The organism is Novosphingobium sp. TH158, assembly GCF_002855555.1.
Classification (GTDB): Bacteria; Pseudomonadota; Alphaproteobacteria; order Sphingomonadales; family Sphingomonadaceae; genus Novosphingobium.
In genome coordinates, this window is the sequence record NZ_PKRT01000001.1 from 329,102 (window position 1) to 441,091 (window position 111,990).

Sequence of the window (111,990 nt, forward strand, 5' to 3'; positions counted from 1 at the left end):
TGTTCGCCGGAAATCAGCTTGGGCAGGTATTTCGCCCTTTGCTCCGGATTGCCCCAGCGGCGGATCTGGTTGACGCAAAGGTTGGAATGCGCCCCATAGGACAGGCCCACCGAGGCCGAGGCGCGGCTGACTTCTTCTACCGCAATGACGTGCTCCAGATAGCCCAGGCCTAGGCCGCCAAGCTCCTCCTCCACGGTAATGCCATGCAGACCAAGCGCGCCCATCGGTTCCCACAGTTCGCGCGGGAAGCGGTCGTTGGCGTCGATTTCGGCTGCAAGCGGGGCGATCTGCTCGTCGGCAAAGCGGCCGCAAGCCTCGCGGATCATGTCGGCGCTTTCGCCAAGGGCGAAGTCGAAATGCGGGGTGGCGCGCATGGGCAACTCCTCTCCGTTCCAGAGTAGCATCAGCAGTCTCGCTGGCAAAATTGATTGATCGAAGGAAATGCGATAGAAAAAATCTATGATAAAGCGCACCCACCTTCGCCAGTTCCTTGCCGTGGTCGATACCGGCAATTTTACCCGTGCGGCCGAACGGGTGGGGGTGGCGCAGCCCAGCCTCTCCGCCGGTATTGCCGAGCTTGAGCGACTGGCCGGCGCGCGCCTGTTCGTGCGCGAACGGCGGCGCATCCGGCTAACCGACGCGGGCAACAGGCTGCTCGCGCACGCCCGCGCGATCGAACGCGAGTTCCGCCAGGCAGAGGCCAGCCTTTCAGCCTCGGCGCCGGTTGCGCCGCCGATGCGGGTGGGGGTGCTTGCCTCGCTGGCGACCGATCTGATCGCCCGCATTGCCGCGGCCTGGTCGGGCGAAAGGGCGCTGGTCCTCGTCGAAGGCACCGATGCCGATTTGCGCAAGCGCCTGTCGGAAGGGCAGGTCGATGCCGTGGTCACGCTGCTGCGGACCGAGGACCGTGAACGGCCTGCTCTGGAACTGTTTGACGAAGGCTATGTGCTGATGCTGCATGAAGGTCACGCGCTGGCCGGGGCGGAATTGCTCACTGCGGCCGATGTCGCCGGCGAAACCATGATCGCGCGCCGTTCCTGCGAGATCCTTGGCGACACGAGCCGCTGGTTCACGCGCCGCGGGGTGCGCCCGCCGTTCTTCCTGCGATCGGCCAATGACGACCGCTGCATGGAAATGGTGCGGATGGGCATGGGCGTGACGACCGCGCCGGAATCGCTGGCGCGGCCCGGCGTGCGGGCGATTCCGCTCTCCGGCTATGACTTCCGCCGCTCGGTTGGCGTCCTGCTGCCGCGCGGTTTTGCCGGAGAACCTGCCGATCACCCGCTGGCGCAGGCGAGCCGGCAGGCGCTCGGCTAAGCCGTCAGATTGCGCCGGCGGATTTCAGTTCTTCGATACGCTCGCCGAATCCGATTTCCTGCAGGATTTCTGCGGTATGCTCGCCGATAAGCGGCGGCGCGCGGCGGATCGTCGCCGGGCTGTCCGACATGTTGGCGAAGGGGCTCTGGATCAGGTCGACATAGCCGTCCGCGGCATGCGGGTGCGGGGTGCGGGCGCGCAGGCCGCGGTGCTGCACCTGTTCGTCCTCCCAGACCTCGGGCAGCTCGTTGTACTTTGCTGCCGGGATGCCCTGACTGTCGAGCATGTCGAGAATCTGGGCCACCGTGAACTGGCGGCTCCACTGGTTGATGATGTCGATCAGCTCGGCCCGGTTGGTCTTGCCGCGCTTGAAATTGCTGTCGAACCGCTCGTCGGTGAACAGCTCGGGCTGCTCCATCAGCACGGTGAGGCGGCGATAATGCTCGTCGGTGCCCGCAGTCAGGTAGACGATGCCGTCACTGCCATGGATCAGGTCGGCCGGACCGCCACCGTTGCCGCCATTGCCCAGCCGCGGCGGTGCCTCGCCGCTCAGCAGGTAATCCTGCATGATGTGGCTGACCATGGCGACCGACGTGTCGAGCAGGGCAATGTCGATATACTGGCCTTCACCGGTAACAGTGCGACGCATCAGCGCGCCCAGAATGGCGATGGCGGTGTTATGGCCGGTCACGAAATCGACCAGGCTCGGCCCCGCCTTGAGCGGGCCTGCACCCGGCTGCCCGGCAGGAATGCCCGTTACCGCCATCATGCCGCCGGTCGCCTGGAACAGGCCATCATAGCCGGGTTTGGCGGCCATCGGCCCGGTCTGGCCATAGCCGGTGACCGAGCAGTAGATGAGCCGGGGATTGATTGCCTTCAGGCTTTCGTAGTCCAGGCCGAAACGCTTGAGATCGCCGACCTTGTAATTTTCGATCAGCACATCCGCCGTCTTGACCAGTTCGCGCAGGATTTCCTGGCCTTCCGGCTTGGAGTGGTTGAGCGTGATGGAACGCTTGTTGCGGTTGGAAACGGTGAAGAAGCTCGACTGGCGGGGCTCTGTTCCATCCTTGCCCTTGAGGAAGGCGAGGCCGTAGCCGCGGCCATCGTCACCCACGCCGGGACGCTCGATCTTGATTACGTCTGCCCCCAGGTCGCCCAGGATCTGCGCGCCCACCGGCGCGGCAAAGACGCGGGACATGTCGATAACGCGGATGCCCGCGAGTGCGCTCTTGTCAGTCATGGGGGCATTATCTAGCCAGCCGGACCGGCAAGGCCAAGCGCAGGGCCGAGCCTGGCGGTAATACCGCACTGGCGTTCTCGACGCGGGCCGGGGTGGCGGCTATCGCTGCACGAAATTGCAGGCGTGAAAGGACAGGCTGTGAAAGTTGCGATCATTACCGGCGCGGGCAGCGGCATCGGGCTCGAAACCGCGAAGATGCTGGCGGCTGCCGGGACGGCGGTTGTCGGCGTGGGCCGCGACACCGGCAAGCTCGCCAATCTCGAGGCGGCGATCGGCAACCCCGCAATGGTCGCGACGCTCTCGTGCGATGTCACGGCGGATGATGCGCCGGCCCGCATGGTCGGCCTTGCGCTCGAACGTTTCGGCCGGATCGACTACCTCGTCAACAACGCCGGCGTGGGCAGCCCCAAGCCGGTGCACGAAGCCACGGACGCCGATTATGATGCCATGATGGACATCATGCTGCGCGCGCCGTTCCGCCTGATCCGCGAAGCCCTGCCGCACATGGGCGAGGGCGCTTCGATTGTGAACGTCACTTCCACCTTCGCGCACATCGGCGGGCGCCGGGGCGGGGCCTATTCGGCGGCCAAGGGCGGTCTCAAGTCGCTGACCGAGCATATGGCCTGCGAATACGGGCCGCGCGGCATCCGCTCCAACTGCGTCGCTCCCGGCGTGACCATGACCGACATGGTCGCCCACCGGTTCGAGGACGAGGTATTCAAGCGCGCCAACGTGGAAACCACGCCCTATCCGCGCCTTGCCAATCCCGAAGACATCGCCAGCGTCATCGCCTTCCTCTGTTCGGATGGCAGCCTGATGATCAACGGCCAGTCGATCGTGGTCGATGGCGGCTGGACCAACACGAAGTATCTCAGCCCCCGCGCCACGACCACCAAATGGGTCGAGCAGGACTGAGGGGAGGCGCGCGATGGCTGGCGAAATCACCAAGATCATCATCGGGCTGAAACGCCGCCCGGGCATGTCGGTCGAGGAATTCCGCGACTATTACGAGAACGTGCATACCAAGGTTGCCGGCAAGTACAGCCAGCCGGGGATGTGCCATTACGCGCGCCGCTATCTCGATCCGATGCCGCATCTCGATACCAAGGAGATCCACGAACCCGAGTTCGATGTGATCACCGAACTGTGGTACGACGATCCCAAGGCGGCCGAGGGGCTGATCTGGATGGTCAGCAAGGGCAAGCTGCCCGCCGACGTGTTCGAGGATGAACTCAACCTCTTCGACCGCCCCCGGACCCGCTATTTCATGACGACCGAATGCGTCACCGACCTTGGTCGCTGACCGGAAACGAGGACCAGATGAGCTATCGCAATTTTCTTCGCCAGCAGTGCTACATCGACGGCCAGTGGATCGATGCCGACAGCGGCGGCACGGTTGATGTCACCGATCCCGGCAGCGGCGAAAAGCTCGGCACCGTTCCCAACATGGGCCAGGCGGAAACAGAACGGGCGATCGAAGCGGCAGAGGCCGCGCTTCCGGCATGGCGGGCCAAGACGGCGGGTGAACGCGCAAAGATCATGCGCCGCTTCTTTGACCTGATGATTGCCAACCAGGATGCACTGGGCGAACTGCTGAGCCGCGAGCAGGGCAAGCCGTTCAGCGAGGCCAAGGGCGAAATCGCCTATTCGGCCAGCTTCATCGAATGGTTCGCCGAAGAGGGCAAGCGCGCCTATGGCGAAGTCGTGCCCAGCCATGCGGCAGATCGCCGCATTGTGACGCTGAAGCAGGGCATCGGCGTTGTCGGCGCGATCACGCCGTGGAACTTCCCCTCTGCCATGATCGGCCGCAAGCTTGGTCCGGCGCTGGCAGCAGGCTGCACCATGGTGCTCAAGCCTGCTTCGGCAACGCCTTATTCGGCGCTGGCTCTTGCCGTGCTGGCGGAAGAGGCCGGGATTCCGGCTGGCGTGTTCAACGTCGTCACCGGATCTGCCCGCGCAATCGGCGGCGAACTCACCCGAAACCCCAAGGTCCGCAAGATCACTTTCACCGGCTCGACCGAAATCGGCATCGAGCTGATGCGCCAGAGCGCGGACACGATGAAGAAGCTGTCGATGGAACTGGGCGGCAACGCGCCGTTCATCGTGTTCGACGATGCCGACGTCGATGCAGCGGTCGAAGGCGCCATCATCTCAAAGTTCCGCAACTGCGGCCAGACCTGCGTCTGCACCAACCGCTTCTATGTGCAGGACGCGGTCTATGACGAATTCGTCACCAAGCTGGCGGCGCGCGCCGGGTCCATGCCGATCGGCTATGGCATGGATGAAGGCGTCGTCGTCGGCCCGCTGATCGACATGGCTGCGGTCGAAAAGGTTGAGGAACACCTCGAAGATGCGCTCGCCGGCGGAGCCAAGCTGCTGACCGGCGGCAAGCGCCACGCCCGCGGTGGTTCCTTCTTTGAGCCGACCGTGGTCGCCGATGTAAAGGCCGACATGAAGCTGGCGCGCGAAGAAACCTTCGGTCCGCTGGCCGGGGTGATCCGCTTCAAGGACGAGGCGGAAGCCATTGCCCTGGCGAATGACACCGAATTCGGCCTTGCCGCCTATTTCTATGCCCGCGACCTCGGCCGGGTGTGGCGCGTGGCGGAAGCCCTGGAATCGGGCATTGTCGGCATCAACACCGGCCTGATCTCCACCGAAGTGGCGCCGTTCGGCGGCGTCAAGATGTCGGGCCTTGGTCGCGAAGGATCGCGCCATGGCCTCGATGACTTCATGGAAATCAAGTACCTCTGCATGGGGATCTGATCCCCGCGCTGCTTACGGGGCCGGCTTTTCCGGCTCCGTCCAGCCGCCTGCGGTCGCAAGGTAAAGCCTCGCCACGTTGAGGAACTGGCGCGAGCGGGCATCGAGCATGGCCAGCCGTGCCTGCTGGGCTGCGCGGCTGGCATCCAGCACTTGCAGCACGCCGGAATTGCCAACCTGGAAGCTGCGCCGCGACAGGTGGAGCGAACGCTCGGCAATGTCGAGCGACTCGCCGCGCAGCGAAACCGTGCGGGTATCGTTCGCCAGGGCCGCAAGCAGGTCCGACGTTTGCGCAAAGGCTTCCAGGACGGTCTGGCGATAGCGCGCTGCTGCTGCCCGTGCCTCGGCCTCTGCCGCGCGCTTTTCGGCTTTCAGGGTGCCGCCGTGGAAGATCGGCGCGGTGAGCCCGCCGAGCATGCTGAAGCCGGTATTGGACGTATTGAAAATGTCCTCCGGCCTGGTGGTCGATTGCAGGAACGAGGCACCCAGCGTGACATTCGGGTAGAGCCTTGCCGTGGCCACGCCGATTCCCGCAACCGCGGAATGAAGCCGCGCTTCGCTGGCAAGGATATCGGGTCGCTTGTGCACCAGCTCTGAAGCCAGCGTTACCGGCACCTCTTTCGGCAGGTGCAGGCTGGCGAGCGTGAAATCGGTCGCGCCAAGGTCAGAGGGGGCGATGCCCAGCAGCGCGGCAAGCAGGTTGCGCGCTTCTGCGCGTTGCTGTTCGAGCTGGGGCAGGGCGCTCTGGTCGGCGGCAAGTTCGCCCTGCGCGCTGAGCACTTCCACCATGGTGCCTTCGCCGCCGCGGCGCTTGGCCTCGGTCAGCCGCACGTTGCGCCGGTCTTCCTCTACCAGCGCCTGCTGGGTGGCGATGCGATCGTTGAGCGCGGCGATGGTCAGCACTTGCAGCACGACCCGTCCGGCGATCGTCAGGTGCGCCGCTTCGGTTTCGCGCAGCTGGGTTTCCGCATCGGCCACGGCACGTTCCGTGGCGCGCTTCTGGCCGCCGAACAGGTCGAGGTCATAGCTGACGCCGCCGCCGAGCGAATAGAGCGTGAATTCCGGATTGCCGAATCCCGCGCCGCCCAGACCGAACGAGGAAAGGTTTATCTGCTGGTGGTTGACCTGGGCATGGGCATCGACCTGCGGCAGGCTGCGCCCCATCGCAGCCTTCACATATTCACGGCTGCGGTTGAGCGTTTCGCGGCTCGCCTCAAGGCTCTGGTTGCCCGCCAGCGCCTTTTCCACCAGCGCATCGAGTTCGCTGGAGCCGAAGGCCTGCCACCACCGCTGCTGCGGACCCTGTCCGGGCACGGCAACCGGCGCATCGCCGCTCTGCTGCTTGCCCGAATAATTGCCCGACGGGGTCTGCGGGCGGGCGAAATCCGGTCCGGCCGCCTTGCAGCCGGCGAGTGCCACCAACGGCAGCAGGGTGAACAGGAACCGCGCCTTGGCCATGATCAGCGGCCACCCTTGGCGGCAAGCGGGGCATTCGGGGGGGTGTCCTTGCCGAACAGCCGGCGCTGGTGGCCGGTGTCGACAGTCACTTCGACGCTGAGACCGGCGTGAAGCGGCAGGTCCTGCGGCAGCTTGTCGATCGAAACCTCGACCGGCAGGCGCTGCGTAACCTTCACCCAGTTGCCCGTGGCATTCTCTGCCGGCAGCACGGAGAAACTGCTACCCGTGCCGGGGCTGAAGCTGGTGACCTTGCCCGTCAGCTCGACATCGGGGAAGGCATCGATCTTCACCTTCACCGGCTGGCCAAGCCGCATGTAACGAAGCTGGTTTTCCTTGAAGTTCGCCTCAACCCAATAGCGCGTGCCGGTCAGCACGAAGAGCGGCTTTCCGGACGAAACGTAAGAGCCAACCTGCAGCTGGTTCACCTTGGTGACCACCCCGTCCTGCGGCGCGCGGACAACCGTGTTGCCCAAGGCAATTCGCGCAGTCTGGAGGCTGGCCGCGGCACGGCGGGCGGCAGGCTGGGCGGCAGGCGCACCGGCAGGGAGCTTTGCCGCAATGCTGGCGGCATGGGCGCGCGCGGCGGCAATCCCGTCAGTTGCGGTGCGAACGGCAAGCATCGCCTGATCGACCTGCGCCTGCGACGAGATGCCTTCCTTGTTGAGCGACTGCTGGCGCGCCGCTTCCGAGCGGGCAAAGCTGAGCTGCGCCTGCAGGCGGCTGACCTCGGACATGGCCTGCTGGTAATCGGCCTGGGTTGCCCCGGCATCGGCAATGGCTCCGGCCAGCTGCGCCTCGGCCGAGGCAACGCCGGCCTCGAAATCTGCCGGGTCGATGCGGAACAGGATATCGCCCGCCTTGACGAACTGGTTTTCCCTGACCTCCACCGAGATCACCTTGCCGCTGACATTGGCGGCGATCATCACCTTGCCGGCCTGCAACTGGGCATTGTCCGTTTCGACATAGCGGCCGCCGGAAAGATAGAACCACAGGCCGATCAGGGCTGCGATCGCCAGTCCGCCCAGCATGAGCGGCCGGCGCAGGCGCGAGCGGGGCAGTTCGGGTTCGGGTGCGGTTTCGCTATCGCTCACGGTACTCTCCGGCAGAGGCGCAAAGGCCTCGTTGACCGGGTGCCGATACTAAGCAATGCTATTATCAGCAAGAGGGTAAGAAGCATGCATAAGGAACGGGTCCTGCCGTTGCAGGGTGTCCACAATTTCCGCGACTACGGCGGCTATGCAACCAGTGGCGGGGGCAGGGTGAAGCGCGGCCTGCTCTGGCGTTCGGGCCAGCATTACGAGGCGAGCGACGAGGATATTGCCGCAATCGCCGGCCTTCGCCTCGCTCACGTTTTCGACCTGCGCAGCGACCGTGAACGTGCAAGCCACCCCTGCCGCCGGCCCGAGCCTTTCGCCGCCATCGTCCATACGATCCCTGATGGCTCGGCAAACCAGGCGCCGCACGTCTCCTCTGCCCGGCGCGATGCGGAATCGACCCGGGCGAGCATGCGCCGCTCCTATGAAGGCATCGCCTTCCGCCCGATTCTCGTTTCCATGGTGCGCAACATGGCCGAACAGCTTGCCCGGGGCGATGGAGCCAGCCTGGTGAACTGCATGGCCGGCAAGGATCGCACGGGCTTTGCCGTGGCGATGGTGCACCACGCGCTGGGCGTGCATCGTGACGACATCTTCGAGGATTACCTGCTCACCAACAGCGCCGGAAACGCGCTCGATCGGATAGAAGCCGGACAGCGGTCGATCCGCACGATCATCGGCGATATCGATCCCGAGGCCCTGCGCGTGCTGATGAGCGTTGAGCCGGAATACCTTGAAACCGCCTTTTCGGCAGTGCGAGAAAAGCATGGATCGATCGACGCATACCAGGCGGAAGTGCTGGGAATTGACGATGCCCTGCGCGAAAGGCTGCGCGCCGCCCTGGTTGACGAAGTCTAGGCGAGGAAGGCCTTCACGTCCGCCAGGAAGCGGTCAAGCTGGTCATGATGCAACCAGTGACCGGCCTTTTCGTATTCGATGACGCGAGCATCGCGGAATTGGGCGGCGCGGCCATCGCGTTCGGGGTTGGAAGCCCAGGAATCCGCCCCGTATAGCAGCAGCACCGGACAGGTGATCGCAGCCCATTGCTTTTCGATCTCCGCCTGGGGGACTTCGAAGGGCGGCCAGACATTCAGGTAATTGTCGAACTTCCAGCTCCAGGTGCCATCCTCGTTCCGGCTGGCGCCATGGATGGTCAGATGCCGGGCCTGCTCGTCGGTCAGGAAGGTATTCTCCTCCTTCATCCGGGCATAGGCCGCCTCGATCGTCGGGTAGCGTTTGGGCCTGCGCGCAGAGGCCGCGCGCTTGTTGGCGATCCATTCCCGCAGGCGGTCGCCCATGTCGCGCGCATCGCGCTCGGCTATGAGGTGCGGAGCCGGGCCCAGACCTTCGATGTTCACCAGCTTGCGGACCTTTTCGGGGTAGAGCCCGGTAAATCGGGTAACGATGTTGCCGCCCAGCGAATGGCCGATGATCGTCACTTCCTCGTGACCCAAGGTGTGGACGAACTGCGCGAAATCATAAATGAAAGCGTGCGAGGAATAGTCGCCGTCGGGTGACCATGCGCTGTCGCCATGGCCGCGAAGGTCTGCGGCGATCACGTGCCAGTCCCTGGCCAGTTCCGCCGCCACCCAGTCCCACGAACGGCAATGATCGCGCCCGCCGTGCTGCAGGATCAGCGGCGGCGCGTCCGGGTTGCCCCAGTCGACATAATGCAGCCGCAGGCGTTGCGACATGAAGCTGTTCGAGATCGGGCCGGTGATGTTCATCGCCCGAGAGTGGAGCCCCCGGGCGCCCCTCGTCAATCGCCTGTGTGGATTTGGCCGGGCGGGACTCGCATTTGCGGCGCGTGCCGCCTATCCCGCCGCCGCAAGCTTTCTGGAGGAATCGCCGCATGGCCACCCACACCACCCGCATGCTGATCATCGGATCCGGTCCTGCCGGCCTTTCCGCCGCGATTTACGGCGCGCGCGCAGGGCTCCAGCCGATCGTTGTGCAGGGTCTTCAGCCGGGCGGGCAGCTGACCATCACGACAGATGTGGAAAATTACCCGGGCTTCCGCGATGTTATCCAGGGGCCCTGGCTGATGCAGGAAATGCAGGCCCAGGCGGAACACGTTGGCACGCGGATGATGTGGGATACCATCGTCGATATCGATCTTTCCGGCCCTCCTTTCCGCGCCACGGGTGACAGCGGCGACATCTACGAAGGCGAAACGCTGGTCATCGCCACGGGCGCTCAGGCAAAGTGGCTGGGCGTCGAGGGTGAACAGGAACTCGGCGGCAAGGGCGTTTCGGCCTGCGCCACCTGTGACGGGTTCTTCTACCGTGGCAAGAAGGTGGTGGTCATCGGTGGCGGCAATACCGCGGTCGAGGAAGCGCTGTACCTGACCAACCATTCACCGGACGTGACCGTGATCCACCGCCGCGATTCGTTCCGCGCGGAAAAGATCCTGCAAGACCGCCTCTTCGCCAACGAAAAGGTATCGGTGGCCTGGAACAAGGCGGTGAAGCGCTTTGTCGGCGGGGCAGAGAACGGCGGTCTCAGCGGGGTCGAGGTGGTCGATACGGTTACCGGTGAAGTCTCGGTGATCCCGGCAGACGGTGCCTTCGTCGCCATCGGCCATGCCCCGGCGACCGAATTGTTCAAGGGCAAGCTGGAGCTCGATTCCAGCGGCTACATCCTCGTCCAGCCGGGCACGCCCAAGACGGCGATTCCCGGTGTCTTTGCCTGCGGCGACGTCATGGACCACACCTATCGCCAGGCCGTGACCGCTGCGGGCACCGGCTGCATGGCCGCGCTGGATGCCGAACGCTTCGTTGCCGAGCGCGAATTCGCCGCGAAGGCCTGATCAGGCGCGCAGGGCTTCCAGCAGGCGCGCTGCCAGCCAGTCCTGCGATTCGACATAGCTGTGCGTGCCGCCGGCGCAGCGGCGCAGGCGCGCATCGTTCCGGTCCCAGCCGGCCTCGAAAGCCTGCGCCGTACGGTCCCGCTCGGCGAGAAGGATGGTGACCGGCCCCTTGAAACGCTGCAAGCCTGCCGCAAGCTCCTGGGCCAGCGTTCCGGGAGGCGGAGCAGGCCGCAGGGCATCGCGGAGCGAGGCAAAAAGCTTGCCGAAAGCCACTCCGCCCTTGAACAGGCGCAGGATGGCGCGCGGGTCCTTGAGCCGCTGGGCATAGTGCGCGCGCACGGCCGCCGGAGGCGGCGGTGCAGGTTCCTCGCCTTCGGCCTCCGGCTCGATGGTCCAGGGATTGGAAAGCACCAGCCCGTCGAAGCCTGCGCCACCTGAAAGCATAAGGCCGCTCGCCCCGTCGCAATTGCCGAAGCCGATGACCCGGCGGACCTGCGGAGCTTCGGCCTTCAGCGCGGCGATGGCGGCGGCAATATCGTTGGCCGATCCTCGGAACCCCGCGTTTGCCCCCTCGCTGTCCCCAACTCCGCGTCGGTCGAAGCGGAACACGGGAAAGCCTGCAGCAGCAATGCGTGCCGCCATCAGGGCCTGTCCGTTCCATGCCCCGGCGCGAAGCTCGTTACCGCCGGTGACCATCAGCAGGGCGGTTTCGGCCGCTGCCTCGTCAAGCGTGCCGACCAGTGCGGCGCCTTCGCATTCGAATTGCAGGTGCCGCCGCGTCATGCCTTGATCCCCACGGCGATCACCACGGCAAGAGCATCGGCCTGGGCCGGGTCTTCATCCGGTTCGGCGCGCAGCCACAGGGCAGGGCCGCCCATCATGTCCTGCCCGATGATCGATTGCGCGGTTTCATCGGGCGGGGTGGCGGATTGCAGCTGGGCGATCATCCCGGCGGACAACGCATAACCGGCAAGCTCAAGCCCTTGGGCTATGCCACGTTCGATAAGGCCCGCCTGTGTTTCCTCGCGCCCCGCCTCGCGCAAGGCAAGGATGCGCATGCGCAGCATCTGCCGAAGGATCGTTGCGCCATTTACCGGGGCATAACGCCAGCCGGGCAGGGATTGCGGGGCAACAAGCGCTCCGCCGCGCACCGCAAGGACGTGCGAGGCGCGGAAATGGCGCGCCGCGGCTATCATCGCTCGGCTCCATGCCGCAAGATCCTGGGCGGGAAGGGGTTGCGTGCTCTCATTGCAGCCGGGCAGGTCGGGCAGGAAGCTGTCGATGCCTGCGCCGTCGAGCCGCCGCATGGTCTCGGCCAGCAGGCGGCGCAGCCGGTTCGCCTCGTCGAACAGCGGGGGCACGATCAGCAGGCGATGGGGGCGGCCCTGATCGAAGGACAGGGCATATTCACAGACTTCGCCTTCGCCCACCGCGGGGCAGGGCCAGTCAGCGATCATCGCGGCTTCAGGCAACCCGAAGCTTCGCCTCGGCAAATGCGAGGAGCGAGCCATAGGTTTCAAGCAGTTCGCCGTCGATCTCGTCATCGTCGATGATGAAGCCGAGCCGGTCTTCCATCTCGGTAAGCAGGCCCGCCACCGACATGGAATCGAGTTCGGGCAGGTGGCCGAACAGGCCGGTTTCGGCATCGAAAGCGGCTACGTGCTCTGCCTTCAGGCCAAGAACGTCTGCCAGGATCTGGCGCAGTTCACGATCGGTCGAATTGCTCATGTCGTCCCCGTTTCTGACGAGCAGCGTAGCTGTGGCGGCGCCTCTAGCCATGCTTTGCCCCCGGAGCAAGGCGGCGGAGCACCAGTTTTGCGATTGCCGGCCAATTGCCGGGATATTTCGCGCGAAACATCCGCAGGCGGAAGCGGGGGCGCACTTCTTCCATCCAGTCGCGCTTGTAGCCATCGTTGCCGGTGCCGAAGTCGACCAGTTGGACACCGTCACGGTCGATCACCCGCTCGAAAAGTGCGGCGCTCAGCGTCGTTCCGGGGGAAAGCGGTTTCGAAGCTTCGGTATGCGCCAGCTTGTGAATGAAGGCGGTTCCGCCCTCGACAGTCCAGAACTGGGCGGCAACCGGCGCGCCTTCGTGGCGGGCAAGGGCCATGCGGAGGCGGCCTGCCGCGCCTTCTTCCTCGGCAAAGCGGCGCAGGAAGGCGGGTGAGCCCTCGGACGGCTTCCAGCTTTGCGCGTAGACTGCCTCGTATGCCGTCCAGGCATCGGCATCGAAATGATCGAACAGTTCCACCGAAACCTTGCCCGCCTTGCGCTTGAGCGTCGTGCGCAATGGGCCGGGGCGGCCGGCAAGATAGTCCGCATAACTGCGCCCCTTGAGATGGAGCACGTGATTGACGTCACACTGTTCGCGGAAAACCGTCCAGCCGGCCTTTCGAAAACAGGCCTCAAGCAGGGATGCTTCGCCATTCTCGTCAGGCAAGGGCGCAAGCTCGATATGCGGAGCCTGCCCTGCAAGGTCGGCTGCCATTTCAGTAAGTAACACGGCGTTATTCGCGCCCGAACTGAACACTGGACGAACGCGGAACGAATACCAGTTGGCCAAGGGGCTGATCGACCGGCCGTGACGCAGCAGCGCCATGACGGCACGGTGGTTTCCGTCGCGGGCAACCGCGATCAGGGGGAACATGTTGCACGTCTCGACCAGGTTGCGCCACCAGGCCAGCCGATCGAACGGCGCAGCCGCGCTGCTTTCACCAAGCAGCGCGGCAAGCGCGGGATCGCCTTGCACTTCGTTAAGATCATCGTGATAGGTAACCACGATCACGCCTGTCGTTCCCCTGGAGCCTGAAATTTCCGTGACCGCCACTTCCGAAACTGCGATCCGGCCTCTTGACCATCTCGCGCTGCGGGGCAGCGACGAGGCACCCGCCTTGGTGCTCCGTGGCGAGACACTTAGCTTCAAGGACTTAAGATCGCGTATCTCTTTGCTCGCGGGCTGGCTGCAAAGCCGCATCCCGGAAAAGGGCGCGCGGGTGGCAAGCTGGGCGGCCAAGGGCGAGCTGACCTGCCTGATGCCCTTGGCGGCGGCGCGGGCAGGGCTGGTCCACGTGCCGATCAATCCGCTCCTGAAGCGGGCGCAAGTGGCGCATATCCTCGCGGATAGCGGCGCCCGCCTGCTGATTGGCTCACCTGCCCGGCTCCAGACGCTTGAGCCTGCCGATCTTGCCCAGGCTGCGCCGGCGGGCGAAGGAGAGGCGCTCGCAGAAGCCGCAGCACTCGGCTCTGCCCTCGGCGCTTCGACTGCCGATCCGGACGAGCTGGCGGCCATCCTATATACGTCCGGTTCGACCGGGCGGCCCAAGGGCGTCATGCTCAGCCATGCCAACATGTGGCTGGGGGCGGAAAGCGTCGCCGGCTATCTTGGCCTTGCGAGCGACGATGTGACGCTGGCGGTACTGCCGCTATCGTTCGATTACGGCCAGAATCAGCTGCTTTCGACCTGGTATGCCGGCGGCTCGGTCGTGCCGCTCGATTACCTGACGCCGCGCGATGTCATCAAGACCATTGACCGCCATGGTGTGACCACGCTCGCCGCGGTGCCGCCGCTCTGGGTGCAACTGGCAGAACTGGAATGGCCGAAGGAAACGGCCGCGAAACTGCGGCGACTGACCAATTCCGGCGGCGCGCTGACAGAGGATATGGTCCGGCGACTGCGCGCGCTTTTCCCCCAGGCCCGGCTGTTTGCCATGTACGGACTTACCGAGGCGTTTCGCTCCACTTTCCTTGACCCGGCGCTGATCGACAGCCATCCGACATCGATGGGCAAGGCCATCCCGCATGCCGAAATCCTGGTGATTGCCGATAACGGGCAAGTAGCTGCCGATGGGGAGGAAGGCGAACTCGTCCATTGCGGGCCACTGGTTGCCCAGGGCTATTGGCAGGATCCCGAACGCACGGCGGAACGCTACAAGCCGGCCCCTGCCGCCTCGCGCTATGGCGGTGTGGCGGTCTGGTCGGGGGACCGGGTTCGGCGCGATTCCGATGGTCTTCTCTATTTCGTTGGCAGGCGCGATGCGATGATCAAGTGTGCGGGCAACCGCATCAGCCCGCAGGAAATCGAAGAGGCTGCCGTGGCCACCGGACTGGTGGCCGAAGCCGTGGCGCTTGGCGTCAAGGACGAGCGGCTTGGGCAGGCGATCCATCTGATTGTCCGGCCGGCCCCCGGTGTTTCAGGTTTTAAAGAAGAGTTGCCGCGCAAACTTATGCAAGTGCTCCCCAATTTCATGCAGCCGCAAGTCATCCACTGGCGTGATGCCATGCCGATTTCGCCCAATGGCAAGATCGATCGCAGCGGCCTCGCAATGGAACTCGCGCAGGCGGTGGCGGCATGAAGCCGCTTGGTCCGATCCCCGCCGGTTTCACCTCGATCGATGGCGAACTGGCGATCGACGGCCACCTGGCCAGCGATCTTGTACGACGCGCCGGCGGCACGCCCCTGTTCGTCTATTCGCGCCGCATGCTGGCTGAACGAATGGCCCGGCTTCGCACTGCCATGCCGGAAGATTTGGGAATTCATTTTGCTGTAAAAGCAAATCCATTTGGCCCGGTTCTTGAAGCAATGTCTCATCTTGTCGACGGGTTCGACATTGCCTCTGCCGGTGAGCTGGCGATGGTTTTCAAGGCTGGCATCTCCCCCCAACTCGTCAGTTTTGCGGGGCCGGGCAAGCGCAATGACGAACTGGCCAAGGCGATCCACCATGGCGTCACGCTGAACGTCGAATCCGAAGGCGAGGCGGAGCGCGCGCTGGAAATTGCGGCGCGAGAGGGACGCACTGCGCGCCTTGCCATTCGCGTGAATCCCGATTTCGATCTCAAGGGATCGGGTATGAAGATGGGCGGCGGCGCAAAGCCTTTCGGCGTCGATGCCGAGCGTGTCCCCGCGCTTGCCCGTCACATCATCCGGTCGGGCGGGGAGTGGCACGGCCTGCACATCTTTGCCGGCAGCCAGGCGTTGAGCGCCGATGCCCTGATCGAAACGCAATCGCAGACGCTGGACCTTGCCGCACGGCTTGCCGGCGAAATCGGTGCGCCGCTGGTCCACTGCAACCTGGGCGGCGGTTTCGGCATTCCCTATTTCCCCGGCGACGAGCCGCTCGATATCGAGAAAGTCGGTGCTGCGCTCAAGGCGCGCTTTGCCGCGCTGCCGCCCATCCTTGCCGAGACGCGCTTCAACATCGAGCTTGGGCGCTATCTTGTTGGCGAGGCAGGGGTTTACCTGACGCAGATCGTCGATCGCAAGGTCAGCCACGGCGAAACCTTCCTCGTTACCGATGGTGGCCTGCATCACCAGCTGGCCGCATCGGGCAATTTCGGCACCGTGGTGCGGCGGAACTATCCGGTTGCCATAGCCTCGCGTTTCGATGCGCCGCCAGAGGAAGAGGCGAGCATTGTCGGCTGCCTTTGCACGCCGATGGACAAGCTGGCCGAAAAGGCGATGTTCCCGCACGCCGAAGTGGGCGATCTTGTCGCCATCTTCTGTGCCGGGGCCTATGGAGCCAGCGCCAGCCCGTCCCAGTTCCTGGGGCACGGGCCGGCCCACGAATTGCTCGTTTAGGGTTAAGGGGCGTACCGTCCCGTTTCGGGATTGCCCCTGAAAAACCCGCCTTAAATCCGGAATATCGGATCAAGGATAACGGTATGTTCACCCTTTTTGGCGATAGCCACTGCTGAACTGGCGGCATGCCATGTGCGCGAAGGGGACATTCCGTGTCGCCATCGCCACCCGGAAGCCGCCGTAACTGAGGGTGTGCTTCTATGCCGATGAACCGCTTTTCCGGGCTTCTTGCCGGTACTGCCGTGGCCAGCCTTGCGCTGACCGGCTGCGCGGGTTCGTCGAGTGGTCCGCAGCTTCCCCCGGCTTCATTCGTTGCCATGCAGGAAGGCCCGGGCGAGGAATATGTCATCGGCCCGCTCGATGAGCTGACCGTGTTCGTCTGGCGCAACCCGGAGCTTGGCGCGTCTGTCCAGGTCCGCCCGGATGGCCGCATCACCACCCCGCTGATCACCGACATGCCGGCCGTGGGCAAGACGCCCTCGATGCTGGCCGAGGATATCAAGCTGCAGCTTTCGCAGTACATCCAGGACCCGCTGGTGTCGGTTATCGTCAACAAGTTTGCCGGCACCTTCAGCCAGCAGGTGCGCGTGATCGGTGCGACCGAGAAGCCGGCCTCGTTGCCTTACCGCGCGGAACAGCCCTTGCTTGAGCTGATGCGCCATGCGCCCGCACGCTCGGGGCTGGACAAGGCACAATATGCAGACCTGGCCTTCGGGCTGCCGGGGGATATTCTCACCAAGGTTGATCGCGCGAGCATGGCCGTCAGCCTGGAAGCGCGCGAACCGCTGCTGGATCATCGCCTGATCGAGTTCTCTGCGCGCCTGCCGGAACACCTGCGCATCCGGGGGGCACAGGGCAAATGGCTGATGAAGCAGGCCATGACCCGATACTTGCCCGACGACATCCTTTTCCGCCCCAAGCAGGGGTTCGTCACCCCGATTGCCGACTGGTTCCGCGGCCCGCTTGCCGGCGAGGCGAGGGGCATCGGCAAGGGCGCCGCACTTGGCCGGACCGGCTGGTTCGCGCCTGAGCGCATCGCCTCGATTGCCGAGGCTCATATTTCGGGCCGAAGCGATCATTCGCGCCTGCTGTGGCAGTTGCTGATGCTCGACAAGTCATTGGAACGACTGGGTCTTGCTTAATTCCAACCTAGCGGTGCCCGGATTCCCCGCGAGGCAATGGTAAGCAGATTTTAAACCATTTTTCCTACACCTCTGTGGGTAACGGTCCCCCAGTGGATAGGAAATGCGGGCGTTTTTCAAAAAACCCCTTGTCATTGCGACACTTATTGCCTGCCTCTGCGGGCTGTTGAGGCTCGGCCAGCCGATTGACCACGTCTATTGGAACGTGCGGTTCAGCCTGGCTCAGAAGCCGACTTCACAGTCTGTCATCCTCGTTGATGTCTCAAAAGGAAATAGCGGTCGCCCGTTGGACGATGCTTCGATGGCACGGCTTCTTCAGGTCCTTGCTGATCAGGCGCCCAAACGCATCTATTTCGATCAACCAACGGATTTCCCAGCTGAATCGGCTGTAGCGAGCAAGATCCGGTCAATGGCTTCCGCTGTTACCGTCATTGCACGAACGCCAAGCTTCGATGACTTTACCGAACAGTCGGTCCGCCTGCCTTCCAAGCATCTCATCGGCGATGCCAAGGTGGCCTATTCGGGCTGGTTTGTGAATTTCATGAATTTCGCGCAGGCGGCGCGGCTTGAAATCCAGGCCAACGGCTCGTCGATCCCAGCGTTTGCCAGCGAACTGGCAGGTCACAATCGTGGAGGCGGCGGAGTCTTCATCCCCGACTTCCGGGTCGATCCGGACACGGTACCCTCTGTGGATGCCGGATTGCTGCTTGATGGGCGTATTGCACCCGGCCAGATGACCGGCCGCTCAGTTATCGTGACCGGCGGCGAGCGCGTCGGCGCGATGCAAACCGGATATTTCGGCCATAGCGGGGTCAATCCGGTATTCATTGATATTGCCGGTGCTGAGGCGATTTCATCGGGCCCGTCTTTGAACGTAGGGCAGTATCCGGCCCTGCTGTTTTTCGTCTTGGCCGCTCTCCTCATTGCCCGCGTCAAGCGGAAGAGCACGCGGCGGGTCGGATATGTCGGCTTGGCAGGCGTACTACTGCTCCTACCGGCGATGGGACAATCCTTCGGGATTTACGTTACACCGTCGACCTCGCTGATCGCGGTATTTGTGTTTGGCTCCATCAAGCTCTGGATGAAATGGCGCCGTACCGTCCTGCAGACGAGCGCATCGGGCTTGCCGAACTTCGTGGCCTTGGGCGATATCCAGGTGCCGCCCGATCATGATCTCGTGGTTGCGGTTATCGGCCGCTACGAAGAATTCCTGGCCACGATCCCGGCTCACCTCCACGCCGAATGCGCCAACCAGGTTGCCCGGCGTTTTGCCGTGGGTAGCGGTGCCGAGCTGATCTACCACGGCGAGAGCGGACATTTCGCCTGGCTTGAACGTTCCTGGCCAATCGATCAGCAAGCCGAGCATTTCGAGGGCATGCGCGCGCTGTTTTCAGCCCCGCTGCTGGTCGGCGGGCACATGTTCGATACGAACGTGCACTTCGGTCTCGATCGCAATTACCAGCTCGATACCATCACCCGTCTCAATTCCGCCTTGGCAAGCGCGAACGAGGCCTTGAAGGCGGGCAGGACCATCGAGCAATTCGAGGCTTCTCGCCTTGCCGATGCGCCCTGGGAGCTTTCGCTCCTTGCTCGTATCGATGAAGGGATGAAGAACGGCGATATCTGGCTCGCCTACCAGCCGCAGTGGGACTACCGCAAATCCTGCGTCAGCGGCGCCGAGGCGCTGGTGCGCTGGAACGATCCGACGCGAGGACCGATCCGCCCCGATGCCTTCATCGTCCAGGCAGAAAAGGCGGGCCGCATCGACGCGCTGACCTATTGGGTGTTCGAGCAGGCGATTACCGCTGCCCAGGCCATGCAGGACATCCTCCCCGAATTCCAGATGAGCATCAACCTGTCAGCCCAACTGGTAGACAAGCCGTCGCTGCTTTCGGCGGTCTCCGAGATTGTCCGGCGGCGCGGGATCGACTGCCGGCACTTTACCATCGAGGTCACGGAAACCGCCTCCGTCTACAATCGCCCGGCCGCAGTCCAGAACCTGCAGCAGTTGCGGGCCATGGGCTTCCGTCTGGCGATCGACGACTTCGGCACGGGCGAATCGAGCCTGCTCTATCTTGCCGAATTGCCCAGCGACGAACTGAAGATCGACCAGCACTTCGTCTCGCGCATCATCACGGGAGAGCGCGAGCGGCAGATCGTCAACAGCACGATCCGCCTGGCCCACGCCCTGAAACAGAGCATCGTTGCCGAAGGCATCGAAGATCGTGCCACTTTCGATCTTTTGGCGCGCATGGGTTGCGACACCGGGCAGGGCTATTTCATCGGCCGACCGGAAGGCTTCGAACAGTTCCGCCAGTCCTGCCTCAACATGCAATTGCGCGAGGCCGTAAGTTAAACTCTTGTTAACCAACCCAGTTAATGTTAGCCAACGGATGTCCAAACACATTGGAGACTCGCAATGGAACTCGGTTGGTCGATTTGGAAGTGGCTCTTCTGATTAGCTAAGCTTCTGTTCTGATTAGGTTTTTATAGAACCAAATCGGATGGGGTCCGCAGAATTTTGGCTTGGCGAATCACTTGCGAGTGAGCCGTTAAGTTTTTCGAGCGATTACGCGACTGTATCAGGCGTTAATCATCTAGCACCCCGGCCGAAACGCCGGGGTGTTTGCATTTTCGGCCGGGATTGGCTGAATTCGGGAAACTATTCTTAACGAGTGCCGCGTTTTAGGCCGCGTCGACCAGAACCAGTTCGGCATGGTCTATGGCTTCGACGGAAAGCGCCGTTTCCCCTGTAATTGCAATGCCATCGCGCGGGTTTGCTTCCATGCCGTTAACCTTGATGCGCCCGACCGGGGCAACAAGGTAAAGATGGCGACTTGGGTCGACATCAAGCTCGATGGTGTTTCCCGCAGCGACGGTTGCCGCGAGTACGCGGGCATTGGCGCGGATGGGAAGGGCATCGTCGGCTTCGGGATTGCCGCTGGCCAGGACCACCCACTTGCCCGCCCTGTCGCCACGCGGGAATTCGCGCTGGCCCCAGAACGGGTCACCGCCCCGACCATCGGGGATGATCCAGATCTGGAACAGCGTAGTCACTTCGTCCTCAAGATTGTATTCGGCGTGAACCACACCACTCCCGGCGCTCATCACCTGCACGTCGCCCGCACCGGTGCGGCCTTGGTTGCCCATCGAATCGCGATGGGTAATGGCGCCGGTGCGGACGAAGGTGACGATCTCCATGTCGTTGTGCGGGTGAGGGTCGAACCCCGTTCGCGGTGCGATCGTATCGTCGTTCCACACCCGGATGCTGCCCCAGCCCATGCGGGAGCGATCAAGGTATGACGCGAAGCTGAAGTGATGGCGCGCATCGAGCCAGCCGTGGTCGGCATGACCAAGGGTGTCGAACGGACGAATATCGATCATGGAATTTCCACCTCGGCGGGGAGTTGCCGCCGGCATGAAGGCCATATGGGACGCGGTGTCCCAAGTTCAAGTCACTCTTCGCCGTGGCCCTTCGCGAGATAGTCGGCGCTCTGCATTTCCATCAGGCGGCTGATCGTGCGGTCGAATTCGAACCGGCCGTCGCCGGCCTCATAAAGATCTTCGGGATCAGCGGCAGCCGTTGCCAGCAGCTTGACCTTGTATTCGTAAAGCGCGTCGATCAGCGTCACGAAGCGGGCGGCTTCGTTGCGGTTTTCCGGGCCCATCCTGGGTATTCCAACCAGGATGACGGTGTGGAACTTCTCGGCAATCGCCAGGTAATCGGGCGCACCGCGGGCTTCCGCACAAAGCCGCTTGAAGCTGAAAACGGCCACGCCCTTCAGCGTCTTCGGCACAAACAGCTTGCGGCCACCGCCAACGTCGATCTCGGCTGAGGGGACGTGATCGGCGTCTTCGGGGGAATAGTCCGTCAGGCGGTAGAAAGCCTCGCGGACCTGGGCCGTAGCTTCCTCGCCAAGCGGGGTATGCCAGGTAGGCATGCCGCCAAGCCGCTCCAGCCGGTAATCGACAGGCCCGTTCAGAGCCAGGACATCGAGTTCGCGCTCGATCAGGCTGATGAAGGGCAGGAAATGCTCGCGGTTCAGGCCGTCCTTGTAGAGCTCCGAAGGGGCACGATTGGATGTCGTGACCACCGTGACGCCCTCGTCGCGGATCAGCGCTGTGAACAGGCGGCTCATGATCATGGCGTCGGCGCTGTTGTTCACCACCATCTCGTCGAAGGCGAGGCAACGCATATCGCGGCCGAGTGCCGCCGCGACCGGGCCGATCGGATCGCCTTCCTCCTTTTTCCGCTCTTCGCGGAGGAGGGCGTGAACCTCGATCATGAAGGCGTGGAAGTGGACACGCCGCTTGCGACGGATCTGCAGGTTGTCGTGGAACAGATCCATCAGCATGGACTTGCCGCGTCCGACGCCGCCCCACAGGTACAGTCCGCGCGGGGCAGGGGGCTTCTTGCTGAAGATCTTGCCGAGGACGCCACGTGGGGCCGCCGTGGATTCCAACTCGCGCTGCAATTGGGCAAGCCGCTCGGCGGCGGCAGCCTGTTCCGGGTCCGCCCGCAGTTCCCCAGAGGCCACCAGCGCCTCGTAACGATCGAGCAGGTTGCTCATGACTTGCGGCTTGGCTTGCGGATTGTCGCGGTAAAGGAAGCGACGATATCGTCATCCTGCACGACCAGACCGCGCAGGAAACCCAGTCGGCCGGTTTCCTTGATCACTTCGACCACGGCATCCAGCGGCCTCGAACCATCACCGCCGCCGATGAACTGGGTCTGCATGTCCAGCGTCACCGAACCGGAGACGGGAACACCACAGACAAGATACATCGGCATGAACAGGGCAACGTCTATGAGGCCCAAAACGATCCCGCCATGGGTCCGGCCAGTCGAATTGAGATGCAGTTCAAGCTGGTTGAGACGAACGCGACATTCGCGCTCGCCCTCGCGTCGCACGAGAAGGGTTCCAAGTACGGCGCGGTTGTAGCGTTCGGCCTGGGCCAACTCATAGCGCAGCCAGCCCGGGTTGCCCGGGTCTGGTTCCAGCAGGAAAAGGCCGTCGTCCGAAGACACGTCTTAAACGTGCCGTTCGGCCTGCATCTTCTTGATTTCGGCAATCGCCCGCGCCGGCGAAAGACCCTTCGGGCAGACGTTGGCGCAGTTCATGATCGTATGGCAGCGATAGAGGCGGAAGGGATCTTCCAGCTCGTCAAGCCGCTCACCGGTCATTTCGTCACGGCTGTCAGCCAGCCAGCGATAGGCCTGCAGCAGGATCGCCGGGCCGAGGAACTTGTCCGAGTTCCACCAGTAGCTGGGGCACGAGGTGGAGCAGCAGGCGCACAGGATGCACTCATACAGGCCATCCAGCTTTTCGCGCTGTTCGGGCGACTGCAGGCGTTCCTTGCCCGAAGGCGTGGTCGAAACGGCCTGAAGCCAGGGACGTATCGAGGCGTACTGCGCGTAGAAGTGCGTGAAATCCGGAACCAGGTCCTTGATCACTTCCATGTGCGGCAGCGGGGTGATGCGGATATCGCCCTTCAGGTCCTCGATCGCGGTGGTGCAGGCGAGACCGTTGCGGCCGTTCATGTTCATCGCGCAGGAACCGCAGATGCCTTCGCGGCACGAACGGCGGAAGGTGAGAGTCGGGTCGATCTCGTTCTTGATCTTGATGATCGCGTCGAGAACCATCGGCCCGCACTTTTCGAGATCGATCTCGAACGTGTCGTAGCGCGGATTTTCGCCCGAATCGGGATCATAGCGATAGACGGTGAACTTCTTCACCTTTGCCGCGCCTTCGGCCTTGTGGACCTTGCCCTTGCCGCTGATCTTGCTTTTCGCGTCGAGGAAAAATTCGGCCATGAATCCGTGTCCGTCCTATGCTTCGCGGCCCCCTCTAGCAATTCGGCGCGAGGGGGCAAGAGGGAGGGGGCAGCGCCGGTGCGATTTGGCGGCTTTTACCGCAATCAATCGGTATCGGCAGCAAGCCCCCCGGCCGGGCCCGTTCCGCCGCCGCCCGTTTCGCCTTCCCACCAGTAAGCCGGGCGTTTCCTCGTTCCGGTCACCTCTTCGTTGAGCGTGGCCGCATCATAAAGCCTGCCACCGATCATCACCTTGGCAACCTTGTCCGAGTTGCGGATATCCTTGGTGGGATCGGCATCCAGCACGACAAGATCGGCCAGCTTCCCCGGCACGAGGCTGCCAATGTCGGCATCGAAGCCCAGCGAGCGGGCGCTTTCGATCGTGCCGGCACGCAGAGCCTCAACCGGCGTCATGCCGCCGCGCACGAAGGACCACAGCTCCCAGTGGGCGGCGATACCGGCTTCCTGGCCGTGTGCGCCGATGGAAACCGGTACGCCCAGGCGCGCCAACTTCGCCGCCTCGCGGGCGTTGTCGTCATCCGCATAGTCGCCTTCCGGGGCGATTTCGCGCCGTGCGCTGCTGGCGGCGAGGACTGATGCCGGCTGGTGCCTGGTCAGCAGCGGGTGCTTCAGCAGGTCGGTATGCGCGCGCCAGTAGGGATCGCCTGCCGGCCCTCCATAGGTGACAACCAGGGTCGGCGTGTAGCCCACTTTTGAGCGCGAGAAGAATTGCAGCACGTCCTGGTACATGATGTCCACGGGGACATTGTGTTCCAGCGTGGTGTTGCCATCGGCCACGAGCGTCATGTCCATGCCGAACAGCGATCCGCCTTCGGCCACCGAGCGCATGTTTTCGGCAATCGCGGCCTTCATCACCTGCTGGCGCTGTTCGCGGCGTGGCTGGTTGTAGTTCTTGATCGAGAACGCCCCTTGCGCCTTCAGGCGGCGGACATGGGCCAGCGCATCATCGTATGAGTTGATCTCGGCATAGACCTGCGGGCTCTTCGCGCCATAGACGATTTCGCCGGTGGAAAAGCTGCGCGGGCCGAGCACCAGCCCGGCGCGCTGCATTTCCAGCTGCGGATAGACCAGCGCCGCGCGGCTTGATGGATCGTGGCGGGTGGTGACGCCGAAGGCCAGGTTGGCAAGCTCCGACCAGTTCGACTGGAGCGTTATTTCGTCAACGCCATAGGGGCCGTGGGCGTGGGCATCGACAAGGCCGGGAATGATGGTCTTGCCGGTCGCGTCCACGGTGGGGGTGCCCGAAGGGATTGCCACCGAACCGCGCGGACCGACCGCCTTGATGCGATCGCCCTCGATCAGGATCGCGCCGTCCTCGATGATCCCGCCGTCCGTGCCGTTCATCGTGACGATACGTGCGCCGGTGATCGCGACTGCGCCTGCTGGCTTGCTGAGCGTGACCGGCATGGAAAGCGAAATGCCCGATGCAGGCGGCGAATACTTCGATGCGCGTGCACCGGGAGCATTGGCGAAGAAGCTGGCGCGGTCTGCGGTAAACAGCGTCGGGCCAAGCGACCAGTGCAGCTTGTTGCCGCCGGCGGACCAGTGAATCCAGTCGGCGCCGTCCCGGCTGGCCTTGGTCACCGGCAGGGGCGTTCCCGAAGGCGCGGCGGCAAGCGTCTGGGTGCCGGGAAGCATCGGCATGACGAAGGCCTGGTAGTTCTGGCGGAAAGCGAAGAACCTGCCGTCGGGCGAAACCGCATAATCGTTCACCAGTTCGCCTTCGGCATGGACGCGGCGCGCCTCGCCATTGAGGTCGGTGCTGACCAACCGTGTCTTATTGTTCTCGCTGACAACGGTGAAAACGCGGGTGCTGTCGGCGGCAAACTGCGGGTGGGCGCCATCACGCAGCACGCGCTCGGGGGTACCGCCGCTGGCCGAGACCTTGTAGATTCCCGGCTCGGTGGAATTGCGCGGCGAAACCAGTCCGCCGCCCTGCTGCTTTTCGAAGACGATGGTGCTGCCATCCGGCGAAAATGCCGGGCGGGCGTAATGGCCGGCCACCTTGGTGACTTTGACCGCGCCTGATCCATCGGGCGCAACGGTGCGGATTTCGCCCAGACCCGCATCCGTCCAGCGGACATAGGCCACCCGACGCCCGTCTGCCGACCAGGCCGGATAGGCTTCCATGGCTTCGTTCTCGGCGGTCAGGCGGCGTGCCGCACCGCCGCTCGCCGGCTTGATCCAGAGCTTTCCGAGGGTTTCGAACACGATCTGGCTGCCATCGGGTGAAACGGTCGCACCGCGCGGCATGGTGGTGTTGAAGCTTGCCGGCGCGACGGGGATGGCCGGGCGGGGCGGATCGATCACCGCCCGCGTATCAGCAACCCGGAACGGGATGTTGCTGGCCTTGCCCGAAGCCATGTCCAGCCGGTTCAGCTTGCCGCCGGCCCAGAAGACGATCGCCTTGCTGTCCGGCGTCCAGGCCATGTTCGGATAGACCCCGGTCACGGCCCAGGTTTCCTGCATGTCCTGGTCGAGTGCGTCATAGACCTTGCGGTCGCTGCCGGTGGCAAGATCGCGCACATATAGCTTCGAACGGGTGCGTTCGCGCCGGACATAGGCAATCTTGGTGCCGTCGGGCGAGGGCGTGGGCCGCACCGCGCCGCCTTCGCCGCCGATCATCCGGTCGGTCTCGCCTGTCTCAAGGTCATAGCGCTCGATGGCGAAGATCTCGTTGTTGGTATCCTGCGCATAGAGGAAGGTGCCACCCGGCGTGGTGTTGCGGGTGAAATAGATGTGCTTGCCATCGGGCGCGAAGATCGGTTCGCCCAGTTCCTTCTGGTGAGTCTCGTTCGGTCGTTTGACCAGCTGGACGCCCGCGCCGCCGGAAACGTGGAACAGCCAAACCTCGCCCGTGCCCAGCGAGCGCTGGGTGGTGAAGTGCTTCTTGGCGACGATGTACTGGCCATCGGGGCTCCAGCTTGCCTGGTTCATCAGGCGGAAGTTCTCCGTGGTCAGCTGGCGCTTGTCGGTGCCATCGGCGTTCATGATCCAGATGTTGTCGCCGCCGCCCCGGTCGGAGGTGAAGGCAATGCGCGTGCCATCGGGGGAGAAGCGGGGCTGGGTTTCATAGGCCAGCCCCTCGGCGATGCGGGTCGGCGTGCCGCCTTCGATGGGCATCACGTAGATATCGCCGAGCAGGTCAAAGGCGATTCGCTTGCCGTCGGGCGATACGTCGAGGTTCATCCAGGTGCCCTCGGTCGTATCGATCGCGACCGCGCGGGTCTTCATTCCGGGAGGGGCGTTGACGTCCCACTTTGCGGCGTCCTTGGCCGGTTCGGCAGCAAGGGCAGGCGTGGCAATGGCGAGGGCAAGAGTCGAAACTGCGGCAAGCGTGCGAAGCATTCTGGAAGTCCCCTTGAGAATGCCCGAATGTTTCGGCGGGTGTCCGCCAATGTCAACGCCCGTCCGATGAACGCATTGTGCAGCTTGCCGGATGACTTCGGCTGTGGTCCCTTGCCAGGAAAGGGAGATCGGCGTGAACGGCAGGACAGCAGTCATTACCGGTGGGGGCAGGGGATTTGGCAAGGCTTTCGGCCATGCTCTGGCGGCCGCGGGCTACCACGCAGTATTGATCGATATCGACGGAACCGAGGCAGAGGCTGCAGCAGCAGAAATCCGCGCCCTTGGCCATTCGGCCACTGGCTTTGCAGGCGACGTGACCGACGAGGCAGCGATGGCGCAGGCTATGGCGCAGGCTGCCGCGATCAACGGCGGGATTGATGTCCTGGTGAACAATGCCGGCCTCCATTCCGATGAATATGGCCAGCCGATCCTGAAGATGGGTCTGGCAAAGGTCCGCCGCCTCTTCGATGTCAACGTACTCGGCGTCGTCTGCTGCACGCTGGCCGCCCATCCCTGGATGAAGGGGCGGCATGGTGCCTCCGTGGTCAACATCTCCTCTTCGGCGGGGCATATGGGCGGATCGGCTTACGGAGACAGCAAGCTCGCCGTTGCCGGGCTGACCATCACTTTCGCGCGCGAACTGGCACCCGACAATATCCGGGTGAATGCCATCTCGCCCGGCCTGATCCTGACCGAGACCATCCGCAACGAATTGCCCGAGGCCACCAAGGCCCGGGTCAAGGCGATGCAGATGCTGGGCACGGATGGTGAGGAGAAGCACATCGTCGATGCGCTGGTGTTTCTCGTTTCCGAAAAGGCGGCTTTCATCACCGGCGAGACCTTGCGGGTGACGGGCGGCATGGCGGCGGGGGTCTGAGCGGTCTTGCGCGCCTGCGTCTTCGGTGCCTCGGGCGGGATCGGTGCGGCCCTGGTCGACCAGTTGGCCGCGCGCGAAGACGTGTCCCAGGTCTATGCCCTGTCCCGCAACCCGGTGGAGGCAAGGGGCAAGGTCGTGCCGCTGGCTTTCGACCTTTTGGAGGAAGCGACCATCGCCGCAGCTTCCGACCGCATGGGCAGCGAAGGCCCGGTCGACCTGTGCATCGTGGCCTCGGGCGTTCTGACCCTGCCTGACGGTGCGGGACCGGAGCGGAGCTGGTCGCGGATCGATGGCACCGCCATGGCGCAGGTCTTCGCGCTCAACACCATCGGCCCGGCGCTGATCGCCAAGCACGTGCTGCCGCTGCTGCCGCGCGGGCAGCGGGCGGTTTTTGCCGCCATCTCGGCCCGCGTGGGTTCCACTGGCGATAACCGTCTGGGCGGCTGGCATTCCTATCGCGCATCGAAGGCAGCGCTCAACATGCTGGTCCGCAACTTCGCCATCGAGCTTAGCCGCAGCCGGCCGCAGGCAATTGCCGTATCCTTGCACCCCGGCACGGTCGACACGGGGCTTTCGGCCCCCTTCCAGCGGGGCGTTCCCGATGGCAAGCTGTTCACGCCCGCGCAGTCCGCCGCCAGCCTGCTTGCGGTAATCGACGGACTGGCGAGCGAAGATAACGGTTCCTTCCTTGCCTGGGATGGGTCGCGGATCGAATTCTGAGAGAGGTTGCCATGCCAAAGGCCGATTTCAGTCCGGACAAGTGCCATTCCGGCCCAAGTTCCTACCCGCCGCCGCACGGTGCAAAGCTGGCAGGGCGCAAGACCTGGATCGTCACCCGCGAGTTCGGGCTGACGCAATATGGCGTCAACCGCGTCGAACTGCCGCCGGGCGCGTGGTCCGCCAACCGCCACTGGCATTCGCTCAACGATGAGACCGTGATCGTCATTTCGGGCGAACTGGTGCTGGTTACCGATCAGGGAGAGGAAGTGCTCCGAGCCGGTGATTGTGTCTGCTTCAAGGCCGGTGAAGCCAACGCACACCACCTGCAGAACCGGTCAGGCGAGCCGGCGGTCTATTTCGACATCGGCGGACGCGATCCGCGCGACCGCTCGGTTTTCCCGGACATCGGGCTTGAGGCCCGCACGAGGATGCAGATCGAATTCCGCGAGCTGAAGGGCGGGGGATGACGCTGCGGCTTTTCATGTTCCCCACGCTCAACGCCCACAAGGTGACAATCGCGCTGGAGGAGATGGCGCTGCCCTATGAGGTGGTGCCGGTCGATATCCTGAACGGGGAGCAGGACGACGAGGCATTCCGCGCGATCAACCCCAACGGGCGCATCCCGGCGCTTACCGATGGGCCGGTTCGCCTGTTCGAAAGCGCAGCCATCCTGCAATACCTTGGGCGCAAGACCGGGCAGTTCTATCCGCAGGATGAGGTCGCGCGGGCAGAGATCGATTCCTGGCTGTTCTGGCAGATGTCCGCGCTCGGGCCGAGTTCGGGCAACGTCAACTGGTTTGCCCGCGCTGCGGCCAAGGAAGGACGCGATCCGGCCGAAAACAGTCTGGCACTGCATCGCTTCCGCAAGGAAACCGCGCGCCTGTTCGATATCCTGGAGCGGCAGCTGGCAGGCCGCGATTACCTGTGCGGCGACTATTCGATTGCCGACATGGCCTGCTGGACCTGGATCGACAAATACCCCGGCAATGGCGGCGGACTTGCCAGTCGGCCGGGCCTTGCCGCATGGCATGGGCGGATAGCCGCGAGACCCGCGGTGCTGCGCGCGTTGCAGGTTGGGCTCGACAGGATCAAGACGTAAGACAAAGCGGAGAGGACAGAACCGTGACCGAACATTTCGTACGTCCAGACGTCCGGGCATTCCTGGACATGATGAAGGCCAATCCGCGCCCGCCGATGAGCGACGAGCTTGTCGCCATGATGCGGGCACTGCCGCCGGGTGCGATACCCTCGCTCGACGTCGAAGTGGGCGAACTGTCGACAATCCGCGATCTTGAAATGCCGGGGCCGGGCGGAAACCTGCCGCTGCGCCTGTTCGACGTCCGTGCGGAGCGCGAGGCAGGACCAGTGGTGGTCTATTACCACGGCGGTGGCTTCGCGGCTGGCAGCATCGACAGCCACGCGGCAGTCTGTGCCGACATGTCGCGCGCTCTGGACCTGCCGGTCGTCTCGGTCGAATACCGCCTCGCACCGGAAAACCCCTGGCCAGCGGCACCCGACGATGCCGAGGCGGCCGCGCGCTGGGTGGCGGAGAACGGCAAGGCCTTCGGTCGGGAGGCGGCAGCCCTGGTGCTTGCCGGCGACAGCGCAGGTGGCAACCTTGCGGCGGTTACGGCAATCGCGCTGCGCGACAGGCCGGCCGCCGTGCCGGTGCAGTTCCAGTTGCTGATCTATCCGGTAACGGACTCGCACCAGCGCCACCCGTCGCGGGATACCTTTGCCGAGGGCTTCTTCCTCAGCGGCAGTGACATGGCCTATTTCGACAAGGCCTATGCCGCCGACAATGCGCATTGGCGCGCGTCTCCCGCCCGTGGCGATCTGACCGGGTTGCCGCCCGCGCTGGTTGTCACGGCCGGGCTCGATCCCTTGCGCGATGAAGGTCGCGAATATGCTCGCCTGCTCGAAACGGCCGGGGTCGCCGTGCAATTGATGGAGGCGGATGGCACGATCCACGGCTTCTGCTCGTACCGGCAGCACATTCCGTCGGCCCGTGACGACTATTCGCAGGCGCTTGAACTGGCCAATGCCATGCTGGCGGAGGCCGCCGGGTGAGCCAGGACAGGATCGCCGCGCTCGAAGCCCGGATCCGCGAACTCGAAGACAAGGCGGCCATTGCCGCGCTGATCGATCGTTATGCCCAGTGCATCCGGATGCGCGACAAGCGCGGCTGCCAGGCATTGCTGTGCGACGATGCCTGGTTCGAACTGCGCCATGTCGATCGCCACGATCCCCGGCTCGATACGCTGATTACCCGGCTCGAAGGGTCGGCGGCGATGGTCGGCGGCTATGATACCGAGGCGGGAGCGGCCAATTCGGTCTGGCCGATGATTCATAGCGTTGACGTGACGATCGATGGAGACCGGGCCGAGGCGCTTTGCGTCATGGCCTCGGCCATCTGGCCTGTAGGGCAGCAATTCGTCGGAGAGTACCGCGACGAGCTTGTGCGAACCGAACAAGGCTGGCGCTTCAGGTCGCGCACTTACCGCATGATCGGCGAAGTCGGCGGCAAGTTCGCCACAGAGGCTCGCGAGGATTACGAAGCAGTGAAGGGATAAGCCATGACAAGGCGCGATAGCTGGTGGGAACGGGTTGTCGTGCCTCGCATTGTGCGTTGCGGCTGCGGCTCGGAACACATCATGGAACTGCGCCGCGAGGTGGTGCCGCTTGCCAGTGGCAGCGTTTTCGAACTCGGCTGCGGCGGCGGGCTTAACCAATCCTTCTACGACACAGGGAAGGTCACGGCATTTTCCGGTATCGATCCGTCATCGACGCTGCTCGATTTCGCGCGGCAGGAAGCGGCGAAGAAGGGGTGGCAGGCCGATATTCGCGAAGGCGTGGGAGAGGAAATCCCCTTTGCCGCCGCCAGTTTCGATACCGTTGTCTGCACTTACACGCTGTGCTCGGTAAACGATCCGGCCCGCGTGCTGGCGGAAGTGAAACGTGTGCTCAAGCCCGGCGGGCAATTGCTGTTCCTGGAACACGGGCGTTCACCGGACCCAGGCATTGCCCGTTGGCAGGAACGGATCGACCCGCTGTGGAGCAGGCTGTTCGGCAATTGCCATCTCAGCCGGCCGGTCGGCACGTCCATAGGCGGCGCCGGGTTATCCGTGGAGCCGATGGGCGAACAATACATGGACGGGCCGAGATTCGTCAGCTGGATGGAATGGGGCAGGGCGATCAGGCGTGACTGACCGGGCCTGAATCAAAACCCCCTCCCGTTGCGGGGAGGGGGCCTGATTATCCAACTCGGCTTTTCAGCTTATTCGCCGAAGGTGCGCTGCCACCAGCCGCGACGCTTGGGGCCGTTTTCTTCCTCGGCAGCTGTCTCAACAGCTGCGTCGGCAGAGGCTTCCGCAATCGCTTCGGCGGCCGGTTCGGCTTCAGGCGCGGGCTCGGCCATCGCTTCCGCTTCGGGAGCAGGCTCTGCCTTCTTCTTGCGAGTGCGCTTGGGCTTTTCCGCAACGACCGGTTCCTCGGCCGGGGCTTCTGCTGCCGGAGCGGTCTCAGCCTCGGGGGCAGGTTCGGCCTTTTTACGGCGCGTGCGCTTGGGCTTTTCTTCCGCAACGGGTTCTGCCGCAGGCGCTTCTTCGCTCGAAGCGGCCTCGGCAGCAGCTTCTGCCTCCGCAGTTACGTCGGCCTTCTTGCGACGGGTGCGCTTCTTGGGCGCAGGCTCTTCTGCAGGCGCTTCCTCGCTGGCTTCGGCTCCCGGTTCGGCAACATCACCCGCAACCTTAGGCTCTGCACCCTCTGCGCCGGCTTCGCTTTCACCGTCAGCGCCTTCGCCTTCGCCACGCCCACGACCGCCACGCCGGCGACGACCGCGACGGCGGCGCTTGCGAGGCGATTCACCGTCTTCGCCGGTTTCATCGCCGCCTTCAGCCTCGTCTCCGGCTTCTTCGCCTTCGTCGGCTTCGGCCTCTTCGCCATCGGCGCGATCGTCCTCGCGGTCACCGTCACGGCTGCGGCCCTTGCCGCCGCGACGACGGCGACGGCGCTTGCGTCCGCGGCCATCGCGGTCATCGCCGCGCTCTTCGCGATCTTCTTCCTCGTCCTCGCCGTCGTCGAAATCCTCTTCGACGATGTCATCGTCCTCGGGCTCGATGATCGGCTCGAAGCGCGGCAGGCTTGTCGGACGGGGGCCCGAAGAGGCGACGCGCATCTTGGCGCCTTCGTTCTCGCCTTCGGGGATCACCTGGACCTGGACGCCATAACGCTGTTCGATCTCGTGCAGGTCGGCGCGCTTGGTGTTGAGCAGGTAGATCGACGCTTCGGTCGACGCATACAGCGTGATGATCGTGCCCTTGCCCTTGGCCGCTTCGTCCTCGATCAGGCGAAGCGCGGCAAGACCGGCGCTCGATGCCGTGCGGACAAGGCCGGTTCCGTCGCAGTGCGGGCAGGAGCGCGTGGAGGCTTCGAGCACGCCGGTGCGCAGGCGCTGGCGGCTCATCTCCATAAGGCCGAAGCTGGAAATGCGGCCGACCTGAATCCGGGCGCGATCGTTCTTCAGCGCTTCCTTCATCGCCTTCTCGACCTTGCGGACGTTCGAGCCGTATTCCATGTCGATGAAGTCGATCACGACAAGGCCGGCCATGTCGCGCAGGCGCAGCTGGCGCGCGATCTCACGCGCAGCTTCCAGATTGGTGCTGAGCGCCGTTGCCTCGATGCCATGCTCCTTGGTGGAACGGCCCGAGTTGATGTCGATCGAAACCAGCGCCTCGGTCGGGTTGATCACCAGGTAGCCGCCGCTCTTGAGCTGGACGACCGGTTCGAACATCGCGGTCAGCTGGTCTTCCGCGCCATAGCGCTGGAACAGCGGCACCGGGTCCGAATAGGCCTTCACCCGCTTGGCGTGGCTGGGCATCAGGAGCTTCATGAAATCGCGCGCGGCGCGATAGCCCTGTTCGCCTTCGACGACGACTTCCTCGATTTCCTTGTTATAGATATCGCGGATGGCGCGCTTGATGAGGTCGCTGTCGGAGTGGATCGGCGCCGGGGCGCTGGACTTCAGCGTGGTTTCGCGGATCTCGTCCCACAGGCGGGCGAGATAGTCGAAATCGCGCTTGATCTCGGTCTTGGTGCGCTGAAGGCCGGCCGTACGCACGATGCAGCCCATCGACTTGGGCAGGTCGAGCTCGGCGATGATGCCTTTCAGCCGCTTGCGGTCAGCCGCAGAGCTGATCTTGCGGCTGATGCCGCCACCGTGGCTGGAATTGGGCATGAGCACGCAATAACGGCCGGCAAGGCTGAGATAGGTGGTCAGCGCCGCGCCCTTGTTGCCGCGTTCTTCCTTCACCACCTGGACGAGCAGGACCTGGCGGCGCTGGATGACGTCCTGGATCTTGTAGCGGCGACGCAGCGCCATGCGCTTGGCGCGCAGTTCGTCAGCTTCCTTGGCGTGACCGCGATTGCCGCCGCCCTGGCGACGACGACCGCGACGACCACGGCGATCCTCGCCACCTTCGCCTTCACCTTCGCTTTCACCGGCTTCGTCTGCTTCTTCGCCTTCGTGGTCGAAGCCGTTCTCGACGTGGCCATCCTCGATGGTAGCGACTTCGTCCTTTTCGGCGGTGTCGACTTCCATCACCCCGCTGAACTCGTCGTCGTGGTGATGATCGTGCGTGGTGCCGGCCAGTTCGTCGGCCAGGGTTTCGCCCAGCTCGTCATCGCCGACGAAGTCTTCCTCACCTTCGGCCTTGGCGCGCAGGGCGGCCTCTTCCTCGGCATGAGCAGCTTCTTCGGCGAGCAGCCGTTCGCGATCCTCCTTGGGGATCTGGTAGTAATCCGGGTGGATTTCGCTGAAGGCCAGGAATCCGTGCCGGTTTCCGCCGAAATCGACGAAAGCGGCCTGCAGCGATGGTTCTACGCGTGTAACCTTGGCGAGGTAGATGTTGCCCTTGATCTGCTTGTGTTCGGCAGATTCAAAGTCGAACTCCTCAATCCTGTTCCCTTTCAGCACCGCCACCCGGGTCTCTTCCTGGTGGCGCGCATCGATCAGCATGCGCGTTGTCATTATGAATTCTCCATGCGCGCCGACGCACTTCCATCGGGAGAAGGGCGGCGCGACCATATGCAAACACGCCAGGACCAGCGCGGCGGGACGATCCCTCCGTCACGGAACTGGCGATGTGGGTGAAACCGCGCTGCCGGATGGCGAGAGCGGCGCGGCCAGATGGCCGTGTTGCGACTGCAGGAGAGACAAGGCGCGGCGATTTCTGGCGCGCATCGCAAAGCGATTCCAGCACCGTCAGCGCAGCCCGCGCCGGAAGGCGCAGGGCTTGGCAGGACGGTGAAAGGCTTGTCATTCCGGCATCAACCTGTTCGAATCCGGCGCTCTTTCGGCCCGGCTTGGCGGAGCATCCGTGCTCCGGCCCTCGCGTGCTAGCACCGCTGGCGCTGGCCCGCAAGGATTGAGGATGAATAGCAGGCCAGAGATTGCCGCAAGCCTAACAAGCGCTTAACGCATTGCCTTATGACGCGTCGCCTGCAGATCGCCCTGCTCGTGCTTGTCCCGGTGGCAGTGCTGGTGCTGCTTTTCTGGGTGGACAGGACGTTCGGTTTTGCCGGGCGCGGGCGCGACTATGTGATCCGGCTGGAACTGCCGCCGCCTGCCGGGGAAGTCGGCCTGCCGAAGATCGAAGGGCCGCTGGATCCGAGTCGTCCGCTGGTGGTGATCGATGCCGGTCATGGCGGTTTCGATCCGGGTGCGGGGAGCGGGCCGACCAAGGAAAAGGAAATCACCCTGGCGCTCGCCCGCCGCTTGCGCGACGAGCTGCTGAAAGGCGGCGGTGTGCGCGTGGCCCTGACCCGGGCGGACGACAGGTTCCTGGTGCTGGAGGAGCGGGCGGGCATTGCCCGGCGCCTGAAGGCCGATCTGTTCATCTCGATCCATGCAGACGCAGCGCCCAACGAGGAAGCCCGTGGCGGCACCGTCTATGTCCTGTCGGAAAAGGGTTCCAGCCAGACGGCCGCAGCGCTTGCCGAGAAGGAGAACCGCGTCAACGTGGTCAACGGCGTCGCGCTGTCCGACCAGAGCGATGATGTTGCGAACATTCTCGTCGATCTCGCGCAGCGCGAGACGGTCGCCCAGTCCGAAGACTTCGCAGCGCTAATCCTGCGCGAGGGCAGGGGGCTGCTCCATTTCAGGGACAGCGCCATCCAGTCTGCCGCCTTTATCGTGCTGAAATCGGCGGATCTGCCGTCGGTCCTGTTCGAGGCCGGCTATATTACGTCGCCCGAGGATGCGGCCTGGCTCGCCTCGCGCGATGGGCAGGCGTCTTTCGCCACGGCCACGGCCAATGCCATCCGGGTCTATTTCGCTCGGCATCGTCCGGGTTGAAGCAAAGGCACTGGCAAGAGGATAAACCGCCATGCTAGGAGCCGGCCATGGTCGATGAAACCGCCCCTGAATCCACCCGCCTGCGCATCCGCCGCGAGGCCAGCGGTGCCGTGGAGTGGTTCCGTTCGCACTGGAACACCAGCCGCCGCTTCCGCCTGGGTGGCTATGCCGTTGGCGGGCTTGTCGCGCTTTATGCCGTGTTGTGGGCAACGATCCTGCGCGGACTGCCCTCGGCAGACAGCCTGCTGACCTACCAGCCGCCCCTGCCGACAATGGTGCGCGGCGTGAATGGCGAGATCGTCTATTCCTATGCCCGCGAACGGCGTGTGCAGTTGCGCTTCGTCGATTTTCCGAAGCCGGTGATCAACGCCTTCCTTTCCGCCGAGGACAAGACCTTCTGGACACACGGCGGCGTCGACTACACCGGACTTGCCGGCGCAGTGGTGGACTATGTCACCAAGATCGGTTCCGGCGAACGCGCAAAGGGCGGTTCGACCATTACCCAGCAGGTGGCCAAGAACATCCTGATCGGCGACGAATATTCGATCGGTCGCAAATTCAAGGAAATGGTGCTCGCCGGACGCATCGAATCGGTGCTCAACAAGCAGCAGATCCTTGAGCTGTATCTCAACGAGATTCCGCTCGGCCGGCAGAGCTTCGGTGTCGAAGCGGCCAGCCTTGCCTATTTCGGCAAGGATGTTGACCAGCTGTCGCTAAGCGAGGCCGCTTTTCTTGCCATCCTGCCGAAGGCGCCGGAACGCTATGGCCGCGCCAAATATGCCCAGCAGGCGATCGAGCGGCGTAACTGGGTGCTCGACCAGATGGTCAGCAACGGTTGGGCCACCCGGGCCGAGGCTGACGCCGCCAAGGCGCAGCCGCTCGGCATTATCCCGCGCCGGGTGGACAGCTATGATCCGTCGAATGGCTACTTTGTCGAGGAAGTGCGCCGCCGGCTCGTCGAGAAATATGGCGAAAATGCCGACAAGGGGCCCAACAGCGTTTATGCGGGCGGCCTCTGGGTGCGGACCTCGCTCGATCCCGAACTGCAGAAGGCGACAGAGCAGGCGCTGCGCGCGGCCCTGCTGCGCTATCACGGCGGCCAAGGCTGGAAGGGCCCGATCGACCATATCGACATCACCGAAGACAAGTGGCTGGGCGCTTTCGTGGCGGCCAACCATTCCATCCGCTACGAGGACTGGAAGATCGGCATTGTCATCAGCCGGGATGGCCCGCGGGCGACCATCGGCTTTGCTGACGGATCGACCGCGCCGCTGACCGGGCTTCCCGCAGCGATCAAGGCGGGCGATGTTACCGCTGCGTCGCCTGCGGGCAATGCCTGGACCGTGCGCGCCATTCCCGAGGTTTCGGGCGGCATGCTGTTCCAGGATGCCAGTTCCGGCCGTGTCCTTGCCATGCAGGGCGGTTTCGACCCGGGCCTGGGCGACTTCAACCGCGCCACGCAGGCACAGCGCCAGCCGGGCTCGACAATCAAGCCCTTTGTCTATGGCACCGGCCTCGACTTCGGCATGACCCCGGCAACCATGGTGCCCGACCAGTCCTTCTGCGTCTATCAGGGCGCGAAGTATGGCCAGAAGTGCTTCCGAAACTTCGGCGGCGCGGGCGGCTCGGGCGTTCACACCATGCGCTGGGGCCTTGAGCAGTCGCGCAACCTGATGACCGTGCACATCGCCAACGATACCGGCATGGACCGCGTCGCCAAGACAATCGAACGCGTCGGCATCGGAAAGTACGAACCCTATCTGGCTTTCGCACTGGGGGCTGGTGACACCACCGTGGCGCAGATGGTGAATGCCTATTCGGCGCTGGCCAACAACGGGGTGCAGTTCACCCAGTCGTTGATCGATTATGTCCAGGACCGCAATGGCAAGGTGATCTGGCGCGGCGACAACCGTCGTTGCGACAAGTGCAACATGGCCGAGTGGGACGGCAAGCCGATGCCCCGCTTCGCCCCGCGCGGCAAGGAAGTGATGGACCCGCGCACCGCCTTCCAGGTGGTCCACATGCTTGAAGGCGTGGTGACGCGCGGTACGGCGGTCGTGCTCAGCGATCTTGGCGTGCCGCTGTTCGGCAAGACCGGCACCAGTTCCGGGCCGACGAACGTCTGGTTTGTCGGTGGCAACCAGGACATCGTGGGCGGCGTCTATCTGGGCTTCGACCAGCCGCGATCGCTGGGTGGCTATGCCCAGGGCGGCACTATGGCCGCTCCGATCTTCAAGCAGGTTGTGCAGGCAACCAAGCCGCGCTGGAGCAAGCTGCCCTTTGTTGCACCGCGTGGCATCCACATGGTCAAGATCGACCGCATCGGCGGCAAGCAGGTGTTCGGCGGTGCGGCCAGCAACGAAGGCAAGTCACCGGTCATCTGGGAGGCCTTCAAGGCCGAGGCGGAGCTTCGCGAAGCCAGCCGAGAGGACAAATTGAAGGAACAGCGCGATGCCCTCGTCGCGGCTGTCAGGCGCGCGCGCAAGGCCGATGAACCGGCGGCGGAGGCTGCGCCGAAGCAGGAAGCGGGCGGAGACTTTGTCGAGCAGCAGGGCGGGGTTTACTGATCGCGGCAAGCGGAGCATAAATCCGCTTATGGAACGTCGCCGCTTCACCCGCTTCGCCCCGCTGGCTGCGCTTGCCGCCATGCTTGTTTCCACCGGTGCCCGGGCCCAGCTTTCGGTCGGTGCGAAAGCCCCGGACTTTACCGCGAAGGGCGCGCTGGCCGGCAAGGAGATCAGCTTCAGCCTGTCAAAGCACCTGAAGAAGGGCCCGGTTGTCGTCTATTTCTATCCCAAGGCCTTCACGCAGGGCTGCACGCTTGAGGCGCGGGCATTTGCCGAGGCAAGCGGTGACTTCGCCAAGGCAGGCGCAACCGTCATCGGGATGTCGAATGACGATGTGCCAACCTTGCAGCGCTTCTCCAAGGAAGAATGCCGCGACAAGTTCGCCGTTGCCGCTGCAACCCCGCAGGTTGTCTCTGCCTATGATGTGGCACTCAAGCGCGATGGCAATGCCACTGCCTTCACCTCTCGCACGTCTTATGTGGTCGGCAAGGACGGGCGCATCGTGTTCGTCCATTCCAACATGGACTGGCGCGATCACGTGAAGCTCACGCTTGAAGCGGTGCGCAAGCTGAAGGCGGGCAAGAAGGTCTGATCGCGGTTTTGCGCCAAATCGGGACAGGCCTGCAAGTTAACATCCGTTTACCCTGAAACGTGCTTTTCTTCAATCAGTTACGACTGATTGGAGATCAACATGTCACGGGTAGCAATGTTCGCCGCAACGGTGTTCGCGATTTCATCGGCTGGTGCCGTGGCTCAGACCGCTCCGATTTCGCGGACGATTGACCTGACCTATACCGGGGTTGTTTCCAGCACGGCCGCGGACACGATCCTCGTCCGCCAGCCCGACGGAACCTTGGCGACCTACAAGGGGCCGCTTCCGGATTACCCCTACAAGGCGGGCGATCCTGTCACGATCAGCTTCAAGGCGACGGTACCTACCCAGGCCTATTATGATTCTGCCGCTTACCAGGGACAGAAAGCGGCCGACGGGATCTATCGCATCACCGTCAGCTCGCCCTACTACAATGGCGGCACGGCGCCCGGAGGAGTTGGCAATTCCTCGATTGCCGACGCAACCGGGCCGATCGACCCGGCGCTGAACCTCGGTCAACCAACCAACACGCGAATGACTATCGTCTACGACTACAACAAGGATGCCTATTACATAGACGGCAGCGGCGACTTCAATTCGGGTGCTTACGGCGGCGTCATGGGGTTGATCTATAACGCGCTGACCGCGGCCTACGAGGTTTGCAACACCGAGACGACCTGCCGCACCAGCGCATCGAGCGATCCGGTCTTGTTCCGGCTTTCGCAGAATGACGATGGCACGATGACAACCGGCAACGTCCGCATAATGTCCACCGATCCCGCCAGCGGCACCGGAACCGGCGTGTTCAGCCTGCTGTTTTCGGGCTCGTGGAACCTGCCGAGCTTTAATGGCGGGGCGGTGCAGGTGCCCGAACCGGGTATGCTCGGCATGTTCGGCCTGGCCAGCATGGCGCTCGTATGGCGCCGCCGCCGGGCCCGGCAGGGTGAGGCAAGGGCCAAAGATCAGGCTTCCTGAGCGGCAGGGGTTTTGCAGGCCTTTACTTTGCGGCCAATCCGGCTAACCGGCTCTCTCCTGTAACTGGAGAGTTTTTCCCATGCGTGCCGAAGGGCAGGCCCATATTGACCGGATCGAGGCCGCACTGGCACTCGTGCGCAAGTTCCTCGACTGGGAGCGCGCGCTGCGGCGCCTCGACGAACTGAACGCGCGCGTGGAAGATCCCAAGCTCTGGGATAATCCCAAGGAAGCCGAAGCCGTGATGAAGGAACGGCGCCGGCTGGAAGCAGCAATCGGTACGGTCAAAACCATCTCCAAGGAGATGGCCGACGCGATCGAGTACGTCGAGCTGGGTGAAATGGAAGGCGATGAAGCCACCATCGACGAAGGCGTTGCCGCGCTTGCGGCGCTGGCCGACAAGGCCGATGCCGACAAGGTCCAGGCTCTCCTCGCCGGTGAGGCAGACGGCAACGATACCTATATCGAAATCCATGCCGGTGCAGGCGGAACCGAAAGCCAGGACTGGGCCGAAATGCTGCTGCGCATGTACAGCCGCTGGGCCGACAAGCGCGGTTTCAAGACCGACGTGATCGAATACCAGGCGGGCGAACAGGCAGGCATCAAATCGGCCACCATCCTCGTCAAGGGCGAGAATGCCTATGGCTATGCCAAGACGGAAAGCGGTGTTCATCGCCTCGTCCGGATCAGCCCCTATGACAGTTCGGCGCGGCGCCACACGTCGTTCAGTTCCGTCTGGGTCTATCCGGTGATCGATGATTCCTTCAACATCGAGATCAACCCGGCAGACCTGAAGATCGACACCTATCGTGCGTCCGGTGCGGGCGGGCAGCACGTCAACACGACCGACTCGGCCGTTCGCATGACCCACGTGCCCAGCGGCATCATCGTCGCCAGCCAGGTCGATCGCAGCCAGCACAAGAACCGCGAAATCTGCTTGGGCATGCTTAAGGCGCGCCTCTACGAAGAGGAAATGCGCAAGCGTGAGGAAGCGGCCAATGCCGAGCATGCGGCGAAAACCGACATCGGCTGGGGCCACCAGATCCGGTCCTACGTTTTGCAGCCGTACCAGATGGTCAAGGACCTGCGGACCGGCGTGACCAGCCCCACGCCGTCGGACGTTCTCGATGGCGATCTCGACCAGTTCATGGCCGCTGCCCTCTCGCAGCGCGTCACCGGCGAGAAGGTTGAGGTGGAGGACGTCGATTGAGGCGCCTTGCCGCCCTTTCCCTTGCAATATGCGGGCTTGCGGCCTGTTCGCCGCAGGGTGCCGAGCAGCCAAAATTCCCCAAGCCCGACCGGCCGGTGTCGGACACCGGTGCCACCGAGTTTTCGACCGAGGTCAAGCGCGACGAACTGGGCGAGGCCAAGGCGGTGATGGACCTGGCGAAGATCGGCCAGGGGAATACCGTGGCCGATATCGGCGCGGGTGAGGGCTATTATACCGTTCGTCTTGCCGAGCGTGTCGGTGCCAAGGGCAGGGTTCTTGCCGTGGATATCGATCAGGGTGCGATCCAGCGCCTTGGCCAGCGCGTCGAACGCGAACGGCTGGACAACGTTTCGATCAAGCAGGGCCTGCCGGAAGACCCCCGGTTGCCGCAGAATTCGTTCGACCGGGTGTTCATGGTCCACATGTACCACGAGGTGCAGGATCCCTATGCCTTCCTTTGGCACATGCGTTCCGGGCTGCGCCAGGGCGGGCAGGTGATCGTCGTCGATGTCGATCGTCCGACCGACAAGCACGGCATCCCTCCGGCGCTGCTGTTCTGCGAAATGGGCGCGGTGGGCTTTCGCTTGGTGCAATTTGTCCGTAAACCCGAGTTGACTGGCTATTACGCGCAGTTTGAGGCAACGGGGCCGCGTCCCGAGCCCGCCGCAATCAAACCGTGCAAGCTGGGCGCAGACGGCACTGCCGTGCAGCGCTGAAGAAGGAAAGATGATGAGTTTCAAGGGTCTCCAGCCGATTGTCTATGGTGGGCGTGAGGTTTGGCCGCTGGTGGAGGGCGGCAAGGGCGTTTCGGCAACCAATCATGCCAGTTCGGGTGCCTGGGCTGCTGCGGGCGGCATCGGCACGGTGAGCGCGGTCAATGCCGACAGCTACGATCCCGAAGGCAAGATCATTCCGCAGATCTACCACGCACTGACCCGCAAGGAGCGGCACCAGGAACTGATCCGCTATGGCATTGACGGTGCCGTTGAACAGGTGAAGCGCGCGCACGACATTGCCGGCGGCAAAGGTGCGATCAACATCAATATCCTCTGGGAAATGGGCGGCGCGCAACAGATACTCGAAGGCATTCTCGAGCGTACGCGCGGACTTGTCACAGGCGTTACCTGCGGTGCAGGCATGCCCTACAAGCTCGCCGAAATCGCGGCCCGCTTCAACGTCAGCTACCTGCCCATCGTCAGTTCCGGCCGCGCCTTCCGCCTGTTGTGGAAGCGCGCCTACCACAAGGTCAGCGAACTGCTCGGCGCGGTGGTTTATGAAGATCCGTGGCTTGCCGGGGGCCATAACGGCCTGTCGAACGCCGAAGACCCGCGCAAGCCCGAAGATCCCTATCCGCGCGTCAAGGCGCTGCGCGAAACGATGCGGGCCGAAGGCGTGCCGGAATCGGTGCCGATCGTCATGGCTGGCGGTGTCTGGTACTTGCGCGACTGGAACGACTGGATCGGCAATCCCGAACTGGGTTCCATCGCCTTCCAGTACGGCACGCGTCCGCTGCTGACGCAGGAAAGCCCCATTCCGCAGGCGTGGAAGGATGCGTTGCGCGAACTGGAACCGGGCGACGTGCTTCTGCACCGCTTCTCGCCGACGGGATTCTATTCCTCGGCGGTCCGCAATCCCTTCCTGCGCAATCTCGAGGCGCGCAGCGAACGGCAGGTGCCCTATTCGAAGGTCGCCGCCGGCGAACACACTGTGCAGCTTGACGTCGGGGTGAAGGGCAAGAACTTCTGGGTAGCCCCCGCCGATCTCGACCGGGCTCACGCCTGGTACGGCGCCGGCTTCACCGAAGGCCTGCGCACGCCGGACGACACCATTGTCTTCGTCACGCCGGCGGAGCGCGAGGAGATCAAGAAGGATCAGTCCGATTGCATGGGCTGTCTTTCGCACTGCGGTTTCTCATCGTGGAAGGACCACGACGATTACACCACCGGTCGCCTGGCCGATCCGCGCAGCTTCTGCATACAGAAGACGCTTCAGGACATCGCCCACGGCGGTCCGGTAGAACAGAACCTGATGTTTGCCGGCCATGCCGCCTACAAGTTCAAGCAGGACCCGTTCTATTCGAACAACTTCACGCCAACCGTGAAGCAGCTTGTCGATCGCATCCTGACCGGAGACTGACGGAATGATCCAGCCGGTTCGCAAGCCCAGCATATTCCGCCTGCTTCGCGAACTGGCCGACGTTCCCCAGACTATCCTGGCGCCCTTGCGCGGCGCGGCCGATGTGCCGCGATCGGGGAAGGGCGAACCGGTACTGGTGATCCCGGGATTCCTGGCAGACGACGCCGCAACCTCGGTTCTGCGCAAGAGCCTGCTTGCCGCGGGCTATCGCGCATTTGGCTGGAAGCTGGGCTTCAACCTTGGTTTTCGCGAAGGCCTGCTTGAGCGGATGATCGCCCGCATGGAGCAGCTCCATGCCGAATGCGGCGGGGAAAAGCTTGTCCTCCTCGGCTGGAGCCTGGGCGGGATATATGCGCGTGACCTGGCCCGCCGCCGCCCCGATCTGGTGCGTCTGGTGATGACCATGGGCAGCCCCTTTTCCGGCAGTCTCCACGCCAACCACGCCTGGCGGATTTACGAGGCGATCAACGACCACCCGGTAGACAAGCTGCCGGTGCCGGTGGATTTCCAGAGCAAGCCGCCCGTCCGCACCGTGGCCCTGTGGTCTCCGCTGGATGGCGTGGTTGCGCCCGCAACCTCGCATGGCGAGCCGGGGCAGAGCGACCTAGCGGTCGAATTGCCGGTTACCCACATGGGTTTCGCCTCAAGCAAGCCTGCCGTGCGGCAGGTTATCGCAGCACTCGCTCGCGAACTCGCCTGAAAAGCGCGCCTCAGTCCATTTCCCAGGCGCGCTCGCCGTGGCTGGCAAGATCCAGCCCCTCGCGCTCGTCGTCTTCGCTGACGCGCATGGGGAAGGCGAGGCCCACGGCGACCGCCAGGATCGCGCTGGCAATGGCCGACCAGATCGCGGTAACGCCAACGCCGACCACCTGCGCGATCAGCTGGGTGCCGAGCGAGTAGGTCGCCGGATCACCCGTTCCGCCCAGCGCCGGGTTAAGGAACACGGCCAGCAGGATTGATCCGGTGATGCCGCCCATGCCGTGCACTGCGAACACGTCGAGCGAATCGTCGATATGGAAGCGCTGCTTGACGACCTGGATCATCGGGAAGCAGACCAGCGCTGCGGCAATGCCGAAAATGAACGCAGCACCCGGCGAGATGAAGCCGGCTGCCGGAGTGACCGTGGCGAGCCCGGCGATCGCGCCCGTGGCGAAGCCGACGCTGGTGGGCTTGCCGACCTTGATCCGTTCGACCAGCAGCCACATCAGGGCCGCAGCGGCCGCGCCGACATGGGTGTTGATGATTGCCGCCGCCGCATCGTCATTTGCTGCCAGCGCGGAGCCACCATTGAAGCCGAACCAGCCCACCCAGAGCAGGGCCGCACCGGCCATTGTCAGCGAGGGGCTGTGCGGCAGCATGAGCGTCTTGGGGAAGCCGGTGCGCTTGCCGAGCAGCGCGGCGGTTACCAGCGCTGAAACGCCGGCGGTAGTGTGAACGACGATACCACCCGCGAAATCGAGCGTGCCAAGCTTTGTCGCCAGCCAGCCGCCGCCCCATATCCAGTGGGCCACGGGGACATAGACGATCAGGCTCCAAAGGGCGCTGAACAGCACCACCCAGCCGAAGCGCGCGCGATCGACCCAGGCACCGACCATTAGTGCCGGCGTGATCGAGGCGAAGGTCAGTTGGAACAGCGCAAACACGCTTTCCGGCACGTTATAGCCATCGCGGACATTGCCGAGGTTGTTGAGCATCCAGTTGCTGCCGGCGCCGATCCAGCCGTTGGTTACCGGCCCGAAGGCAAGCGTGTAGCCCACCAGAACCCACAGCAGCGAAACCATTGCGGCAATCGCCCCGGTCTGGAGGCAGACGGAGAGGAAGTTCTTGGCGCGAACGAGGCCGCCGTAGAACAGCGTCAGGCCCGGCATGGTCATCATCAAGACGAAGGCCGATGAGACCAGGATCCATGCCGTATCGCCGCTATCGGCTGCATCGATCATGGCTTCCTGAGCCTGCGCGACAGCAGGGGCAACCAGCAAGGCAAGGGCGCTCGCCCGGGCTATCCATTTGTTCATCGGCGAAAACCCCTTCCCAACGCCGCTAGTGCGGCGCGTTTTCACGGCGGAGGCTCTAGGGCAATGATATGCCAGCGGCAAGTGGGCCGGCGCAATGATTGTTGCGGAAATCTGCGGTTCTCCGAACTCGCCTTGATAGGAGGCAGGCATGCGCGCTAATGTTGCGCGATGCGCCGCACCAGACTTCTCATTGCCGCCCTGGCCTTTGCCACCGCCGCACCGCTTTCCGCCCAGGACGCGAAGCCGCCCTTCTGGGGATCGGTGAAGGCGGGCGAGGTGAACATGCGGGTTGGCCCCGGAGAAGCCTATCGCATCCTGTGGGTCTATCGCCGCCAGAGCCTGCCGATGAAGGTGCTGCGCACCAAAGAGGGTTGGTGGCTTGTGGAAGATCCCGATGGCGCCAAGGGCTGGGTGCTCGGCAGCCTGATGAGCCAGCGTCGGGGGGCCATCGTCACTGGCAATGGCCTGGCAGACATGCGCGAAGCGCCCGATGCTGCCTCAAAGGTGAAGTGGCGGCTTGAACCGGGTGTCACCGGGCGTCTCGGTGAATGCGCCGATGGCTGGTGCGATTTCAGCCTTGCGACCGGCCACCAGGGTTTCGTGTCGCAGGATCGCCTGTGGGGCGCGGGCAACCCCTGAAGGGTTGATCCCCGGAAATGAAAAGCCCCTCCGGTAAGGGAGGGGCTTGTTCGATCAGACCAGTTCCACCGCGACGGCTGTGGCTTCGCCGCCGCCGATGCAGAGCGAGGCAACGCCGCGCTTCAGCCCCTTGTGCTTGAGCGCGCCGATCAGCGTGGTGATGATGCGCGTGCCCGAAGCGCCGATCGGGTGGCCGAGAGCGGTCGCGCCCCCGTGCACGTTGATCTTCTCATGCGGGATGCCGAGGTCACGCATGGCCATCATGGCAACGCATGCGAAGGCTTCGTTGATCTCGAACAGGTCAACATCGCCCAGCGTCCAGCCTGCCTTGTCCATCAGCTTGTGGATGGCGTTGATCGGCGTGGTCGGGAAGCGGTTGGGTTCATGCGCATGGGCCGAAACGGCAACAACCTTGGCAACCGGGGCAAGCCCCTTGGCCTTGGCCACGCTTTCGCGGCTGAGAACAACCGCCGCCGCGCCGTCCGAGATCGACGAGGAGCTGGCTGCGGTGATGGTGCCATCCTTGGCAAAGGCGGGCTTGAGGGTGGGGATCTTGTCCGGGCGGCCCTTGCCGGGCTGCTCGTCGGTGTCGACAACGACTTCGCCGGCGCGGGTCTTGACCGTGACGGGCACCACTTCGCTGGCGAAGGCGCCGGTGGCGATGGCTTCCTGCGCGCGGCGGAGCGATTCGATGGCGTAGGCGTCCTGCTCTTCGCGGGTCAGCTGGTATTCGTCGGCCACGGCCTGGGCGAAGGCGCCCATCGAAGAGCCGTCATAGGCATCTTCCAGACCGTCGAGGAACATGTGGTCATAGGCGGTGTCGTGGCCTGCGCGCGCACCGCTGCGGTGCTTCTTGAGCAGGTAGGGGGCGTTGGTCATGCTTTCCATGCCGCCTGCGACAATGACATCGACCGAACCGGCGGCCAGCGCCTCTGCGCCCATGATGACCGTCTGCATGCCCGAACCGCAGACCTTGTTGACGGTCGATGCTTCGACATTAAGCGGCAGGCCTGCCTTGAGTGCAACCTGGCGGGCAGGCGACTGGCCAAGACCTGCGGGAAGCACGCAGCCCATGTAGATGCGTTCCACGTCCTTGCCGTCGACACCGGCGCGTTCGACCGCAGCCTTCACGGCCGTCGCGCCAAGATCGGTGGCGGCAACATCGGCGAACACGCCGGAAAGTCCGCCCATCGGGGTGCGGGCATAGGACAGGACGACGATGGGATCGGAAGCGGAAATCTGGGCCATGACGTTGAGAGCCTTGTGATGATGCTTGGATTTGAGTCGTGCCACAGTAATGTTGCACTGCGGTAATGGCAATCATTGCAGTGCAGCAAAGGACGCGCTTGCCAAAGCACTGCCAAGCGCCGAAAACCAACCGGTAAAACAGGGAAGGGGATAGCCGCCGTGTCCGACATCGCCGGGACAATGCTCTCCGTGCTCCAGCACCAGCGGCAGGCCTTCGTCTCCGCCATGCCCGAATCGCCTGCCCTGCGTGACGATCGGCTCAAGCGGGCGATCGCCCTGTTGCTCGAGAACAAGGAAGATCTGGCAGCGGCGGCTTCAGCCGACTTTGGCAACCGTAGCCGCGAACAGACCTTGCTTACTGACGTGCTGCCCTCGGTCAGCGCCTTGCGCCATGCCCGCAAGCACTTCCGTGCCTGGTCGCGGGGGGAGAAACGGCGGCCGATGTTCCCGCTAGGCCTGCTGGGGGCGAGGGCGCAGGTGCGGTTCCAGCCGAAAGGCGTGGTGGGAATCATGGCGCCGTGGAACTTTCCCATCGGCATGGTGATGACGCCGCTTGCCTGCATCCTCGCGGCCGGCAACCGGGCAATGGTCAAGCCGAGCGAGTTTACCGAGCGGACGTCGGACCTGCTGGCAACCCTCATCGCCCGCTATTTCGGGCAAGAGGAAGTCGTCGTGTTCACGGGTGGGGTCGAAGTGGGCCAGGCGTTCTCCGCATTGCCGTTCGATCACCTGATCTTCACCGGCGCAACATCCGTTGGCCGTCACGTCATGCGCGCGGCGGCGGAGAACCTTGTTCCGGTGACGCTTGAGCTGGGGGGCAAGTCGCCCACGATCATCGGTCGCAGCGCCGATATCGACCAGGCGGCCGGGCGCGTGGCGCTGGGCAAGATGATGAACGCGGGGCAAATCTGTCTTGCGCCCGATTACCTGCTGGTTCCGCGCGAGCAGGAAGACCGCATGGTCGGCGCGCTCGTCTCGCAGGCATCTGCCATGTATCCCACGCTGCTGGGCAATGATGACTATACCAGTGTCATAAACGCCCGCCATCGCGATCGCCTTCGGGCCCATGTCGATGATGCCCGCGCCAAGGGGGCCGAAGTCATCGAGGTCAACCCGGCGGGCGAGGACTTTGCTTCATCCAACGGCAACAAGGTGCCGCTGACCATCCTGCGCGGGGTCCATGACGGGATGACCGTCATGCAGGAGGAGATCTTCGGGCCCTTGCTGCCGGTGATGCCCTACGATTCCATCGAGCAGGCCATCGACTACGTCAATGCACACGACCGGCCGTTGGGGCTCTATTACTTCGGGTGTGACCGGACGGAGGAGGAGCAGGTGCTATCCCGCACCCTGTCGGGCGGGGTGACGGTCAATGACGTGATCTTCCATGTCTCCAACGATGACCTGCCGTTCGGCGGGATCGGACCGTCGGGCATGGGGCATTACCACGGCGTGGATGGGTTCCGGGAATTCAGCCACGCCCGGGCGGTGTTCCGGCAGACCGGGCTGGATGTGGCGAAAATCGCCGGATTGCGCCCGCCCTATGGCAAGGCAACCGCGGCCCAGCTGAGGCGCGAACTGGGAAAGTAGGCCCGGCATCGCTTGCCGCATGCGCAAAATTACCCGTGCAGGCGGATATCGGCGTTTGCCCCACTTGCGCCCGCGAAGCGGCGGGACTAGGGGCCGGGTCAATGCCTTAGGAATGGCGATTCCGCCGCGCGCACAGGGTGATCATGGTCGATCTGTCACAATATCTGCCGATCCTTATTTTCCTGGTCATCGCACTGGGACTTTCGGCGGCCTTCGTATTCCTGCCGATGGGCGTATCCTTCCTTACCGGCACGCATAATCCGAATGCGGAAAAGAACAGCGAATACGAATGCGGCTTCCCCGCATTCGAAGATCCGCGCAGCCAGTTCGATGTCCGCTTCTACCTTGTCGCCATCCTTTTCATCGTTTTCGATCTCGAAGCCGCGTTCCTGTTCCCCTGGGCGATCAGCCTGGACTTCACGGGCTGGGCCGGCTGGATCACGATGATGATCTTCCTGGGCGAGCTGGCCATCGGCCTTGCCTATGCCTGGAAGGTCGGGGCGCTGGATTGGGAATGATCCGATGAACGCAATTGTCCCTCCCGCCGCACCGGGCCAGATTATCGGGCCCGACCAGTCGTTTTTCGACGGCCTCAATGCCGAGGTGTCGGACAAGGGCTTCCTCGTCACGTCGACCGAGGAATTGTTCCAGTGGGCGCGCACCGGTTCGCTGTGGTGGATGACCTTCGGTCTCGCCTGCTGCGCGGTCGAGATGATCCACGTCAACATGCCGCGCTACGACATGGAGCGCTTCGGCGTCGCCCCGCGCGCCTCTCCGCGCCAGTCGGACGTGATGATCGTTGCGGGAACGCTGTGCAACAAGATGGCCCCGGCGCTGCGCAAGGTCTATGACCAGATGTCGGACCCGAAGTACGTCATCTCGATGGGTTCCTGCGCCAATGGCGGCGGCTATTATCACTACAGCTACTCTGTCGTTCGGGGCTGTGACCGGATCGTGCCGGTGGACATCTATGTTCCGGGCTGCCCGCCGACTGCCGAGGCGCTGCTTTACGCGGTGATGCAGCTGCAGCGGAAGATCCGCCGCGTCGGCACCCTGGAACGCTGAGGGACTGGACATGGCACAGGTTCTTCATTCCGCCCCCAGGTTCGCCTCGAACGATGGTGTGCTCGATGCGCTGACCAAGGCGCTCGGCGCTTCGGTCGTCTCCGCCAAGGAAGAGCACGGCGAAGTCGTCATCACCGTCGCCCGCGCAGAGGTCGAGAATGCCTTGCGCACCCTGCGCGACGAGCATGAATACCAGCAGCTGATGGAAATCGCCGGTGCTGACTACCCGAACCGGGCAGAACGCTTCGACGTTGTCTACATGCTGCTTTCGGTGACCCGGAACCACCGCGTGATGGTGAAGGTCACGGCTGCCGAGGATACCCCGGTTCCCACCGTCACGACGCTGTGGCCGGTTGCCGGCTGGCTGGAGCGCGAGGTCTACGACATGTACGGCGTGATCTTCGCCGGCAATCCTGACCTGCGTCGCATCCTCACCGACTACGGTTTCGAGGGGCATCCGTTCCGCAAGGACTTCCCGCTGACGGGCTATCAGGAACTGCGCTATTCCGAAGAGGACAAGCGTGTGGTCTATGAACCGGTCAAGCTGGCGCAGGACCTGCGCTCGTTCGATTTCATGAGCCCGTGGGAAGGCGCGGACTATGTCCTGCCCGGCGACGAGAAGGCCGTCCAGGCCCCTCCGCCGCCGCCGCCCGCCGCTCCGCCGGTGCCAAAGGTTACCGAAAAGCCCGCCGATACCGGTGCAGGCAAGGAAGCCAACAAGGAAGCGGCCAAGAAGGTCGCCAAGCCGGGGGCGCCGAAGCGTACCGCGAAGAAGGAACCGGAGGCTCCCGAGCCGACCGAGAGCCGCCCTGCGCGCAAGCCGCGCGCCAAGGGTGCCACGGCCAAGCCGTCGTCCGCGCCGGAGGGTAGCTGATCATGTCCATGCAGCTTGAACAGTCGCCCACTACTGGCGACGAAGTCATCACGAACTACACCATCAACTTCGGTCCGCAGCACCCTGCCGCGCACGGCGTGCTTCGCATGGTCATGGAGCTGGATGGCGAAATCATCGAGCGTATCGATCCGCACGTTGGCCTGCTGCACCGCGGCACCGAGAAGCTGATCGAGCACAAGACCTACCTGCAGGCGCTGCCCTATTTCGACCGGCTGGATTATTGTTCGCCGCTCGGCATGGAGCATTCCTACGTTCTGGCCATCGAAAAGCTGCTGAACCTCGAGGTTCCGCTGCGCGGCCAGTACCTGCGCGTCCTGTTCGCCGAGCTGACCCGCATCTGCAACCACATGCTCAACATGGGTTCGCACGTGATGGACGTCGGCGCGATGACGCCGAACCTGTGGCTGTTCGAAATCCGCGAGGACTGCCTCAACTTCTTCGAGCGCGCATCGGGCGCCCGCATGCACGCGGCATGGTTCCGTCCGGGCGGCGTTCACCAGGACGTGCCGGAAAAGCTCCTTGTCGACATCGGCGAGTGGATCGACAGCCGCCTGTTCCCGCTGTTCGAAGACGCGATGAGCCTGGTTGTCGACAACCGCATCTTCAAGCAGCGCAACGTCGATATCGCCAAGGTGAGCAAGGCCGACGCGCTGGCATGGGGCTTCTCCGGCCCGATGATCCGCGCGGCCGGCATCCCGTGGGACCTGCGCAAGAGCCAGCCCTACGATGTCTATGACCGCATGGACTTCGAGATTCCCGTCGGCACGAATTCCGATTGCTATGACCGCTTCATGGTCCGCGTCGAGGAAGTGCGCCAGTCGGCCCGCATCATGAAGCAGTGCCTGGCGGAAATGCCTTCGGGGCCGGTGTGCAGCACCGATCGCAAGGTCAGCCCCCCCAAGCGCGGCGAGATGAAGCAGTCGATGGAAGCGCTGATCCATCACTTCAAGCTCTACACCGAAGGCTTCCACGTGCCTGCGGGCGAAGTTTACGTCGCGACGGAAAGCCCCAAGGGCGAATTCGGCGTCTATCTGGTCTCGGACGGCTCGAACAAGCCGTACCGCTGCAAGATCCGCCCCACCGCGTTCTCGCACCTGCAGGCGATGGACTTCATGTCGAAGGGCCACATGCTGCCCGACGCGACCGCCATCCTCGGTGCCATCGACGTGGTGTTCGGGGAGTGCGATCGTTGAGCAACCTCGAAACCGCCATGGCCATGATCGCGGCCTACAACGCGCAGGACGTGGACACCTATGTCTCGTTCATGACCGACGATGCCTGCGAGGCGAACTATCGCGGCGCGGTGGTGCGCGAGGGCATTGAAGGCACGCGTTCGGGCCTTGCCGCCGCTTTCGCCAAGTGGCCCCGGAACCATGCCGAAATCGTCGAGGCGCAGGCCATCGGCAACTATGTGCTGATGCGCGAACACGTCACGCGCGGCCCCGCCAGCGACGGTTCCGAACTGGTGGAGCCGTTCGACGTGATCGCAGTCTATTCTTTCGAGGGCGACAAGTGCTCTCGCGTGGAGTTCATCCGGTGAAGCTGACCACTTTCGAACTGATGCGCATCTGGGCGGATATCACCGGCCTGCTGCTCTTCGCCTTCTGGGCAGGAGCGCTGCTGCTCGGGTTCCAGACTTCGGAAATGCTCCCGATGCTGATCACCGCAGTGGGCGGCTTCCAGCTCTTCCATGTGGTGCAGGACCTGATGATTCGCCGGAGGAGCGCCTGATGGCTGACCGTCATCTCGAACCCGATAGCCCGGAACTGCGCGCCCGCTGGGGCAATTTCGCGTTCAATGCGGCGTGGGATGCCAAGGCCAAGGCCGCAATTGCCCGCTATCCTGCCGGACGCCAGCGTTCCGCGGTCATGGCCCTGCTCGACTATGCCCAGCGGCAGGTCGGCGAGGAAACCGGAACCCAGGGCTGGCTGCCGATCCCGGTGATGGAATATGTTGCCCGGTACCTCGACATGCCGGTGATCCGCGTGGTCGAAGTGGCAACCTTCTATTTCATGTACAACCTCGTCCCGGTCGGCAAATTCCACGTGCAGGTCTGCGGCACCACGCCGTGCATGCTGCGTGGTTCGGACGATCTGTTCGATGCCTGCCACAAGCGCGGGTTGAGCCGTGGCCACACCACCGACGATGGGATGTGGACGCTGACCGAAGTCGAATGCATGGGCAACTGTGCATCGGCGCCGATGGTCCAGATCAATGACGACAATTACGAGGATCTCACCGCAGAGCGCCTCGATGCCGTGCTCGATGCGCTTGCTGCGGGCAAGACGCCCAAGGCCGGCACTCAGGAGCCGGGCCGCCATACGGTAGAGCCGGTCGGCGGGCCGACCACGCTTTCCGCGATGGTTGGCGAGAACCACGATTACCGGAAGGAGTGGTAAGCCATGTCTTTGCAGGACAAGGACCGCATCTTCACCAACGTCTACGGCTACCAGCCGTGGAACCTGAAGGCTGCGCAGAAGCGCGGTGACTGGGACAACACCAAGAAGATCCTCGCCATGGGGCGGGACAAGATCGTCGAGGAAATCAAGGCGAGCGGCCTGCGCGGGCGTGGTGGGGCAGGCTTCCCCACCGGGCTCAAGTGGTCGTTCATGCCCAAGGAATACCGGCCGGACCGTCCGGGCTTCCTCGTCATCAACGCCGACGAATCCGAGCCCGGTTCGTGCAAGGACCGCGAGATCATCCGCCACGATCCGCACAAGCTGATCGAAGGCGCGCTGGTCGCCGGTTTCGCCATGGGAGCGCGCGCGGCCTACATTTACATCCGCGGTGAATACATTCGCGAGGCCGAGACGCTGTTTGCCGCCGTGCAGGAAGCATACGACGCCGGCCTGATCGGCAAGAATGCCTGCAAGTCCGGCTACGATTTCGACGTTTTCGTCCACCGCGGCGCGGGCGCCTACATCTGCGGCGAAGAAACCGCGATGATCGAATCGATCGAGGGCAAGAAGGGCCAGCCGCGCCTCAAGCCCCCGTTCCCCGCCGGTGCCGGCCTCTATGGCTGCCCGACGACGGTGAACAACGTTGAATCGATTGCCGTTGCCCCCACGATCATCCGGCGCGGCGCTGCCTGGTTCTCGTCCTTCGGGCGCGAGAACAACAAGGGCACCAAGCTGTTCCAGATCTCGGGCCACGTGAACAAGCCCTGCGTCGTCGAAGAGGCGATGAGCATCCCGTTCAGCGAGCTGATCGAGAAGCACTGCGGCGGCATTCGCGGGGGCAAGGACAACTTGCTCGCGGTTATCCCCGGCGGTTCGTCGGTCCCGCTCGTCCCGGCAGCGGAAATCTGGGACGCGCCGATGGACTTCGACGGTCTCAAGGCGGTCGGATCGGGCCTCGGCACGGCGGCGGTCATCGTCATGGACAAGTCCACCGACATCGTCCGCGCCATCGCCCGCCTGTCGTACTTCTACAAGCATGAGTCCTGCGGCCAGTGCACGCCCTGCCGCGAAGGCACCGGCTGGATGTGGCGCGTGATGGAGCGCCTGCGCACCGGTGATGCCGATGTCGAGGAAATCGACATGCTGCAGCAGGTGACCAAGCAGGTCGAAGGCCACACCATCTGCGCCCTTGGCGACGCGGCGGCATGGCCGATCCAGGGCCTGATCCGCCACTTCCGCCCAGAACTGGAGCGCCGCATCGCCGAGAACGTGCGGGAGGCTGCCGAGTGAGCCTCCGCCGCATCCTCCTTGGCACTTGCGCAGCGATGCTGGCGCTTCCCGCCCAGGCGGCGGAAGCACCTTCGGTCGCGCAGATTCGCAAGTTCATGGCGGACTATGGCGCCTGTATCGTGCGCCGCGAGCCTGATCTGGCGCGCAAGGCCGTGCTGGAAGGCGCGAATTTTCATAGCGACAGCCCCGAAGGCAAGCGCCTGAAGCAGCGCGAATGCATGGACGAAGACCTGCTGCGCAACAGCTCGGGCGGCTTCCAGGGTCGGCTTCGCATGCGCTTCGACGAAGATACCTATCGCGGTGTCATCGCCGAAGCCCTGATGGCCAAGGGCATTCCCTCGCTCGATGAGGCGGCGCTCAAGGCGATCCCGCTGCTCACCTATGACGAGCCGCGCCCGCTTCGCACCCAGTACCGCGACGGCAAGCCGATCCCCGAGGAAAAGCTTGAGCGTGCCCGTGCCGCAATCGCCCGCAAGACCGAAGCGATGCTGATCGGCAAGCTGGGCGAGTGCGTGGTCCGCACCGCACCGGCCCCGGCCCGCGCGGTCATGTCCACTGCCATCGAGAGCCCCGGCGAGCTGCAGGCGCTCAATGCCCTTTCGCCCGCGCTCGGCCAGTGCATCAAGGCGGGCGAGACCGTATCGCTCGATCGCATGAGCTTGCGCGGTTCGCTCGCCATAGCCCAGTTCCGCCTGTCTCAGGCAAAGGTGGGGTCATGATGTGGGAGCGCTCTTCGATCTTGTCGGCTGGGTCCTCGATCTGGTCGTGCCAGACCGCGATCCGCGACAGCGCCGGCTCCAGCGGCTCGGTTGTATTATGTTTGGCGGCCTTGGACTCCTCGTCCTCGGTTTCGCCGTGTTTGAAGTTCTTGGGGGCGGCTAATGCCTAAAGTAACCGTCGACGGCATCGAACTCGAAGTTCCGCAGGGCGCTACCGTCCTGCAGGCCTGCGAGCTCGCCGGCAAGGAAATCCCGCGCTTTTGCTATCATGAGCGCCTGTCCATCGCCGGCAATTGCCGCATGTGCCTGGTCGAGGTTGCCCCCGGGCCGCCGAAGCCGCAGGCCAGCTGCGCTCTGCCCGCTGCCGAAGGGCAGACCATCCGCACCGACAGCGAAATGGTGAAGAAGGCGCGCGAAGGGGTGATGGAGTTTCTCCTCATCAACCACCCGCTCGATTGCCCGATCTGCGACCAGGGTGGCGAATGCGACCTGCAGGACCAGTCGGTCGCCTACGGTCGCGGTGCCTCGCGCTATGACGAGAACAAGCGCGCGGTAACCGAAAAGTACATGGGCCCGCTGATCAAGACGGCGATGACCCGCTGCATCCATTGCACCCGCTGCGTGCGCTTCTCGGAAGAGATCGCCGGCGTGGACGAAATCGGCGCGCTCTATCGCGGCGAGGCGATGCAGATCACCACCTATCTCGAACGCGCCGCCAGGCACGAGATGAGCGCCAACGTGATCGACCTCTGCCCGGTCGGCGCGCTGACTTCGCGCCCCTATGCCTTCGAGGCGCGCCCGTGGGAGCTCAAGAAGACGCTGTCGATCGACGTGTCGGACGCTTGCGGTGCCAATATCCGGCTCGACTGCCGCGGCCGCGAAGTGCTGCGCATCCTGCCGCGCGTCAACGATGACGTGAACGAGGAATGGCTGTCGGACAAGGGCCGCTTCCAGGTCGATGGCCTGACCCGGCGCCGGCTCGACAAGGCCTGGTTGCGCAAGGATGGCAAGCTCGTTGCAGCCACCTGGGAAGAGGCCTTTGCCGCTGTCGCCCGGGTCAAGCCGGGCAAGGATGTGGCCGTGGTCGCCGGTGACCTCGTCGATTGCGAGACCATGTTCGCCGCCAAGGCGCTTGCCGGTGCGCTGGGCTCCAGCCTGCTCGAAGGCCGCCAGACCGGCCTTGACTACGATTGCTCGAACCTTGCCGCAGTGAACTTCAACTCGACGTTCTCTGGCATCGAAACGGCGGACGCCATCCTGATCGTCGGCAGCCACGTGCGCTGGGAAGCGCCGCTGGTGATGACGCGCATCCGCAAGGCTGCGAAGAATGGCGCGAAGATTTTCGTTGTCGGACCGGAATGGGAAACCACCGTCCCGGCAACGTTCCTTGGCAACGACCTGTCGGTGCTCGACAAGCTGCCCAAGGCTGCGGAAGAGGTCTTCAAGGCCGCTGCCCGTCCGGCGCTGATCCTCGGCGGGGCTGCGCTCGGCAAGGGCGCGCTGGCTTCGGGCCTGGCGCTTTCCGACAAGTACGGACTGGTCCGGGACGGCTGGAACGGCTTCAACGTGCTCCACATGGCGGCAAGCCGCATGGGCGGGCTGATGCTCGGCTACGCACAGAAGACCGGCATCGCCGAACTGGTCGCTGCCAAGCCGAAGATGCTGATCTCGCTGGGTGCTGATGAAGTCGATTACGCGAAGTTCTCGGACTCGATCATTGTCTACATCGGCCACCACGGCGACAAGGCTGCCCATGCCGCCGACATCATCCTGCCGGCAGCCGCCTTCAGCGAGAAGGCCGGCACTTACGTCAACACCGAAGGCCGCGTGCAATTTGCCGACAAGGCCGTCTTCGCTCCGGGCGATGCCCGCGAGGACTGGACGATCCTGCGCGCCATGGCCGATGCGCTGGGCGTCTCGGTCGGCTTCGACAGCTTCGATGAACTGCGCTCGGCCATGATCGCTGCTGTCCCGGCGCTTGGCGTCGAAGGCCTGGCCGACTACGGCGCTCTGCCCAAGGCCGGCAAGGCGAAGGCCGCCGGTGCGGTTGAAGCTTACCCGATCAAGGATTTCTACCTCACCAACCCCATCGCTCGCGCAAGCGAGACGATGCAGCGCTGCTCGGCAGAACTGCTGCACGGTGAAGAACTCGCGGAGGCTGCGGAATGACCGCCTTCTTCCAATCGCTCGGTATGAGCTATGACTGGGCCTGGGCGCTCGCGACGATCTGCGGCATCCTGCTGATCGCGCTGCCGCTGATGCTCGGCGTTGCCATGATCATCTATGCCGATCGCAAGATCTGGGCGGCGATGGCGCTTCGCCGTGGCCCAAACGTGGTCGGTCCCTTCGGCTTGCTGCAAAGCTTTGCCGACGGTCTCAAGGTCTTCCTGCAGGAAACCATCATCCCCTCGGCGGCGAACAAAGGCCTGTTCCTGATCGCGCCGATCATCACCTTCACCGTGGCCTTGCTGGCCTGGGCGGTGCTGCCGTTCAATTCGGGCGCGATCCTCGCCGATATCAATGTCGGCCTGCTCTATGTCCTCGCGATCTCGTCGCTGGGTGTTTACGGCACGGTGATCGCGGGCTGGTCTTCGAACTCGAAGTATCCGTTCTTCTCGGCGATGCGCGCCTCGGCGCAGATGATCTCGTACGAAGTCTCGATCGGCTTCATCCTGATCTGCGTGGTTCTCTGGGCCGACAGCTTCAACCTCAAGACCATTGTCGAGGCGCAGCGCGATCACGTCTGGCTGTTCAACGGCTTCGTGTTCAATCCGCTGTTGTTCCCGATGTGGGTGATGTTCCTCATCTCCGGCATGGCCGAGACCCAGCGCGCGCCGTTCGACCTGACCGAAGCGGAATCTGAACTCGTCGCCGGCTACCAGACCGAATATTCGTCGATGGCATTCGCGCTCTACTGGCTCGGTGAATATGCCAACGTGCTGCTGATGTGCGCGCTCAACGCCACGCTGTTCTGGGGCGGTTACCTGCCGCCGATGAACATCGACCTGATCCCCTGGTTCGACATTCCGGGCGTGGTCTGGGTGCTGCTCAAGATCCTGTTCTTCTTCTTTGTCTTCTCCTGGGTGAAGGCAACCGTTCCCCGCTATCGCTATGACCAGCTGATGCGGCTTGGCTGGAAGGTGTTCCTGCCGGTGTCGCTGGGCTTCGTGGTGCTGGTTTCGGGCTATCTCATGTTCACGAGGTATGGCGCATGACCGCCGCGCAACTCATCAAGAGCTTCACGCTCTGGGAATTCGTCAAGGCTCACTGGCTGACCCTGAAGTACTTCTTCAGGCCCAAGGCGACGATCAACTATCCGTTCGAGAAGAACCCGCTTTCGCCCCGTTTCCGCGGCGAGCATGCGCTGCGCCGTTATCCCAACGGCGAGGAACGCTGCATCGCCTGCAAGCTGTGCGAAGCCGTCTGCCCGGCGCAGGCGATCACGATCGAGGCGGAACCGCGGGCCGACGGCAGCCGCCGTACCACGCGTTACGATATCGACATGACCAAGTGCATCTACTGCGGATTCTGCCAGGAAGCCTGCCCGGTCGATGCCATCGTCGAAGGCCCGAACCTCGAATTCGCGACCGAAACGCGCGAGGAACTGCTCTACGACAAGGCCAAGCTGCTGGCGAACGGGGACAAGTGGGAGCGGGCGATTGCCGCGAACCTTGAAGCCGACGCGCCGTATCGATAGGGGCGCGCGCAATGACGATCCAGCTTTTCGCCTTCTATCTGTTCGCCACGCTCACCTGCCTTTCCGGCGCGGTGACCATCCTGGCGCGCAATCCGGTGCACTCCGTGCTCTGGCTGATCCTTGCCTTCTTCAACGCGGCGGGCCTCATGGTCCTCGTCGGGGCCGAATTCATCGCCATGCTGCTGGTGATTGTCTATGTCGGCGCGGTTGCGGTGCTGTTCCTGTTCGTCGTCATGATGCTCGACATCGACTTCGCCGAACTGCGCGCAGGCTTCATCCGCAACTTCCCGCTGGGCATGGCGCTTGCCGTGGTCCTGCTGGTTGAACTGCTTATCGGTATCGGTGCCTATCGCATCGGCGCGATGAAGCTCGGCACGCCTTCGGGTGAGGGGGCCGCGCCGCTCGGCACGACCAACACCGAGGCAATCGGTGCGCTGCTCTACAGCAAGTACCTGTTCCTGTTCGAGGCAGCGGGCATGATCCTGCTGGTCGCCATGGTCGGAGCCATCGTGCTGACGCACCGCCAGCGTGGCGACGTGCGTGGCCAGAATATCGCCAAGCAGATCGCGCGCCGTCCGCAGGATGCGACGGTGAACGTTAAGCCTGAAGTGGGCGGGGGGGTCTCGCTGTGATTGGTATCGAGCATTATGTCGCGGTGAGCGCGATCCTGTTCACGCTCGGCGTGCTGGGAATCTTCCTCAACCGCAAGAACGTGATCGTCATCCTGATGGCGATCGAGCTGATCCTGCTGGCGGTGAACCTCAACCTCGTCGCCTTCAGCAGCTTCCTCGGCGACCTGACCGGGCAGATTTTCGCCATGTTCGTGCTGACCGTTGCCGCTGGTGAAGCGGCCGTGGGCCTGGCGATCCTGGTCATCTACTTCCGCCGTCGCGGCACCATCGCCGTTGATGACGTCAACCGGATGAAGGGATAATTCCGGTGAATTCGATCCTCTTCATCGTATTCCTGCCGTTGCTGGCCGCGATCGTCGCCGGCCTTGGCAACCGCATGATCGGCAACACGGTTGCCAAGTCGGTCACCACGGGTGCGCTGTTCATTTCCTGCGCGCTTTCGTGGCCGGTGTTCATCGGCTTCCTCTCGGGAAGTGCCCATGAAAGCGTCACGCCGGTCCTGCTGTGGATGCAGTCGGGTTCGCTGAGCGTGGACTGGGCCCTGCGCGTCGATACGCTGACCGCGGTCATGCTGGTGGTCATCACCACCGTCTCGGCGCTGGTCCATCTCTATTCGTGGAGCTACATGGAAGAAGACCCGGACCAGCCGCGGTTCTTCGCTTATCTCAGCCTCTTCACCTTCGCCATGCTCATGCTGGTGACGGCCGACAACCTCGTGCAGATGTTCTTCGGCTGGGAAGGGGTGGGCCTCGCGTCCTACCTTCTGATCGGTTTCTGGTTCCGCAAGCCGAGTGCCAGCGCTGCTGCGATCAAGGCCTTCGTGGTCAACCGCGTGGGCGACCTTGGCTTCATGCTGGGCATCTTTGGCACCTACCTGGTTTTCAACACGGTCTCCATCCCGCAGATCCTTGAGCAGGCGCCTGCGATGGCCGGCTCGACCATCGGCTTCCTTGGCTATCGCTGGGATACGATGACGATCCTGTGCGTGCTGTTGTTCATCGGCGCGATGGGCAAGTCGGCGCAGCTGGGCCTGCACACCTGGCTGCCCGATGCGATGGAAGGCCCGACCCCGGTCTCCGCGCTGATCCACGCTGCGACCATGGTTACCGCCGGCGTGTTCATGGTCTGCCGCCTCTCGCCCATGTTCGAGACGAGCGAAGCGGCCATGACGCTGGTCACCTATGTTGGCGCCGCCACCTGCATCTTCGCGGCAACCGTGGGTACCACACAGTGGGACATCAAGCGGGTTATCGCCTATTCGACCTGCTCGCAGCTTGGCTTCATGTTCTTTGCGGCCGGTGTCGGCGCCTATGGCGCTGCCATGTTCCACCTGTTCACGCACGCCTTCTTCAAGGCCCTGCTGTTCCTTGGCGCGGGCTCGGTCATCCATGCGATGCACCACGAACAGGACATGCGCTATTACGGCGGCCTGCGTAAGCACATCCCGCTGACTTTCTGGGCCATGATGGCCGGCACGCTGGCGATCACCGGTGTTGGCGTCTATTGGTTCCACGCCGGTTTTGCAGGCTTCCATTCCAAGGATGCGATCCTCGAGGCAGCCTATGCCAGCGGCACCGGAGCGGGACGCGCTGCTTTCTGGATCGGTGTCAGCGCGGCGCTGCTCACCAGCTTCTATTCCTGGCGCCTGATCTTCCTGACCTTCTTCGGCAAGCCGCGCTGGTCGCAGTCGGAGCATATCCAGCACGCGGTGCATGATGCCCACGGGCATGACGATCATGCCCACGGCCATGCGCACGACGACCACGGCCATGCCGATCACGGTCACGACGACGGAACGGCTGGTTACCATCCGCATGAGAGCCCGCTGCCCATGCTGGTGCCGCTCATCGTGCTCACCGCGGGAGCCGTGTTCGCAGGCTGGGTCTTCAGCCATGCCTTCCTTGAGGACGCTGGCTTCTGGGGCAAGGCCATCGCCTATGACGAACACCTGATGCACGCGATGCATGAAGTGCCGCTGTGGGTGAAGCTTTCGGCCACCGTGGTCATGCTGATCGGCTTGTTCACCGCCTGGCTGGCCTATATCCGCAACCCCAAGCTGCCCGCCGCTTTCGTCGAGCAGTTCGGCGTCCTGCACAAGTTCTTCTACAACAAGTGGTTCTTCGACGAGCTCTACCACTTCCTTTTCGTCCGCCCGGCCTTCTGGTTCGGCAAGGTGTTCTGGAAGCAGGGTGATATCGGCCTGATCGACCGCTTCGGTCCGAACGGTGCCGCCTGGCTCGTCGCGCAGAGCGCCGGCGTCGCCCGGAAGGTCCAGACGGGTTACCTCTATTCCTATGCGCTGATCATGCTGCTCGGCCTTGTCGGCGCAATCAGTTGGGTGATGGTGGGATAAGACAATGAACGATTTTCCCATCCTTTCGCTGATGCTGCTGGTGCCGCTCGCTGGTGCCGTGGCCTGCCTCGTCAGCCCCGCGAAGACCGCGCGGCAGATCGCTCTTGCGGCAACGCTTGCCGATCTCGTGCTCGGCCTTGTCCTGTGGAGCCAGTTCCAGGTTGGCGGCGATCGCTGGCAGTTCCAGGAAAATGTCGCGCTGTTTGCCGGCTTTTCGTGGAAGCTCGGCATCGACGGCATCGCCCTGCTGCTGATCATGCTTTCGGTTTTCCTGATGCCGGTCTGCGTGCTGGCCAGCCAGTCTGTCGAAAAGCGCGTTGGCGAATACATGAGCGCCTTCCTGCTGATGGAAGTGCTGATGATCGGCGTCTTCGCGGCGCAGGACCTGTTCCTGTTCTACATCATGTTCGAAGCCGGCCTGATCCCGATGTACCTGATCATCGGCGTCTGGGGCGGAGCCGACAGGATCTACGCCAGCTACAAGTTCTTCCTCTACACGCTGCTTGGTTCGGTGCTGATGCTGATCGCCATGCTGTGGATGGTGAACGAGGCCGGCACGACCGACATTCCGACGCTGATGGAATACAACTTCACGCCCGAGGCCCAGACCTGGTTGTGGCTTGCCTTCTTCGCCAGCTTCGCGGTGAAGATGCCGATGTGGCCGGTGCACACATGGCTGCCCGATGCCCACGTGCAGGCTCCGACTGCGGGTTCGATCATCCTTGCCGGCGTCCTGCTGAAGATGGGCGGCTACGGGTTCATCCGCTTCAGCCTGCCCATGTTCCCGGAAGCCTCGGCACAGTTCGCCTGGCTGGTCTTCGCCCTGTCGATGATCGCGGTTGTCGTTACTTCGCTGATCGCGCTGGTGCAGAACGACATGAAGAAGCTGATCGCCTATTCCTCGGTTGCGCACATGGCGATCGTGACGATCGGCCTGTTCTCGTTCAACAAGCAGGGCCTCGAAGGCTCGATGATTGTCATGCTCAGCCATGGCCTCGTCTCGGGTGCGCTGTTCCTCTGCGTCGGCATCATCTATGACCGACTGCACACGCGCGAGATCGACCGTTACGGCGGGCTTTCGATCAACATGCCGAAGTATGCGCTGTTCTTCATGCTGTTCACCATGGCCTCGGTCGGCCTGCCGGCCACTTCGGGCTTCGTCGGCGAATTCCTCAGCCTGACGGGCATCTACCAGGTGTCGAGCTGGGTGGCCTTCGTCTGCGGCACCGGCGTGATCCTCGGTGCGGCCTACATGCTCTATCTCTACCGCCGCGTCGCTTTCGGCGAGCAGAAGAACGCCGATGCCGCCGCCATGCCCGATCTCGACAAGCGCGAACTGCTGATGGTTGTCGCTCTTGCCGCGCCGGTGCTGTGGATGGGCATCTATCCCGAAAGTTTCCTTGCGCCGATGCGCAAGGACATCGCCCAGCTCGAGGCTCGCGTTGCGCGGGCCAAGCCGCACGGCGACGCCCAGCTCGCCGCGGGAAAACCGGCAGCCAAACCTGCCGAACATCACGATAATCAAGCGCATGAGGGGGCGCACTAATGGACTGGTCCCATTCGCTGCGCCTTGCTGCGCCTGAAATCCTGCTGACCGTATCGGCGCTCGTGCTGCTGCTCGCGGCTGCCTGGGCGCGGGGCGAGGGTGCTGCCCGTGTCATCACCTGGCTGTCTGCAGCCGCAATTGCCGTTGCCGGTACGATCTCGGCCATGGACCTCTGCGCCGGCGCTGCCGGGGCGGGAACGGTCGGCTTCTCCGGGCTGTTCGCGGCAACCGCGTTTGCTGCCTTCTCGAAGGTGCTTATCGCTTTCGCGGCAGTTGCCACGCTGGTGATCGCTCCCCAGTATTTCGATCGGTTGGAGTCCTACCGCGCGGAATATCCGGTGCTGGTGGTTCTTGCCGTACTCGGCATGGGAATGATGGTTTCGGCCACCAACTTCATGACGCTTTACATCGGTCTTGAGCTGAACTCGCTGGCGTCCTACGTGCTGGCGGCCTTCCTGAAGAACGATGACCGCTCCGCAGAAGCGGGCCTCAAGTATTTCGTGCTGGGTTCGCTCGCCAGCGGCATGCTGCTGTTCGGCATCAGCCTTGTCTATGGCTTCACCGGCAACATCGGTTTTGCCGAAGTGGCGCAGGCGCTGGGCGCCGGCCTGCCGACAGGCGCGGTGTTCGGGCTGGTGTTCGTGCTGGCCGGCCTGGCTTTCAAGATCAGCGCCGTGCCGTTCCACATGTGGACGCCCGATGTCTATGAAGGAGCGCCGACGCCCGTCACCGCCTTCTTCGCTTCGGCTCCCAAGGTCGCTGCTCTCTCGCTGACCATGGCGGTTGCCCTGCAGGCCTTCGGCTCGCAGGTCGAGGCTTGGCGCCCGATCGTTATCTTCGCTGCCCTGGCTTCCATCATCTGGGGCGCGTTCGGCGCTATCGGGCAGCAGAACATCAAGCGCCTGCTGGCATTCTCCTCGATCAACAACGTCGGCTTCATGCTGATCGGCCTTGCCGCCGGCACGGCGCAGGGTGCGTCGGCCATGCTGGTCTACCTGGCGATCTACGTTCCCATGACCATCGGCGGCTTCATTGCCGTGCTGATGCTAAAGGATGCCGATGGCAACCCGGTTGAGAACATCGCCGATCTTGCCGGCCTCTCGCGCCACCGCCGCGTGCTGGCTGCTTGCATGGCGATGGTCATGTTCAGCCTTGCCGGCATACCGCCGCTGTTCGGGTTCTGGGGCAAGTTCGTCGTGTTCCAGGCCGCCGTGCAGGCTGGCTTCATCTCGCTGGCTGCGATCGGCATTGCCGCGAGCGTGATCGGCGCCTTCTACTACCTCAAGGTCGTCAAGATCATGTACTTCGACGAACCGGCAGAGAAGGCTGTAGGCAAGAGCGACTGGGTGCACCAGGCTGTCCTCGCGGTCTGCGCGCTGGCAATCTCGCCCTTCGGCTATCTCGCGACGAAGGCGCTGGCTGAATGGTCGGCATCGGCGGCAGCCTCGCTGTTGCCGGCTGCCATCTGACCGGGTTGATCGAAACAGTCTCCACTATCGGTTCCACCAACGCTGCTCTTGCTGCGCGGCTCTCTGCGCACGAGGCGGTTGCGGAAGGCGACTGGCTCGTTGCCGACCGTCAGAGTGCGGGGAAGGGACGGCGGGGGCGGACCTGGTTCGATGGCATGGGCAATTTCATGGGCTCTACCCTGGTCCATGCCCGGCCCGGCGATCCTGCGCTGCACACGCTGGCGCTCGTTGCCGGACTGAGTGTCCACGAAGCGGTTTCCAGCCATTTGCCGCCACCGGCACGGGCGCTTCTCAAGTGGCCCAATGACGTTCTCGTCGGTGCGGCCAAACTTGCCGGTATCCTGCTTGAACGCTGCGGAGACAGCGTAGTGATCGGCATTGGCGTCAACCTCGCGGCGCCGCCGCAGGTTGAAGGGCGGGAAACAATTGCCCTCAGCACTTTCGGGCCAGCCCCGGATCGTGACCTTTTCGCTTCCGCGCTTGCCGATGCCTTTGCACGTGATCTGGATCGGTGGCGGACCTATGGGCTCGGACCGATTGTTACGCGCTGGTGCGCAGCTGCGCACCCGGAAGGAACCATCCTTTCGGTCGGCGAGGATGGGGAGGCAGGCGTGACGGGCAAATTTGCCGGGCTTGACGATCAAGGAGCCTTGCTCTTGGCGCTCCCAGACGGCACGACACGCACGATCCACGCCGGCGAAGTCCGCATCGGCACAGGCAATTGAGGTAAAGGCATGCTGCTCGCCATCGATGTCGGTAACACCAATGTTGTCTTTGCGGTGATCGACGGGAGCCGCATCAAGGCGCGCTGGCGCATCGCGACCGATCCGCGCCGGACGGGCGACGAATATGCGGTGTGGCTGATGCAGTTGCTCGATATCCGGGGCATTGCGCGGGACGCGATCGACCAGATCATCGTTTCCACCGTCGTGCCGCGGGCGCTGCACAATATCGAAGTGCTTGCCCGCCACTACTTCAATATCGAGCCGCTGGTCGCCGGGCAGGGAGCGGCCGCCTATGCAATGGACATCGATGTCGACCAGCCCGCTTCATTGGGTGCGGATCGCGCGGTCAATGCCGTTGCTGCCCATGCCAAGCACTCGGGCGACTTGATCGTTGTCGATTTCGGAACGGCAACCACCTTCGACGTGATAGACTTCAACGGTGCCTACAAGGGCGGCATTATCGCGCCGGGCATCAATCTGTCGCTCGATGCCCTGGTGGGCAACACCGCCATGCTGCCACGCATCGCCATCGAGGCACCGAAGTCGGCCAGCGTCATCGGCACCAACACCGAAGACCAGATGCGCATCGGGGTGTTCTGGGGCTATGTCGCGATGATGGAAGGCCTGATTGCCCGGATGCGGGCCGAGATCGGGCGGCCGGCCAAGGTTGTTGCGACCGGCGGTCTTGCAGTCCTGTTCAATGAGCACACCGACATTTTCGATGCCGTCGATCCGGACCTGATGCTCGAAGGGCTCGCCATCCTCGCCGAAAGGGCGAAGGCGGCATCGTGACACCGGGCGACGAACTCCTCTTCTGCGCGCTCGGTGGTTCGGGCGAGATTGGCATGAACGTCAATCTCTATGGCTGCCGCGGCAAATGGCTGATGGTCGATCTGGGTATGACCTTCGGCGCTGCGGAATACCCCGGCACCGAACTGGTGTTCGCCGATCTCGAATTCATCGAGGATCGCCGCGACGACCTGCTTGGGATCGTGCTCACGCACGCCCATGAGGACCATATCGGCGCCGTACCCTATTTCGCCGAGGAACTGGGCGTTCCGCTCTATGCCACGCCGTTCACCGCGCGGCTCGTTCATGCCAAGCTCGAAGAGGCGGGGCTGGTCGGCAAGGTGAAGCTGAAGGTGATCGACCACCTTGATCGCTTCGATCTGGGGCCCTTCGGCATTACCTATGTTCCGCTGGCGCACTCGATTGCAGAGGGCAATGCGCTGCTCATCGACACGCCGCATGGCCGCATTTTCCACACCGGCGACTGGAAGCTGGATGACGAGCCGCTGATCGGTACTCCGACAACGGCCGAGGAACTGACCGCCATCGGCGACGAAGGCGTGCTCGCGCTGGTTTGCGATTCGACCAACGTGTTCAATCCCGAGGGTGCCGGTTCGGAAGGCGAGGTCCGCCGCGGACTCATGGAGGAAGTGGCGCGCCACAAGGGACGCCGGGTGCTGGTAACCACCTTTGCCTCCAACGTGGCGCGGCTGCAGACGCTGGCCGAAGTGGCCACGGCCTGCGGGCGTCGGCTTTGCGTCGCGGGCCGCTCGCTTGACCGGATTATCCAGACCGCACAGGCCAGCGGCTATCTCAAGGACTTGCCGCATATCATCGACCCCCAGTCCGCCATGCGCCTGCCGCGCGGCGAGGTCATGTTTGTCGCCACCGGCGGGCAGGGAGAGCCGCGCGCGGCGCTGGCCCGCATTACCGAAGGCAATCACGACATTGCGCTCGATGCGGGCGATGTCGTGCTGTTCTCCAGCCGCCAGATCCCCGGGAACGAGATTGCGATCGGCCGGATCCAGAACCGGCTGGCGGAAAAGGGCGTGACGATCATCACTGATCGCCAGTCAATGATTCACGTATCGGGCCATCCCGGACGGCCGGACCTGACCGCGCTTTACGGCTGGTTGCGCCCGCAGATCCTGGTGCCTGTGCATGGCGAGGTCCGGCACATGCGAGAGCAGGCGCGGCTTGGGGCTGATTGCGGCATCCCGGCGCAGGTGTTCCAGAAGAACGGCGATCTTGTCCGCCTTGCTCCGGGCAAGCCGGGAAAGTTCGGCGAGGTTCGCGCCGGCAGGCTGGTCCTCGATGGTGATATCATTTCCCCGGCTAACGGACAGGCCATGGTCATGCGCCGACGCCTGGCGCACAACGGGATGCTGGTGGTCGTTGTCGGCCCCGGAAAGCAGGCGCAGGTCGCTGGGATCGGACTGCCGCTGGAAGAGGATTACGAGGCCTTCCGCGAAGAGGCAGAAGAAGACGTCGTTACGGCACTGTCCAGGCTCAAGGGCGCAAACGCGCGTGACAGGGATGCCGTGGTCGAAGCTGCCCGACTCGCGGCCAGGCGTGCTGCCCAGCGCTGGTCGGGCAAGAAACCTCAGGTTCAAGTCATGGTGGTGGACTGATGAAAGTCACTTCGATCCTTGCGATCTATTGCCTGTTCTGGGTGATGAGCGCGTTCATCGTGCTGCCCTTCGGGGTGCGCACGCACGCGGATGAGGGCACCGAGCCAGAGGCCGGGCATGTGCACAGCGCCCCGGTCAATTTCTCGGGCAAGCGCATCGCCAAGCGTGCGACGATCCTGTCGATCGTGCTCTTTGCTCTGTTCTACTTGAACTACACCTATGGCTGGGTCACGACCGATGACCTTGACCTTGTGCAGCGGCTGCGCCCCAACTGATCAGTCGCGCAGGCGCTCGATCGCCTGTGCCAGCGCCACATAAAGCTTGCCCATGTCGGAAGACAGCAGGGTGACGCTGAGCGCGTGACCATCGCGCGTCGAAAGCAGCTGCCGCAGCATGGCTTCGAAATCGTGGATGTAGCGCGAAACGTGCTGCCGGAACTCGTCGTCATTGCGATAGATCTGCGCCACCGAGCGCGCTTCGGACGTATCGAGCAGGCGCACGGCGCGGCGGGTGAATACGCCTCGGTCGCCGCGCAGGTAAGCGGCCCAGGCCGTATCGGTGACGTCGCTCGACATGGCCTTGGCGATGTCGATAGCGTTTGAGTTGAGGCTTTCGGTGAGCAGGGCGACCCGGCGGGAGAAATCGTTGTCCACCTGCTCTTCCGCGCGCTCGCGGGCCTGGGCGACGCGGCGTTCCAGATTGTCCGTCAGCTCGCTGATCCGCGCCAGCTGGTCGCGAAGGCGGCGGGCGGTGACCTGGCTGGCCTCGGCGGCTCGCGCGGTCGCTGCCTCCAGCTCCGCAATGGCTTCCACGGAGCGCTTCTGGAGCACCTCTTCCAGCGTACGGCTGCCTTCGCTGGCGAGGTGCTCGGCCAGCTTCTCGACCGAACGACTGCCGCTTTCTTCCAGCGCAAGCGCCGCATCCCGTGTGGCCTCGGTCAGCTTCGCAAGGGCCGCGCTCATCTCGTCACGGCTGTAATCGGCAATTCGCCGGCTTTCGCCGTCGAGCGCGGCAAGGGCCTCGCGCAGTTCGCCGAGCGCCCCACCGTGCCTGTTTGCTCCGGCTTCAAGTCCGGCCTGCAAGGCACCGATTTCGCCGAGAGACTGGCTGATCGACCCGCGTGTTTCGCTGACCTTGCCGGCGACTTCTTCGGCCCTCGATGCGGCGCGGCCAACGCCTTCTTCCAGGTCGCGGATCCGGCCCTCGATCTCGGCAAGGCGCTCGACCCCGCCGGCAATCGCCTGCGGCAGGTCCTCGCTGCTCTGGCGAGAGCTGGCTTGCAGCAGTTCAAGCAACCGTACGCTGTCGTCGGTCAGCTTGCCGATAGCCCCGTCAATGGCGGATGCACTTTCCTGGCTGTCCGAAAGATGGCCGATCAGCATCTGCACACGGCCGGAAAGGCTGGTTTCGGTTTCGCCCGTTCGGACCGCAAGGGCTTCGATCTGCTCGCCGGCCTCGGCAATGCGGGCCACGATCGATTCGGAAAGGTCGGCCATCTGGCGGCTGCGCGCTTCCTGCGCCTCGAGGCGCTGCGCGATAGCTTCGTCGATTTCGACCAGCTGGCGCCGGATCCGCGTCACCTCTTCTTCCTGGCGCTGGGCTGCTTCGGCGCTGCGCTGTCCGGCCTCTTCTGCGAACAGGCGGTTGCGCTCGGCAATGCGGGCGTCGAAGGTCTCTGCCTCCTGCGCCAGTGCGGCAATCCGCTCACGCGCGGACTGGTTGGCCGTGGCATCAAGCGCATCAAGCCGTTCAAGCGCTTCGCGGACCGATGCCTCAAGCCGCTCGCGCGATGCGGCGAAGGCCTGGATGGCCTGATTTTCGCCATCGCGCATGGACTTGAACAGTGTTGCGCTCTCGTCGCGCAGGGCGCCAATGCGGGCGCGCAGCGAGGCGAGGCTTTCGCTCTCATGCCCGTCGAGGGTTGCACGGATATCCTGCAACTCTTCCATCAGGGCGGCAGAGCGGGTGCGGATCGCAGCGAGGGCGTCCACCTCATGCAGGTCAAGCTTTTCGCTGAATTCGGTGCTGCGGCTTTCGAGGTCGGCGAAGCGGGCTTCCGCTGCTTCCTTGATGCCTTCGATCTGCGTACCGAACTGCGCCAGTGCGCTGTCGATCTTCGTGCGCAGCGTCTCGACATGGCGTTCGCTGGCCTGGCCGAACTCGTTGAGCCGGTTGAACCCGTCAATCATTTCGCCAAGCTGGGTCTGCGCGGTCCTACCGGCGCTGGCGATGTTGTTCGCTGCGTCCTTTGCCGAGCTGGCGATCACCGGCAGCTGGCTGCGAAGACGCTCCATGTTGTCGAGCGCCGTGCTGCTGACAGTGGAAATGGCTTCGATCCGATCACCGTTCCCGGCAATCAGCTTCTCCAGCTTTTCCGCATGCTTCGAGAGCTTCTCGGTCGCGACACGGCCAAGGGAATCGAGATCGCGCGATTGCGAGGAGAGGAACTCGCGCGCCAGGCTAAGCTCGCGATTGACGATGGTCAGGCGCTGCTCGAGCCGGGCCGATTCCTCGGATAGCATCCGCGCCGTATCGCCAAAGCGCATGGCTTCATGGCGGCTGTTGCGCAGGCTGAGGATCCAGGTTGCGACAACCAGCAGGGTGGGGGCCGCCCAGGTGGTTATGAGGCTGACCGCCTGTTGCGGCGTCGTTCCGCCCAGCAGCCATTGGTTCGCCCAGACGAAGAACGCGCTCCACCCGGCTATGGCCGAGAGGGCGAGGGCGGGGACGATCCAGTGACGGCGCGGCGCCTCTGTCTCGGCATAGTCTGCTTCATCGCCCCAGGCGGCTGCGACACTCTCTTCGGTAGCCGTGTCGAGCAGCAGCTCTTCGGTTTCGGTTGCGGGTTCGGCAGCCTGCTCGGCTCCCGCCCCGATGGCGACGATGCGTGATCCCCCGGTCATCCGATCAGGCTACCACGAATTGCGCCTGTGGATAAACCCCGGTTTAACCAAGCGTCGTTACTATGCCTCGCCATGGCTTATGAAGCAGGTGAACTTGATGCCACCCTGGCGGCTGCAGCGGGCGACGATGCCCGGCTGTTTGCCGAACTGAAGGCGGCATTTGCCGATAGCGTTGCCCGCCAGCTTGACCTGATGCGCCGGTCGCGGTGCGACGGCAACTGGCAGGTGGCCTCGCTGCGGCTCAAGGGCGTTGCGGCGAGCTTTCATGCCGCCCCGCTGCTGGACCTCGCCGAAGAGGCACTTGAAGGCGCCCCCGGCGATCCCAGCGTCCTGCGCCGGATCAAGGTTTTTCTCGACGAGTTCACAGCCGCAGCGTGACGGGCTGCCCTTGGCAGGCCATGGCCTAGCGTCTAGTCTCCGCGCCTTCGTGCCAGGAGAATGACGCTGCGGGTTGCCTTGCTCTCGATGATGGAACCGGCGCATGCCGGTCTCGACAGACCTCGCGCATACCTGCGACTGGGCGGAACCACGCTTGCGCGGCACCAGCTCTCGCTTGCCCTGGCTGCGGGATGCGAACGCATTGCCTGTCTCGCGCGGGCGCTCGATCCCGAACTCGTCGAATTGCAGCACGAGGCGGAGCGCGCCGGCGCCCGTTTCCACATGATATCCGGCGGCCGGGCGCTTTCCGGCCTGGTAACGGCAAGCGACGAGGTGCTGGTGCTTGCCGAAGGCGTGGTGCCGTCAAGCGACGACACCCTGAACCTGATTTCGCAGGCACAGACCATCCTTGTCCTGCCCGCCGATACGGCCGTTCCTGCAGGCTTCGAGCGCATCGACATCAACCATGCCGCGGCGGGTGTGATGCTGATTCCGGGGCGCCTTGTCGAACGCCTGAACGACCTCCCTTCCGACGTCGAGCCGGTGTCTGCCCTTCTGCGCATCGCCTTGCAGGCGGGTGTTTCACAACGGCTTGTGCCGCAGGCCGTATCCGCTTCGGGGCGATGGCTGCTTGTCCGTGACGAGGACCAGGCACACGCGGCAGAGGACCACTGGATGGAGCGCCAGACTGCCGGACTGGGCCGCTCGCCCGGGCTTGGGCTGGCTGCATGGATTGCGCGAAGATACGGGCCCGCCTTGCTGCATGCAGGGAGCGGCCCGAGGACGTTGATGTTGTTCGCCATCGCCTTGCTTGCCCTGGCGGGAGGCGCTGCCTGGTTTGACTGGGCGGGGATCGGCCTGCTGCTGTGCGTGCCTGCCTGGATCCTGCACCGGACGGCGGCCATTATCGCGGGTGTGCGCCGCGAAGCCCTTGGCGGTGAGGTGGACTGGCTCAGCCGACCGGGACCGTTTGGCTGGCTGCTCGATGCCGCAATCGTTGCGCTGCTGGTGGTTGCCATGCCCCATTTGCCGGGCGAGCCGCTCTGGCAGCGCGCCTTGATGCCATTGGTCCTGATCGGGTTGCTGCGCCTGCTGGCGCGCGTGATGAAATGGCGGTTCTCGCCATGGCTGGAAGACCGCGCATTGCTGTGCCTTGTCGCGGGCGGTCTAGCATTTTCCACCTATTTGCCGGTGGCGATCGCAATGGTAATCCTCGCGCTTCTGACGGCCGGAATCGGGCTTCCTGACGATTCCGATGGGATAACGCGAGCTTAACCATGCAACGCTATGCCGTTGGACATGACTGAAGTGCTTCATTCGCCGGTTGCGGGCGAACCGATCGAAAACGTGCTGCGCGCGGAACTGGCGCATGGCGATGCCATGATCGGCACGATCATCCCCATCATGCGTCACCTGCTGGCCAGCGATGATCATTCGGTGTTCTCCGAAGAGATCGTCGCGCGCACACGTTCGATGCTGGAAGATGTTGCCCGGCAGCTTCTGATTGCGCGGGGCGAGGCCGGAAATGTCCCGGACCCGCGGGAAATCGGCGCGGAGGATATTGCGGCGCTGGTGCATAGCCTTTGCACCGACCCGCTGCTGCTCGCCCACGTTCATGCACTGGCGCTTGAGTTTCAGCTGTCCGAACGCCTGCATGGCAGGCTGGCGCTCGATCCCGTGCTTTCACCCATGCTGCAGGCGCTGATCGCATCGACCGACGCCCAGATCGCCACTTCGGCGATGAACCTGCTGGCGGCGCAGACGCGATTCGTCCAGTCGCAGCGCCGCATGCAGCTTTCGCTGCTTGAGCTGCCTGCCGATGTCCTCCACGCCGCACTGATCGCCCTGCGCCAGCACTGCGGCCCCTCGGACGAGCCGGCAATGATCGCGGAAAAGAAGTTCTGCGAAACCTATGACGAGGCTCGCACCCGGCTTGGCCTGATGACGCGCCTGATCCTGGGAATGGGCGGCGGGGCGCAGGCTGCCCTCTCGGTGGAACACGCTGGCGTGGCCCTGTTCCTTACTGCGCTCTCGATCGCAGCCGGACAGGATCGTGCGCTGGCGACGCTCGCGACCAATGAAGGACAGGTGGCGCGGCTTGCCCTTGCGCTTTCCGCGTCGGGCATGAAGGCCAGCACTGTCGAGCAGCAGTTCGTAACCCTGCATCCCGACATTTCGCTACCGACCGGTTTCGAGGACCTTGGCCCCGATCGCGCGGCCGCGATCCTCTCGCATGGGGCAGGGTATCCGGCCTGATGAAGGCAAACGGGGCACCTGGAATTGCGCTGGCGCGAACCGATGCGGAAGACCGGCTGGTTTCCGCTGACGAGCCTCTGCGCAGTTTCCAGTTGCGCTGTGGTGGCGAAATTCCGGGGGTTGTCGCGGCTCCTGCCCTGCTGGAGATCGTGCGGAAATCACGGCGCTTCGGCATGAAGCTGTCACGCCCGTTCGCCGCTCAGGACGGGGTTGAGAGCGTAACTGCACTCGCCGAGATCGAACCGGCCGTCGATGGCGGCTGTACCATCCGGCTGCGTCACTGGCAGGCGCGATCCATGCCGGTCGAAGACCAGGCCGAAGTGGGCGAACGCGTGGCCACGATCGATCGCGACATCGCCGAATTCCATGCCCGGCTTGATGCCGACCAGCAAGTGATCACGGCGGAGGCGGGATCTGACGAATTGAAGCCACTGGCCACCGCCATGCTGGCCATGCCCGGCAAGGTCTGGACCGGCTATGTCGAGGCCGAAGGCGCGGTTTCCGGCAAGGTCACGCATTGGCGCCTGTTGAACGGCGTCAGCGTGAAAGTTGCCGGCTCGCCGCGGCCCTGGCGCGTGACCCTGACGCCGCTTGGCGGCACGCCTGACCAGCCCGCGGGATTCGAACTGGCGCTGACGTCGGACATTGCCCCGCCACCGCCGGCACCGCCGCCGCCAGCGGGCTTGCGGAAAGCAGAGGCACGGCTGATCGGGCGCGACGTTGCCCCCGTATTGCGCCAGCCCATTGCCCGGATCATCGCCAATGCCGAGACGATCCGCACGCGCCTGGCCGGGCCACTGGCCGAGGAATATTCCAACTATGCGGCGGACATTGCCGCCGCCGGGCAACACCTGCTTGCCCTGATAGACGACCTGACCGATCTTGAAGTGGTCGAGGCCGACGATTTCTCCACCGCGCCCGACAATGTCGATCTTGCCGACATTGCCCGCCGGGCGGCCGGTATCCTGGGTGTGAGGGCGCGCGAGCAGGGCGTGATCGTCGATGCTCCGCGCGCAGGGGAAACGCTGCCTGCCATTGCGGAGTTTCGCCGCGTCCTGCAGGTCCTGCTTAACCTGCTGGGCAATGCCATCCGTTATTCGCCGCCCAATTCGCAGGTCTGGATCCGGCTGGAACGGATTGGCGATTTCGCGCGGGTGATCGTGGCCGATCAGGGCCCCGGTCTCTCCGCCGATGAACAGGCGCGCGTCTTCGACAAGTTCGAACGGCTGGGGCGCAGCGGTGATGGCGGATCGGGCCTTGGGCTTTACATCTCGCGCAGGCTGGCGCGGGCGATGGGCGGCGATCTGACGGTGGAAAGCGCACCCGGGCAGGGTGCGCGCTTCAACTTGTCGGTTCCGGCTGACCTGAAGGCCGATTCAGGACTTTGAGCCCACGCGGCGACTGATCAGGATGACGGCGGCACCAGCCGCAGCAATCATCAGGCCCTTGGAAACCCACCCGCGATCAGCGAGCATGAAGCTCTCCGGCGGCCACATGATCACGCCTGCGCCCTGCAGGGTGAAGAAGATGCCCAGAACCATGAGCACCGCGCCGACGACGGTAAGTGCAGAGCGCAGCATGAAAATTCTCCCGTGTGTTCCGGGGCCGCTCGGACCCCGAAACACAGGTAACGGGAAAAATCAGCGCTTGTCGATGCTGATGTAGTCGCGCTCTGCCGGGCCGGTGTAGAGCTGGCGCGGGCGACCGATCTTCTGGCCGGGGTCAGAGATCATTTCGTTCCACTGCGCCACCCAGCCCACGGTGCGGGCAAGGGCGAAGAGCACGGTGAACATCGTGGTCGGGAAGCCGATCGCCGAAAGGATGATGCCCGAGTAGAAATCCACGTTCGGGAACAGCTTCTTTTCGATGAAGTAGGGATCGCTGAGCGCGATTTCTTCAAGCCGCAGGGCGGTTTCGAACAGCGGATCGTTGACCTTCAGCGCGTCGAACACTTCGCGCACGGTCTTCTGCATGACGGTCGCGCGCGGGTCGTAGTTCTTGTAGACGCGGTGGCCGAAGCCCATCAGGCGGAACGGATCGTTCTTGTCCTTGGCGCGCTCGATGTAATGCGGGATCTTGTCGGGGGTGCCGATTTCCTTGAGCATGTTGAGCGCGGCTTCGTTCGCGCCACCATGCGCCGGGCCCCACAGGCAGGCGATACCGGCCGCGATGCAGGCAAAGGGGTTCGCACCCGACGAACCGGCCAGGCGCACGGTCGAGGTCGAGGCATTCTGCTCATGGTCGGCATGAAGGATGAAGATGCGGTCCATCGCCTTTTCGACGGCCGGGATCACCTCGTATTCTTCGGCGGGCACGCCGAAGGTCATGCGCAGGAAGTTGCCGGTATAGCTCAGCTTGTTGTCCGGGTAGAGGAACGGCTGGCCGACCGAGTACTTGTAGGCCATGGCCGCGATCGTCGGCATCTTGGCGATCAGGCGGTGGCTGGCGATCTTGCGCTGCACCGGATCGGCGATGTCGGTGCTGTCATGGTAGAACGCCGACAGCGCGCCGACCACGCCGCACATGATGGCCATCGGGTGCGCATCGCGGCGGAAACCGCGATAGAACGTGGAAAGCTGCTCATGCACCATGGTGTGGCGGCTGATGGTGTAGGTGAACTGGTCAAGCTCCTGCCTGCTCGGCAGTTCGCCGTTGAGCAGCAGGTAGCTGACTTCCATGAAGCTGGAGTGTTCGGCCAGCTGGCCGATCGGATAGCCGCGGTGCAGCAGCACGCCTTCTTCGCCATCGATGTAGGTCAGGCCGCTTTCGCACGAAGCGGTGGAAGTGAAGCCCGGGTCATACGTGAACATGCCCGTCTGGCCATAGAGCTTGCGGATGTCGATCACGTCCGGACCGATCGAGCCGCTCAGGACAGGATATTCGTTTTCCTGGCCGCCTGCGTTCAGCTTTGCGTTGCCCACCTTCATGTCTCCTTAAATCAAACCGGTTCGGCCGGACATGCCTGCGCGTCGATCCGCGCAAGGCTTTCCTCCCGTCCCAGAAGTACCAGAACGTCAAAAATTCCCGGGGATGTCGTCTGCCCGGTCAAGGCGGCGCGCAGCGGCTGCGCCAGCTTGCCCAGGCCAAGTCCCCACTCTTCGGCCAGGGCCTTGACCCTTACTTCCAGAGATTCGGTTGTCCAGTCTGCAGCCTCGCGCAGCGCCGAGGCGATCCGCGACAGCAGGGCGCGGGCATCGTCGGTCAGCAGCGCTGCAGCCTTGTCCTCGATCGTCAGCGGTCGCTGGGCGAAGAGGAATGCGGCAGCGCCGGCGAGTTCGTTGAGGTCCTTCGCGCGAACCTTCAGCACCGGCATGGCGCGGGCCAGCAGGTCGAGGTCAACCGCGCCGCTCATCCGCGCGGCGACGAGGCCTGCCAGGCGGGTGTCATCGGCCTCGCGCAGGTAATGACCGTTGAGGTTCATCAGCTTTGCGATGTCGAAGCGCGAAGGGCTCTTGCCGACATGGCCGATATCGAACCATTCGACGGCCTGGTCGCGGCTGATGAACTCGTCATCGCCATGGCCCCAGCCCAGGCGAAGCAGGTAGTTGAACAAGGCCTCGGGCAGCACGCCCATGTCGTCGCGATAGGCGTCCACGCCCAAGGCGCCGTGGCGCTTGGAGAGCTTGGCGCCATCGGACCCGTGGATCAGCGGGACATGGGCATAGACCGGTTCGGGCCAGCCCATGCCGCGGATGATGCACAGCTGGCGGAAAGCATTGTTGAGATGATCGTCACCGCGGATCACGTGGGTAACGCCCATGTCGTGATCGTCGACCACGACGGCGAGCATATAGGTCGGCGTGCCGTCGGAGCGCAGGATCACGAAGTCGTCGATCTCTGCATTGGCGACGGTAACGGTGCCCTGAACCTTGTCCTCGATCACCGTCTCGCCTTCGCGAGGTGCCTTGATGCGCACGACATAGGGCACATCGACCGGCCACGAAGCGGGATCGGCATCGCGCCATTCGCTTTCGATGCCGAAGGGGCGGCGTTCTGCTTGCGCCTTCTCGCGGCGCGCTGCCAGTTCTTCTGCCGTCAGGTAGCAGCGATAGGCATGGCCGGCCTCAAGCAGTTGGGCGGCTACTTCGGCATGGCGGTCAGACCGGGCGAACTGGAACACCGGTTCCTCATCGCCAAGCAGGTCGAGCCAGCCCAGGCCATCGAAGATCGCCTCGATTGCCGGCTCGGTGGAACGGGCGCGGTCGGTGTCCTCAATTCGGACAAGGTATTTGCCGCCGTGATGGCGCGCAAACAGCCAGTTGAACAGTGCAGTGCGGGCACCGCCAATATGCAGGTAACCCGTTGGCGACGGAGCAAAACGGGTGACGACACCGCGACCGCCGGTCGCTTCTTCGCCCTTGCCGCTCGCGCTTGCCATTACCATCGCCTTCCTGTCCAATGCGTTCCATGATGCAGCCTGCCGACAACCCGGCAATCGCAGACGATTCGCCGCCCTCGGTTAGGGCGCGCCGCGCTGCACTGCAACATTTCCTTTGGCGCGTTGCACAGCGCTTGTCCAGCGGACTTGCAGGCTGTGAAAGGTTTCTTGCCGGGGCCGGTTTCGAGCGTGCGCCCTGGCTTGCGGTTGCCTTCGCTGCCGGGATCGGCGTCTGGTTCATTCTGGCCAACCGCTGGCAATGGCTTGCGCTGATGGCAGCACTGGTAGCGCTTGCCGTCTCGGCACTTTCCGCAATGCGCGAGGATGGCCGCTATCCCTACCTCCGGCAGGCCATAGCTTCGCTGGCGCTGGTGGCCGCAGCGGGCTGCGGATTGGTCTGGGCGAAGTCCTCGCTGGTCGGGATGAAGGCCTTGCCGGAACCCTTCGTTGGCCAGATATCAGCCACTGTTGTCGGCCGAGAGGAACAGCCGGCGGAAGGCAGGGTCCGGCTTGTTCTGGCGATGAGAGAGGAGGCAACGGGTCGGCCTGTCAGGGTGCGGGTCAACGTGGCACTCGACAAGGATGCGCCGGGGGCGGTCGAGGGCGCGCAGGTGCGGCTGAAGGCGCGACTGGTTCCGCCTGCCGCGCCCATGCTTCCCGGAAGCTACGATTTTGCGCGGACGGCGTGGTTCGAGGGCCTGGCGGCGACCGGATCGGCGTTGAGCCGCGTTGAAGTCGTGAAGTCCGATGGAGCCGGGGATTCCGCCATTCGCCGTTTGCAGCGGGCGATCTCCTCGCACGTCAGGGAGGCGGTGCCCGGATCGGCCGGCGGCATCGCTGCGGCCTTCGCCAGCGGCGACCGCGGAGGAATCGCCAAGGCGGACGAGGACGCGATGCGCGATTCGGGCCTCACGCACTTGCTGTCGATCAGCGGGCTGCACGTCAGCGCGGTGATCGCCGCGACCTGGTTCCTCGCCATGCGGCTGTTCGGATTGTGGCCCTGGCTGGTGCTGCGTTTTCGGTTACCGCTGCTGGCCGCCGCCAGCGCCGCGCTGGTCGGCATTGGCTATACCCTGCTGACGGGCGCGGAGGTGCCCACCATCCGGTCCTGCCTGGGCGCGCTGCTGGTTCTCGCGGCCCTGGCCATCGGGCGCGAGCCTTTGAGCTTGCGAATGGTTGCCGTGGCAGCGTTCATCGTCATGCTGTTCTGGCCGGAAGCGGTGGTCGGGCCCAGCTTCCAGATGAGTTTTGCCGCGGTGATCGCTATCGTTGCTTTGCATGGCGCGGCACCGGTCCATGCCTTTCTTGCACCGCGTGAGGAGCCGTGGTGGCAGCACGGCATGCGGCGATTGGCCATGTTGCTGCTGACGGGCGTGGTCATCGAATTCGCCCTGATGCCGATCGGGCTTTTTCATTTTCACCGCGCCGGGGTTTACGGCGCGGCTGCCAACGTGATCGCCATTCCCTTGACGACCTTCGTTTCGATGCCGCTGATCGCGCTGGCACTGCTTTTCGATGCGGTGGGAGCGGGCGGGCCGTTCTGGTGGCTGGCGGGCAAGTCGCTCGAACTGATGCTGGCGCTTGCGCACTGGGTTGCGGCCCGGCCGGGCGCGGTCACGCACCTTCCTGCGATGGGCGCGGGTGGTTTTGCGCTATTTGTCGCCGGAGGATTGTGGCTGGCCCTGTGGCGAGGACGGGTGCGCTTTGCCGGACTGCTGCCCATCGCGTTCGGGGTGGGGGCTCTTGCCATGCTTTCCCCGCCCGACCTGCTCGTTTCCGGCGACGGTCGCCATGTTGGCATTACCCGCCTGGCAGGTGACGAACTGGTCGTGCTGCGCGACGCGAGAAGTGACTACGCCCGCGACAACCTGACCGAACTGGCCGGCATGAATGGCCGGGTGCGACGGATCGACGAGGTGCCGCAGGCACGCTGCAGCTCGGAATTCTGTGCACTTGAACTGGAACGGGGTGGCCGGACCTGGCACCTGCTTATGGCTCGGGGAACGGAGTGGGTGTCCATGCGCGATCTGCTGGCTGCCTGCGAACTGAGCGATATCGTCATTGCCGACCGGTGGCTGCCCCGGGCATGCAAGCCCCGCGTGCTCAAGGCCGACCGGTCGCTTCTCGACCAGACCGGGGGGCTAACGATAGACCTTGGCTCTGGCCGCGTCCGCAGCGTGGCCGAGGGGCAGGGGGAACATGGCTGGTGGGCGCCCGCCGTCCGTCCGCCGCGTTCGCCGGACACGGAAAAAGGGGCCGGCAAAGCGCCAGCCCCAAATCCATCTGCAACCGCTTCGAAAGCTCAGTGATAGCGCCGCAAAAGGCCGGCCAGCTTACCCTGAACCTCTACCTCGCCGGGGCCGTAGTGCTGCGGATCGTAGGCCGCATTTGCCGGATCGAGCCGGACACCGCCCTGTTCGCGGTGGAGGTACTTGAGCGTAGCCTCCTCGCCCCGAACGAGCGCAACGACGATTTCGCCGTCGCGCGCGGTGTTGGTCTTGCGGATCAGCGCGAAATCGCCATCGAGGATGCCGGCTTCGACCATCGAATCACCGGATACTTCGAGGGCAAAGTGTTCACCTGGCCCGAGCAAGGCGGCAGGAACCGGCAAGCTTGACTGGCCTTCCAATGCTTCGATCGGCACGCCGGCAGCGATCCGGCCGTGCAGCGGAATTTCGATCACGTCGTTCGCCGGTTCCGGACGCGCGGCAGGCGCGCGCAGGGGCGGGGTGACCGTGTTGGTGTTCGCCGGTGCGGGCTTGGTTGCCCGCGGCGAGGCATCTTCAGGTTGCCGTAGCACTTCCAGTGCGCGGGCCCGGTTGGGCAGGCGGCGGATGAACCCGCGTTCCTCAAGTGCGGAAATCAGGCGATGGACGCCGGACTTCGACTTGAGATCAAGCGCTTCCTTCATTTCCTCAAACGAGGGGGAAATTCCCGTTTCCTCCAGCTTGGCCTGGATGAAGCGGATCAATTCGTGCTGCTTGCGCGTCAGCATCGGCCGTCACTCCTCAACCCGAACGGCAAATGTTCTTGCGCCGTTCAGTGAACGAATGAGGAACAATTAAGCAACGATTCGGGACAAGTCAAGCGCGGCTCAAGCAATGCCCCCGTTTCCGAGGAAATGGACGTCGACCTTCTCGCCCGCATGGCGCGCGGGCGATCCCGCCGGCCGGTCGATGAGCACCTGCGCCGCCGCCATCGCTGCAAGGGCGCCGCTGTCCTGCTGGGTCAGAACCTCTACGCCTCCGTCCGAGAGCCTGCCCCGCAGGAACTCTCGCCGGTCGCCGCCTGGCTGCATTGCCGAGGCCAGCGGCAGCGGGATGGGGCACGGCAGGGGCTGGCCTGCCCCCAGGCTGGCGCGCAACAGTGGAAGCAGGAACAGGAATGCCGTGACGTGGCTCGATACCGGGTTGCCGGGAAGGCCCAGGATCACCTGCGCTCCTCGCGTTGCGACCAGAAGCGGCTTGCCGGGCTTGATCGCCACCTTCCAGAAGTCGAGGGTTCCGCCGGCCTGTTCGATTGCCGGGCGGATCAGGTCGTGATCGCCCACCGAGGCTCCGCCCGTGGTCACGACCACGTCGGCATCGCGTGCATCGTGGAAAGCCCTGGCGAGGGCTTCAAGGTCGTCGCGAACGGGTCCGATGCGGCTGACGGTGCAGGGGTTCGCCGCGAGCAGCGCGGCAATCATGGCGCCATTGCTGGCGGGTACCTGGTGTGCGGGACAGAGTTCGGGATCCTCGGCCAGTTCATCGCCGCTGTCGATGATGACAACATGAGGAACCCGGCGGACCGGCAAGTGCTTGTGCCCCGCAGCGATGGCCAGCGCGAGCTGGGCAGGGCCGATACGGGCGCCGGCCGGCAGAAGCTCGTGATCCAGTGCGAAGTCCGATCCGCAACGGCGGATATGCTTGCCCGGCGGAGACGGCGGGGTTCCTGTCAGTTCAATCCGCTCGCCGGCACGGACGATGTCTTCCTGCAGGATCACCGCATCGGCCCCGGCCGGCATGAGCGCGCCAGTTGATATCCGTACGGCCTGTCCCGGTTCGATGCTGCCGGCAAAGGGATGTCCGGCGGCACTTTCTCCGATCACGGTCCAGGGGCCGGCAAGATCCGGTCCGGTCACGGCATAGCCGTCCATCGCCGAAACATGGGCAGCGGGCTGGGTGCGGCGCGCCTTCAAAGGTTCAAGCAGATAACGCCCCAGAGCAGAGGCGACATCGACGTTCTCGGTCCTCAGCCTTGGTGCCAGTGCCAGCAGGCGTGACTGTGCCTCTTCCAGGGGCAGCATGGCGCTCACTCCGGAGCCTTCCAGTCGCCGGACTTGCCGCCGGACTTGGACAGCAACCGGACTTCTTCGACGACCATCGCCTTGTCGATGGCCTTGGCCATGTCGTAAATCGTCAGCAGGGCGATCGAGCAGGCGGTCATTGCCTCCATCTCGACCCCGGTGCGACCGCTGAGCGATGCGCTGGCCGTTGCACGCAGGGCATTGTCTTCGAACGTGAAGTCCACCGTAACGGAATCGAGCGCGAGCGGATGGCACAGCGGGATAAGCTCCGCCGTCTTCTTGGCCGCCATGATCCCCGCAATCCGGGCCGTGGCAATGACATCGCCCTTGGGAACTTCGCCATCACGGATGGCCGCCAGAGCCGATCGGGACATGCGGATGCGCCCCGTGGCGACCGCCACGCGCCGGGTTTCCGCCTTGCCGCCGATGTCCACCATGCGGGCGCGGCCTTGTTCGTCGAGATGGGTCAGTTCCGTCATGCCCCGCCTCTTGCCAGAAGCGGGGCAGGCTGGACAAGCTTTCAGGCAGGCAGGTCTGCGGTAGACCGGATGAACGGCATCGCCGCGCGGAACTGGGCGTGCTTGGCCTCGCCCTTGTCGAGCAGTTCGACGGCGTTAACCACATGGGCAAAGGCCAGCAGCAGGTTCATGAGATTGGTCTGCTTCGCATCGAGCTCGCCGAGCGGGGTTTGGTCAAGATATTCCAGCGCGCGGGGAACGTGGTCCTTGGCGATCTGGTAGAAGGCCTTGCGCTGGGCGTCGGTGCTTTCAGTGCGCCGGGCATCGCGGTTGGCAGTGCCGTGAACGGCCCAGAAATCGACAAAGGGTTCGAGAACCTCGAAGCCATCGGGAAGTTGCTGGTTGCTCATGCCGGTTCTCCCTTGGCGGCCTGTTCTGCCTGCCACGCCTCGATTTCCTTTGCCACGCACTGGTAGAGGTGGCGGCAGAGGCCCTCCATCGTCATGAAATGGATGTTCTTGATGGCGCCGGAAAGCAGGCCTTTCTGTGCGCGGCGGATGATGTTGACGTCCTCGATATGGATGTCGTGGATCGATGCCAGCGAATATTCGCGGGCATAGCGCTTGCTCGCGCTGTCATCCGCACCGACCCAATAGACGCGGAACACGCCCCGGCTTTTGGTTGCAGAGATCGGATAGACCTTGTGGCTGAAGTGCTGGATGGGCGTGCCGATGATGAAGAAGCTGGGGAAGATGGCGAAGTAGGTGCGATCGTGCGGTCCGCCGATGACGCCTTCCTCCATCCCGAACTTCGCCGCGAGGCCGAAGTTGTAACCCTGCATCGGAGTGATCTTCGGCGTCGGGTTGCTCCAGATTTCCTGAGTGCGGTTGTTGCCGTCGAAGGTGTAGTCGGTGGGATAGCCATAGAGGTTGTCCGGGTGGACCGTGGCAATGCCGGTCAGCCCGTGGACATGGCGCAGGTGATAGTTTTCCTGGAAGTTGTCGTAGGTGATCTTCCAGTTTGCATCGATCTCGTAGCTGTACTCGGCAAAATGCGTCGCGCGAGCGACCGGCAGCTTTTCCATGCCCTCTGCGTAGGCACCCAGATGCTCAAGCAGGGTCTGGCGCGGATTGGGATCGAGATTGATGAAGATCAGGCCGGCGTGTGTATCGACCGAAACCTTCGGAATCTTGCAGTCCTTCTTTTCAAGCGCGAAGCGTTCGAAATCCGGGGCCGCGATCAGGCGGCCGTCATCGCCGAAGTTCCAGAAGTGATAGGGGCACAGGAAGTTCGCGCCCTTGCCGCTTTCCTCCTCGACGAGCTGGGTGCCGCGATGCGTGCAGGCGTTGTAGAAGGCGCGGATCTGGCCATCCTTGCCCCGCACGATGAGGATCGAGGCGTTGGCGAATTCGAGTTCGCGACGGATCCACGTCCCCGGTTCGGGCAGTTCGCAGACATGGCCGACCTCGATCCAGGTCCGCATGAATATCGCCTGGCGTTCCAGTTCGAACCACTCGGGATCGTAATAGGCCTTCGCCGGGATGGGATCGGTGCCAAGCCAGGCAACCTTTTCCTCGGGACTGGTATAGACCTTGGTCTGTTCGTTCATTGCGCTCTCCCGCAAGTCCGGCGCGAATCAGCGCAGGCTGCAGGAGACAAGTTGCCACAGTGTTGTTGTAATTATTTGACCGGGGTCAAATTCAGCCGTTGAGCAGGCAGCGGGTCGCCGCTTCGACATCGGCCTGCCGCATCAGGCTTTCGCCGACGAGGAAGGTGCGTACGCCCGCGCGGGCAAGGCGCTCGATATCCGCATGGCTGTTGATGCCGCTTTCGCCCACCAGCAGCGAGCCTTCCGGTGCCAGCGGGGCAAGCCGCTCGGTGGTGCCAAGGTCGGTGACGAAGCGCTTCAGGTCGCGGTTGTTGACGCCGATAAGGCGCGACTTGAGCCGCGCGGCGCGCTCCATCTCCGCCTCGTTGTGCACTTCTACCAGCACGTCCATGCCGCGTTCCACCGCGGCGGATTCAATTTCCGCCATCTGGGCATCGGACAGGGCGGCAACGATGATGAGGATGGCATCGGCGCCAATGGCCCGTGCTTCGGCACACTGCCAGGGATCGACCATGAAGTCCTTGCGGATAACCGGCAGGTCGCAGGCTGCGCGCGCTGCAACCAGGTAATCTTCGTGGCCCTGGAAATAGGGGGCATCGGTCAGCACCGAAAGGCAGGCTGCGCCACCAGCCTGATAGGCGCGGGCGTGGGCAGGGGGATCGAAATCCGCCCGGATCAGGCCTTTTGACGGGCTGGCCTTCTTGATCTCTGCGATCAGGGCAAAGTGGCTGGCGGCCGCCTTGCGCAGGGCTGATTCAAAACCGCGCGGAGCGGTCTGCCCGCCCGCCATGGCATCAAGATCGGCCACCGTGCGGACCGCCTTGCGGCGGGCAACTTCGGCACGCGTGGTGTCGCAGATTTCGGTGAGCTTGTCGGTCATTTCGTTGCGTCGATCCAGCAGTCGAGCAGGCCCTTGGCCAGCCCCTTGTCGATGGCTTCAGCGGCTTCCTGTGCGCCTTCGCGCCAGTCCGAGACTTCGCCGGCCACCAGCAGCGCAGCGGCAGAATTGAACAGCACGGCATCGCGGTATGGGCCAGTCTCGCCCAACAGCAGCCCGTTGAGCGCGGCTGCGTTGAAGGCAGGGTCTCCGCCACGGATGGCTTCGATCGGTGCCTCGCCAAGACCGGCATCACCGGGCGAGACGCGGCGCATCGAGAGGTTTTCGCCCGTAACGATGGCCAGTTCGTTGCCGCCGGCAAGGCTCAGCTCGTCAAGTCCTTCATCGCCGCAGACGACAAAGGTCTGGTCGGTTCCCAGCCGGGCAATCGCCTCGGCATAGATCGGGACATAGGCTGGCCGGGCAATGCCGACGAGCTGGCGTTTGACCCGTGCCGGGTTGGCCAGGGGGCCGAGCAGATTGAAGATTGTCCGACGGCCGATGGCGCGGCGGATGGGCATGATCCGGCCCATGGCAGGGTGGTGGGCCCCGGCGAACAGGAAGCAGATGCCGATCTCGCCCAGCGTTGCCTCTGCCGTCTCTGCGGCGCGGGCAAGGTTGAGGCCCAGTGCCTCAAGCGTATCTGCGGCGCCGGCCTTGCTGGAGGCGGCGCGGTTGCCATGCTTGGCCACCGGCACCCCGCAGGCTGCGATCACGATGGCAACGGCTGTGGAGACGTTGAGCGTGTGCTGACCGTCGCCGCCGGTGCCGCAGACATCGATGGCATTGTCCGGTGCGGCGACCGGGATCATCCGCGCGCGCATGGCGCTGGCGGCACCGGCGATTTCCTCTGCCGTTTCGCCGCGCTCGGTCATATCGATGAGGATGCGGGCGATCTCTTCATCGGGGATTTCGCCGTCGAGCATCTGCCCGAACAGCGTCTCCGCTTCGCTGAAGGCCAGACTCACGCCGGCACCTTGGCGTCGATGCCGCAGATCTTCAGGAAGTTTGCCAGCATGGCGTGTCCATGTTCAGTGGCGATGGATTCGGGATGGAACTGAACGCCATGGATCGGCAGTTCGCGATGGCGAAAGCCCATCACGTGGCCATCGTCGCTGCGGGCGTTGACCACCAGGCACTCCGGGATGTCGGTCACGATCAGCGAATGATACCGGGTGGCGGTGAACGGCGAGGGGAGGCCTGCGAACAGGCCGGTGCCATCGTGCGTGACGGGCGAGGTCTTGCCGTGCATCAGCCCGCCGCGCACCACCTTGCCGCCAAAGAACTGGCCGATGGACTGGTGGCCGAGGCACACGCCCAGCAAGGGCAATTTCGCTTCCGCCGCCGCGCCTACCAGTTCCAGGCTGATGCCAGCCTCGTTCGGGGTGCAGGGCCCGGGCGAGATCAGGAAACCCTGCGCGCCAGAGCTGATCGCCTGGCCTGCCGAGATCGCATCATTGCGCACGACCTCAACCTCTGCGCCCATCTCCATCAGGTAATGGACAAGGTTCCAGGTGAAGCTGTCATAATTGTCGATAACGAGGATCATGATGGCCGCCTTTCGTCGCATTTGCCCGCGCGATCAAGCGCGGACTGTCGCCGCCCTCAGGAACTGTCCAGCATCCGGGCCGATTGCGCGCTTTGGCAGGATGATCGGGGGAAGGCTGGCTGAAGTGATGGCAAAGTGATCGGTGCCTTCGATGCAGCGACGAACAGCACTCCACGCAAGAGCGCTGGATCCATCGCCGAAAGCCAAGCCCTCGTCGTCGATCCGCCCGCTCACCGCGCGCTCGCACCAGCCGCCAGCCTCGATCGAACGGCGAGTCGTCTGCACGGCGATCCGCAACAGCATCAGGTACTGCACGCCAAGGAAGAGGGCGCACAGGGCAGAACCAAGCCCGAATGCGCGGCGCACGTCAGCTTGATGCCCCAGCCGGGCTGTCGCAATGGCGACAAGCGCGCCGACGGCAAGCGAGATGGCGACGATGACCAGCGGGCCGATCCGGCGCAGCGGGTGCCGCCCGGCAAGCAAAGCTGCGCCCTCCGCGCAGTCCTGCGGGGTCAGTTGCAGGGTGAACTCGTGCCGTTCCACCCGGGCGTCACTGGCCGAAGCCGGGCTCCGATGCCACGCGTACCGCCTCGCGGGCGGCGGCGAACAGGGCCCCGGCCTTGGCCTCGCATTCGCGCTGTTCGTAGGCCGGGTCGCTATCCGCAACGATCCCCGCGCCGGCCTGTACGTGCAGGGTTCCGTCCTTGACGATGCCGGTGCGCAGCACGATGCAGCTGTCCACGGATCCGTCGGGTGCGAAATAGCCGACGCCGCCGGCATAGGCCCCGCGCGTCTCAGGCTCCAGTTCGGCGATGATCTCGCAGGCCCGCACCTTGGGCGCGCCTGAGACCGTGCCCGCAGGGAAGCCCGCGAAGAGCGCATCGACCGCATCGTGGTTTGCCGTATCGAGACGTCCGACGACATTGCTGACAATGTGCATGACGTGGCTGTAGCGTTCGATGGTGTAGCTTTCGGTGACCCGGACCGTGCCTGCCTCGGCCACACGACCCACGTCATTGCGGCCAAGGTCGAGCAGCATCAGGTGCTCGGCGCGTTCCTTGGGATCGGCCAGCAGGCTTTCCTCGTTGGCGCGGTCTTCGTCCGGTGTCGCACCGCGCGGACGGGTGCCGGCGATCGGGCGGATGGTTACGTCGCCATCGCGGACGCGGACGAGGATTTCCGGGCTGGAGCCGACCGCGGCAAATCCGGGCAGGTCGAGAAAATAGAGGAACGGCGATGGGTTCACCCGCCGCAGCGCGCGGTAAAGCGCGATCGGCGGCAGGCTGAACGGCGTGGTGAAACGCTGGGCCAGCACGACCTGGAAGATGTCTCCCGCCGTGATGTAGTCCTTCGCCTTCAGCACCATGTCGCGATAGCGGCCTTCGGGCAGTACCGGCGTCAGCTGTGGTTCCGGGAGCGCAGGGAAGGGCATTGGCGGACCGCCGGGCTCGGCAAGGCGGCGAAGCGCCTCGTCAATCCGCGTGGCGGCATCTTCAAGCTGGCGGGCGGGGGAGGCACCTTCGCTCCACACCGGCGCGATGCACCACAGGTCATCGGTCAGCCGGTCGAATACCAGCACGATGGTGGGGCGCACGAACAGCATGTCCGGTAGCTGGAGGCCGGACTGCGGCGCGCGGGGCAGGGTTTCGACCAGCCCGATGGTTTCATAGCCGAAATAGCCGACCAGTACGGCCAGCGCCTTGGGCAGTTCATCGGGAACGTCGATCCGGCAAGCGTTGACCAGCGCGCGAAGCTCGCCAAGGGCATCGCCGGGGAGCGGGCTGAATGCGCCGCGATCCGTCCGCCAGCTGCGGTTGATTTCAGCCTGGTGGCCCGTGGCCCGGAACACCATGTCGGGGTCGATGCCGAGCAGGCTGTAGCGACCGCGAACTTCGCCGCCCTGGACCGATTCCAGCAGGTAATCGCCGCGTTCAGCCTCGAACAGCTTGAGCGCCGCGCCCACCGGTGTCTCGGTGTCGGCAACCAGCTTGCGCCAGATCAGCGCCGGCCTGCCCGCTTCGAGCTGGGCAAGCGCCCGGTCCCAGTTTTCCGGTTTTCCCGTCATTGCCGGCTGATGCTTCAGTTGCCGCCGAGAAGCTGGCGCTTCACTGCTTCGATCACCGACGGCACCTTCTTCACGCCCACGTCCTTGCGGATCGCAGTGCGCATCTGCTCGGCATATTCACGACCGGCAAGGCCGCCGAAATCCTGGCGTGCACGCGCCAGTTCCGGATCCCGCGGGTCAATGGTGCCCGGCGTGATCGCCTTCACCGAGACGACATAGAAGCCGCGGTTCTTCGGTGCCGGCAGGATCTTCACCGACCCGCGCGCCATGGCGAACATCAGGGCCACGGGCGGCGGCAGCTGGCGGCCCATGGCCTGCAACTGCATCCGGCCCATCGAGACCTGGTCAACCGGCGGCAGGGCCTTGCCCAGAGCGGCCACGGCGGCCTGCATCTCGCTGCCCTTGCGGACGGAGTTGAGCACCTGTTCGGCGGCAGCCTTGGCTCCCTGCGAACCCTTATGCAGCATAAGGTCTGCCACAACCTGTGCGCGGACATCGGCAATCGGAGCAGGGGCGGCAGGCTGGATGCCGGACACGTCGAACACGATGAACGACTTGCCGGGCTCGATCTCTGCCAGCTGGGGCTGGTTTTCGCCCTCCATGAAGAAGGCGGCCTGCAGGATGCGGGTCGTCTCCGGCGGGGCCTTCTGGCCTTCGGTGCCATAGATGCTGCCATCGGCGAGGACCGGGGGCGTCTGCTTGAGCGTCAGGCCAAGGTCCTTGGCAATATCGGCAAGCGAACCGCCGTTGTCGAAGCCGTCTTCGATCTTGGCCGAAAACTCGGCAAGTGCGTGGCGCTTGTTCTCTGCCGCAAGGGCGGCGACGATTTCGGGGCGCGCCTGGTCAAGCGTTTTGCCCGCGTTGCCGCTGGTCCCTTCGACCCGGACGATGAACCAGCCGAGATTGCCCTTGAGCGGGCCGACAATTGCACCGGGCTTTGCAGCGAATACCGCGTCGGCCACGGCAGCGGAGCTCTGCAGGCGGTAGGCACCCTTTTCCACCGAAGCGATGGCGGCGGCGGAGAGGCCCTTGCTGCGCGCGGCTGCATCGAGCGTGCCACCCTTGGCCAGCTCGCCCATGATCACCTTGGCCGCAGCCTCGGTCGGGACGATCACCTGAGTCAGCTTGCGCGCGTCGGTTGCCTTGTACTTCTCGGCCTCCGCATTGTAGCGCTCGGCAATCTGGGCCTCGGTGGGCGCAGGGACATTGGTGATGACCGTATCGTCATAGGTCGCATAGCGGATCACGCGGCGTTCGGGCCGCATGTAGGCGTTGCGGTTGGCCTGGTAATAGTTCGCCAGCTCCTGCGCCGAAGGCTCGCCCTGCGGGGCGAATGCGGCAGACGGGATCAGGGCGATCGCACCTTCGCGCTTCTCGGTGAGCAACTGGGCATAGCGCAGGGCAAGGTCGGACGGAACGCGTGCGCCGAAGGCGGCGGGAACCTGAACCTGCCGGGCCACCAGATCGTCGGCGACCTGTTCGCGGAACTGCTTTTCGGTCATGCCGGCCTGCGCCAGCATGGCCGTGAAGTTGGCGTCGCTGAAATTGCCGTCGGTGCCCCGGAACCCGGGGATCTTGAGCAATTCGCTGTCGACCAGGCGCTTGCCGGCAACCAGGCCATGGTCATCGCCCCAGACGGTGATCGCCGCTGCATCGAGCATCTGCTCGACCATCTGGTTCAGGCCGTCGGCCGCGATGAATTCCTTCATGTTGGCACCGGGGTTCTGACGCCGGGCGCGGTCGACCGCCGAAATCGCATTGGCATAAAGCGTGCGGCTGTCGATCTTGCGGCTTCCGGCAGTGGCCACCTTGTCGCCGCCTCCGCCGCCGGAAATGTTCGTCGCCTGGTCGGCCAGCACGAAGGCCAGGGCGAGCAGTCCGACAAAACCCAGCGTTACCGCGAGGCCAAGCTTGGACTTCATGAACTTGCGAAAGAACTCGAGCATTGCCGGCAGCTTCACCCTGATGGAAAGGACAGAAACGGGGCTTTAGGGCGCTTGGGCGGGAACGGCAATGCCCATGGTACTGGCTGCCGCAATCGGAAGATCGCCCACTCGATTCGTCGCAGTGGCTTTTGACATCTGCGCGACCCTTGCCTAGCTGGCCCGCAATTGCGCCGGCACCCGCGGGATAGGGATTCGCCGGAATTTCGAAAGATCAAGGAGTTATCGGTAAGCCATGTCGTCTGCCCCCTATATTGTCGGCAACTGGAAGATGAACGGCACCCGCGCCCTGCTGGCAGAGGCACGTGCCATCAACCGCGCTGCAGCCCGCTATCCCGGGGTGCAGGTTGCACTCGCGCCGCCTTTCACCTTGGTGCAGTCGCTGGCTGACGAGGCGCAGGCAATCGGCGTTGGCGGGCAGGACTGCCACGTCCAGCCGAAGGGCGCGCATACGGGCGACATTTCGGCCCCGATGCTTGCCGATTGCGGCGCCAGCTTCGTCATTGTCGGTCACTCCGAACGCCGCAAGGATCACGGCGAGGACGACGCGCTGGTCAAGGCCAAGGCGGAAGCCGCGATCGAAGCCGGTCTGGGTGTGATCGTCTGCGTTGGCGAGACGCTGGAAGAGCGCGATGCCGGCCAGGCCGAAGCGGTTGTCTCGCAGCAGGTGGACAATTCGCTGCCCGCGCTCGAAGCTATTGCCGATCTGCCCGCCGGCAAGGTTTCGGTAGCCTACGAGCCGGTCTGGGCCATCGGTACCGGACGCGTGGCCGAAGTGGCTGACGTCGTGGCCATGCACAAGGCAATCCGCACCCGCATCGAAGCCGCCTATGGCGAGAAGGCAGCGGGCGTCCGCATCCTTTACGGCGGCTCGGTCAATGCTGAAAACGCCGCTGCCCTGCTCGCCGCAGAAGGCGTGGGCGGTGCGCTCGTCGGCGGCGCCAGCCTCGCGGCGGAAAGCTTCGCGGCGATCATCGCTGCCGCCGGAACCGAACCGGTCGATTGAGCGGGCGACAGGCGCGCAAGGGTTGCGCAAGCAGCCCGGTGCGCCTAGATGCCCCTCAACTCAGGTCAAAGGCCCGGATTAGCCCATGTTCCTCTTCATCACTGTCGTCCAGGCAATCGTCGGCGCGCTGCTTGTCGGCGTTATCCTCATGCAGAAGTCGGAGGGCGGTGGCCTTGGCGTGGGCGGCAGCCCGACCGGCCTGATGTCGGCACGCGGTGCGGCGGATTTCCTGTCGCGCGCAACGAAGATCCTGGCGATCATCTTCGTCGGTCTTTCGATCCTGCTGGCGGCGCTGGCAGCCGGTCATGGCTCGGGCCAGAAGATCGACACGTCGCTCAACCGGGCGACGCCGGCACCGGTACAGGTTCCGGCCGCGCCGAATCCGGGCGCACCGGGCATCAATCCGGCGGCACCTGCGGCCGGGCCTGCGGCTCCGGCAGCCAATCCGAACCCGGCGGCACCCGCCACCAAGTAACCCGGCAATAGCCAAAGTTGCAGCCACCTGCCGGTTACGGCAGTTGTGGATTGCTGCTTTGTGCGCTTGCCCAACACCCACACTCTCGCTTAAGGCCCGACTCCCATGGCGCGGTTCATTTTCATTACCGGCGGCGTGGTCTCCTCGCTCGGCAAAGGTCTCATGGCGGCTAGCCTCGCAGCACTGCTGCAGGCTCGCGGATTCAAGGTCCGCATCCGCAAGTTCGATCCCTATCTGAATGTCGATCCGGGGACGATGAGCCCCTACCAGCACGGTGAAGTCTACGTGACCGACGATGGCGCGGAGACCGATCTCGATCTTGGCCACTACGAACGTTTTACCGGCGTTTCCGCGCGGCAGGCGGATAACATCACCTCGGGCCGGATCTATCGCGACATCATCGCCAAGGAGCGACGTGGCGACTATCTGGGCGCGACCGTGCAGGTGATCCCGCACGTTACCGACGCGATCAAGGAATTCGCCCGCGCCGAAGCCGATGACCTCGATTTCGTGCTCTGCGAGATCGGCGGAACGGTGGGCGATATCGAAAGCCTGCCCTTCATCGAGGCGATCCGCCAGCTGCGCAACGAACTTGGCCGGGACGAGACCTGTTCGATCCATGTCACGCTGGTTCCCTATGTGTCCGCCGCCGGTGAGCTGAAGACCAAGCCGACGCAGCATTCGGTGCGTGAACTGACCAGCTTTGGCGTCCAGCCCGACGTGCTGCTGTGCCGCTGCGAACATCCGCTGCCCGAGAACGAGCGCGCAAAGATCGCCCAGTTCTGCAACGTCCGCAAGGAAGCGGTGATCCAGGCGCTTGATGCCAGTTCGATCTATGCCGTTCCCCTTCAGTATCACGCCGAGGGGCTGGACGCGGAAGTGCTGCGTCACTTCGGTCTCGAAAGTCCGGCTCCCGATCTTTCGCGCTGGGTGGACATCGTCGATCGTTACCAGAACCCCGAGGGCGAGGTGACGATCGGTGTGGTGGGCAAATATGTCGGCCTGCCCGATGCCTACAAGTCCTTGAACGAAGCGCTGGTCCATGGCGGCATGGCGCACCGGGTGAAGGTGAACATCCGCTGGATCGATGCCGAACTGTTCGAAGCCGATGACGACAGCGAGATCGTCTCGCGCCTCGAGCCGTTGCACGGTATCCTCGTTCCCGGCGGCTTCGGTGTGCGCGGAACCGAGGGCAAGATCGCCTCTGTCCGCTTTGCGCGCGAGCGCAAGGTTCCCTTCTTCGGCATTTGCCTCGGCATGCAGATGGCCTGCATCGAAGGGGCCCGCAATACCGCCGGAATCGCCGGTGCCGGCTCGACCGAATTTGGCGAGACCAGCGAACCGGTGGTGGGCATCATCACCGAATGGATGAGCCCGGAGGGCCTGCAGCAGCGCGGCGCGGATTCGGACCTTGGTGGCACCATGCGCCTGGGTGCTTACGAAGCGAAGCTTGCCGCTAACAGCCACGTCTCTGCCATTTACGGTGCGACGACCATCTGGGAGCGTCACCGCCACCGCTACGAGGTTAACGGGGCGTATCGCGAATCACTGGAAAAAGGCGGACTGTTTTTTTCAGGAATGTCGCCTGACGGCCTGCTGCCCGAGATTGTCGAGCGTCCGGACCATCCGTGGTTCGTCGGCGTGCAGTTCCATCCCGAGCTGAAGAGCAAACCCTTTGATCCGCATCCACTTTTTGCCGGATTTATCGGAGCGGCACTCGCTCAGGCGCGACTTGTCTAACCCCGCGAACTACGGGTGTTAACAGATTAACCATAAGCGAAAACCTTGCGTTCACCCGGTGTGGAAGCATGGTATCAGGACATTGCCTGCCACAAGAAGCTGCGTTAATGCAGAGTTGCACTCTAGGGGGGTGGGCAAGTTTCAGCAGGCTATGCGGGCCAGGATCGGTGATACCGGTCCCGGAGCCAGAGCGCCTAACACCCTCTGCAAGTGACACGGAATTTTGAGCTTGTTCCCGAGCTGATCGTCTTCTGCGACCCGGACGATCAATGAAGGACAGGGCGGCATGCAAATGTCGCGGGGGCGGACCTTCCCGGGTCCGCCCCCGAACTTTTAGGGGTTGATTGAACGGAGGCGTCAGGCGGCCTTGCCGGCTTCCTTGTCACCCTCGACCAGGGTGAGGGTCTTCTGGCCGGCGATGGCGATCTTCTTCGGCTTCATCGCTTCGGGCACTTCGCGCACCAGGTCGATGAAAAGAAGCCCGTCTTCAAGGTTGGCGCCATCGACGCGAACGAAATCCGCCAGTTCGAAGCGGCGTTCGAACCCGCGCTGGGCGATGCCGACATGGAGGAACTGCGACGCATCCTGCGCTTCGGGGTTCTTGCGGCCCGATACGACAAGCAGGTTCTGCTGGGCGGTGATATCGAGCTCGTCAGGCTTGAACCCGGCGACGGCCAGCGTGATGCGGTAGGCATCTTCGCCGCGACGCTCGATATTGAAAGGGGGGTAATTGTCGCCGCTGTTGCGCCCTGCGTTCTCAAGCAGGTCGAACAGGCGATCGAAGCCCACGGTGCTGCGGCGATAGGGGGTGAAATCGAAACGGTTCATGGCAAAAATCCTCAATTGAGCAATCTTCGGTTCTGGCGAGACCCCGCAACCGGGCATCCCGTCGACAATGCATCATGCCCGGAACGGCGCATGACACGTTTCAAGAGATATGGTAGCGCCCGGCTGATTCAAGTCCTTCATACGGGATCACCATGCGACACGTCGAAATCTACACGCAATGGGGCTGTCCATACTGTGTGCGAGCCAAGGCCCTGCTGGACAGCAAGGGCGTTGAATACGTCGAATACGATGTCACCATGGACTCGAAAAAGCGCGCCGAAATGGTTGAGCGCAAACCCGGTGCGCGCACGGTTCCGCAGATCTTCATCGATGGCGTGCCCTATGGCGGCTGCGACGATATCCATGCGCTGGATGCGCAGGGCAAGCTGGATCCGGCACTGGGCCTCTGATGCCGCGCATTGCCCTGTTGCAGATGTGTTCGGGCATCGATCCGGACGCTAACGGCCGGACCATCGTCGATGCCCTTGCCAGGGCGAAGGCCGATGGCGCCGAGATGCTGTTCACGCCGGAAATGTCCAACCTGATCGACCGGGACCGTCGGCGGGCGAGCGCAAGGGTTGTCGAAGAAGGCGATGATCCGGTTCTGGCGATGTGCCGCGATGCCGCAGCGCGGGAAGGGATCTGGCTGGCGCTCGGTTCGATCGCGGTTGCGCGCGGGGACGGCCGCTTTGCCAATCGTGCCTTCGTGATCGATCCGACCGGTGCCATCGCTGCGCGTTATGACAAGCTGCACATGTTCGATGTCGACCTGTCGACCGGAGAATCCTGGCGGGAATCGAATGCCTATGCGCCGGGTGAAGTGCTAGGCATTGCCGAGGGCACGCCGCTCGGCCGCCTTGGGCTGGCGATCTGCTACGACATCCGGTTCCCTGCGCTTTTCGAGGAGCTTGGCCGGAAAAGGTGCGATGCAATCGCAATCCCGGCGGCGTTCACCGTCCCCACGGGGCGTGATCACTGGCATGTGCTCCAGCGCGCCCGCGCGATCGAGGCGAGCGCTTTCGTGTTCAGTGCTGCGCAAGTGGGCCGTCATGAAGATGGACGCGAAACCTATGGCCATTCGCTAGTCATCGATCCGTGGGGGCAGGTCCTGCTCGACATGGGAGAGGCCGGTCCCGGGCTGGGGCTGGTCGATATCGACCTTGGCCGCATTGCCGAAGTGCGCGCCCAGCTGCCGAGCCTTGCCAACCGCAGGGCAATTCCCAAATAGGCGCTCATCATGATCGTCTATGACCTTGAATGCCGCACGGGGCAGCATCGGTTCGAAGGCTGGTTCGGCTCTTCCGATGATTTCGAGCGCCAGCAGGGAAGGGGCCTTGTAACCTGCCCCTCCTGCGGCAGCAGCGATGTGATCAAGGCCGTGCAGGCACCCAACCTTGGCCGCAAGGGTAACCAGCTCCCGGACCTTCGTCCGGCGAGGGCGGCAAGGCCGACGCCGGCGCCAGTAACGAACAGCGGTCCGGTCATCCCGCCCGAAGCCGTCGAAATGCTCAAGGCCATCGCAAAGGCCCAGGCAGAGGCGCTCAAATCCTCGACCTGGGTGGGTGATGATTTTGCCGATACGGCGCGCGCCATCCACTATGGCGAACGCGATCCTGAGCCGATCCACGGTCAGGCCTCGCCGGATGAAGCGCTTGAACTGATCGAGGAGGGGGTTGAGATCGCCCCCGTGCTGTTCCCGATTGTGCCGCCCGGTGAGGCGAACTGATCGGCGCTGGCGGCCAATCCTGTCGGTCTTGCCCGAAGCGCACAGCCATCCTAGAGCCACTGCCAGTGCGCCCGTAGCTCAGCAGGATAGAGCACCAGATTCCTAATCTGGGGGCCACAGGTTCGGAGTCGGAGGCGCGTCGCGCCGGAGACGGCCAGAGCGAAGCGGCGGCCAATCCTGTCGGGCTTGCCCGAAGCGCAAACCCATCCTAGAGCCACTGCCAGTGCGCCCGTAGCTCAGCAGGATAGAGCACCAGATTCCTAATCTGGGGGCCACAGGTTCGAATCCTGTCGGGCGCACCACTTTTGCACAGTTTCCTGCGCCTGCGAAAAACCACCGCGTTTCATGCTGTTAACCGCGGTGATCGGAGAATGTGCGGGAATGGCTCCGAATCCGCCAAAAAACCTTCACATTTTCCTCTTGCATGCTGGAATCGAATATGATTCTTGGGCGCATGAAAAGGATGCGCGAAGAACCCCGTCTGAAGGGCGAAAAGGTCACCCAGCTGGGTGCGCTGGCCGCGCTCCTTCTCATGGGCGGTCTCGCCATTGCCGGTCCGAGCGGCCTTCTGGCGTGGAGCGAGAACCTGCGCATGCTCGATCAGCGCAAGGCCGAGCTCAAGCAGGCCCAGGTGGAGCGTGATGACCTGAAGAACCGGGTTGCCCTGCTCGATCCCAATGGTGCGGATCCCGATCTTGCCGGTGAACTGGTTCGCCGTGACCTGAACGTCGTCCATCAGGACGAGATGGTGATGATCCTCAAGTGAGGGCGTTCGCTCCGTGAAGGAGCGATCATTATTTCGCAAATCGGAAATAAAAGTGCACGGGGCAGGTTCCCCTTGCCGATATCCCCTTCTATACCATGGTCGAGTTCTTTCCCCAGGGGACTGTCATTGGCCAAAGCCTCGAAAAAGACGTCCGTCGCCAGCGACGGCAATGCATTCGAACTGCGCTCGTTGCAGGAAACGTTCGAAGCCGGAAAACGGCATTCGGCCAGCAGCGATGAACTGCTGAACCTCTACGAGCAGATGCTCCTGATCCGCCGCTTCGAAGAGCGGGCCGGCCAGCTCTACGGACTCGGCCTTATCGGCGGTTTCTGTCATCTCTACATCGGTCAAGAAGCGGTCGCGGTGGGCATGCTCTCCGCGCTCGACGGTGACCGGGACAGCGTGATCACCGGCTACCGCGATCATGGTCACATGCTCGCCTATGGCATCGACCCCAAGGTGATCATGGCCGAACTGACCGGTCGCGCCGCCGGCATTTCCAAGGGCAAGGGCGGCTCGATGCACATGTTCAGCACCGAGCACCGCTTCTACGGTGGCCACGGCATCGTCGGTGCGCAGGTGCCGCTGGGCGCCGGGCTGGCCTTCGCGCACAAGTACCGCGAAGATGGCGGCGTCTGCCTTGCCTATTTCGGCGATGGCGCGGCCAACCAGGGCCAGGTCTACGAAAGCTTCAACATGGCATCGCTGTGGAAGCTGCCGGTGATCTTCGTGGTGGAGAACAACGGCTACGCCATGGGCACGGCGGTGACCCGCGGTTCGGCTGAAACGCATTTCTACCGCCGGGGCACGGCGTTCCGCATCCCCGGGCTCGACGTCAACGGAATGGACGTTCTGGAAGTGCGCCGGGCCACTGATGTCGCGCTTGACTATGTCCGTGCAGGCAACGGACCCGTACTGATGGAACTGCACACCTATCGCTATCGCGGCCACTCCATGTCCGATCCGGCCAAGTACCGCACGCGCGAGGAAGTCCAGGAAATGCGCGAGAAGAACGATCCGATCGAACGTGCGAAGGCTGAACTTCTCGCTGCCGGAATGGCGGAAGACAAGCTGAAGGAGATCGACAAGGCGATCCGCGCCCAGGTTTCCGAAGCCGCCGATTTCGCCGAGAATTCTCCCGAGCCGGAGCTTGCCGAACTGTACACCGACGTGCTGGTGGAGCGCTACTGATGGCGGTTGAACTGAAGATGCCCGCGCTCTCCCCGACGATGGAAGAGGGCAAGCTTGCGCGCTGGCTGGTCAAGGTCGGCGACGAGGTGAAGGCCGGCGATATTCTTGCCGAGATCGAGACAGACAAGGCGACGATGGAATTCGAGGCGGTGGACGAAGGCCGCATCGGGGCCATCCTTGTTCCCGAGGGCAGCGAGGGCGTGAAGGTGGGCACCGTCATTGCGACCATCGGCGAGGGCGATGTTGCGGCTCCCGCGCCGGCACCGGCCCAGAAGGTTGCCGAATCCGTCCCTCCGCCGGCGCCGCAAGTGGCCGTTGCCGAGACTGCGGTCGCAGGATCGAACGTCCGCACGATCACCGTGCGCGAGGCGCTGCGCGATGCCATGGCCGAGGAAATGCGCCGGGACGACCGGGTTTTCGTCATGGGTGAGGAAGTCGCGCAGTATCAGGGCGCCTACAAGGTAACGCAGGGCCTGCTCGACGAATTCGGGCCGAAGCGGGTGATTGATACGCCGATTACCGAATACGGCTTTGCCGGAATCGGCACGGGCGCGGCCATGGGCGGCCTGCGCCCGATTGTCGAGTTCATGACCTTCAACTTCGCCATGCAGGCGATCGACCACGTCATCAATTCGGCGGCCAAGACCAATTACATGTCGGGGGGCCAGATGCGCTGCCCCATCGTTTTCCGCGGACCCAACGGGGCGGCCAGCCGCGTCGGTGCCCAGCACAGCCAGAACTTCGCGCCGTGGTACGCCTCGGTGCCGGGACTGGTTGTCATAGCACCTTATGATGCCAGCGATGCCAAGGGGCTGCTGAAGGCCGCGATCCGCAGCGACGACCCAGTGGTCTTCCTCGAAAACGAACTGGTTTATGGGCGCAACTTCGAACTTGCCGAGGATGACGACCATGTGATCCCCATCGGCAAGGCGCGCGTCATGCGTGAGGGCAAGGACGTGACCATCGTATCGTACTCCATTGCCGTGGGCTGGGCGCTGGAAGCAGCCGAGCAGCTTGCGGGCGAGGGGATCGACGCCGAAGTGCTTGACCTGCGGACCATCCGCCCGCTCGATCGCGAGGCGGTGCTGGCATCGCTTGCCAAGACCAACCGCCTGGTCATTGCCGAAGAGGGCTGGCCGGCCTGCTCGATCGCCTCGGAAGTGATGGCGATCTGCATGGAAGAAGGCTTCGATCACCTCGATGCCCCGGTCCTGCGCGTGTGCAACGAAGATGTTCCGCTGCCCTATGCGGCCAACCTGGAAAAGGCGGCCGTTATTGACGCGGCGCGGATCGTCGCGGCGGTCAAGCGGGTCTGCTATCGCTGATCAGGTGGCGGTATAGGTCGAGCAGCTGGCAACCGCGCCTGCGGGCGAGGTCTGGTACACCTGCGAAAGATCACGGCTGTCACGCACGTTGAAGGCGGCCGTGGTCTTGATCGTCTTGTTGCTGATCAGCCGCGTGGAAATCAGCGGTTTGTAATCGTACTGGATTTCAACGAAGATCACCGCATCGTCGGTAAGGGCGGTCACTTCCTGACCAGCGGGGCCGATGCCGCCGCTCTTGATGTCATTGGTCACGCCATAGCTGGACCCGACATTCTTCACGCCCTTGCAGCGCTGCCACTTGATGAACTGCTGTCCTGACGTGTTGACTTGCAGGCTGGAGACGATGATGCGCCCGTTCGACAGCAGATTCAGCATTGATCCGCCGTTGAGGTGGGCGCCGAGCATCACATCATTGATATCCGCCTCGTAGATCTTGCGGTTGCTCATGGTGGAGCTGTCACCGATCCGCGAGGCGTTGTCGGCAACCTGCAGGGCGACCTGACTGACGCGCAGGTTGACCATCATGTACCAGGCCATTTCCGCGCCATAGAGCAGCGCCAGCAGCAGGATCGGCATGATGAGGGCGAATTCCACTGCAGCCACGCCGCGTTCGGAAAGGCCCAGCTTGCGCAGGAGGTGGCGGATTCGCTGGAGCTTCAGCATTTCCGGTTGACCTTCGTCATGTCCTGAGTGGTGTACGGCTGGTTGCGCAGGACGGTTTCGGTCTTCAGCGTGATATCGTTCGAGAAGCCCAGCAGCTTGGCCACGGCAAGGGGGCGCGGGTAGGTTACGGTGACGGTATAGAGCACCGCGTCCTTCGCGCCGCCCTGGCCGATCTTGCCGCGGTCGGTGTCCCACTTGTTGTTGCCGTTGATATCCTCGTAGGTTTCGCCGTTGTCGCACTTGCCGTTGTTGTTGACGTCGTTGAAATCCTCGGGCCGACCAACCGCACTGAAGCTTGCATAGGCCTTGCGGGAAAAGCTCATCGTGGCGTTCGGCACCACCATCTTGACCTGGTCCGTCACCTTCTGGTCGAGGGCCGTGGTCGAATTGGCGGCACCTTCAATGGTGGAATCGCGGCCGACCTTCTGGATGGCACCCTGAAGCACAGAGCTGGCGTAAAGCTGGTAGCCCAGATCGTAGGTCGCCATCAGCATGACGATCAGCACCGGGGCAATCAGGGCGAATTCCACCACGGTAACGCCGGTGGAATCGCCGCGCAGTTCGCGCAGCGACCTCACTTCGAAATCCTCAGGTCGCCCATGGCTTCGGCGATCTTGCTGAAGGTGGTGTCGAGCGTGGTTGCGTCCTTGGCCTCGAAGTAGCGGCCCGGGCCGGCGCAGTCGGTCAGCACCGGGTTGAGCGAGGTGCCAAAGCCGATGACCCAGACCGTGATGTTCTTCTTCTTCACCTCGTTGCAGGCAACCGCGAAGCGGTTTTCGATCGTCTTGGTCAGCGAGATGGCCGAGCTGGGAGACCAGCGCCTGCGCGTCAGACCTTCGATGCCATAGGAGGAATAGGACATCTGGTTCGACGCAGTGAGGCCGTCGGTCAGGAAGATCAGGTGGCGATTGGTAACAGAGCCGCCAACGTCGGCATTGTCGCTGGCGAAAATGCCGGTCGGGGAAAGCAGGCGCCCGCCCCAGATCATGCCGATGTCGTGATAGGTGGCGCCCTCTGCGACGAGTCCATCGACATAATTGGCGACGTCGGTCGCATTCATCTCCGCCAGCTTGCGCGCAGCAACCGGGCAAGCCGCGTGTCCGCCCCATCCGGAATGAATGTAATCGCCATCGAAATAGATCGGTGACACGGACCAGGGCCAGCTGCCCCAGTTGCCCCAGGTGATGCCGCGCAGCCAGGAAATGGCCGGCAGCTGCGGCTTCCACTGCGTGTCCGGGTTGTTGGTCGGAACGAGGTCGATATCGAGGTCCAGCGCCCGCGTCAGGTCGACGTTGGCATAGTCGGTGATCTCGTAGGTCTTCCGCTCCTCGATGCAGCCGTTCATCCAGGCGTCCATCTTTTCGACCTTTTCCGGATAGCCGGCCATGTCGACCATCATCTTGCCGCCCTTGGGAGGCGCGTCCGGATTAGCCCCCTTGAAGCCGCTGACGTCGAGGGTGACCGACTTGTACTCCCAGTCGAAGTTCTTCACCTTCTTTACGCCCATGTCCTTCTCTTTGTAGACATAGGTATAGTCGGTGTAGGTATAGGGTTCGACGGTATAGCCGCCATCAGCTTCGGAATAGCAGTTGTAGCCGGTTCCGTTGACGACGTAGCGCCAGTTCTTCGTTCCGTCGGGGTCTACCCAGTAGCCGATTTCGGTCCAGGTCGGGTAACCGCCCGGGCAGGTTGCCGACCGGTAGCGGGTCCCATAGGCATGAGTGCCGCTTTCGTAGACCCAGTTCTGCTGGACCTGAGGCTGGTCGAAGGTCGTGCCGGTATCGTGCGTTGCCCGGCCTTCGTAATTCCAGCTATCGACCAGCCAGGCTGATTTCAGCAGGAAGCCGACGTTGACGTTGGTCGAATAGGGCACGAAGCCATAGCGCATACGCGTACCGGGGGTCTTCGCTGCCTCAAGCCGGCCGTGGAAGTTCTTGACCACGTCGCGCAGCACCTGGATGCGGGTCTTGCTGTCGCCGGCGTTGGTTTCGTTCATCGAGCCGGTGGTATCGAGCACCATCATCACGTCGGTGTTCGAAAAGTTCAGCTTGGCCTGGCAAGTGACTGCGATGTTCAGTTCCTTGTAGCCGAACAGGAACATCAACGTCGTCGGCACTTTCACCGTTGCCGCGCCATTGATCGAATAGTCCCCGCCGATCGTCATGGCGAAGGTGCGCGTGCCGGTGCCGTAGGATCCGGTCTTGAAGTTGGCGTTGAACAGCTTGTCGCCCTCGGTCTTCACGGCAGCGCCGGGCGTCGTGCTGGTGACGATATCGCGGCCAAGCTTCTTGCGCGCGGCGAGAACGCCCGCGTCGCAGGCCTGCTGCAGGCGGCTTTGCGAGAGATAGCCGCGTCCCATGTCGATACCACCGCCGATCATCGCGAGGATCGGGATCAGCGAAAATGCCACGATCATCAGCGTGTTGCCCTCGCGATCGTGCGCGAGCCGCACGGCGAAACCGCCGAGCCTGCTGGTGATTGCCTTGCCGTTCGCGAAGCGCATGCGTCTTCCTGCCCTATACCGGTATCGTTCCCGACTAGCGGCAACCCCGTAACGGTTTCGTTAAAGGCGAAAGTTAATTTGTTGACCGCACTTGGTTTTACACACGTTCACCGGCGGGTTACGCGTATTATTCGGTCAGGAAGACCGGGCGCGAATAATTAAGCCGCAGGTCACTTACGCCGATCAACTTCATCACTGACGGCACTGTGTAGCTTACACTAATCGCCAGTTCGGTGGTCCCCGCCACCCTTTGAGTCAGGGGCCTTGAAACGCTGATCGTAAGGCGGGTGTTGTCGAGCATGTATGGTGCCGCCGTTGCCATCGCCCGGGCCGTTGTCGTCAGGTCGTTTGTGTCCCTGAAGTTGTCGTTTTGATATTCGATGACGGCATATCGCGCGATATCTGCAGTGGCACCCCGCATCGCATTGTAGCTTTGCATGGCAAGGCCGATCTGGAAGACGCCAAGAAGCATGGTAATCAGGAGCGGCACCAGCAAGGCGAATTCGATCGCCATCGAACCGCTTTCATCGCAGCCCAACCGATTCAGCATGGCCTTCATATCGCATCCGACGTTGTGGTCTGTTGTTTGATCATGACATATCGCTCAACGGTGAATGGCACGGAAGTACCGATGCCGAATTGCGTCCAGATCGGGGTATAGCTGTCATTCAATGTGATCTTGACGTAGGAGCTGATCATATTGGTGCCGCAAACCGTGGCATCAGTTACATAGACCGTACTCGATCCGCATCGATAGGCCGCGTCGACAAATACCTTGTCCTGGTCAAGACCAGTTGAGGTTTCGAGGATGCCTTTGAGCGTGGCACGCCTTGTGGGGCTGGTCGGTTCGGATGCCAGCGCGACAGAAGATGCTTCTGACGAAGCGGTTTGCAGTTCCGCCTGCCGCGCCACGATCCGGCTTGCTTCGTAAGAGCCGACAGACAGCGCCAGCAGAACCGGGATGACAAGTGCAGTTTCGAGAGCGACCGCACCTTCGCGGTCGCCCAAGACTGCACGGAGTGCGGCAAGGGGCTTCATGACACCAGCTTCACTTCTGCCTTCGCCCCGCCGGCGTTAAGGATTTTGCCCCCGGCCGGGATGCAGAAGTTATTGAAGTCGGTCGTACCAGTCACAGTCAGGTTATTGGCCACAACCATCAGGCATACGCCGGTGACGGCAGTCGTGCCGTTGAACCAGATTTCGCGCTTGGGGGCATAGATAATGCCATTCAACGTGATGTCGGAGGTGCCGTTGATCTTGATCTGCTCGGTCGAATCCTTGTCATAGAACACCATTGTTGCAAGCTGCTCCGCAACAGAATTGGTGTATCCATACGTATTGATCAGCGTGTCCTTGGTGATGCCACTGAGATTAAGGATCGATTGCGAATTGATGTGCATCCCGTTGGCGTTCTTGATGACAAAAAGAACGTCGGTGCCGGTAACTGTCTTGTTCTGGCCGAAATCGATCGAATCGACGATGTAGATTCCCGGTTGGAACTGGGTATCGCACTGGATTTCGATCGTCCCGTAGGTGCCGGGCAGGGGGCGTGCAATGCTGTCACTTGGCGGCGTCGTGGTAGCCACGACATTGCTGTATGTCGTGGTAATTACCTGCTTGCGAATTTCGTGAACACGCGGCGACGTCTGGACGCGGCGCACGTAGGTATAGCTGGTGGACGAAATCGACCCGGCCGTTGTTCCGTTCGGAACCGTCGTATTGGGGATCGCGGTTCCGACCGTTGTGGAACCAGCCGTCGGCGAACTCCAGGATGCGAAATTCGTGCCTGACTGGGCGTACTCCAGTGCATTGTTCGAGTTGACGCCTGAATGATACTGGTAGGTTGTAACCGTTGTCTCTTGTTTCGTTGCGGTTGTCGATGTTCCCCCGCCGCTGCCGGTTGGGCAGCTATAGGTGCGCGACGGGCTGGTGGCGGGATTGGGCTCCGCAATTGTGCCATATGGGTCTGCCAAACCCGAAATATTCGGGTGCATGGTGCCGTTGCTGGAAAAGTCCGAATCAATGCCGCCGCCGGCAACCAGCATGCCCAGTTGTGCAGTCGACTCACCATTCTTGACCATCGCGGCGGTAGGGTGCGTTGAGATGGCAACAACGCCACAGGTCGCAGATCCGCTGGCGCTGCCGCCAAGCGTGAAGGCCCCTTCCATCGACGGGTGCAGCGCAACCATGCAGCCTGAATAGGATGTGCCGCCGGAGGCTGCCGCGCGAGCGCTGACCCGGACAGTCGTGGCATTACCAGTGAGGAAGCTGGAGAACGGCAGGTGCTTGGTTGCCGAGGCCGTTACCTGGACTGCATTGTTCAAGCCGCCCCTGTAATTGCCCAGGGAAACAACCGGCGCGCTATCGAAATCGCCGACAGTCTGGATATTGGCATTATATTCCTGCACCGCGCGGGTTTGGTAGGTCGAGAGGGTAGTCGTACTCGTTCGGGCCCACGCCCCGGCCAGAGCTGCCTGGTCTGCCGCGAATTGCAGCTCTCGCTTCCAGAGATACCACTGCGCCGTGTCAACAGCGAGGCCGCCGCCGCCGATCAGAGCCGGCATGCTAATGGCTACCAAGAGCGAGGCGTTACCGCTGCTGCTTTGCTGAAGTCGTCTCAGAACACTTCGCAGTCTGTCAAACATGGGTTTACCCTAGCAAGGCCCGCTTCTGATTTTTGGCGCATCGGAATTATTACGTAGGGTCTGGTAAACAGATCATTCCAAAGGTTAAGTTAATGCGAGGCAAGATTTACGTAACTGTCCGGTTACATCCTGTCTTAGCTTGACAGGCAGGTGCGCGCCGCCGAACGCCGCGGCATGGACCCGGTCCTTCTCGATAGCCTGCCTCCGCTTTCCCGACTGGCGCTTTCCTATGCGCCGGCTGCGGCCAGGGCGGACTGGCTCACCCTGCTTGCGCTCGATGCCCGGCTGGCCGGCGTGGTTCGCCAGGCGCGGGAGCCGGTGCTCGCGCAGATCCGCCTTGCCTGGTGGCGCGAACGGCTGGAGCAGGATCCGGCGGATCGCCCGCGCGGAGAGCCGCTGCTGGCCCGGCTGGCGGAGTGGCCGGACGGCGGCAGGGGCCTTGAGCCGCTCGTAGATGGCTGGGAAGCCTTGCTGGAAGAGCCGCCGCTTTCGCAGTCTGCGGTAGAACGTTTCGCTGCGGGCCGCGCGGGGGCGGTTGTGGCCCTTGCCTCCCGGCTTGGCGCGGATGTCGGTGGATTGGACGAAACGTCGCGCCGCTGGGCGCTTGCCGACCTTGCCTGCCATCTTGGCGCGCATGAAGAGCGGGCGGTGGTGCAGGCGATGCTTAGGGCTGTTCCAGCAACCGTAGCGGGCGACCGGGCGCTTCGGCCCTTGCTGGTGCTGGAGCGGGTAACCTGCCGGGCGGCAATCAAGAGCAGTGCCGATGCCCTGACCTCGCCCATGGCCTTGCTGGTTGCCATGCGCGCGGGCTTGCTTGGCCGCTGAACCCTTGGCATAGTGTTGAAAATCAGGAGGTTGCGTCAGTGAATCGCACCGTGCTCGGAGCCTTTGCCGCATTGCTGCTCGTCGCCGCCGGCCTTTTCTGGTGGCAGGGACGTGCCGCTCTCGACGTGGGTGCGCCGCCGCCCAAGCTGGCCGACAGGCCGCTTGATGAAGGCCTGCCCGATGCAACTGGCCAGGGAATGCGCGGGGCACTGCCGCCCGAAGCCAGCGAGGCAACCAGGGAGCAGCGCCGGTTCGACCGGCTGGACCGCAATCGTGACAGCAAGATAACCCGGGTGGAAATGCTCACTCCGCGCGTGGCGGCCTTCCGCAAGCTGGACACCGATGGCAACAACCTGCTGAGCTTCGAGGAGTGGGCGGTCAAGACATCCAACCGCTTCAAGGGCGCCGATCGCAACGGAGACAGCAGCCTTGATCGCGCCGAATTTGCGACGACCAAGCCCAAGCCGAAGGCGAAGCCCGCCTGCAACTGCGGACCTGCGCCGAAAACAAAGGCGGCGGCCCCGAAGAAGGCCGCCGCCGAAGTTTTCGATGACGAGGCGGAGGAATAGCCTCCGCCAGTCCTCAGAAGTGGAAGTTCAGCCCCACGCGCACGAGGTGCAGGCGAAGGTCCTGGGTGATGGTTTCGCTGTACACGGGCGAGGTGAAGGCGCTGCCGGCAACATAGTCCGTCGCATAGGCTTCATCACCGGCATCGACATAGTTGTAGGACAGGCGCGCCGAAATGTTCGGGGTGAACTTGTGTTCAACGCCGCCGCCGACGGTCCAGCCGGTGCTGGTCTTGGTCAGGCTGCCAGCCTTCTTGTAGTTGCCGCTTGAGACGACTTCCCAGCCATAGGCTGAACGGGTGAAGGCTGCACCGCCATCGACGTAAAACAGCGAGTTGCCCGCTGCGACGCCCAGCTTGGCTTTGAGGGCAATCGAGCTCTTGGGATCGACCCGGTTGGTGTAGGTATAGGTCAGCGTCGGAAAGGCCGCGGGGCCTACCGGACCGCGAACCACATCGTTACGGCCGGGCAGTGCAGTGAAATCCGCTTCGGCACCGAGCACGACCGTGCCCATCTGGTAGTTGTAGCCCAGCTGCGCGCCGAAGTTCGCATTATCGAGCTTCTGGCGGGCCGCGCCGTTTTCCGTGACGTTCGTCTGCAGGGCGGCACTCTCGCTCGCCCATTGGCCGCCGAGCACGACCACGCTGTCGGACTTGGCAGAGGTGTAGCCGGCGGACACCCCGACATAGGGGCCGGTCCAGTCGGCATCCTGCGCCATGGCGGGGGTGGCCGAAACGGTGGCGGCAAGCGCCAGCAACGAAGTCTTGTTCATGAGATTCCCTCCGGTTGTTCCTGGTTCGCCCGGTTCGTCACGCCGGGTTGGGCGGGCGCTTAGGAATCGCCGGAAACCGGAAATTGTAAAAAACCGTCAGGGGCGGGGGATTTCCCGTTCAACCGTTGCTGACCAGCGCTGGATTGACTGCCTTCCATTGCGCCAGGTCTTCCTTGGCGCGATCGGTATAGGCTGCCTTGCGCTGCTTTTTCTTCACCTCGTGCAGTGGCGGGAACAGGCCGAAATTCACGTTCATCGGCTGATAGCTGTCCGCTTCGGCATCGCCGGTGATGTGGGCCAGCAGCGCGCCGAGGGCTGTCGTACGGGGCGGATTTTCCCAGGAGCGGCCCGTCAGTTCACAGGCGGTCATCAGCCCGGCCAGCAGGCCGACCGCAGAACTTTCCACGTAGCCCTCGCAGCCGGTGATCTGCCCGGCGAAGCGGACGTGCGGGGCAGACTTCAGGCGCAGTTGCCGGTCAAGCAAGGTGGGGGAATTGAGGAATGTATTGCGATGCAACCCGCCCAGCCGGGCAAATTCCGCGTTTTCGAGCCCCGGGATGGTGCGGAACAGGCGCACCTGCTCGGCGTGCTTCAGCTTGGTCTGGAAGCCCACCATGTTCCACAAGGTGCCCAGCTTGTTGTCCTGCCTCAACTGCACCACGGCATAGGGCCAGCGACCATTGGGATGCTCGGGCGTTGCCCAGTGCGGGTTATCGAGCCCGACCGGCTTCATGGGGCCGAAGCGCAGGGTTTCCTCGCCACGCTCGGCCATCACTTCGATCGGCATGCAGCCATCGAAGTAGGGGGTGTTGGCTTCCCACTGCTTGAATTCGGTCTTGTCGCCCGCAAGCAGCCCCTCGCGGAAGGCAAGGTATTGTTCGCGCGTCATCGGGCAATTGATGTAATCGCGCCCGTCGCCGCCCATGGCCAGGCTGGCCTCGGCGCCCTTGTCCCACCGGCTGGCCATCCACGCCACGTCCATGTTGATGGAATCGCGATAGACGATGGGCGCGATGGCATCGAAGAAAGCCAGGCTGTCAGCCCCGGTTGCGGCACCGATGGACTGGGCAAGCGCCTCGGCGGTCAAAGGGCCGGTGGCGACGATGGTCAGCCCGGCCTGGGGCAGCACATCGATCCGTTCGCGCACGATGGTGAGGTTGGCCAGGGCTGCAAGCGCTGCTTCGACTTCGGCAGAGAACACCTCCCGATCCACGGCCAGGGCCGATCCTGCCGGCACCCGGGCCTTGGCCGCCGCCGCCATGACCAGCGAATCGAGCTGGCGCATTTCGTGATGCAGCAGGCCCACCGCGTTGCTGACATCGTCATCGGAACGGAAAGAGTTCGAGCAGACCAGTTCAGCGAGTTGCGCGGTCTGGTGAGCCGGCGTCATGTCGCCCGCGCCACGCATTTCCGAAAGGCGCACGCGCAGGCCGCGCCGCGCGAGTTGCCATGCCGCTTCGCTGCCGGCGAGCCCGCCGCCGATAATGTGCACGTCATATTGCATGGCCGCAGCCTCTAGCCCTTGATGCGTCCGATGGACAGGGGCAAGCTTTGCGCGAGATGGGGAGGAATCATGCGAGCCAGCCTGGATAGCCGGAGCCGCGCCATCATGCTGGCGAGCATTGCCGCAGCACTCGCATTCTATGTCCTGCGCATGCCTGAGCCAATGGCGGTCTGGCTGATCGCCTTGAAAGGCGCAGGCGTGGCCTTGCTCGCGGTGCTGGCATGGATTGCGGGATCGGGACGCGAAGGCAGGTTGCTTGCAGCGATCATGGCGCTGGGGGCGCTGGGGGATGTGCTGATCGAGTTGAGCCTGGTCGCCGGCGCGGCAGCTTTCCTGGTCGGACACTTGGTGGCCATTGCACTTTACCTGCGAAACCGCAGGCCGTCGCTCTCGCCCAGCCAGAAGCTGCTGGCGCTGGCGATCCTTCTTGCGGTCCCTGCAATCGGATGGAGTCTGCCGGCAGACCGGACGATGGCGCCGCTTGTCCTGCTTTATGCCGTCGCTCTGGCGGCCATGGCAGCGGCGGCATGGACCAGCCGCTTTTCCCGCTATTCAGTCGGGATCGGCGCCGTGCTCTTCGTCCTTTCGGATCTGCTGATCTTCGCGCGCGGCGGTCCGCTGGCGCAGAGCATGCTGCCGCACTTGCTGATCTGGCCGCTCTATTATGCCGGGCAGCTGCTTATCTGCCTTGGCGTGCTTAGCCGTGCTGGCCGGAGGTCGGCAGGATAATCTCGCCATCTTCGGCCCGGCGCAGCGGTCCATGCGCGCGGGCTGCGCCGATCGGCAGTTCGCCGTAGATGTGCGGGAACAGCTGGCCGCCGCGCGATTCTTCCCACCGGACGCAATCGCCCAGTGCCTCAAGGTCGACAGCGACAAGGTGCAGGTCCGTCTGCCCGGCGAAGTGCTTGTCTACCGTACCTGCGAGCTGCTCTTCGGTCGACAAGTGGATGTAGCCGTCGGCAAGGTCCACCGGCGCGCCCTTGAACACGCCGGTTTCCAGCAATTCCGCCATCTGCGGTGCGGTCAGCACCTTGTAGGCGGTCTTCGGGTGGCCGATCATTCTTCCGGCGTTTCTACGGGACCTTCCGGAGCGGCCTCGGCATTGCCTTCATCGTCCCCGCCGGCATCGGCAAGCCGCACGGCGCTGACCACATGTTCCTGGTCGGCAACGTTGAACAGCCGCACACCGGCCGAACCACGGCCGATGACACGCAGGGATTCGAGCGGAAGGCGGATCAGCTTGGCCTGGTCGGTCACCAGCATGAGCTGATCGGCCTGTGCCGCCGGGAAGCTGGCGACAACCGGGCCGTTGCGGGCAATGTTGTCGATATTGGTGATGCCCTGGCCGCCGCGACCGGTCCGGCGGTATTCGTAGGCCGAGGAAAGCTTGCCATAGCCGTTGGCGCAGACCGTAAGGATGAACTGCTCGCGGGCCTGCATTTCGGCATAGCGTTCCGGGCTAAGGGCCGGTTCGCCTTCCTTCTCGCCCTTCCAGGGGGCGAACTTGACGTATTCCTCGCGTTCTTCGCCGGTCGTGCCGACGCGATGGAGGATCGAAAGGCTGATCACCTCGTCGCCTTCCGCCAGCTTCATGGCGCGTACGCCGGTAGAGGCTCGGCTCTGGAATTCGCGGATGTCGTCGGCGGCGAAGCGGATTGCCTTGCCGCTCCGGCTGGCGAGCAGCACGTCGTCATCGGCAGTGAGCAACTCGACACCGATCAGCTTGTCATCGGCGTCGTCGCCTTCGAACTTCATGGCGATCTTGCCGTTCGACGGCACGTTGGCAAATGCGTCCATGGAATTGCGGCGCGCATAGCCCTTGGCCGTCGCGAAGACGACGCTGAGCCCGCCCCATTCGGCCTCGTCCTCGGGCAGGGGCAGCACGGTTTGGATCGTCTCGTCCTTGTCCAGCGCCGGCAGAAGGTTGACGATGGGCCGCCCGCGCGTGGCCGGCCCGCCTTCGGGCAGGCGCCATACCTTCAGGCGATAGACCTTTCCGGCGGTGGAGAAGAACAGCACCGGGTTGTGGGTTGAGGTGACGAACATGGTCTGGACCACGTCCTCGTCCTTCGTCGCCATTCCGGCGCGACCCTTGCCGCCCCGGTTCTGCGCGCGGAAGGTATCGAGCGGGGTGCGCTTGATATAGCCGTCCATGGTCACGGTGACGACCATGTCCTCGCGCTCGATAAGGTCCTCGTCCTCGATACCGTCGGCAGCGGCCGTGATCTGCGAGAGGCGCGGCGTGGCATAGGTCTCGCGGATCTGCACCAGTTCGTCGCGCATTACGCCGTAAAGCTTCACGCGATCAGCCAGGATCGAAAGGTATTCCTCGATGGCGGCAGCCAGTTCCTTCAGCTCGTCACCGATCTCGTCCCGGCCCAGGGCCGTCAGGCGGTGAAGCCGCAGGTCGAGGATTGCCTTCACCTGGACTTCCGACAGGCGGTAGGTTCCGCCGGTCTGCTCGGCATCGGGTTCGATCGCCTCGACCAGGCGGATGTACTGGGCAATGTCGCCAATCGGCCATTCGCGCGAGAGCAGGGCAGCGCGGGCGGCGGCCGGGTTCGACGAACCACGGATGATCTTCACCACCTCGTCGAGGTTCGTCACCGCGACGACGAGGCCAAGCAGGATGTGGGCCCGATCACGCGCTTTGTTCAGTTCGAACTTGGTGCGGCGGGTAATCACTTCCTCGCGGAAGGTGACGAAGGCGGAGATGATGTCGCGCAGCGTCATCACTTCCGGACGTCCGCCGCGGATCGCCAGCATATTGGCCGGGAACGAGCTTTGCGCCGGGGTGTTGCGCCAAATCTGGTTGAGCACGACTTCCGGCGTAGCATCGCGCTTCAGGTCGACGACCACGCGAACGCCCTCGCGGTTCGATTCGTCGCGGATGTCGGAAATGCCTTCGATCCGCTTGTCCTTGGCGGCTTCGGCGATCTTTTCGACAAGGTTCGACTTGCCGACCTGGTAGGGGATCGAGGTGAGGACAATCGAGCGGCGGTCGCCCCGGCCTTCCTCGATCTCGTGCCGGCAGCGCATGATG

108 protein-coding genes and 2 tRNA genes (2 of these 110 only partly in view) are annotated in these 111,990 nt (G+C 63.7%); 67 read left to right on the forward strand and 43 right to left on the reverse strand.

Annotated elements, in window-relative coordinates:
* Positions 1-374, reverse strand: partial view of an acyl-CoA dehydrogenase family protein gene (locus tag C0V78_RS01750; protein ID WP_101796155.1) — the 5' end (the start) only. The gene continues 787 nt to the left of window position 1, outside the view; 374 of the gene's 1,161 nt are visible here — the first part of the coding sequence; its start codon is at positions 372-374; the stop codon falls past the left edge of the window.
* Between the two features lie 85 nt (positions 375-459).
* On the opposite strand from C0V78_RS01750, the gene C0V78_RS01755 reads away from it, so the two are divergent.
* Positions 460-1,317, forward strand: a complete 858-nt coding sequence (locus tag C0V78_RS01755) for a LysR family transcriptional regulator (RefSeq protein ID WP_101796156.1) — start codon at positions 460-462, stop codon at positions 1,315-1,317.
* Positions 1,318-1,321: 4 nt separating this feature from the next.
* Here C0V78_RS01755 and C0V78_RS01760 read toward each other — a convergent pair whose 3' ends face one another.
* Positions 1,322-2,557 (reverse strand): CaiB/BaiF CoA-transferase family protein, encoded by a 1,236-nt coding sequence (locus C0V78_RS01760; protein WP_101796157.1) that lies wholly within the window; start codon positions 2,555-2,557, stop codon positions 1,322-1,324.
* Between the two features lie 138 nt (positions 2,558-2,695).
* On the opposite strand from C0V78_RS01760, the gene C0V78_RS01765 reads away from it, so the two are divergent.
* From C0V78_RS01765 to C0V78_RS01775, 3 genes are read left to right on the forward strand one after another with little or no spacing between them, the layout of a single operon-like run.
* Positions 2,696-3,472: an SDR family NAD(P)-dependent oxidoreductase gene (locus tag C0V78_RS01765; RefSeq protein WP_101796158.1), complete on the forward strand. Its 777-nt coding sequence runs from the start codon at positions 2,696-2,698 to the stop codon at positions 3,470-3,472.
* 13 nt (positions 3,473-3,485) lie between these two features.
* Entirely contained in the window at positions 3,486-3,860 is a 375-nt protein-coding gene (locus C0V78_RS01770) for an EthD domain-containing protein (protein WP_158241448.1), read from the forward strand.
* Positions 3,861-3,877: 17 nt separating this feature from the next.
* Entirely contained in the window at positions 3,878-5,320 is a 1,443-nt protein-coding gene (locus C0V78_RS01775) for an NAD-dependent succinate-semialdehyde dehydrogenase (protein ID WP_101796160.1), read from the forward strand.
* 12 nt (positions 5,321-5,332) lie between these two features.
* On the opposite strand, the gene C0V78_RS01780 is transcribed toward C0V78_RS01775, so the two are convergent.
* Positions 5,333-6,775, reverse strand: a complete 1,443-nt coding sequence (locus C0V78_RS01780) for an efflux transporter outer membrane subunit (RefSeq protein ID WP_101796161.1) — start codon at positions 6,773-6,775, stop codon at positions 5,333-5,335.
* Positions 6,776-6,777: 2 nt separating this feature from the next.
* Entirely contained in the window at positions 6,778-7,866 is a 1,089-nt protein-coding gene (locus C0V78_RS01785) for an HlyD family secretion protein (RefSeq protein ID WP_254049781.1), read from the reverse strand.
* 84 nt (positions 7,867-7,950) lie between these two features.
* On the opposite strand from C0V78_RS01785, the gene C0V78_RS01790 reads away from it, so the two are divergent.
* Positions 7,951-8,727: a tyrosine-protein phosphatase gene (locus C0V78_RS01790; protein WP_101796162.1), complete on the forward strand. Its 777-nt coding sequence runs from the start codon at positions 7,951-7,953 to the stop codon at positions 8,725-8,727.
* Here the strand turns inward: C0V78_RS01790 and C0V78_RS01795 are convergent.
* Entirely contained in the window at positions 8,724-9,596 is an 873-nt protein-coding gene (locus C0V78_RS01795; protein WP_101796163.1) for an alpha/beta fold hydrolase, read from the reverse strand. The genes C0V78_RS01790 and C0V78_RS01795 overlap by 4 nt on opposite strands.
* Positions 9,597-9,721: 125 nt before the next feature.
* Between C0V78_RS01795 and trxB the strand changes: the two genes are divergently transcribed.
* Positions 9,722-10,678, forward strand: a complete 957-nt coding sequence (gene trxB, locus C0V78_RS01800; protein WP_101796164.1) for a thioredoxin-disulfide reductase — start codon at positions 9,722-9,724, stop codon at positions 10,676-10,678.
* Here the strand turns inward: trxB and C0V78_RS01805 are convergent, their stop codons facing one another.
* From C0V78_RS01805 to C0V78_RS01820, 4 genes are read right to left on the reverse strand one after another with little or no spacing between them, the layout of a single operon-like run.
* Positions 10,679-11,461, reverse strand: a complete 783-nt coding sequence (locus C0V78_RS01805; RefSeq protein WP_101796165.1) for a hydrolase 1, exosortase A system-associated — start codon at positions 11,459-11,461, stop codon at positions 10,679-10,681.
* On the reverse strand, positions 11,458-12,135 hold the full coding sequence (locus C0V78_RS01810) for a hypothetical protein (protein WP_101796166.1): 678 nt from the start codon (positions 12,133-12,135) through the stop codon (positions 11,458-11,460). The genes C0V78_RS01805 and C0V78_RS01810 overlap by 4 nt, the downstream gene beginning before the upstream one ends.
* Before the next feature lie 7 nt (positions 12,136-12,142).
* Complete coding sequence (locus C0V78_RS01815) at positions 12,143-12,406, reverse strand: acyl carrier protein (protein ID WP_101796167.1); 264 nt, start codon at positions 12,404-12,406, stop codon at positions 12,143-12,145.
* A gap of 43 nt (positions 12,407-12,449) precedes the next feature.
* The gene (locus tag C0V78_RS01820; protein ID WP_101796168.1) at positions 12,450-13,463 is read right to left on the reverse strand and encodes a GNAT family N-acetyltransferase; all 1,014 of its coding nucleotides are present in this window, start codon (positions 13,461-13,463) and stop codon (positions 12,450-12,452) included.
* Positions 13,464-13,494: 31 nt separating this feature from the next.
* Between C0V78_RS01820 and C0V78_RS01825 the strand changes: the two genes are divergently transcribed.
* From C0V78_RS01825 to C0V78_RS15080, 4 genes are all read left to right on the forward strand, one after another.
* Positions 13,495-15,030, forward strand: coding sequence for an acyl-CoA ligase (AMP-forming), exosortase A system-associated (locus tag C0V78_RS01825; protein ID WP_101796169.1), 1,536 nt, complete (start codon positions 13,495-13,497; stop codon positions 15,028-15,030).
* Positions 15,027-16,253, forward strand: coding sequence for a pyridoxal-dependent decarboxylase, exosortase A system-associated (locus tag C0V78_RS01830; protein ID WP_101796170.1), 1,227 nt, complete (start codon positions 15,027-15,029; stop codon positions 16,251-16,253). The genes C0V78_RS01825 and C0V78_RS01830 overlap by 4 nt, the downstream gene beginning before the upstream one ends.
* Before the next feature lie 200 nt (positions 16,254-16,453).
* Complete coding sequence (locus tag C0V78_RS15205; RefSeq protein ID WP_101796171.1) at positions 16,454-17,395, forward strand: asparagine synthase-related protein; 942 nt, start codon at positions 16,454-16,456, stop codon at positions 17,393-17,395.
* A gap of 103 nt (positions 17,396-17,498) precedes the next feature.
* Positions 17,499-19,751 carry an EAL domain-containing protein gene (locus C0V78_RS15080; RefSeq protein WP_254049782.1) on the forward strand — a complete coding sequence of 751 codons (2,253 nt, stop codon included), beginning with the start codon at positions 17,499-17,501 and terminating at the stop codon, positions 19,749-19,751.
* A 329-nt stretch (positions 19,752-20,080) separates the two neighbouring features.
* Here the strand turns inward: C0V78_RS15080 and C0V78_RS01845 are convergent, their stop codons facing one another.
* From C0V78_RS01845 to C0V78_RS01865, 5 genes are all read right to left on the reverse strand, one after another.
* On the reverse strand, positions 20,081-20,779 hold the full coding sequence (locus tag C0V78_RS01845) for a pirin family protein (RefSeq protein WP_101796172.1): 699 nt from the start codon (positions 20,777-20,779) through the stop codon (positions 20,081-20,083).
* Between the two features lie 71 nt (positions 20,780-20,850).
* A complete protein-coding gene (gene zapE, locus C0V78_RS01850) occupies positions 20,851-21,966 on the reverse strand; it encodes a cell division protein ZapE (protein WP_101796173.1) in 1,116 nt (371 codons plus the stop codon).
* The gene (locus tag C0V78_RS01855) at positions 21,963-22,424 is read right to left on the reverse strand and encodes a PaaI family thioesterase (protein WP_101796174.1); all 462 of its coding nucleotides are present in this window, start codon (positions 22,422-22,424) and stop codon (positions 21,963-21,965) included. Before C0V78_RS01855 ends, zapE begins: the two co-directional genes overlap by 4 nt.
* Before the next feature lie 3 nt (positions 22,425-22,427).
* Complete coding sequence (locus C0V78_RS01860; protein ID WP_101796175.1) at positions 22,428-23,210, reverse strand: succinate dehydrogenase iron-sulfur subunit; 783 nt, start codon at positions 23,208-23,210, stop codon at positions 22,428-22,430.
* A 104-nt stretch (positions 23,211-23,314) separates the two neighbouring features.
* Positions 23,315-26,578 carry an amidohydrolase family protein gene (locus C0V78_RS01865; RefSeq protein WP_101796176.1) on the reverse strand — a complete coding sequence of 1,088 codons (3,264 nt, stop codon included), beginning with the start codon at positions 26,576-26,578 and terminating at the stop codon, positions 23,315-23,317.
* Between the two features lie 133 nt (positions 26,579-26,711).
* Between C0V78_RS01865 and C0V78_RS01870 the strand changes: the two genes are divergently transcribed.
* The 7 genes from C0V78_RS01870 to C0V78_RS01900 are packed head-to-tail and all read left to right on the forward strand — an operon-like array spanning position 26,712 to position 31,384.
* Positions 26,712-27,455, forward strand: a complete 744-nt coding sequence (locus C0V78_RS01870) for an SDR family NAD(P)-dependent oxidoreductase (protein WP_254049783.1) — start codon at positions 26,712-26,714, stop codon at positions 27,453-27,455.
* Between the two features lie 6 nt (positions 27,456-27,461).
* Entirely contained in the window at positions 27,462-28,175 is a 714-nt protein-coding gene (locus C0V78_RS01875; protein ID WP_101796178.1) for an SDR family NAD(P)-dependent oxidoreductase, read from the forward strand.
* Between the two features lie 11 nt (positions 28,176-28,186).
* Positions 28,187-28,642 carry a cupin domain-containing protein gene (locus C0V78_RS01880; RefSeq protein ID WP_101796179.1) on the forward strand — a complete coding sequence of 152 codons (456 nt, stop codon included), beginning with the start codon at positions 28,187-28,189 and terminating at the stop codon, positions 28,640-28,642.
* Positions 28,639-29,274, forward strand: a complete 636-nt coding sequence (locus C0V78_RS01885; RefSeq protein WP_101796180.1) for a glutathione S-transferase family protein — start codon at positions 28,639-28,641, stop codon at positions 29,272-29,274. Before C0V78_RS01880 ends, C0V78_RS01885 begins: the two co-directional genes overlap by 4 nt.
* Before the next feature lie 23 nt (positions 29,275-29,297).
* Positions 29,298-30,245: an alpha/beta hydrolase gene (locus C0V78_RS01890; RefSeq protein ID WP_101796181.1), complete on the forward strand. Its 948-nt coding sequence runs from the start codon at positions 29,298-29,300 to the stop codon at positions 30,243-30,245.
* Complete coding sequence (locus C0V78_RS01895) at positions 30,242-30,748, forward strand: nuclear transport factor 2 family protein (protein WP_101796182.1); 507 nt, start codon at positions 30,242-30,244, stop codon at positions 30,746-30,748. Before C0V78_RS01890 ends, C0V78_RS01895 begins: the two co-directional genes overlap by 4 nt.
* A gap of 3 nt (positions 30,749-30,751) precedes the next feature.
* Positions 30,752-31,384: a class I SAM-dependent methyltransferase gene (locus tag C0V78_RS01900; RefSeq protein ID WP_101796183.1), complete on the forward strand. Its 633-nt coding sequence runs from the start codon at positions 30,752-30,754 to the stop codon at positions 31,382-31,384.
* Positions 31,385-31,452: 68 nt separating this feature from the next.
* Here C0V78_RS01900 and C0V78_RS01905 read toward each other — a convergent pair whose 3' ends face one another.
* Positions 31,453-34,203, reverse strand: coding sequence for a ribonuclease E/G (locus tag C0V78_RS01905; RefSeq protein ID WP_101796184.1), 2,751 nt, complete (start codon positions 34,201-34,203; stop codon positions 31,453-31,455).
* A 459-nt stretch (positions 34,204-34,662) separates the two neighbouring features.
* On the opposite strand from C0V78_RS01905, the gene C0V78_RS01910 reads away from it, so the two are divergent.
* From C0V78_RS01910 to C0V78_RS01945, 8 genes are all read left to right on the forward strand, one after another.
* A complete protein-coding gene (locus C0V78_RS01910; protein ID WP_101796185.1) occupies positions 34,663-35,529 on the forward strand; it encodes an N-acetylmuramoyl-L-alanine amidase in 867 nt (288 codons plus the stop codon).
* Positions 35,530-35,576: 47 nt separating this feature from the next.
* On the forward strand, positions 35,577-38,096 hold the full coding sequence (locus C0V78_RS01915) for a penicillin-binding protein 1A (RefSeq protein ID WP_101796186.1): 2,520 nt from the start codon (positions 35,577-35,579) through the stop codon (positions 38,094-38,096).
* Between the two features lie 28 nt (positions 38,097-38,124).
* Entirely contained in the window at positions 38,125-38,688 is a 564-nt protein-coding gene (locus C0V78_RS01920; protein WP_101796187.1) for a peroxiredoxin, read from the forward strand.
* 99 nt (positions 38,689-38,787) lie between these two features.
* A complete protein-coding gene (locus C0V78_RS01925; RefSeq protein WP_144039816.1) occupies positions 38,788-39,663 on the forward strand; it encodes a PEP-CTERM sorting domain-containing protein in 876 nt (291 codons plus the stop codon).
* 79 nt (positions 39,664-39,742) lie between these two features.
* Entirely contained in the window at positions 39,743-40,870 is a 1,128-nt protein-coding gene (gene prfB, locus C0V78_RS01930) for a peptide chain release factor 2 (RefSeq protein WP_101796189.1), read from the forward strand.
* Positions 40,867-41,586 carry a class I SAM-dependent methyltransferase gene (locus tag C0V78_RS01935; RefSeq protein WP_101796190.1) on the forward strand — a complete coding sequence of 240 codons (720 nt, stop codon included), beginning with the start codon at positions 40,867-40,869 and terminating at the stop codon, positions 41,584-41,586. Before prfB ends, C0V78_RS01935 begins: the two co-directional genes overlap by 4 nt.
* Positions 41,587-41,599: 13 nt before the next feature.
* Positions 41,600-43,006: a nitronate monooxygenase family protein gene (locus C0V78_RS01940; RefSeq protein WP_101798138.1), complete on the forward strand. Its 1,407-nt coding sequence runs from the start codon at positions 41,600-41,602 to the stop codon at positions 43,004-43,006.
* A gap of 4 nt (positions 43,007-43,010) precedes the next feature.
* Positions 43,011-43,706, forward strand: a complete 696-nt coding sequence (locus C0V78_RS01945) for a triacylglycerol lipase (protein ID WP_101796191.1) — start codon at positions 43,011-43,013, stop codon at positions 43,704-43,706.
* 10 nt (positions 43,707-43,716) lie between these two features.
* On the opposite strand, the gene C0V78_RS01950 is transcribed toward C0V78_RS01945, so the two are convergent.
* A complete protein-coding gene (locus C0V78_RS01950; protein WP_101796192.1) occupies positions 43,717-45,021 on the reverse strand; it encodes an ammonium transporter in 1,305 nt (434 codons plus the stop codon).
* 168 nt (positions 45,022-45,189) lie between these two features.
* Between C0V78_RS01950 and C0V78_RS01955 the strand changes: the two genes are divergently transcribed.
* Entirely contained in the window at positions 45,190-45,660 is a 471-nt protein-coding gene (locus C0V78_RS01955) for an SH3 domain-containing protein (protein WP_101796193.1), read from the forward strand.
* 54 nt (positions 45,661-45,714) lie between these two features.
* On the opposite strand, the gene C0V78_RS01960 is transcribed toward C0V78_RS01955, so the two are convergent.
* The gene (locus C0V78_RS01960) at positions 45,715-46,908 is read right to left on the reverse strand and encodes an acetyl-CoA C-acyltransferase (RefSeq protein ID WP_101796194.1); all 1,194 of its coding nucleotides are present in this window, start codon (positions 46,906-46,908) and stop codon (positions 45,715-45,717) included.
* 180 nt (positions 46,909-47,088) lie between these two features.
* Here C0V78_RS01960 and C0V78_RS01965 point away from each other — a divergent pair, with 180 nt between their 5' ends.
* The 22 genes from C0V78_RS01965 to C0V78_RS02070 all read left to right on the forward strand — a co-directional run bounded on the left by C0V78_RS01965 (position 47,089) and on the right by C0V78_RS02070 (position 67,983).
* Positions 47,089-48,498, forward strand: a complete 1,410-nt coding sequence (locus tag C0V78_RS01965; RefSeq protein WP_101796195.1) for a coniferyl aldehyde dehydrogenase — start codon at positions 47,089-47,091, stop codon at positions 48,496-48,498.
* A gap of 143 nt (positions 48,499-48,641) precedes the next feature.
* The gene (gene ndhC / locus C0V78_RS01970) at positions 48,642-49,016 is read left to right on the forward strand and encodes an NADH-quinone oxidoreductase subunit A (protein WP_101798139.1); all 375 of its coding nucleotides are present in this window, start codon (positions 48,642-48,644) and stop codon (positions 49,014-49,016) included.
* 4 nt (positions 49,017-49,020) lie between these two features.
* The gene (locus tag C0V78_RS01975; RefSeq protein ID WP_101796196.1) at positions 49,021-49,563 is read left to right on the forward strand and encodes an NADH-quinone oxidoreductase subunit B family protein; all 543 of its coding nucleotides are present in this window, start codon (positions 49,021-49,023) and stop codon (positions 49,561-49,563) included.
* Positions 49,564-49,573: 10 nt separating this feature from the next.
* Positions 49,574-50,437, forward strand: a complete 864-nt coding sequence (locus C0V78_RS01980) for an NADH-quinone oxidoreductase subunit C (RefSeq protein ID WP_101796197.1) — start codon at positions 49,574-49,576, stop codon at positions 50,435-50,437.
* Between the two features lie 2 nt (positions 50,438-50,439).
* Entirely contained in the window at positions 50,440-51,651 is a 1,212-nt protein-coding gene (locus C0V78_RS01985; RefSeq protein WP_101796198.1) for an NADH-quinone oxidoreductase subunit D, read from the forward strand.
* Positions 51,648-51,998 carry a nuclear transport factor 2 family protein gene (locus tag C0V78_RS01990; RefSeq protein ID WP_101796199.1) on the forward strand — a complete coding sequence of 117 codons (351 nt, stop codon included), beginning with the start codon at positions 51,648-51,650 and terminating at the stop codon, positions 51,996-51,998. The genes C0V78_RS01985 and C0V78_RS01990 overlap by 4 nt, the downstream gene beginning before the upstream one ends.
* Positions 51,995-52,189 carry a hypothetical protein gene (locus tag C0V78_RS01995; RefSeq protein WP_101796200.1) on the forward strand — a complete coding sequence of 65 codons (195 nt, stop codon included), beginning with the start codon at positions 51,995-51,997 and terminating at the stop codon, positions 52,187-52,189. Before C0V78_RS01990 ends, C0V78_RS01995 begins: the two co-directional genes overlap by 4 nt.
* Positions 52,189-52,857 carry an NAD(P)H-dependent oxidoreductase subunit E gene (locus C0V78_RS02000; protein WP_101796201.1) on the forward strand — a complete coding sequence of 223 codons (669 nt, stop codon included), beginning with the start codon at positions 52,189-52,191 and terminating at the stop codon, positions 52,855-52,857. Before C0V78_RS01995 ends, C0V78_RS02000 begins: the two co-directional genes overlap by 1 nt.
* Before the next feature lie 3 nt (positions 52,858-52,860).
* Positions 52,861-54,147 (forward strand): NADH-quinone oxidoreductase subunit NuoF, encoded by a 1,287-nt coding sequence (gene nuoF / locus C0V78_RS02005; RefSeq protein WP_101796202.1) that lies wholly within the window; start codon positions 52,861-52,863, stop codon positions 54,145-54,147.
* Entirely contained in the window at positions 54,144-54,866 is a 723-nt protein-coding gene (locus C0V78_RS02010) for a hypothetical protein (RefSeq protein ID WP_144039817.1), read from the forward strand. Before nuoF ends, C0V78_RS02010 begins: the two co-directional genes overlap by 4 nt.
* Before the next feature lie 162 nt (positions 54,867-55,028).
* Positions 55,029-57,035 (forward strand): NADH-quinone oxidoreductase subunit NuoG, encoded by a 2,007-nt coding sequence (gene nuoG / locus C0V78_RS02015; RefSeq protein WP_101796204.1) that lies wholly within the window; start codon positions 55,029-55,031, stop codon positions 57,033-57,035.
* Positions 57,032-58,081, forward strand: a complete 1,050-nt coding sequence (gene nuoH, locus C0V78_RS02020) for an NADH-quinone oxidoreductase subunit NuoH (RefSeq protein ID WP_101796205.1) — start codon at positions 57,032-57,034, stop codon at positions 58,079-58,081. The genes nuoG and nuoH overlap by 4 nt, the downstream gene beginning before the upstream one ends.
* Entirely contained in the window at positions 58,078-58,563 is a 486-nt protein-coding gene (gene nuoI / locus C0V78_RS02025; protein WP_101796206.1) for an NADH-quinone oxidoreductase subunit NuoI, read from the forward strand. The genes nuoH and nuoI overlap by 4 nt, the downstream gene beginning before the upstream one ends.
* 11 nt (positions 58,564-58,574) lie before the next feature.
* Positions 58,575-59,195 (forward strand): NADH-quinone oxidoreductase subunit J, encoded by a 621-nt coding sequence (locus C0V78_RS02030; RefSeq protein ID WP_101796207.1) that lies wholly within the window; start codon positions 58,575-58,577, stop codon positions 59,193-59,195.
* A complete protein-coding gene (nuoK, locus tag C0V78_RS02035) occupies positions 59,192-59,497 on the forward strand; it encodes an NADH-quinone oxidoreductase subunit NuoK (RefSeq protein ID WP_101796208.1) in 306 nt (101 codons plus the stop codon). Before C0V78_RS02030 ends, nuoK begins: the two co-directional genes overlap by 4 nt.
* Positions 59,498-59,502: 5 nt before the next feature.
* Positions 59,503-61,548 (forward strand): NADH-quinone oxidoreductase subunit L, encoded by a 2,046-nt coding sequence (nuoL, locus tag C0V78_RS02040; RefSeq protein ID WP_101796209.1) that lies wholly within the window; start codon positions 59,503-59,505, stop codon positions 61,546-61,548.
* Between the two features lie 4 nt (positions 61,549-61,552).
* Positions 61,553-63,094, forward strand: coding sequence for an NADH-quinone oxidoreductase subunit M (locus C0V78_RS02045; protein WP_101796210.1), 1,542 nt, complete (start codon positions 61,553-61,555; stop codon positions 63,092-63,094).
* Positions 63,094-64,563 carry an NADH-quinone oxidoreductase subunit NuoN gene (gene nuoN / locus C0V78_RS02050; RefSeq protein ID WP_101796211.1) on the forward strand — a complete coding sequence of 490 codons (1,470 nt, stop codon included), beginning with the start codon at positions 63,094-63,096 and terminating at the stop codon, positions 64,561-64,563. The genes C0V78_RS02045 and nuoN overlap by 1 nt, the downstream gene beginning before the upstream one ends.
* Before the next feature lie 5 nt (positions 64,564-64,568).
* Positions 64,569-65,288, forward strand: a complete 720-nt coding sequence (locus C0V78_RS02055) for a biotin--[acetyl-CoA-carboxylase] ligase (RefSeq protein WP_101798140.1) — start codon at positions 64,569-64,571, stop codon at positions 65,286-65,288.
* A 9-nt stretch (positions 65,289-65,297) separates the two neighbouring features.
* The gene (locus tag C0V78_RS02060; protein WP_101796212.1) at positions 65,298-66,080 is read left to right on the forward strand and encodes a type III pantothenate kinase; all 783 of its coding nucleotides are present in this window, start codon (positions 65,298-65,300) and stop codon (positions 66,078-66,080) included.
* Positions 66,077-67,708: a ribonuclease J gene (locus tag C0V78_RS02065; RefSeq protein ID WP_101796213.1), complete on the forward strand. Its 1,632-nt coding sequence runs from the start codon at positions 66,077-66,079 to the stop codon at positions 67,706-67,708. The genes C0V78_RS02060 and C0V78_RS02065 overlap by 4 nt, the downstream gene beginning before the upstream one ends.
* Entirely contained in the window at positions 67,708-67,983 is a 276-nt protein-coding gene (locus tag C0V78_RS02070) for a DUF1467 family protein (protein WP_101796214.1), read from the forward strand. Before C0V78_RS02065 ends, C0V78_RS02070 begins: the two co-directional genes overlap by 1 nt.
* Here C0V78_RS02070 and C0V78_RS02075 read toward each other — a convergent pair whose 3' ends face one another.
* A complete protein-coding gene (locus C0V78_RS02075; RefSeq protein ID WP_101796215.1) occupies positions 67,984-70,611 on the reverse strand; it encodes an ATPase in 2,628 nt (875 codons plus the stop codon). It lies immediately after the preceding gene.
* A 72-nt stretch (positions 70,612-70,683) separates the two neighbouring features.
* Between C0V78_RS02075 and C0V78_RS02080 the strand changes: the two genes are divergently transcribed.
* From C0V78_RS02080 to C0V78_RS02095, 4 genes are read left to right on the forward strand one after another with little or no spacing between them, the layout of a single operon-like run.
* Positions 70,684-70,989 (forward strand): Hpt domain-containing protein, encoded by a 306-nt coding sequence (locus C0V78_RS02080; protein ID WP_101796216.1) that lies wholly within the window; start codon positions 70,684-70,686, stop codon positions 70,987-70,989.
* Between the two features lie 60 nt (positions 70,990-71,049).
* Entirely contained in the window at positions 71,050-72,264 is a 1,215-nt protein-coding gene (locus C0V78_RS02085; protein WP_101796217.1) for a hypothetical protein, read from the forward strand.
* Between the two features lie 24 nt (positions 72,265-72,288).
* Positions 72,289-73,245, forward strand: a complete 957-nt coding sequence (locus C0V78_RS02090) for a hypothetical protein (protein ID WP_101798141.1) — start codon at positions 72,289-72,291, stop codon at positions 73,243-73,245.
* Entirely contained in the window at positions 73,245-74,633 is a 1,389-nt protein-coding gene (locus C0V78_RS02095; protein ID WP_101796218.1) for a sensor histidine kinase KdpD, read from the forward strand. The genes C0V78_RS02090 and C0V78_RS02095 overlap by 1 nt, the downstream gene beginning before the upstream one ends.
* On the opposite strand, the gene C0V78_RS02100 is transcribed toward C0V78_RS02095, so the two are convergent.
* From C0V78_RS02100 to gltX, 3 genes are read right to left on the reverse strand one after another with little or no spacing between them, the layout of a single operon-like run.
* Positions 74,622-74,825, reverse strand: a complete 204-nt coding sequence (locus C0V78_RS02100) for a hypothetical protein (protein WP_101796219.1) — start codon at positions 74,823-74,825, stop codon at positions 74,622-74,624. The genes C0V78_RS02095 and C0V78_RS02100 overlap by 12 nt on opposite strands.
* A gap of 60 nt (positions 74,826-74,885) precedes the next feature.
* A complete protein-coding gene (locus tag C0V78_RS02105) occupies positions 74,886-76,172 on the reverse strand; it encodes a citrate synthase (protein WP_173843318.1) in 1,287 nt (428 codons plus the stop codon).
* A gap of 11 nt (positions 76,173-76,183) precedes the next feature.
* A complete protein-coding gene (gene gltX / locus C0V78_RS02110) occupies positions 76,184-77,623 on the reverse strand; it encodes a glutamate--tRNA ligase (protein ID WP_101798143.1) in 1,440 nt (479 codons plus the stop codon).
* Between the two features lie 29 nt (positions 77,624-77,652).
* On the opposite strand from gltX, the gene C0V78_RS02115 reads away from it, so the two are divergent.
* The gene (locus tag C0V78_RS02115) at positions 77,653-79,932 is read left to right on the forward strand and encodes a ComEC/Rec2 family competence protein (protein ID WP_254049784.1); all 2,280 of its coding nucleotides are present in this window, start codon (positions 77,653-77,655) and stop codon (positions 79,930-79,932) included.
* On the opposite strand, the gene lexA is transcribed toward C0V78_RS02115, so the two are convergent.
* From lexA to C0V78_RS02170, 11 genes are all read right to left on the reverse strand, one after another.
* Positions 79,926-80,618: a transcriptional repressor LexA gene (lexA, locus tag C0V78_RS02120; RefSeq protein ID WP_101796220.1), complete on the reverse strand. Its 693-nt coding sequence runs from the start codon at positions 80,616-80,618 to the stop codon at positions 79,926-79,928. The two genes, C0V78_RS02115 and lexA, sit on opposite strands and share 7 nt — an antisense overlap.
* Positions 80,619-80,717: 99 nt before the next feature.
* Positions 80,718-81,911, reverse strand: a complete 1,194-nt coding sequence (locus C0V78_RS02125; RefSeq protein WP_101796221.1) for a molybdopterin molybdotransferase MoeA — start codon at positions 81,909-81,911, stop codon at positions 80,718-80,720.
* 5 nt (positions 81,912-81,916) lie between these two features.
* Complete coding sequence (gene moaC / locus C0V78_RS02130; RefSeq protein ID WP_101796222.1) at positions 81,917-82,390, reverse strand: cyclic pyranopterin monophosphate synthase MoaC; 474 nt, start codon at positions 82,388-82,390, stop codon at positions 81,917-81,919.
* Positions 82,391-82,431: 41 nt separating this feature from the next.
* Positions 82,432-82,779, reverse strand: coding sequence for a hypothetical protein (locus tag C0V78_RS02135; RefSeq protein WP_101796223.1), 348 nt, complete (start codon positions 82,777-82,779; stop codon positions 82,432-82,434).
* Positions 82,776-83,978, reverse strand: a complete 1,203-nt coding sequence (locus tag C0V78_RS02140) for an aromatic ring-hydroxylating dioxygenase subunit alpha (protein ID WP_101796224.1) — start codon at positions 83,976-83,978, stop codon at positions 82,776-82,778. Before C0V78_RS02140 ends, C0V78_RS02135 begins: the two co-directional genes overlap by 4 nt.
* 91 nt (positions 83,979-84,069) lie before the next feature.
* A complete protein-coding gene (gene trpC, locus C0V78_RS02145; RefSeq protein WP_101796225.1) occupies positions 84,070-84,858 on the reverse strand; it encodes an indole-3-glycerol phosphate synthase TrpC in 789 nt (262 codons plus the stop codon).
* Positions 84,855-85,823 carry an anthranilate phosphoribosyltransferase gene (gene trpD, locus C0V78_RS02150; protein ID WP_256385661.1) on the reverse strand — a complete coding sequence of 323 codons (969 nt, stop codon included), beginning with the start codon at positions 85,821-85,823 and terminating at the stop codon, positions 84,855-84,857. The genes trpC and trpD overlap by 4 nt, the downstream gene beginning before the upstream one ends.
* Positions 85,820-86,404, reverse strand: coding sequence for an aminodeoxychorismate/anthranilate synthase component II (locus C0V78_RS02155; protein WP_101796227.1), 585 nt, complete (start codon positions 86,402-86,404; stop codon positions 85,820-85,822). Before C0V78_RS02155 ends, trpD begins: the two co-directional genes overlap by 4 nt.
* Before the next feature lie 33 nt (positions 86,405-86,437).
* Positions 86,438-86,947, reverse strand: a complete 510-nt coding sequence (locus tag C0V78_RS02160) for a YcxB family protein (protein ID WP_101796228.1) — start codon at positions 86,945-86,947, stop codon at positions 86,438-86,440.
* A 7-nt stretch (positions 86,948-86,954) separates the two neighbouring features.
* Positions 86,955-88,469 carry an anthranilate synthase component I gene (gene trpE, locus C0V78_RS02165; protein WP_101796229.1) on the reverse strand — a complete coding sequence of 505 codons (1,515 nt, stop codon included), beginning with the start codon at positions 88,467-88,469 and terminating at the stop codon, positions 86,955-86,957.
* Positions 88,470-88,483: 14 nt separating this feature from the next.
* Positions 88,484-90,415, reverse strand: a complete 1,932-nt coding sequence (locus C0V78_RS02170) for a peptidyl-prolyl cis-trans isomerase (RefSeq protein ID WP_144039818.1) — start codon at positions 90,413-90,415, stop codon at positions 88,484-88,486.
* Between the two features lie 232 nt (positions 90,416-90,647).
* On the opposite strand from C0V78_RS02170, the gene tpiA reads away from it, so the two are divergent.
* The 3 genes from tpiA (at position 90,648) to C0V78_RS02185 (ending at position 93,633) form a co-directional block, all read left to right on the forward strand.
* Positions 90,648-91,418 (forward strand): triose-phosphate isomerase, encoded by a 771-nt coding sequence (gene tpiA, locus C0V78_RS02175; protein WP_101796231.1) that lies wholly within the window; start codon positions 90,648-90,650, stop codon positions 91,416-91,418.
* 85 nt (positions 91,419-91,503) lie between these two features.
* Positions 91,504-91,893: a preprotein translocase subunit SecG gene (gene secG / locus C0V78_RS02180; RefSeq protein ID WP_101796232.1), complete on the forward strand. Its 390-nt coding sequence runs from the start codon at positions 91,504-91,506 to the stop codon at positions 91,891-91,893.
* Between the two features lie 105 nt (positions 91,894-91,998).
* Positions 91,999-93,633 carry a CTP synthase gene (locus C0V78_RS02185; protein WP_101796233.1) on the forward strand — a complete coding sequence of 545 codons (1,635 nt, stop codon included), beginning with the start codon at positions 91,999-92,001 and terminating at the stop codon, positions 93,631-93,633.
* 357 nt (positions 93,634-93,990) lie between these two features.
* On the opposite strand, the gene C0V78_RS02190 is transcribed toward C0V78_RS02185, so the two are convergent.
* Positions 93,991-94,461, reverse strand: a complete 471-nt coding sequence (locus C0V78_RS02190) for an Hsp20 family protein (protein WP_101796234.1) — start codon at positions 94,459-94,461, stop codon at positions 93,991-93,993.
* Between the two features lie 152 nt (positions 94,462-94,613).
* Between C0V78_RS02190 and grxC the strand changes: the two genes are divergently transcribed.
* From grxC to C0V78_RS02225, 8 genes are all read left to right on the forward strand, one after another.
* Positions 94,614-94,871, forward strand: a complete 258-nt coding sequence (gene grxC, locus C0V78_RS02195; RefSeq protein WP_101796235.1) for a glutaredoxin 3 — start codon at positions 94,614-94,616, stop codon at positions 94,869-94,871.
* Complete coding sequence (locus C0V78_RS02200; protein ID WP_101796236.1) at positions 94,871-95,689, forward strand: carbon-nitrogen hydrolase family protein; 819 nt, start codon at positions 94,871-94,873, stop codon at positions 95,687-95,689. Before grxC ends, C0V78_RS02200 begins: the two co-directional genes overlap by 1 nt.
* Positions 95,690-95,698: 9 nt before the next feature.
* Positions 95,699-96,187 (forward strand): DUF1178 family protein, encoded by a 489-nt coding sequence (locus C0V78_RS02205; RefSeq protein ID WP_101796237.1) that lies wholly within the window; start codon positions 95,699-95,701, stop codon positions 96,185-96,187.
* Between the two features lie 67 nt (positions 96,188-96,254).
* A tRNA-Arg gene (locus C0V78_RS14830) sits at positions 96,255-96,376 on the forward strand.
* A 36-nt stretch (positions 96,377-96,412) separates the two neighbouring features.
* A tRNA-Arg gene (locus C0V78_RS02210) sits at positions 96,413-96,489 on the forward strand.
* A gap of 161 nt (positions 96,490-96,650) precedes the next feature.
* Positions 96,651-96,953 carry a septum formation initiator family protein gene (locus C0V78_RS02215; protein WP_371514412.1) on the forward strand — a complete coding sequence of 101 codons (303 nt, stop codon included), beginning with the start codon at positions 96,651-96,653 and terminating at the stop codon, positions 96,951-96,953.
* Between the two features lie 126 nt (positions 96,954-97,079).
* Positions 97,080-98,144 carry a pyruvate dehydrogenase (acetyl-transferring) E1 component subunit alpha gene (pdhA, locus tag C0V78_RS02220; RefSeq protein ID WP_254049785.1) on the forward strand — a complete coding sequence of 355 codons (1,065 nt, stop codon included), beginning with the start codon at positions 97,080-97,082 and terminating at the stop codon, positions 98,142-98,144.
* Positions 98,144-99,469 (forward strand): pyruvate dehydrogenase complex E1 component subunit beta, encoded by a 1,326-nt coding sequence (locus C0V78_RS02225; RefSeq protein ID WP_101796238.1) that lies wholly within the window; start codon positions 98,144-98,146, stop codon positions 99,467-99,469. Before pdhA ends, C0V78_RS02225 begins: the two co-directional genes overlap by 1 nt.
* On the opposite strand, the gene C0V78_RS02230 is transcribed toward C0V78_RS02225, so the two are convergent.
* The 6 genes from C0V78_RS02230 to C0V78_RS02255 form a co-directional block, all read right to left on the reverse strand.
* Positions 99,470-100,132: a TadE/TadG family type IV pilus assembly protein gene (locus C0V78_RS02230; protein ID WP_101796239.1), complete on the reverse strand. Its 663-nt coding sequence runs from the start codon at positions 100,130-100,132 to the stop codon at positions 99,470-99,472.
* Positions 100,126-100,710 (reverse strand): TadE/TadG family type IV pilus assembly protein, encoded by a 585-nt coding sequence (locus tag C0V78_RS15085; RefSeq protein WP_254049786.1) that lies wholly within the window; start codon positions 100,708-100,710, stop codon positions 100,126-100,128. The genes C0V78_RS02230 and C0V78_RS15085 overlap by 7 nt, the downstream gene beginning before the upstream one ends.
* Positions 100,707-102,635 (reverse strand): TadE/TadG family type IV pilus assembly protein, encoded by a 1,929-nt coding sequence (locus C0V78_RS15090; RefSeq protein WP_101796240.1) that lies wholly within the window; start codon positions 102,633-102,635, stop codon positions 100,707-100,709. Before C0V78_RS15090 ends, C0V78_RS15085 begins: the two co-directional genes overlap by 4 nt.
* A gap of 127 nt (positions 102,636-102,762) precedes the next feature.
* Entirely contained in the window at positions 102,763-103,194 is a 432-nt protein-coding gene (locus C0V78_RS02245; RefSeq protein WP_101796241.1) for a TadE/TadG family type IV pilus assembly protein, read from the reverse strand.
* The gene (locus C0V78_RS02250; RefSeq protein WP_101796242.1) at positions 103,191-103,673 is read right to left on the reverse strand and encodes a TadE/TadG family type IV pilus assembly protein; all 483 of its coding nucleotides are present in this window, start codon (positions 103,671-103,673) and stop codon (positions 103,191-103,193) included. Before C0V78_RS02250 ends, C0V78_RS02245 begins: the two co-directional genes overlap by 4 nt.
* On the reverse strand, positions 103,670-105,280 hold the full coding sequence (locus C0V78_RS02255; protein WP_101796243.1) for a pilus assembly protein TadG-related protein: 1,611 nt from the start codon (positions 105,278-105,280) through the stop codon (positions 103,670-103,672). The genes C0V78_RS02250 and C0V78_RS02255 overlap by 4 nt, the downstream gene beginning before the upstream one ends.
* Before the next feature lie 174 nt (positions 105,281-105,454).
* Between C0V78_RS02255 and C0V78_RS02260 the strand changes: the two genes are divergently transcribed.
* Together C0V78_RS02260 and C0V78_RS02265 are read left to right on the forward strand one after the other, a co-directional pair.
* Positions 105,455-106,105: a squalene/phytoene synthase family protein gene (locus C0V78_RS02260; RefSeq protein WP_101798148.1), complete on the forward strand. Its 651-nt coding sequence runs from the start codon at positions 105,455-105,457 to the stop codon at positions 106,103-106,105.
* A gap of 38 nt (positions 106,106-106,143) precedes the next feature.
* On the forward strand, positions 106,144-106,674 hold the full coding sequence (locus C0V78_RS02265; protein ID WP_144039819.1) for an EF-hand domain-containing protein: 531 nt from the start codon (positions 106,144-106,146) through the stop codon (positions 106,672-106,674).
* 13 nt (positions 106,675-106,687) lie between these two features.
* Here the strand turns inward: C0V78_RS02265 and C0V78_RS02270 are convergent, their stop codons facing one another.
* On the reverse strand, positions 106,688-107,443 hold the full coding sequence (locus C0V78_RS02270) for an outer membrane beta-barrel protein (protein ID WP_101796244.1): 756 nt from the start codon (positions 107,441-107,443) through the stop codon (positions 106,688-106,690).
* Between the two features lie 118 nt (positions 107,444-107,561).
* On the reverse strand, positions 107,562-108,947 hold the full coding sequence (gene trmFO, locus C0V78_RS02275; RefSeq protein WP_101796245.1) for a methylenetetrahydrofolate--tRNA-(uracil(54)-C(5))-methyltransferase (FADH(2)-oxidizing) TrmFO: 1,386 nt from the start codon (positions 108,945-108,947) through the stop codon (positions 107,562-107,564).
* 69 nt (positions 108,948-109,016) lie between these two features.
* Between trmFO and C0V78_RS02280 the strand changes: the two genes are divergently transcribed.
* Positions 109,017-109,676: a lysoplasmalogenase family protein gene (locus tag C0V78_RS02280; RefSeq protein ID WP_101796246.1), complete on the forward strand. Its 660-nt coding sequence runs from the start codon at positions 109,017-109,019 to the stop codon at positions 109,674-109,676.
* On the opposite strand, the gene C0V78_RS02285 is transcribed toward C0V78_RS02280, so the two are convergent.
* Both C0V78_RS02285 and gyrA read right to left on the reverse strand, forming a co-directional pair.
* Positions 109,645-110,007, reverse strand: a complete 363-nt coding sequence (locus tag C0V78_RS02285; RefSeq protein ID WP_101796247.1) for a DUF952 domain-containing protein — start codon at positions 110,005-110,007, stop codon at positions 109,645-109,647. The two genes, C0V78_RS02280 and C0V78_RS02285, sit on opposite strands and share 32 nt — an antisense overlap.
* Positions 110,004-111,990 carry the 3' portion of a DNA gyrase subunit A gene (gene gyrA / locus C0V78_RS02290; protein WP_101796248.1) on the reverse strand. It continues 746 nt past the right edge of the window, so only the last 1,987 of its 2,733 coding nucleotides appear in the window; its start codon lies beyond the right edge, outside the window; its stop codon occupies positions 110,004-110,006. Before gyrA ends, C0V78_RS02285 begins: the two co-directional genes overlap by 4 nt.

What these genes read in the sequence shown, in the direction of transcription:
- C0V78_RS01985 (WP_101796198.1), top strand. Translation starts at nt 50,440, where the DNA reads ATGTCCATGCAGCTTGAACAGTCGCCCACTACTGGCGACGAAGTCATC.
- C0V78_RS01865 (WP_101796176.1), bottom strand. Translation starts at nt 26,578, where the DNA reads ATGCTTCGCACGCTTGCCGCAGTTTCGACTCTTGCCCTCGCCATTGCC.
- C0V78_RS02170 (WP_144039818.1), bottom strand. Translation starts at nt 90,415, where the DNA reads ATGCTCGAGTTCTTTCGCAAGTTCATGAAGTCCAAGCTTGGCCTCGCG.
- C0V78_RS02140 (WP_101796224.1), bottom strand. Translation starts at nt 83,978, where the DNA reads ATGAACGAACAGACCAAGGTCTATACCAGTCCCGAGGAAAAGGTTGCC.
- C0V78_RS02135 (WP_101796223.1), bottom strand. Translation starts at nt 82,779, where the DNA reads ATGAGCAACCAGCAACTTCCCGATGGCTTCGAGGTTCTCGAACCCTTT.
- C0V78_RS01780 (WP_101796161.1), bottom strand. Translation starts at nt 6,775, where the DNA reads ATGGCCAAGGCGCGGTTCCTGTTCACCCTGCTGCCGTTGGTGGCACTC.
- nuoF (WP_101796202.1), top strand. Translation starts at nt 52,861, where the DNA reads ATGTCTTTGCAGGACAAGGACCGCATCTTCACCAACGTCTACGGCTAC.
- C0V78_RS15205 (WP_101796171.1), top strand. Translation starts at nt 16,454, where the DNA reads ATGCCGATGAACCGCTTTTCCGGGCTTCTTGCCGGTACTGCCGTGGCC.
- C0V78_RS02225 (WP_101796238.1), top strand. Translation starts at nt 98,144, where the DNA reads ATGGCGGTTGAACTGAAGATGCCCGCGCTCTCCCCGACGATGGAAGAG.
- C0V78_RS01950 (WP_101796192.1), bottom strand. Translation starts at nt 45,021, where the DNA reads ATGAACAAATGGATAGCCCGGGCGAGCGCCCTTGCCTTGCTGGTTGCC.
- gltX (WP_101798143.1), bottom strand. Translation starts at nt 77,623, where the DNA reads ATGGCAAGCGCGAGCGGCAAGGGCGAAGAAGCGACCGGCGGTCGCGGT.
- C0V78_RS01915 (WP_101796186.1), top strand. Translation starts at nt 35,577, where the DNA reads ATGGTCGATGAAACCGCCCCTGAATCCACCCGCCTGCGCATCCGCCGC.
- C0V78_RS02205 (WP_101796237.1), top strand. Translation starts at nt 95,699, where the DNA reads ATGATCGTCTATGACCTTGAATGCCGCACGGGGCAGCATCGGTTCGAA.
- C0V78_RS02245 (WP_101796241.1), bottom strand. Translation starts at nt 103,194, where the DNA reads ATGAAGGCCATGCTGAATCGGTTGGGCTGCGATGAAAGCGGTTCGATG.
- C0V78_RS01770 (WP_158241448.1), top strand. Translation starts at nt 3,486, where the DNA reads ATGGCTGGCGAAATCACCAAGATCATCATCGGGCTGAAACGCCGCCCG.
- C0V78_RS01960 (WP_101796194.1), bottom strand. Translation starts at nt 46,908, where the DNA reads ATGGCCCAGATTTCCGCTTCCGATCCCATCGTCGTCCTGTCCTATGCC.
- C0V78_RS02070 (WP_101796214.1), top strand. Translation starts at nt 67,708, where the DNA reads ATGAAAGTCACTTCGATCCTTGCGATCTATTGCCTGTTCTGGGTGATG.
- C0V78_RS02060 (WP_101796212.1), top strand. Translation starts at nt 65,298, where the DNA reads ATGCTGCTCGCCATCGATGTCGGTAACACCAATGTTGTCTTTGCGGTG.
- moaC (WP_101796222.1), bottom strand. Translation starts at nt 82,390, where the DNA reads ATGACGGAACTGACCCATCTCGACGAACAAGGCCGCGCCCGCATGGTG.
- C0V78_RS02270 (WP_101796244.1), bottom strand. Translation starts at nt 107,443, where the DNA reads ATGAACAAGACTTCGTTGCTGGCGCTTGCCGCCACCGTTTCGGCCACC.
- nuoG (WP_101796204.1), top strand. Translation starts at nt 55,029, where the DNA reads ATGCCTAAAGTAACCGTCGACGGCATCGAACTCGAAGTTCCGCAGGGC.
- C0V78_RS02190 (WP_101796234.1), bottom strand. Translation starts at nt 94,461, where the DNA reads ATGAACCGTTTCGATTTCACCCCCTATCGCCGCAGCACCGTGGGCTTC.
- C0V78_RS02030 (WP_101796207.1), top strand. Translation starts at nt 58,575, where the DNA reads ATGACGATCCAGCTTTTCGCCTTCTATCTGTTCGCCACGCTCACCTGC.
- C0V78_RS01760 (WP_101796157.1), bottom strand. Translation starts at nt 2,557, where the DNA reads ATGACTGACAAGAGCGCACTCGCGGGCATCCGCGTTATCGACATGTCC.
- C0V78_RS02045 (WP_101796210.1), top strand. Translation starts at nt 61,553, where the DNA reads ATGAACGATTTTCCCATCCTTTCGCTGATGCTGCTGGTGCCGCTCGCT.
- C0V78_RS02095 (WP_101796218.1), top strand. Translation starts at nt 73,245, where the DNA reads ATGAAGGCAAACGGGGCACCTGGAATTGCGCTGGCGCGAACCGATGCG.
- C0V78_RS01980 (WP_101796197.1), top strand. Translation starts at nt 49,574, where the DNA reads ATGGCACAGGTTCTTCATTCCGCCCCCAGGTTCGCCTCGAACGATGGT.
- C0V78_RS02155 (WP_101796227.1), bottom strand. Translation starts at nt 86,404, where the DNA reads ATGATCCTCGTTATCGACAATTATGACAGCTTCACCTGGAACCTTGTC.
- C0V78_RS01815 (WP_101796167.1), bottom strand. Translation starts at nt 12,406, where the DNA reads ATGAGCAATTCGACCGATCGTGAACTGCGCCAGATCCTGGCAGACGTT.
- C0V78_RS02185 (WP_101796233.1), top strand. Translation starts at nt 91,999, where the DNA reads ATGGCGCGGTTCATTTTCATTACCGGCGGCGTGGTCTCCTCGCTCGGC.
- lexA (WP_101796220.1), bottom strand. Translation starts at nt 80,618, where the DNA reads ATGCTGACGCGCAAGCAGCACGAATTGATCCGCTTCATCCAGGCCAAG.
- C0V78_RS02230 (WP_101796239.1), bottom strand. Translation starts at nt 100,132, where the DNA reads ATGCTGAAGCTCCAGCGAATCCGCCACCTCCTGCGCAAGCTGGGCCTT.
- C0V78_RS01900 (WP_101796183.1), top strand. Translation starts at nt 30,752, where the DNA reads ATGACAAGGCGCGATAGCTGGTGGGAACGGGTTGTCGTGCCTCGCATT.
- tpiA (WP_101796231.1), top strand. Translation starts at nt 90,648, where the DNA reads ATGTCGTCTGCCCCCTATATTGTCGGCAACTGGAAGATGAACGGCACC.
- trmFO (WP_101796245.1), bottom strand. Translation starts at nt 108,947, where the DNA reads ATGCAATATGACGTGCACATTATCGGCGGCGGGCTCGCCGGCAGCGAA.
- nuoI (WP_101796206.1), top strand. Translation starts at nt 58,078, where the DNA reads ATGACCGCCGCGCAACTCATCAAGAGCTTCACGCTCTGGGAATTCGTC.
- zapE (WP_101796173.1), bottom strand. Translation starts at nt 21,966, where the DNA reads ATGAGCAACCTGCTCGATCGTTACGAGGCGCTGGTGGCCTCTGGGGAA.
- C0V78_RS01910 (WP_101796185.1), top strand. Translation starts at nt 34,663, where the DNA reads ATGACGCGTCGCCTGCAGATCGCCCTGCTCGTGCTTGTCCCGGTGGCA.
- ndhC (WP_101798139.1), top strand. Translation starts at nt 48,642, where the DNA reads ATGGTCGATCTGTCACAATATCTGCCGATCCTTATTTTCCTGGTCATC.
- C0V78_RS01830 (WP_101796170.1), top strand. Translation starts at nt 15,027, where the DNA reads ATGAAGCCGCTTGGTCCGATCCCCGCCGGTTTCACCTCGATCGATGGC.
- trpE (WP_101796229.1), bottom strand. Translation starts at nt 88,469, where the DNA reads ATGACGGGAAAACCGGAAAACTGGGACCGGGCGCTTGCCCAGCTCGAA.
- C0V78_RS02080 (WP_101796216.1), top strand. Translation starts at nt 70,684, where the DNA reads ATGGCTTATGAAGCAGGTGAACTTGATGCCACCCTGGCGGCTGCAGCG.
- C0V78_RS02105 (WP_173843318.1), bottom strand. Translation starts at nt 76,172, where the DNA reads ATGAAGGTGGGCAACGCAAAGCTGAACGCAGGCGGCCAGGAAAACGAA.
- trxB (WP_101796164.1), top strand. Translation starts at nt 9,722, where the DNA reads ATGGCCACCCACACCACCCGCATGCTGATCATCGGATCCGGTCCTGCC.
- C0V78_RS01885 (WP_101796180.1), top strand. Translation starts at nt 28,639, where the DNA reads ATGACGCTGCGGCTTTTCATGTTCCCCACGCTCAACGCCCACAAGGTG.
- C0V78_RS02260 (WP_101798148.1), top strand. Translation starts at nt 105,455, where the DNA reads ATGGACCCGGTCCTTCTCGATAGCCTGCCTCCGCTTTCCCGACTGGCG.
- prfB (WP_101796189.1), top strand. Translation starts at nt 39,743, where the DNA reads ATGCGTGCCGAAGGGCAGGCCCATATTGACCGGATCGAGGCCGCACTG.
- secG (WP_101796232.1), top strand. Translation starts at nt 91,504, where the DNA reads ATGTTCCTCTTCATCACTGTCGTCCAGGCAATCGTCGGCGCGCTGCTT.
- nuoH (WP_101796205.1), top strand. Translation starts at nt 57,032, where the DNA reads ATGACCGCCTTCTTCCAATCGCTCGGTATGAGCTATGACTGGGCCTGG.
- grxC (WP_101796235.1), top strand. Translation starts at nt 94,614, where the DNA reads ATGCGACACGTCGAAATCTACACGCAATGGGGCTGTCCATACTGTGTG.
- C0V78_RS01775 (WP_101796160.1), top strand. Translation starts at nt 3,878, where the DNA reads ATGAGCTATCGCAATTTTCTTCGCCAGCAGTGCTACATCGACGGCCAG.
- C0V78_RS02115 (WP_254049784.1), top strand. Translation starts at nt 77,653, where the DNA reads ATGATGCAGCCTGCCGACAACCCGGCAATCGCAGACGATTCGCCGCCC.
- C0V78_RS01945 (WP_101796191.1), top strand. Translation starts at nt 43,011, where the DNA reads ATGATCCAGCCGGTTCGCAAGCCCAGCATATTCCGCCTGCTTCGCGAA.
- C0V78_RS01810 (WP_101796166.1), bottom strand. Translation starts at nt 12,135, where the DNA reads ATGATCGCTGACTGGCCCTGCCCCGCGGTGGGCGAAGGCGAAGTCTGT.
- C0V78_RS01965 (WP_101796195.1), top strand. Translation starts at nt 47,089, where the DNA reads ATGCTCTCCGTGCTCCAGCACCAGCGGCAGGCCTTCGTCTCCGCCATG.
- C0V78_RS02100 (WP_101796219.1), bottom strand. Translation starts at nt 74,825, where the DNA reads ATGCTGCGCTCTGCACTTACCGTCGTCGGCGCGGTGCTCATGGTTCTG.
- C0V78_RS01880 (WP_101796179.1), top strand. Translation starts at nt 28,187, where the DNA reads ATGCCAAAGGCCGATTTCAGTCCGGACAAGTGCCATTCCGGCCCAAGT.
- C0V78_RS01805 (WP_101796165.1), bottom strand. Translation starts at nt 11,461, where the DNA reads ATGACGCGGCGGCACCTGCAATTCGAATGCGAAGGCGCCGCACTGGTC.
- C0V78_RS01955 (WP_101796193.1), top strand. Translation starts at nt 45,190, where the DNA reads ATGCGCCGCACCAGACTTCTCATTGCCGCCCTGGCCTTTGCCACCGCC.
- C0V78_RS01925 (WP_144039816.1), top strand. Translation starts at nt 38,788, where the DNA reads ATGTCACGGGTAGCAATGTTCGCCGCAACGGTGTTCGCGATTTCATCG.
- C0V78_RS01860 (WP_101796175.1), bottom strand. Translation starts at nt 23,210, where the DNA reads ATGGCCGAATTTTTCCTCGACGCGAAAAGCAAGATCAGCGGCAAGGGC.
- C0V78_RS02125 (WP_101796221.1), bottom strand. Translation starts at nt 81,911, where the DNA reads ATGCTGCCCCTGGAAGAGGCACAGTCACGCCTGCTGGCACTGGCACCA.
- C0V78_RS02200 (WP_101796236.1), top strand. Translation starts at nt 94,871, where the DNA reads ATGCCGCGCATTGCCCTGTTGCAGATGTGTTCGGGCATCGATCCGGAC.
- C0V78_RS01845 (WP_101796172.1), bottom strand. Translation starts at nt 20,779, where the DNA reads ATGATCGATATTCGTCCGTTCGACACCCTTGGTCATGCCGACCACGGC.
- C0V78_RS02285 (WP_101796247.1), bottom strand. Translation starts at nt 110,007, where the DNA reads ATGATCGGCCACCCGAAGACCGCCTACAAGGTGCTGACCGCACCGCAG.
- C0V78_RS01755 (WP_101796156.1), top strand. Translation starts at nt 460, where the DNA reads ATGATAAAGCGCACCCACCTTCGCCAGTTCCTTGCCGTGGTCGATACC.
- C0V78_RS02255 (WP_101796243.1), bottom strand. Translation starts at nt 105,280, where the DNA reads ATGTTTGACAGACTGCGAAGTGTTCTGAGACGACTTCAGCAAAGCAGC.
- C0V78_RS15080 (WP_254049782.1), top strand. Translation starts at nt 17,499, where the DNA reads ATGCGGGCGTTTTTCAAAAAACCCCTTGTCATTGCGACACTTATTGCC.
- nuoN (WP_101796211.1), top strand. Translation starts at nt 63,094, where the DNA reads ATGGACTGGTCCCATTCGCTGCGCCTTGCTGCGCCTGAAATCCTGCTG.
- C0V78_RS01905 (WP_101796184.1), bottom strand. Translation starts at nt 34,203, where the DNA reads ATGACAACGCGCATGCTGATCGATGCGCGCCACCAGGAAGAGACCCGG.
- C0V78_RS15090 (WP_101796240.1), bottom strand. Translation starts at nt 102,635, where the DNA reads ATGCGCTTCGCGAACGGCAAGGCAATCACCAGCAGGCTCGGCGGTTTC.
- C0V78_RS02250 (WP_101796242.1), bottom strand. Translation starts at nt 103,673, where the DNA reads ATGAAGCCCCTTGCCGCACTCCGTGCAGTCTTGGGCGACCGCGAAGGT.
- C0V78_RS02215 (WP_371514412.1), top strand. Translation starts at nt 96,651, where the DNA reads ATGCGCGAAGAACCCCGTCTGAAGGGCGAAAAGGTCACCCAGCTGGGT.
- C0V78_RS01940 (WP_101798138.1), top strand. Translation starts at nt 41,600, where the DNA reads ATGAGTTTCAAGGGTCTCCAGCCGATTGTCTATGGTGGGCGTGAGGTT.
- C0V78_RS02090 (WP_101798141.1), top strand. Translation starts at nt 72,289, where the DNA reads ATGACTGAAGTGCTTCATTCGCCGGTTGCGGGCGAACCGATCGAAAAC.
- C0V78_RS01790 (WP_101796162.1), top strand. Translation starts at nt 7,951, where the DNA reads ATGCATAAGGAACGGGTCCTGCCGTTGCAGGGTGTCCACAATTTCCGC.
- C0V78_RS02075 (WP_101796215.1), bottom strand. Translation starts at nt 70,611, where the DNA reads ATGACCGGGGGATCACGCATCGTCGCCATCGGGGCGGGAGCCGAGCAG.
- C0V78_RS02280 (WP_101796246.1), top strand. Translation starts at nt 109,017, where the DNA reads ATGCGAGCCAGCCTGGATAGCCGGAGCCGCGCCATCATGCTGGCGAGC.
- C0V78_RS01975 (WP_101796196.1), top strand. Translation starts at nt 49,021, where the DNA reads ATGAACGCAATTGTCCCTCCCGCCGCACCGGGCCAGATTATCGGGCCC.
- C0V78_RS02085 (WP_101796217.1), top strand. Translation starts at nt 71,050, where the DNA reads ATGACGCTGCGGGTTGCCTTGCTCTCGATGATGGAACCGGCGCATGCC.
- C0V78_RS01795 (WP_101796163.1), bottom strand. Translation starts at nt 9,596, where the DNA reads ATGAACATCACCGGCCCGATCTCGAACAGCTTCATGTCGCAACGCCTG.
- trpC (WP_101796225.1), bottom strand. Translation starts at nt 84,858, where the DNA reads ATGACCGACAAGCTCACCGAAATCTGCGACACCACGCGTGCCGAAGTT.
- C0V78_RS01920 (WP_101796187.1), top strand. Translation starts at nt 38,125, where the DNA reads ATGGAACGTCGCCGCTTCACCCGCTTCGCCCCGCTGGCTGCGCTTGCC.
- C0V78_RS02000 (WP_101796201.1), top strand. Translation starts at nt 52,189, where the DNA reads ATGGCTGACCGTCATCTCGAACCCGATAGCCCGGAACTGCGCGCCCGC.